General features: G+C 65.9%; 102 protein-coding genes, 3 tRNA genes and 3 rRNA genes (2 of these 108 only partly in view). 59 read left to right on the plus strand and 49 right to left on the minus strand.

Annotated elements, in window-relative coordinates; all coding sequences use genetic code 11:
• From AZKH_RS03025 to AZKH_RS03065, 9 genes are all read left to right on the plus strand, one after another.
• A protein-coding gene (locus AZKH_RS03025; RefSeq protein WP_015434266.1) for a TonB-dependent receptor crosses the window boundary here: on the plus strand, positions 1-1,749 show its 3' portion. The gene continues 186 nt to the left of window position 1, outside the view; 1,749 of the gene's 1,935 nt are visible here — the last part of the coding sequence; its start codon lies off the left edge, out of view; the stop codon is at positions 1,747-1,749.
• Between the two features lie 34 nt (positions 1,750-1,783).
• On the plus strand, positions 1,784-2,764 hold the full coding sequence (locus AZKH_RS03030) for an iron ABC transporter permease (RefSeq protein ID WP_015434267.1): 981 nt from the start codon (positions 1,784-1,786) through the stop codon (positions 2,762-2,764).
• A gap of 10 nt (positions 2,765-2,774) precedes the next feature.
• Positions 2,775-3,554: an ABC transporter ATP-binding protein gene (locus AZKH_RS03035; protein ID WP_015434268.1), complete on the plus strand. Its 780-nt coding sequence runs from the start codon at positions 2,775-2,777 to the stop codon at positions 3,552-3,554.
• A complete protein-coding gene (gene cobO / locus AZKH_RS03040) occupies positions 3,551-4,168 on the plus strand; it encodes a cob(I)yrinic acid a,c-diamide adenosyltransferase (RefSeq protein WP_015434269.1) in 618 nt (205 codons plus the stop codon). The genes AZKH_RS03035 and cobO overlap by 4 nt, the downstream gene beginning before the upstream one ends.
• Positions 4,169-4,290: 122 nt before the next feature.
• A complete protein-coding gene (cobA, locus tag AZKH_RS03045) occupies positions 4,291-5,139 on the plus strand; it encodes a uroporphyrinogen-III C-methyltransferase (protein WP_015434270.1) in 849 nt (282 codons plus the stop codon).
• Positions 5,136-6,434, plus strand: a complete 1,299-nt coding sequence (locus AZKH_RS03050) for a cobyrinate a,c-diamide synthase (RefSeq protein ID WP_015434271.1) — start codon at positions 5,136-5,138, stop codon at positions 6,432-6,434. The genes cobA and AZKH_RS03050 overlap by 4 nt, the downstream gene beginning before the upstream one ends.
• A gap of 202 nt (positions 6,435-6,636) precedes the next feature.
• Positions 6,637-7,227, plus strand: a complete 591-nt coding sequence (locus tag AZKH_RS03055) for a DNA-3-methyladenine glycosylase I (protein WP_015434272.1) — start codon at positions 6,637-6,639, stop codon at positions 7,225-7,227.
• Complete coding sequence (locus AZKH_RS03060; protein ID WP_041655850.1) at positions 7,224-8,102, plus strand: LysR substrate-binding domain-containing protein; 879 nt, start codon at positions 7,224-7,226, stop codon at positions 8,100-8,102. Before AZKH_RS03055 ends, AZKH_RS03060 begins: the two co-directional genes overlap by 4 nt.
• A gap of 13 nt (positions 8,103-8,115) precedes the next feature.
• Positions 8,116-8,700 carry an ACP phosphodiesterase gene (locus tag AZKH_RS03065; RefSeq protein WP_015434274.1) on the plus strand — a complete coding sequence of 195 codons (585 nt, stop codon included), beginning with the start codon at positions 8,116-8,118 and terminating at the stop codon, positions 8,698-8,700.
• A 15-nt stretch (positions 8,701-8,715) separates the two neighbouring features.
• On the opposite strand, the gene AZKH_RS03070 is transcribed toward AZKH_RS03065, so the two are convergent.
• The 4 genes from AZKH_RS03070 to AZKH_RS03085 form a co-directional block, all read right to left on the minus strand.
• Entirely contained in the window at positions 8,716-9,069 is a 354-nt protein-coding gene (locus AZKH_RS03070; protein WP_015434275.1) for a hypothetical protein, read from the minus strand.
• A 162-nt stretch (positions 9,070-9,231) separates the two neighbouring features.
• A complete protein-coding gene (locus AZKH_RS03075) occupies positions 9,232-9,864 on the minus strand; it encodes an LUD domain-containing protein (protein ID WP_015434276.1) in 633 nt (210 codons plus the stop codon).
• A complete protein-coding gene (locus tag AZKH_RS03080) occupies positions 9,861-11,267 on the minus strand; it encodes a LutB/LldF family L-lactate oxidation iron-sulfur protein (RefSeq protein ID WP_015434277.1) in 1,407 nt (468 codons plus the stop codon). The genes AZKH_RS03075 and AZKH_RS03080 overlap by 4 nt, the downstream gene beginning before the upstream one ends.
• Entirely contained in the window at positions 11,267-12,052 is a 786-nt protein-coding gene (locus AZKH_RS03085; protein ID WP_015434278.1) for a (Fe-S)-binding protein, read from the minus strand. The genes AZKH_RS03080 and AZKH_RS03085 overlap by 1 nt, the downstream gene beginning before the upstream one ends.
• Before the next feature lie 239 nt (positions 12,053-12,291).
• Between AZKH_RS03085 and AZKH_RS03090 the strand changes: the two genes are divergently transcribed.
• On the plus strand, positions 12,292-12,693 hold the full coding sequence (locus AZKH_RS03090; protein ID WP_041655852.1) for a DUF2784 domain-containing protein: 402 nt from the start codon (positions 12,292-12,294) through the stop codon (positions 12,691-12,693).
• Here AZKH_RS03090 and AZKH_RS27435 read toward each other — a convergent pair.
• Positions 12,690-12,866 carry a hypothetical protein gene (locus AZKH_RS27435; protein WP_015434280.1) on the minus strand — a complete coding sequence of 59 codons (177 nt, stop codon included), beginning with the start codon at positions 12,864-12,866 and terminating at the stop codon, positions 12,690-12,692. The genes AZKH_RS03090 and AZKH_RS27435 overlap by 4 nt on opposite strands.
• A gap of 116 nt (positions 12,867-12,982) precedes the next feature.
• Here AZKH_RS27435 and gcvA point away from each other — a divergent pair, with 116 nt between their 5' ends.
• From gcvA to AZKH_RS03110, 4 genes are all read left to right on the plus strand, one after another.
• The gene (gene gcvA / locus AZKH_RS03095) at positions 12,983-13,951 is read left to right on the plus strand and encodes a transcriptional regulator GcvA (protein WP_015434281.1); all 969 of its coding nucleotides are present in this window, start codon (positions 12,983-12,985) and stop codon (positions 13,949-13,951) included.
• Positions 13,952-14,085: 134 nt separating this feature from the next.
• The gene (locus AZKH_RS03100; RefSeq protein ID WP_041656767.1) at positions 14,086-16,245 is read left to right on the plus strand and encodes a YgiQ family radical SAM protein; all 2,160 of its coding nucleotides are present in this window, start codon (positions 14,086-14,088) and stop codon (positions 16,243-16,245) included.
• Positions 16,242-16,835 (plus strand): 1,6-anhydro-N-acetylmuramyl-L-alanine amidase AmpD, encoded by a 594-nt coding sequence (ampD, locus tag AZKH_RS03105; protein WP_231874459.1) that lies wholly within the window; start codon positions 16,242-16,244, stop codon positions 16,833-16,835. The genes AZKH_RS03100 and ampD overlap by 4 nt, the downstream gene beginning before the upstream one ends.
• A gap of 404 nt (positions 16,836-17,239) precedes the next feature.
• Positions 17,240-17,977 (plus strand): transglycosylase SLT domain-containing protein, encoded by a 738-nt coding sequence (locus tag AZKH_RS03110; RefSeq protein ID WP_015434284.1) that lies wholly within the window; start codon positions 17,240-17,242, stop codon positions 17,975-17,977.
• A gap of 21 nt (positions 17,978-17,998) precedes the next feature.
• Here the strand turns inward: AZKH_RS03110 and AZKH_RS03115 are convergent, their stop codons facing one another.
• Together AZKH_RS03115 and AZKH_RS03120 are read right to left on the minus strand one after the other, a co-directional pair.
• Positions 17,999-19,159 (minus strand): pyridoxal phosphate-dependent aminotransferase, encoded by a 1,161-nt coding sequence (locus AZKH_RS03115; protein ID WP_015434285.1) that lies wholly within the window; start codon positions 19,157-19,159, stop codon positions 17,999-18,001.
• A 132-nt stretch (positions 19,160-19,291) separates the two neighbouring features.
• Positions 19,292-21,139 (minus strand): phosphoenolpyruvate carboxykinase (GTP), encoded by a 1,848-nt coding sequence (locus AZKH_RS03120; protein WP_015434286.1) that lies wholly within the window; start codon positions 21,137-21,139, stop codon positions 19,292-19,294.
• Between the two features lie 312 nt (positions 21,140-21,451).
• Between AZKH_RS03120 and AZKH_RS03125 the strand changes: the two genes are divergently transcribed.
• From AZKH_RS03125 to AZKH_RS03135, 3 genes are all read left to right on the plus strand, one after another.
• On the plus strand, positions 21,452-23,728 hold the full coding sequence (locus AZKH_RS03125; protein WP_015434287.1) for an NADP-dependent malic enzyme: 2,277 nt from the start codon (positions 21,452-21,454) through the stop codon (positions 23,726-23,728).
• 119 nt (positions 23,729-23,847) lie between these two features.
• Complete coding sequence (locus tag AZKH_RS03130; protein ID WP_015434288.1) at positions 23,848-24,978, plus strand: patatin-like phospholipase family protein; 1,131 nt, start codon at positions 23,848-23,850, stop codon at positions 24,976-24,978.
• Between the two features lie 177 nt (positions 24,979-25,155).
• Positions 25,156-26,235 (plus strand): serine hydrolase, encoded by a 1,080-nt coding sequence (locus AZKH_RS03135; protein WP_015434289.1) that lies wholly within the window; start codon positions 25,156-25,158, stop codon positions 26,233-26,235.
• A 42-nt stretch (positions 26,236-26,277) separates the two neighbouring features.
• Here the strand turns inward: AZKH_RS03135 and AZKH_RS03140 are convergent, their stop codons facing one another.
• A complete protein-coding gene (locus AZKH_RS03140) occupies positions 26,278-27,009 on the minus strand; it encodes an IclR family transcriptional regulator (RefSeq protein WP_015434290.1) in 732 nt (243 codons plus the stop codon).
• Positions 27,010-27,247: 238 nt separating this feature from the next.
• Here AZKH_RS03140 and AZKH_RS03145 point away from each other — a divergent pair, with 238 nt between their 5' ends.
• Both AZKH_RS03145 and AZKH_RS27605 read left to right on the plus strand, forming a co-directional pair.
• On the plus strand, positions 27,248-28,504 hold the full coding sequence (locus AZKH_RS03145) for a putative Na+/H+ antiporter (RefSeq protein WP_015434292.1): 1,257 nt from the start codon (positions 27,248-27,250) through the stop codon (positions 28,502-28,504).
• Between the two features lie 41 nt (positions 28,505-28,545).
• A complete protein-coding gene (locus tag AZKH_RS27605) occupies positions 28,546-29,673 on the plus strand; it encodes a pseudouridine synthase (RefSeq protein ID WP_015434293.1) in 1,128 nt (375 codons plus the stop codon).
• Positions 29,674-30,060: 387 nt separating this feature from the next.
• On the opposite strand, the gene AZKH_RS03155 is transcribed toward AZKH_RS27605, so the two are convergent.
• The 5 genes from AZKH_RS03155 to AZKH_RS03175 all read right to left on the minus strand — a co-directional run bounded on the left by AZKH_RS03155 (position 30,061) and on the right by AZKH_RS03175 (position 36,168).
• Positions 30,061-31,260 carry an ABC transporter permease gene (locus AZKH_RS03155; protein ID WP_015434295.1) on the minus strand — a complete coding sequence of 400 codons (1,200 nt, stop codon included), beginning with the start codon at positions 31,258-31,260 and terminating at the stop codon, positions 30,061-30,063.
• On the minus strand, positions 31,257-32,465 hold the full coding sequence (locus tag AZKH_RS03160; protein WP_015434296.1) for an ABC transporter permease: 1,209 nt from the start codon (positions 32,463-32,465) through the stop codon (positions 31,257-31,259). Before AZKH_RS03160 ends, AZKH_RS03155 begins: the two co-directional genes overlap by 4 nt.
• A 12-nt stretch (positions 32,466-32,477) precedes the next feature.
• The gene (locus AZKH_RS03165; RefSeq protein ID WP_015434297.1) at positions 32,478-33,185 is read right to left on the minus strand and encodes an ABC transporter ATP-binding protein; all 708 of its coding nucleotides are present in this window, start codon (positions 33,183-33,185) and stop codon (positions 32,478-32,480) included.
• Between the two features lie 9 nt (positions 33,186-33,194).
• Positions 33,195-34,358 (minus strand): efflux RND transporter periplasmic adaptor subunit, encoded by a 1,164-nt coding sequence (locus AZKH_RS03170; RefSeq protein WP_015434298.1) that lies wholly within the window; start codon positions 34,356-34,358, stop codon positions 33,195-33,197.
• A 76-nt stretch (positions 34,359-34,434) separates the two neighbouring features.
• Positions 34,435-36,168 (minus strand): glutamine--tRNA ligase/YqeY domain fusion protein, encoded by a 1,734-nt coding sequence (locus AZKH_RS03175; RefSeq protein ID WP_015434299.1) that lies wholly within the window; start codon positions 36,166-36,168, stop codon positions 34,435-34,437.
• A 184-nt stretch (positions 36,169-36,352) separates the two neighbouring features.
• Here AZKH_RS03175 and crcB point away from each other — a divergent pair, with 184 nt between their 5' ends.
• Positions 36,353-36,751: a fluoride efflux transporter CrcB gene (crcB, locus tag AZKH_RS03180; protein WP_041655858.1), complete on the plus strand. Its 399-nt coding sequence runs from the start codon at positions 36,353-36,355 to the stop codon at positions 36,749-36,751.
• 6 nt (positions 36,752-36,757) lie between these two features.
• Here crcB and AZKH_RS03185 read toward each other — a convergent pair whose 3' ends face one another.
• Both AZKH_RS03185 and AZKH_RS03190 read right to left on the minus strand, forming a co-directional pair.
• Positions 36,758-38,038, minus strand: a complete 1,281-nt coding sequence (locus AZKH_RS03185) for a TIGR03862 family flavoprotein (RefSeq protein WP_015434301.1) — start codon at positions 38,036-38,038, stop codon at positions 36,758-36,760.
• Positions 38,038-38,535, minus strand: a complete 498-nt coding sequence (locus AZKH_RS03190; protein ID WP_015434302.1) for a DNA-deoxyinosine glycosylase — start codon at positions 38,533-38,535, stop codon at positions 38,038-38,040. The genes AZKH_RS03185 and AZKH_RS03190 overlap by 1 nt, the downstream gene beginning before the upstream one ends.
• Before the next feature lie 154 nt (positions 38,536-38,689).
• Here AZKH_RS03190 and AZKH_RS03195 point away from each other — a divergent pair, with 154 nt between their 5' ends.
• From AZKH_RS03195 to AZKH_RS03255, 14 genes are all read left to right on the plus strand, one after another.
• Positions 38,690-39,286: a Yip1 family protein gene (locus tag AZKH_RS03195; RefSeq protein WP_015434303.1), complete on the plus strand. Its 597-nt coding sequence runs from the start codon at positions 38,690-38,692 to the stop codon at positions 39,284-39,286.
• A 176-nt stretch (positions 39,287-39,462) separates the two neighbouring features.
• On the plus strand, positions 39,463-43,551 hold the full coding sequence (gene hrpA / locus AZKH_RS03200; RefSeq protein WP_015434304.1) for an ATP-dependent RNA helicase HrpA: 4,089 nt from the start codon (positions 39,463-39,465) through the stop codon (positions 43,549-43,551).
• A gap of 157 nt (positions 43,552-43,708) precedes the next feature.
• On the plus strand, positions 43,709-44,092 hold the full coding sequence (gene rpsF, locus AZKH_RS03205; RefSeq protein WP_015434305.1) for a 30S ribosomal protein S6: 384 nt from the start codon (positions 43,709-43,711) through the stop codon (positions 44,090-44,092).
• Between the two features lies 1 nt (position 44,093).
• A complete protein-coding gene (gene priB / locus AZKH_RS26645; RefSeq protein ID WP_015434306.1) occupies positions 44,094-44,447 on the plus strand; it encodes a primosomal replication protein N in 354 nt (117 codons plus the stop codon).
• The gene (gene rpsR, locus AZKH_RS03210; RefSeq protein WP_015434307.1) at positions 44,410-44,682 is read left to right on the plus strand and encodes a 30S ribosomal protein S18; all 273 of its coding nucleotides are present in this window, start codon (positions 44,410-44,412) and stop codon (positions 44,680-44,682) included. The genes priB and rpsR overlap by 38 nt, the downstream gene beginning before the upstream one ends.
• Positions 44,683-44,698: 16 nt before the next feature.
• Positions 44,699-45,148 carry a 50S ribosomal protein L9 gene (gene rplI / locus AZKH_RS03215; RefSeq protein WP_015434308.1) on the plus strand — a complete coding sequence of 150 codons (450 nt, stop codon included), beginning with the start codon at positions 44,699-44,701 and terminating at the stop codon, positions 45,146-45,148.
• 115 nt (positions 45,149-45,263) lie between these two features.
• Positions 45,264-46,673 (plus strand): replicative DNA helicase, encoded by a 1,410-nt coding sequence (gene dnaB / locus AZKH_RS03220; protein ID WP_015434309.1) that lies wholly within the window; start codon positions 45,264-45,266, stop codon positions 46,671-46,673.
• Positions 46,674-47,018: 345 nt separating this feature from the next.
• Positions 47,019-48,554 (plus strand): 16S ribosomal RNA (locus AZKH_RS03225).
• Between the two features lie 77 nt (positions 48,555-48,631).
• Positions 48,632-48,708, plus strand: a tRNA-Ile gene (locus AZKH_RS03230).
• A gap of 13 nt (positions 48,709-48,721) precedes the next feature.
• Positions 48,722-48,797: transfer RNA gene (locus AZKH_RS03235), tRNA-Ala, on the plus strand.
• Positions 48,798-49,054: 257 nt separating this feature from the next.
• Positions 49,055-51,938, plus strand: a 23S ribosomal RNA gene (locus tag AZKH_RS03240).
• A gap of 104 nt (positions 51,939-52,042) precedes the next feature.
• A 5S ribosomal RNA gene (rrf, locus tag AZKH_RS03245) occupies positions 52,043-52,156 on the plus strand.
• Together the 16S, 23S and 5S rRNA genes with 2 tRNA genes alongside form the textbook arrangement of a ribosomal RNA operon.
• 157 nt (positions 52,157-52,313) lie before the next feature.
• Positions 52,314-53,477 (plus strand): UbiH/UbiF family hydroxylase, encoded by a 1,164-nt coding sequence (locus AZKH_RS03250; RefSeq protein ID WP_015434310.1) that lies wholly within the window; start codon positions 52,314-52,316, stop codon positions 53,475-53,477.
• A 16-nt stretch (positions 53,478-53,493) separates the two neighbouring features.
• A complete protein-coding gene (locus AZKH_RS03255; protein ID WP_015434311.1) occupies positions 53,494-54,225 on the plus strand; it encodes a DsbC family protein in 732 nt (243 codons plus the stop codon).
• Between the two features lie 51 nt (positions 54,226-54,276).
• Here AZKH_RS03255 and AZKH_RS03260 read toward each other — a convergent pair whose 3' ends face one another.
• Complete coding sequence (locus AZKH_RS03260; RefSeq protein ID WP_015434312.1) at positions 54,277-55,536, minus strand: murein transglycosylase A; 1,260 nt, start codon at positions 55,534-55,536, stop codon at positions 54,277-54,279.
• A 93-nt stretch (positions 55,537-55,629) separates the two neighbouring features.
• Between AZKH_RS03260 and AZKH_RS27845 the strand changes: the two genes are divergently transcribed.
• Genes AZKH_RS27845 through AZKH_RS03270 form a run of 3 tightly spaced genes read left to right on the plus strand, consistent with a single transcriptional unit; the run spans position 55,630 to position 57,563 of the window.
• The gene (locus AZKH_RS27845; protein WP_255345581.1) at positions 55,630-55,752 is read left to right on the plus strand and encodes a hypothetical protein; all 123 of its coding nucleotides are present in this window, start codon (positions 55,630-55,632) and stop codon (positions 55,750-55,752) included.
• On the plus strand, positions 55,745-56,605 hold the full coding sequence (locus AZKH_RS03265; RefSeq protein ID WP_015434313.1) for an ATP-binding protein: 861 nt from the start codon (positions 55,745-55,747) through the stop codon (positions 56,603-56,605). Before AZKH_RS27845 ends, AZKH_RS03265 begins: the two co-directional genes overlap by 8 nt.
• Positions 56,606-56,618: 13 nt before the next feature.
• Positions 56,619-57,563, plus strand: a complete 945-nt coding sequence (locus AZKH_RS03270; protein ID WP_015434314.1) for a Nudix family hydrolase — start codon at positions 56,619-56,621, stop codon at positions 57,561-57,563.
• Here the strand turns inward: AZKH_RS03270 and AZKH_RS03275 are convergent.
• The 12 genes from AZKH_RS03275 to AZKH_RS03330 form a co-directional block, all read right to left on the minus strand.
• Positions 57,551-57,757 carry a DNA gyrase inhibitor YacG gene (locus tag AZKH_RS03275; RefSeq protein ID WP_015434315.1) on the minus strand — a complete coding sequence of 69 codons (207 nt, stop codon included), beginning with the start codon at positions 57,755-57,757 and terminating at the stop codon, positions 57,551-57,553. The genes AZKH_RS03270 and AZKH_RS03275 overlap by 13 nt on opposite strands.
• Before the next feature lie 10 nt (positions 57,758-57,767).
• Positions 57,768-58,523 carry a cell division protein ZapD gene (gene zapD / locus AZKH_RS03280; RefSeq protein ID WP_015434316.1) on the minus strand — a complete coding sequence of 252 codons (756 nt, stop codon included), beginning with the start codon at positions 58,521-58,523 and terminating at the stop codon, positions 57,768-57,770.
• Between the two features lie 107 nt (positions 58,524-58,630).
• Complete coding sequence (gene coaE, locus AZKH_RS03285; RefSeq protein ID WP_015434318.1) at positions 58,631-59,263, minus strand: dephospho-CoA kinase; 633 nt, start codon at positions 59,261-59,263, stop codon at positions 58,631-58,633.
• Positions 59,260-60,003, minus strand: a complete 744-nt coding sequence (locus AZKH_RS03290; protein WP_015434319.1) for an SPOR domain-containing protein — start codon at positions 60,001-60,003, stop codon at positions 59,260-59,262. The genes coaE and AZKH_RS03290 overlap by 4 nt, the downstream gene beginning before the upstream one ends.
• A 25-nt stretch (positions 60,004-60,028) precedes the next feature.
• The gene (locus AZKH_RS03295) at positions 60,029-61,396 is read right to left on the minus strand and encodes a TrpB-like pyridoxal phosphate-dependent enzyme (RefSeq protein WP_015434320.1); all 1,368 of its coding nucleotides are present in this window, start codon (positions 61,394-61,396) and stop codon (positions 60,029-60,031) included.
• A gap of 45 nt (positions 61,397-61,441) precedes the next feature.
• Positions 61,442-62,176 (minus strand): type III pantothenate kinase, encoded by a 735-nt coding sequence (locus AZKH_RS03300; protein WP_015434321.1) that lies wholly within the window; start codon positions 62,174-62,176, stop codon positions 61,442-61,444.
• Positions 62,173-62,982 (minus strand): biotin--[acetyl-CoA-carboxylase] ligase, encoded by an 810-nt coding sequence (locus AZKH_RS03305; protein ID WP_041655863.1) that lies wholly within the window; start codon positions 62,980-62,982, stop codon positions 62,173-62,175. The genes AZKH_RS03300 and AZKH_RS03305 overlap by 4 nt, the downstream gene beginning before the upstream one ends.
• A gap of 88 nt (positions 62,983-63,070) precedes the next feature.
• Positions 63,071-64,504, minus strand: coding sequence for a nitrogen regulation protein NR(I) (gene ntrC / locus AZKH_RS03310; RefSeq protein ID WP_041655865.1), 1,434 nt, complete (start codon positions 64,502-64,504; stop codon positions 63,071-63,073).
• 43 nt (positions 64,505-64,547) lie between these two features.
• A complete protein-coding gene (gene glnL / locus AZKH_RS03315; RefSeq protein ID WP_015434324.1) occupies positions 64,548-65,621 on the minus strand; it encodes a nitrogen regulation protein NR(II) in 1,074 nt (357 codons plus the stop codon).
• 61 nt (positions 65,622-65,682) lie between these two features.
• Positions 65,683-66,162: a DUF4124 domain-containing protein gene (locus AZKH_RS03320; protein ID WP_015434325.1), complete on the minus strand. Its 480-nt coding sequence runs from the start codon at positions 66,160-66,162 to the stop codon at positions 65,683-65,685.
• Between the two features lie 120 nt (positions 66,163-66,282).
• A complete protein-coding gene (gene glnA / locus AZKH_RS03325; protein ID WP_015434326.1) occupies positions 66,283-67,692 on the minus strand; it encodes a type I glutamate--ammonia ligase in 1,410 nt (469 codons plus the stop codon).
• A gap of 282 nt (positions 67,693-67,974) precedes the next feature.
• Positions 67,975-69,153 carry a cation diffusion facilitator family transporter gene (locus AZKH_RS03330; RefSeq protein WP_041655866.1) on the minus strand — a complete coding sequence of 393 codons (1,179 nt, stop codon included), beginning with the start codon at positions 69,151-69,153 and terminating at the stop codon, positions 67,975-67,977.
• Positions 69,154-69,207: 54 nt separating this feature from the next.
• On the opposite strand from AZKH_RS03330, the gene AZKH_RS03335 reads away from it, so the two are divergent.
• From AZKH_RS03335 to AZKH_RS03360, 6 genes are all read left to right on the plus strand, one after another.
• Complete coding sequence (locus AZKH_RS03335; protein ID WP_041655868.1) at positions 69,208-69,660, plus strand: rhodanese-like domain-containing protein; 453 nt, start codon at positions 69,208-69,210, stop codon at positions 69,658-69,660.
• Positions 69,661-69,713: 53 nt separating this feature from the next.
• On the plus strand, positions 69,714-70,814 hold the full coding sequence (nadA, locus tag AZKH_RS03340) for a quinolinate synthase NadA (RefSeq protein ID WP_015434329.1): 1,101 nt from the start codon (positions 69,714-69,716) through the stop codon (positions 70,812-70,814).
• 22 nt (positions 70,815-70,836) lie between these two features.
• Complete coding sequence (locus AZKH_RS03345) at positions 70,837-71,583, plus strand: endonuclease/exonuclease/phosphatase family protein (RefSeq protein WP_015434330.1); 747 nt, start codon at positions 70,837-70,839, stop codon at positions 71,581-71,583.
• Positions 71,580-72,737 carry a cardiolipin synthase ClsB gene (gene clsB / locus AZKH_RS03350; protein WP_015434331.1) on the plus strand — a complete coding sequence of 386 codons (1,158 nt, stop codon included), beginning with the start codon at positions 71,580-71,582 and terminating at the stop codon, positions 72,735-72,737. The genes AZKH_RS03345 and clsB overlap by 4 nt, the downstream gene beginning before the upstream one ends.
• A 99-nt stretch (positions 72,738-72,836) precedes the next feature.
• The gene (locus tag AZKH_RS03355; RefSeq protein WP_015434332.1) at positions 72,837-73,070 is read left to right on the plus strand and encodes a DUF2789 domain-containing protein; all 234 of its coding nucleotides are present in this window, start codon (positions 72,837-72,839) and stop codon (positions 73,068-73,070) included.
• An 83-nt stretch (positions 73,071-73,153) separates the two neighbouring features.
• Positions 73,154-73,864 carry an SDR family oxidoreductase gene (locus AZKH_RS03360; RefSeq protein ID WP_015434333.1) on the plus strand — a complete coding sequence of 237 codons (711 nt, stop codon included), beginning with the start codon at positions 73,154-73,156 and terminating at the stop codon, positions 73,862-73,864.
• 7 nt (positions 73,865-73,871) lie between these two features.
• Here AZKH_RS03360 and gluQRS read toward each other — a convergent pair whose 3' ends face one another.
• On the minus strand, positions 73,872-74,792 hold the full coding sequence (gene gluQRS / locus AZKH_RS03365; RefSeq protein ID WP_015434334.1) for a tRNA glutamyl-Q(34) synthetase GluQRS: 921 nt from the start codon (positions 74,790-74,792) through the stop codon (positions 73,872-73,874).
• Positions 74,789-75,679 carry a ChbG/HpnK family deacetylase gene (locus AZKH_RS03370; RefSeq protein WP_051071730.1) on the minus strand — a complete coding sequence of 297 codons (891 nt, stop codon included), beginning with the start codon at positions 75,677-75,679 and terminating at the stop codon, positions 74,789-74,791. Before AZKH_RS03370 ends, gluQRS begins: the two co-directional genes overlap by 4 nt.
• A 95-nt stretch (positions 75,680-75,774) precedes the next feature.
• Here AZKH_RS03370 and AZKH_RS03375 point away from each other — a divergent pair, with 95 nt between their 5' ends.
• From AZKH_RS03375 to AZKH_RS03385, 3 genes are read left to right on the plus strand one after another with little or no spacing between them, the layout of a single operon-like run.
• Positions 75,775-76,773: a glycosyltransferase family 2 protein gene (locus tag AZKH_RS03375; RefSeq protein WP_015434336.1), complete on the plus strand. Its 999-nt coding sequence runs from the start codon at positions 75,775-75,777 to the stop codon at positions 76,771-76,773.
• Complete coding sequence (locus AZKH_RS03380) at positions 76,770-78,419, plus strand: glycosyltransferase family 39 protein (protein ID WP_015434337.1); 1,650 nt, start codon at positions 76,770-76,772, stop codon at positions 78,417-78,419. The genes AZKH_RS03375 and AZKH_RS03380 overlap by 4 nt, the downstream gene beginning before the upstream one ends.
• A complete protein-coding gene (locus tag AZKH_RS03385) occupies positions 78,416-78,817 on the plus strand; it encodes a GtrA family protein (protein ID WP_015434338.1) in 402 nt (133 codons plus the stop codon). Before AZKH_RS03380 ends, AZKH_RS03385 begins: the two co-directional genes overlap by 4 nt.
• 84 nt (positions 78,818-78,901) lie before the next feature.
• Here the strand turns inward: AZKH_RS03385 and ychF are convergent, their stop codons facing one another.
• From ychF to AZKH_RS03425, 8 genes are all read right to left on the minus strand, one after another.
• Entirely contained in the window at positions 78,902-79,993 is a 1,092-nt protein-coding gene (gene ychF / locus AZKH_RS03390) for a redox-regulated ATPase YchF (protein ID WP_015434339.1), read from the minus strand.
• Positions 79,990-80,610, minus strand: a complete 621-nt coding sequence (pth, locus tag AZKH_RS03395; RefSeq protein WP_015434340.1) for an aminoacyl-tRNA hydrolase — start codon at positions 80,608-80,610, stop codon at positions 79,990-79,992. The genes ychF and pth overlap by 4 nt, the downstream gene beginning before the upstream one ends.
• A gap of 48 nt (positions 80,611-80,658) precedes the next feature.
• Positions 80,659-81,261, minus strand: coding sequence for a 50S ribosomal protein L25/general stress protein Ctc (locus AZKH_RS03400; RefSeq protein ID WP_015434341.1), 603 nt, complete (start codon positions 81,259-81,261; stop codon positions 80,659-80,661).
• A gap of 79 nt (positions 81,262-81,340) precedes the next feature.
• Positions 81,341-82,291, minus strand: a complete 951-nt coding sequence (locus tag AZKH_RS03405) for a ribose-phosphate pyrophosphokinase (RefSeq protein WP_015434342.1) — start codon at positions 82,289-82,291, stop codon at positions 81,341-81,343.
• A gap of 75 nt (positions 82,292-82,366) precedes the next feature.
• A tRNA-Gln gene (locus tag AZKH_RS03410) sits at positions 82,367-82,443 on the minus strand.
• An 18-nt stretch (positions 82,444-82,461) separates the two neighbouring features.
• Positions 82,462-83,316: a 4-(cytidine 5'-diphospho)-2-C-methyl-D-erythritol kinase gene (ispE, locus tag AZKH_RS03415; protein WP_015434343.1), complete on the minus strand. Its 855-nt coding sequence runs from the start codon at positions 83,314-83,316 to the stop codon at positions 82,462-82,464.
• Complete coding sequence (lolB, locus tag AZKH_RS03420) at positions 83,298-83,882, minus strand: lipoprotein insertase outer membrane protein LolB (protein WP_015434344.1); 585 nt, start codon at positions 83,880-83,882, stop codon at positions 83,298-83,300. The genes ispE and lolB overlap by 19 nt, the downstream gene beginning before the upstream one ends.
• Positions 83,879-85,666, minus strand: a complete 1,788-nt coding sequence (locus AZKH_RS03425) for a lipopolysaccharide assembly protein LapB (RefSeq protein WP_051071636.1) — start codon at positions 85,664-85,666, stop codon at positions 83,879-83,881. Before AZKH_RS03425 ends, lolB begins: the two co-directional genes overlap by 4 nt.
• A gap of 213 nt (positions 85,667-85,879) precedes the next feature.
• Between AZKH_RS03425 and mutM the strand changes: the two genes are divergently transcribed.
• Together mutM and AZKH_RS03435 are read left to right on the plus strand one after the other, a co-directional pair.
• Positions 85,880-86,695: a bifunctional DNA-formamidopyrimidine glycosylase/DNA-(apurinic or apyrimidinic site) lyase gene (gene mutM, locus AZKH_RS03430; RefSeq protein WP_015434346.1), complete on the plus strand. Its 816-nt coding sequence runs from the start codon at positions 85,880-85,882 to the stop codon at positions 86,693-86,695.
• Between the two features lie 148 nt (positions 86,696-86,843).
• Positions 86,844-88,814 (plus strand): dynamin family protein, encoded by a 1,971-nt coding sequence (locus AZKH_RS03435; RefSeq protein ID WP_041656782.1) that lies wholly within the window; start codon positions 86,844-86,846, stop codon positions 88,812-88,814.
• An 84-nt stretch (positions 88,815-88,898) separates the two neighbouring features.
• Here AZKH_RS03435 and AZKH_RS03440 read toward each other — a convergent pair whose 3' ends face one another.
• Genes AZKH_RS03440 through AZKH_RS03460 form a run of 5 tightly spaced genes read right to left on the minus strand, consistent with a single transcriptional unit; the run spans position 88,899 to position 92,975 of the window.
• On the minus strand, positions 88,899-89,153 hold the full coding sequence (locus AZKH_RS03440; RefSeq protein ID WP_015434348.1) for a YfhL family 4Fe-4S dicluster ferredoxin: 255 nt from the start codon (positions 89,151-89,153) through the stop codon (positions 88,899-88,901).
• Positions 89,154-89,178: 25 nt separating this feature from the next.
• Positions 89,179-89,661, minus strand: coding sequence for a pantetheine-phosphate adenylyltransferase (gene coaD, locus AZKH_RS03445; protein ID WP_015434349.1), 483 nt, complete (start codon positions 89,659-89,661; stop codon positions 89,179-89,181).
• Positions 89,658-90,197, minus strand: coding sequence for a 16S rRNA (guanine(966)-N(2))-methyltransferase RsmD (gene rsmD / locus AZKH_RS03450; RefSeq protein WP_015434350.1), 540 nt, complete (start codon positions 90,195-90,197; stop codon positions 89,658-89,660). The genes coaD and rsmD overlap by 4 nt, the downstream gene beginning before the upstream one ends.
• Positions 90,194-91,600, minus strand: a complete 1,407-nt coding sequence (locus AZKH_RS03455; RefSeq protein WP_015434351.1) for a pitrilysin family protein — start codon at positions 91,598-91,600, stop codon at positions 90,194-90,196. Before AZKH_RS03455 ends, rsmD begins: the two co-directional genes overlap by 4 nt.
• A 1-nt stretch (position 91,601) precedes the next feature.
• Positions 91,602-92,975 (minus strand): pitrilysin family protein, encoded by a 1,374-nt coding sequence (locus tag AZKH_RS03460; protein WP_041656784.1) that lies wholly within the window; start codon positions 92,973-92,975, stop codon positions 91,602-91,604.
• A 145-nt stretch (positions 92,976-93,120) separates the two neighbouring features.
• Between AZKH_RS03460 and ftsY the strand changes: the two genes are divergently transcribed.
• The 4 genes from ftsY to AZKH_RS03480 all read left to right on the plus strand — a co-directional run bounded on the left by ftsY (position 93,121) and on the right by AZKH_RS03480 (position 97,025).
• Positions 93,121-94,194, plus strand: coding sequence for a signal recognition particle-docking protein FtsY (gene ftsY, locus AZKH_RS03465; protein ID WP_015434353.1), 1,074 nt, complete (start codon positions 93,121-93,123; stop codon positions 94,192-94,194).
• On the plus strand, positions 94,191-94,856 hold the full coding sequence (locus AZKH_RS03470; protein WP_015434354.1) for a cell division ATP-binding protein FtsE: 666 nt from the start codon (positions 94,191-94,193) through the stop codon (positions 94,854-94,856). The genes ftsY and AZKH_RS03470 overlap by 4 nt, the downstream gene beginning before the upstream one ends.
• Positions 94,853-95,755, plus strand: coding sequence for a permease-like cell division protein FtsX (gene ftsX / locus AZKH_RS03475; RefSeq protein WP_015434355.1), 903 nt, complete (start codon positions 94,853-94,855; stop codon positions 95,753-95,755). Before AZKH_RS03470 ends, ftsX begins: the two co-directional genes overlap by 4 nt.
• A 139-nt stretch (positions 95,756-95,894) precedes the next feature.
• Positions 95,895-97,025 carry a radical SAM protein gene (locus AZKH_RS03480; RefSeq protein WP_015434356.1) on the plus strand — a complete coding sequence of 377 codons (1,131 nt, stop codon included), beginning with the start codon at positions 95,895-95,897 and terminating at the stop codon, positions 97,023-97,025.
• A gap of 18 nt (positions 97,026-97,043) precedes the next feature.
• Here AZKH_RS03480 and AZKH_RS03485 read toward each other — a convergent pair whose 3' ends face one another.
• The gene (locus AZKH_RS03485; protein ID WP_015434357.1) at positions 97,044-98,750 is read right to left on the minus strand and encodes a PAS domain-containing hybrid sensor histidine kinase/response regulator; all 1,707 of its coding nucleotides are present in this window, start codon (positions 98,748-98,750) and stop codon (positions 97,044-97,046) included.
• A gap of 300 nt (positions 98,751-99,050) precedes the next feature.
• On the opposite strand from AZKH_RS03485, the gene AZKH_RS03490 reads away from it, so the two are divergent.
• The 6 genes from AZKH_RS03490 (at position 99,051) to AZKH_RS03520 (ending at position 106,473) form a co-directional block, all read left to right on the plus strand.
• Positions 99,051-99,602: a hypothetical protein gene (locus tag AZKH_RS03490; RefSeq protein ID WP_015434358.1), complete on the plus strand. Its 552-nt coding sequence runs from the start codon at positions 99,051-99,053 to the stop codon at positions 99,600-99,602.
• Positions 99,603-99,668: 66 nt separating this feature from the next.
• Entirely contained in the window at positions 99,669-100,676 is a 1,008-nt protein-coding gene (locus AZKH_RS03495) for a nucleoid-associated protein (protein WP_015434359.1), read from the plus strand.
• Between the two features lie 154 nt (positions 100,677-100,830).
• Complete coding sequence (locus AZKH_RS03500) at positions 100,831-102,384, plus strand: ShlB/FhaC/HecB family hemolysin secretion/activation protein (RefSeq protein ID WP_015434360.1); 1,554 nt, start codon at positions 100,831-100,833, stop codon at positions 102,382-102,384.
• A 36-nt stretch (positions 102,385-102,420) separates the two neighbouring features.
• Entirely contained in the window at positions 102,421-105,342 is a 2,922-nt protein-coding gene (locus AZKH_RS26130) for a filamentous hemagglutinin N-terminal domain-containing protein (RefSeq protein ID WP_015434361.1), read from the plus strand.
• 249 nt (positions 105,343-105,591) lie between these two features.
• On the plus strand, positions 105,592-105,966 hold the full coding sequence (locus AZKH_RS03515; RefSeq protein ID WP_041655876.1) for a hypothetical protein: 375 nt from the start codon (positions 105,592-105,594) through the stop codon (positions 105,964-105,966).
• 84 nt (positions 105,967-106,050) lie between these two features.
• Positions 106,051-106,473 (plus strand): VOC family protein, encoded by a 423-nt coding sequence (locus AZKH_RS03520; RefSeq protein WP_015434363.1) that lies wholly within the window; start codon positions 106,051-106,053, stop codon positions 106,471-106,473.
• Between the two features lie 15 nt (positions 106,474-106,488).
• On the opposite strand, the gene AZKH_RS03525 is transcribed toward AZKH_RS03520, so the two are convergent.
• From AZKH_RS03525 to AZKH_RS03540, 4 genes are all read right to left on the minus strand, one after another.
• Complete coding sequence (locus AZKH_RS03525; RefSeq protein WP_015434364.1) at positions 106,489-106,701, minus strand: cupin domain-containing protein; 213 nt, start codon at positions 106,699-106,701, stop codon at positions 106,489-106,491.
• A 160-nt stretch (positions 106,702-106,861) separates the two neighbouring features.
• Positions 106,862-108,319: a catalase gene (locus tag AZKH_RS03530; RefSeq protein ID WP_015434365.1), complete on the minus strand. Its 1,458-nt coding sequence runs from the start codon at positions 108,317-108,319 to the stop codon at positions 106,862-106,864.
• Between the two features lie 110 nt (positions 108,320-108,429).
• A complete protein-coding gene (locus AZKH_RS03535) occupies positions 108,430-109,578 on the minus strand; it encodes a class I SAM-dependent methyltransferase (protein ID WP_015434366.1) in 1,149 nt (382 codons plus the stop codon).
• A gap of 96 nt (positions 109,579-109,674) precedes the next feature.
• The gene (locus AZKH_RS03540; RefSeq protein ID WP_015434367.1) at positions 109,675-110,166 is read right to left on the minus strand and encodes an acyl-CoA thioesterase; all 492 of its coding nucleotides are present in this window, start codon (positions 110,164-110,166) and stop codon (positions 109,675-109,677) included.
• 392 nt (positions 110,167-110,558) lie between these two features.
• Between AZKH_RS03540 and otnI the strand changes: the two genes are divergently transcribed.
• Entirely contained in the window at positions 110,559-111,338 is a 780-nt protein-coding gene (otnI, locus tag AZKH_RS03545) for a 2-oxo-tetronate isomerase (protein ID WP_041656792.1), read from the plus strand.
• A 24-nt stretch (positions 111,339-111,362) separates the two neighbouring features.
• On the opposite strand, the gene AZKH_RS03550 is transcribed toward otnI, so the two are convergent.
• Positions 111,363-112,421 carry the 3' portion of an error-prone DNA polymerase gene (locus tag AZKH_RS03550; RefSeq protein ID WP_015434369.1) on the minus strand. Its footprint extends 2,088 nt past the window's final position, so the window shows 1,059 of its 3,147 coding nt (coding positions 2,089-3,147); its start codon lies beyond the right edge, outside the window; its stop codon occupies positions 111,363-111,365.

Consider the following 112,421-nt stretch of genomic DNA (forward strand, 5'->3'; position numbering starts at 1 on the left):
GGCGCGACTTCGCTTGTCGACTACCTTAATCGCCAGTCGTCCGTGCAGCTGACGCCGAACTTCGGCAACCGCTTCACGCCCAGCATCAACATGCGCGGTTACGGCACCAACGACGGCTTCCAGAACGTCGTGATCTCGATCGACGGACGCCGCCTCAACAACATCGACATGGTGCCGCAGCTGGTCGGTGCGATTCCGCTCGAAGATATCGACCGCATCGAGATCACCAAGGGCAGCGGCTCGGTCGCGTACGGCGACGGCGCGACCGCCGGCTCGATCCAGATCTACACCAAGCCGCGCACCGGCGCGAGCATCGACGTCAATGTCGGCAACCACGAAGCCCTTGGCACGAGCGGCTACGCCGGCTACGTCGGTGAGCGCTTCACGGTTTCTGCGACCGCCGAACACACCGAGCATGGCGGCTTCAGCGACAAGGATCCGTCGGGACACAAGGACGAGTCGACCTCCGACAACTGGCGTGCGAGCCTGACAGGCCGCCCCATCGACCGCCTCAAGCTGACCCTCGACACGGGCGACGCGCGCATCGACCTGCGCTACCCGAATTCGCTGACGCTCGCGCAGTTCCGCGACGATCCGGGAATGAACACGGGCCGCAACTACACGCACCAGTTCTTCCGGGACGGCTATTGGGCGGTCGGCGCCGAATACGATTTCGCGTCCAACTGGCGCCTGACAGCACGTCACAACGACGAAGACAAGCGCTCGGAATTCCTGCAGTTCAGCTTCCGTACCGATTCCCGCTACCTGTCGGACGACATCGCGCTGCAGTACCTCGGCGACGCGCTGGCAGTGACCACCGGCGTGCAGACCTTCGACGGCGAGCGCACCGACGGTTTCAGCGAAACGACGAAGAAGAACGAGGCGGTGTTCGTGCAGGGCCAGTACGAGATGGGCCGGCTGACGCTGTCTGCGGGGGCGCGGCGCGAGCGGGTCGAGTATGAGTACGATCCGTCCTTCGGCTCGCGGCTGAAGGACGACAAGCAGCTGTCGTCGTGGGACCTCGGCGCGAACTACCGCATCGACGACGTCCTGTCGGTGTTCGGCAACTACAACGCGTCCTACCAGGCGCCGGACATCGACCGCTTCTTCGCCTTCGACCCGGTCACCTTCGAGACCATCTTCAACGGCCTGATCAAGCCGGCGAAGGTCCGCACCGTGACGCTCGGATTCAACCATGTGCTGCCGACGAACCGGCTGAAAGTCGGCGTTTTCCATGCCGATCTTAACGACGAGATCTACTTCAACGCGTCGACCTTCACCAACACCAACATCGACAAGTCGCACAAGTACGGCCTCGAAGTGCAGGACACCTGGCGCATCTCGCCGATCCTGACCGGCGTGCTGAACTACTCGTGGACGCGCGCGATCATCGACCGCGAGAACATGGGCGGCGGCGCCTTCGATGGCAAGGAACTGCCGGGCGTGCCGCGCAACAACGTCGTGCTGGGCCTGAATGTCGCGGTCGGCGACCAGGGCAATCTCTACGTCTCGCACACCTGGCGCAGCAAGACCTGGGCGGCGAACGACTTCGACAACAACAACGCCCAGCGTCAGCGCGCCTACCAGTCGACCGACGTCGCCTATCGCCATCGCCTGAACAAGGTCGAGCTGTATGCGGCCGTATCCAACCTGTTCAACTACAAAAACGGCACCTGGGTGCGCGACGACGCGATATATCCGGTCGACTTCGAGCGTACCTGGAAGCTCGGCGCGAAGCTGTCGTTCTGACGCCCGCCCGAGTGGTGACAGAGGGGGCAACAGCGTGACGCGTCCGCCCGTGCTGACCATCCTCGCCACGCTCATCGTCGCGGCGGGGCTGGCTTTCGCCTGGGCGCTGTCGGCCGGCGACCTGCCGATCGGTTTCGGCGAGGTCCTCGGCGCGCTCTTCGGGGCCGCCGACGGCATGGCGGCAGACGTCGTGCGCGAGCTGCGCCTGCCGCGGGCGGTGGCGAGCTTCGTGTGCGGCGGCCTGCTCGCGCTCGCCGGCGCGCTGATGCAGGTGCTGCTCCGTAATCCGCTCGCCGACCCCTACGTGCTGGGCATCTCCGGCGGGGCGGCGGTCGGCGCGCTGCTGGCGATGCTGCTCGGCCTGGCGCCGTGGGTGGTCGACGGCGGCGCCTTCGCCGGGGCGCTGGCGGCGACGCTGCTGGTGTTCGGGCTCGCGCATGGCGACGGCTCATGGACGCAGACGCGGCTGCTGCTCACCGGCGTGATCGTCGCGGCGGGCTGCGGCGCGGCCGTGACGCTGATCCTGTCGCTCGCGACCGACACGCGGCTGCAGTCGATGCTGTTCTGGCTGATGGGCGACGCGAGCGGCGCGAGCCGGCCGTGGCCCGCGCTGCTCGTATTGCTCGTGGGCCTCGCGGTGGTGATGCCTTTCGCCCGCGACCTCAACGTGCTCGCGCGCGGCGAGATCGCGGCGCAGGCGCTGGGCGTGCGCGTGCAGCGCCTGCGCTACCTGCTGTACCTGCTGGCGTCGCTACTCACGGCTGCGGCCGTCACGCTGGTCGGCTCGGTCGGCTTCGTCGGTCTCATCGTGCCGCATCTCGTGCGCTTCGCCTTCGGCAACGACCAGCGACTGCTGCTGCCGGCATCCTTGCTCGCGGGCGGCACGCTGCTCACCCTCGCCGACACCGCCGCACGGACCGTCATCGCGCCTGCGCAGTTGCCGGTCGGCGTGCTGACGGCGCTGATCGGCGTGCCGGTGTTCCTGTTCCTGCTGTCGCGCCATCCCCGTGCATGAGGGTCCGCCAATGAGTGCAGACGCGCCGATCCTCCTCGAAGCGGAGAAACTCGCGCTGCAGATCGATGGGCGCTGGCTATGCTGCGAGTTCAGCCTGCGCCTCGCGGTGGGTGAATGCCTCGTGCTGCTGGGGCCTAACGGCGCGGGCAAGACGACGCTGTTGCATACGCTCGCCGGGCTGCGGCCGCCGACGGTGGGTAGCGTCCGCCTCGATGGCCGTCCCTATGCCGACTGGGACAGCCTCGCCGCCGCGCGTTTCCGCGGACTGCTCGCGCAGCAGCAGCCGGACCATTTCTCGGCAACGGTGCTGCAGACCGCGCTGGTCGGCCGCCACCCGCACCTCGGACGCTGGGGCTGGGAAAGCGCGCATGACATCGAGATCGCGAACGAATCGCTCGCCGCGGTCGGCCTTGCGGAACTCGCCGCGCGCGACATCCTCACCCTCTCCGGCGGCGAACGCCAACGCGTGTCGATCGCGACGCTCCTGACGCAGGCGCCGAAGCTCTTCCTGCTCGACGAACCGACGAACCACCTCGATCTGCATTACCAGATCGCCGTGCTCGACCTCTTCGCGCGCCTCAAGCGTGACGGGCGCGGCGTCGTGATGGTGCTGCACGACATCAACCTCGCCGCCCGCTTCGCCGACCACGTAATCCTGCTCGACGGCCGCGGCGGCGTTGCGGCCGGCGCGAGCGGCGACGTACTGCAGCCCGAGCGCCTCAGCCATGCCTTCGATCATCCGATCCGCTGCATCGAAACCGATGGGCGGACCGTCTTCATTCCGGAATGAACATGGACAACTCAGAAACCGAAAAGGACGCCCGCCACGCGGCGCGCATGCAGCGCAAGAAGGAAGTGGTGGACGGAAAGATCGCCTCGGCGCAGATCGAACGCGGCGTATTGCTGGTCAACACCGGTAACGGCAAGGGCAAGTCGAGCGCTGCTTTCGGCGTGCTCGCGCGCGCCCTCGGCCACGGCATGAAAGTGGGTGTCGTTCAATTCATCAAGGGCCGTTCGGACACCGGCGAGGAAGCCTTCTTCCGCCGTCAGCCGGACGTCACCTGGCACGTGATGGGCGACGGCTTCACCTGGGACACGCAGGACCGCTCGCGTGACGTCGCGAGCGCCGAAGCGGCGTGGGAAAAGGCGAGGGCGATGCTTGGCGATCCTTCGATCGGCCTGGTCGTTCTGGACGAACTCAATATCGCGCTGAAGTATCACTATCTCGCGGTCGAACAAGTCGTCGCCGACTTGCTGGCCCGCCCGCAACATCAGCACGTGATCGTCACCGGCCGGGCCGCTCCGCCGGCCTTGGTCGAGGCCGCCGACACGGTGACCGACATGAGCTTGGTGAAGCACGCCTTCGCCGCCGGTGTCAAAGCCATGCCCGGCGTCGAGTTCTAGCAAGGCGCAGCCCCCTGCGGGGTGGATTTCGAGCCGAGGCGTCCGCTTGCGCCAACGAGGAGCGGAATCCACCCCGCAGGGGGCGGGTTTATAGCGAATAGCGAACAGAATACGGAAGAGCCATGTCCCTCCCCGAAATCCCGAACCCCCGTCCCGGCCCTGCTGCAGGCCACGTCTACCTCGTCGGCGCTGGCCCCGGCGACCCCGAGCTCCTGACGCTGCGCGGTGCGCGCCTGATCGCCGGCGCCGATGCAGTCGTCTACGACAACCTCGTCAGCCCCGCGATCGTCGACATGGCACCGCCCTCCGCCGAACGCCACTACGTCGGCAAGAAAGCCTCCGACCACACCCTGCCGCAGGAAGAGATCAACCTGCTCCTCGTGCGCCTCGCCCAAGCCGGTAAGCGCGTCGTGCGCCTCAAGGGCGGCGACCCCTTCATCTTTGGCCGCGGCGGAGAAGAGATGGAAGTGCTGGTCGAAGCCGGCATCACCGTCGAAGTCGTACCGGGCGTCACGGCAGCGGCCGGCATCGCCGCCTACGCCGGCATTCCGCTGACCCACCGCGACCACGCGCGCTCGGTCGTCTTCACGACCGGTTTCCTCAAGGACGGCGCCCTCGACCTCGACTGGCCGATGCTCGCGCGCCGCGGCCAGACTCTCGTGATCTACATGGGTATATCGCGCCTCAGCGAAATCTGCGAACAACTCGTCGCGCACGGCCTGCCCGCCGAAACCCCGGCCGGGGTCGTCGAGCGCGGCACGACCCAGGCGCAGCGGGTTGCAGTCGGCACGCTCGCGACCCTCGCCGACGTCGTCGCCGAATCCGGTATCCGTCCACCCGCGCTGACCATCGTCGGCGACGTCGTCAGCCTCTATCCGCGCCTCGAATGGTTCTCGCCGCAGCCCGCAGAGGCGCCCCACGCGCCGCATGTCGGCTGCACGGCCGTGCACGGCGGCGAGGAGGCCCAATGAGCCGGCAAGGTGACGTAGCCCGCTGCGCCGCGCTCTTTGTCGCCGCCCCGGCCTCGGGTCAGGGCAAGACCACCGTCACCGCCGCGCTCGCGCGCCTGCACGCCCGCCAGGGGCGCCGCGTGTGCGTCTTCAAGTGCGGCCCGGACTTCCTCGATCCGCAGATCCACGCCGTCGCGAGCGGCGCGCCGGTCTATAACCTCGATCTCGGCATGTGCGGCGAGGCCGACGCGGCGTGGCGCCTTTACGACGCGGCCCGGGACGCCGACCTGATTCTCGTCGAAGGCGTGATGGGCCTCTACGACGGCCAGCCCTCGGGCGCCGACATCGCACGCCGCTTCGGTCTGCCGGTGATGGCGGTCATCGACGCGCGCGCAATGGCGCAGACCTTCGGCGCGATCGCCCATGGTTTGGCGCACTACCAGTCCGGTCTGCCGTTCTCCGGCGTGCTCGCGAACCACGTTGGCAGCGCGCGCCACGCCGACATGCTGCGGGCGGCCCTGCCGGAAGGTATGCGCTGGTACGGCGCGCTCGCGCGGGACGTGCAGGCGGGATTGCCCGAGCGTCACCTCGGACTGCTGCAGGCTGCCGAAATCGTGGACCTCAAGGCGCGCCTCGATCGCTTCGCCGATGCCATCGCGGCGACCGGCGCCGCCGACCTGCCCGAAGCGGTTGCCTTCCCCGCGGCGTCCGCGCCGGACGTCCCGCCGCTCCTCGCCGGGCGCCGGATCGCCATCGCGCGCGACGCGGCCTACGGCTTCATCTATCCGGCGAACCTCGACACGCTGCGCGCCCTCGGCGCCGAGCTGAGCTTCTTCTCGCCGCTCGCCGGCGAAACGCTGCCCGAGTGCGACGCCGCCTGGCTGCCGGGAGGCTATCCGGAACTGCACGGTGCGACGCTCGCGGCGAATCCCGCCTTCTATCGCGACCTGCGCGCCCACGCCGCCGAAGGGCGCCCGCTGCTCGCGGAGTGCGGCGGGATGATGAGTCTCTTCGAGGAAGTCGTCGACAAGGCCGGCCAGTGCCATACCTTCGCGGGACTATTACCGGGCCGCTCGGTGATGCAGCAGCGGCTCGCGGCGCTCGGCATGCAGGTCGCGGAACTGCCGGAAGGGCGGCTGCAGGGACACACCTTCCACTATTCGAAGAGCGACACGCCGCTCGTGCCCCTCGTGCGCGCGGCGACGCCGGACGGGCGCGAAGGCGAGGCGATCTACCGCCAGGGCCGCCTCACCGCGTCCTACGTGCATTTCTACTTCCCGTCGAATCCGGCGGCGGTGGCGGCGTTGTTCGCGTGAACGAATGTGGGTCCGTGCTGATGAATCCGCCCCCTTGCGGGCGAGTTTCGTGCCTCGTTGGCGCGGGGCGGACGCCTCGGCTCGAAACCCGCCCGCAAGGGGGCTGCGTCGGGGCATGCCTATAGGGCGGCGAGATCGCGCTGCAGCTACACTTCGCGAATCGAATCGTCGGTCGCACGCGTGCGGCCGTTCTGGAGCAAACATGAACCAGCGTTGCGCGTGGGCCGGAAGCGATCCCCTGTACATCCACTACCACGACACCGAGTGGGGCGTGCCGACCCGGGATGCGCGTACGCTCTTCGAATTCCTGATCCTGGAAGGCGCGCAGGCGGGATTGTCGTGGATCACCGTGCTGAGAAAGCGCGAGCGCTATCGCGCCGTGTTCGACGGCTTCGACGCGGAGCGCATCGCCCGCTACGACGACGCGAAGAAGGCGGCGCTCCTGGCCGACGCCGGCATCATCCGCAACCGCGCGAAGATCGACGCTGCCATCATCAACGCGCGGGCATGGCTCGATCTGCGCGACGGCGGCACCGATCCGGTCGAGTGGCTGTGGAGCTTCGTCGATGGCGAACCGGTGCAGAACGCTTTCGCCTCGCTCGCCGAGGTGCCGGCGACGACGTCGCAGTCGGACGCGATGAGCAAGGCGCTGAAGGCGCGCGGCTTCAAATTCGTCGGCAGCACGATCTGTTACGCACTGATGCAGGCGGCGGGGATGACGAACGATCACATGGTTGGTTGCGGCCGTCACCGCGAGGTCGCGGCGCTCGCGCGTCCGGAGGGGACGGCTTGACCGCGCCCTTGCGTCGCGTGCCGCCGATGCACGCGCTCGCGGCGTTCGAGGCGGCGGCCCGCCTCGGCGGCTTCGCGCAGGCGGCCGAGGAGTTGTGCGTGACACCGAGCGCCGTGAGCCATCGCATCCGCCAGTTGGAAGCGTTGCTCTCGACGCCGCTGTTCGAGCGGGCGGCGGGCGGCGTGCGCCTGACGACGGCGGGGCGCCTCTATCTCGACAGCGTGCGCGAGGCCTTCGACAAGCTCGCGCAGGCGGGCGCGGTGCTGCAGCCCGAGCGCGAACGGCTCCGCGTATCGCTGCCGCCGACCTTCGCCCGGCAATTGCTGATGGCGCGGCTGCCGGAATACCTGCGGACTCATCCCGAAGTCGAGCTCGAAGCGCATCTGTCGATTCCGCTGCAGGACGTCACCGCCGAGTCGGCGGATGTCGAGGTGCGCTGGGGGCGCGGCGATTACCCGGAGCGCGTCGTGCGCAAGCTCTTCGACGACACGATGATCCCGCTCGCCGCGCCGTCGTGGATCGCCGCGCACGCCCCGCGCGGGATGGCGGACCTCGCCGGCGCCGAGTTGCTGCGTTCGACCCTGCTGCCGTGGCGTCCGTGCTTCGCCGCGGCCGGACTGGACAACCCGGAACCGGACCGCGGCGCGGTGTTCAACGATCTGGGGATGTTGCTCGAAGTCGCTGCGGCCGGCTTGGGCGCGGCCGTCGGCACGCGCCGCCTGGCCGCATCCTGGATCGAGGCCGGACGCCTGGTGCCGCTGTTCGGCGTCTCGGCCCCCGCGCCATTCACCTACTATGCGGTGGTGACCCCGGCGCAGAGCAAACGGCTCGTCGTGCAGGAATTCGTCGACTGGCTCGCCGGCGTCTTTGCCTGACGGAGCCTGGGCCATGAATTTCCTCGCGCATGCCCTCCTCGCCGGCGACGCGCAGGCCGATCAGCTGGGCGGGCTGATCGGCGATTTTGTCAAAGGCCCGCTTCCCGCCGGGCTGCCGGACGACGTCGCCGCGGGCGTACGGCTACATCGCGAGATCGACGCTTTCGCGGAGACCGAGCCGGCTTTCCGGCGCAGCCGTGCCCGCGTCTCGGCAGAGCGCCGCCGCGTCGCCGGCGTGATGGTCGACATGTTCTACGACCATTTCCTCGCGCGCCACTGGTCGGACTTCCATCCCGAGCCGCTGGAGGTGTTCACGGCGCGGATGTACCGCCTGATGTCCGAGCACGGCGAACTGCTGCCGCCCCGCCTCGCGGCGATCCTGCCGCGGATGCGTGAATCCGACTGGCTGGGGAGTTACGAATCGCCGGAGATCATCGCGATGGCCCTGGATCGCATGGCGCACCGCCTGTCCCGCGCCAACCCGCTGACGGGCAGCGGTGCGGAACTGTTGGCCGACTATGCCGGCTTCGAGGCGGATTTCCGGGAGTTCATGGCCACTGCGCGGGCGTTCGCGTCACACCGGCGCAGCGTGCGTTGAGGAAGGCTTGTCCGCTCAGCGCAGCGGGATGACCAGCGGCGGGATATCGACGCCGATCGTGATCGCCGGGTCGCGTCGATAGACGCGCGGCGCGTAGACCGGCACTGCCGGGGCATAGACCGGGGCCGGCGCGTAGAACTCGACCGGGCGCTCGTAGTAGCGGTATTCGCGCACGACCGGGCGGCGCTCGATGATGCGTTCGCGGATGACCACGCGTTCGCCGTCCCGATCCCAATGCTTCTTGTAGTGCCCGTAGTGGTGGCCGCGATCGCCCCAATCGTCGTCACGGTCGGCGTGGGCAGGGATAGCGGCGAGCATCGCGCCGCCGGCGAAAATGGCTGCAAGCAGTTTGAATGCGTTCGATTTCATGGTGAAGTCTCCTGACTGGCTGGACATGCCGCTTTCGGCATTGCTGTCCTCCTGTCCGATTAAACGCGACTTCTACCGGATTGTTGGCATGAAGTTGTAAGGGAATCCTGCAAGTGGCAGGCCCGGCGCGCGTCTTCATGCAACGCGCGCCGCGCCGATGCCTCACCCGACGAGGATCACGTGTACGCGCCGCGGACCGTGCGCGCCGAGCTGGATCGTCTGCTCGACGTCGGCCGTGCGCGAGGGGCCGGAGATGATGTTGGTCGCGCGCGGCATGCCTTCCGGACGGGCACGCAGCAGCGCCCACGCTTCCTCGAAGTGGCCGACGATCGCGCCAACATCGAGCACGACGACGTGGTCGTCCGGCACGAAGTTGTGCGTGATCGGGCTGTTCGGGCCGGAGGCCATCATCAGACTGCCCGGCTCGGCGATGCCCGCGAGGGCCTGCGACACGGCCATCGTCTCCGTGACGCCGGCGGGACTGTGGTGGATTTCGAGGGTGGCCGGCCAGGCGAGATCCTTCAACGCGGCGCCGACCGCGGCGCGGGCAGGCAGCCCTTTCGCGGCACGGTAGGCTTCGACGGCGGCAGGGACGTCGGCGCGGGTCGCGACGCGTTCGATGGTGCCGGCGCGGCTTTCGAATTTGCGCATTAAGCGCGCGACCAGGTCTTCGTTTTGCGCGGGACGGGTGTGCCGCGGGACGCGGGCATCGAGTTCGGCGCGTTGACCGTCGTCGAGCGGACCGCGCTTCAGCGCGGTACGGACGGAGTTCAGGATTGCGTCACGTGCGTTCATTTCTGGCCTCGCTTGCCTTGCCACAGTTCGAGGAAGGTGCGCCCGGCCGGAGCCGGCAGGTCGCGCACGTCGGTCCAGCCGCTCGCGAGCGGCAGGCGGCGGATGCTGCCATTCTTCGCGATCGCCGACAGGAAGCGCGCGCCGACCTGTTCGAGCGCGTGATAGAGCTTCGGCCGCGTTGCAACATAGCGCCACACTTTCAGCGCGCGTTTCTGCATCGCCGGCGTGATGTCCTGCTGGTGTTGCATGTGGCGCAGTTCGCGCAGGAGATCCGGGAGCGGGATCTTGACGGGGCACACCGACGCACAGCGGCCGTTCAGCGTGCACGCATTGGGCAAGTCGTAGGCGTTGTCGAGACCCTTGATCAAGGGGGTGAGCACCGAGCCCATCGGGCCGGGATAGACCCAGCCGTAGGCGTGGCCGCCGACCGCACCATACACCGGGCAGTGGTTCATGCACGCACCGCAGCGGATGCAGCGCAGCATGTCCTTGAAGCGTCCGGCGAGCATCTTCGAGCGGCCGTTGTCGACGAGCACGACGTGGTATTCCTCGGGGCCGTCGAGGTCGTCCGCGCGGCGCGGGCCGGTCGAGATCGTCGTGTAGGTCTCGGTCTCCTGGCCGGTCGCGCTGCGGGCGAGCAGCCGCAGGAAGAGTGTCGCATCGTCGAGCGTGGGCACGACGCGCTCGATGCCGGAGGTCACGATGTGCACCTTCGCGAGCGTCTGCGTCAGATCGCCGTTGCCTTCGTTCGTGACGATGATCGACGAGCCGGTCTCGGCGACGAGGAAGTTGCCGCCGGTGATGCCGACGTCGGCGCGGAAATACTTGTCACGCAGCACCCTGCGCGCTTCATTGACGAGGTCGGCGACCTCGGTCTTGCGCGGTCCGCCGTGCGCCGCTTCGAAGAGGTCCGAGACCTGGTCCTTGGTCTTGTGCACGGCCGGCGCGATGATGTGCGACGGCGGCTCGTGCGCGAGCTGGATGATGTATTCGCCGAGGTCGGTCTCGACGACTTCCATGCCGTTCTCGATCAGCGCCTCGTTGAGGCCGATCTCCTCGGACACCATCGACTTGCCCTTCGTGACGGTCTTCGCATCGACACGCTTGCAGATGTCGAGGATGATCTTCCGCGCCTCTTCCGCGTCGCGCGCCCAATGCACGTGGCCGCCGGCCTTCGTCACCGCCGCCTCGTAGCGTTCGAGGTAGTGATCGAGATTGTCGAGGATGTGGTTCTTCGTGTTCTTCGCTTCCTCGCGCAGCTGCTCGAACTCCGGCAGCTCCGCTGCCTGCTGCGCGCGCTTGCCGACGAAGCCGCCGCGCGCCTTGCCGAGCGCCTGCTGCAGGCTCGCGTCGTGGATCGCGAAGACCGCGCGGTCCTTGAATTCCTTCGAGCGGATCTCCATCAGTCGGACTCCTTCGTGGCGCCCGCGAGCCCCGGGCCGTCGGCGAGGCCGGCGAGCACTTCGGCGGTATGGAAGACCTTCACCGGCGCGTGGATGCGCTTCAGGCGCCCGGCGATGTTCATCAGGCAGCCGAGATCGCCGCCGACGACGGTGTCGGCACCGGTGGCGAGGATGTTCCTGACCTTGTCCTCGACCATCTTCTCGGAGATTTCCGGGTACTTCACGCAGAAGGTGCCGCCGAAGCCGCAGCACACCTCGCTGTCTTCCATCTCCTTGAGCTTCAGGCCCTCGACCTCGCCCAGCAGCGTGCGCGGCTGGCCCTTGATGCCGAGGCCGCGCAAGCCCGAACAGGAGTCGTGGTAGGTGATCGTACCTTCGTAACGCGCCTTGCTTTCGGTCGCGCCGAGCACGTCGGTGAGGAAGGACAGCAGCTCGTAGCTCTTCACCGACAGCGCCTGCGCGCGCGGCAGCCACACGGGGTCGTCCTGGAACAGTACCGGGTAGTCGTGGCGGATCGTCGCCATGCAGGAACCGGAGGGGCCGACGATGTAATCGTAGTCCTCGAAGGTCGCGATCACCTGGCGCGCGAGCGCGCGGGCCGCGTCGTAGTCGCCGCTGTTGTAGCCGGGCTGGCCGCAGCAGGTCTGGTTCGCCGGCACCTCGACGATGCAGCCGGCGTCTTCGAGCAGCTTCGCCGCGGAAAAGCCGACGTTCGGCCGGAAGACGTTCATCAGGCAGGTGGCGAACAATCCGACGCGGGGCCCGCGAATGGGCGTTTCGGTCATGAGGGAGGTCTCCGGTTCTTGTTCGGGATAGGGTGGCGCGATGGTATCAAGCCCCGCCCAGCCTTGCGGCGAGCGATTTTCAGGTCCCGGATGAGCTCGATTCATCTCACTGGCAGCTTAGGACAAAATCTTGTGCGACGGCCATTGGGGGCACCCACGATGCAGCGGTGGCCATGCTCTATGCTGCGGAGGGAGCGGGGATTTCGTTCGTGAGGAACGCAGACTGGGGAGGCAAACCGATGTTCGAACGCGTTGCCGCCGACGTGGTCGTGTTGATCCACGCTGCATTCATCGTGTTCGTCGTCGCGGGCGGACTGCTGGTGCTGCGCTGGCCGCGCGTGGCGTGGCTGCATCTGCCGGCTGCCCTGTGGGGCGCGACGATCGAAATTGTCGGGGGAATCTGTCCGCTGACGCCGCTCGAGAACGCACTGAGGCGGGCGGCGGGAGAGTCGGGGTACGCGGGAGGTTTCGTCGAGCACTACCTGCTGCCGCTGATCTATCCCGCGGCACTGACGCGCGAGCTTCAGCTGGGACTGGGGCTCGGCGTCATGCTCTTGAATGTGCTGCTGTATGGGGTCGTCGCAACACGCCGGCAAAGGAGGAGGAGAGAAAACCGGCGCGGCGACGACGGTAAAGCTTAGTGGGGCAGGGGGTGGCGCGGTCCCAGCAGGTGAGCGACTACGGCGCGTTTGACGCGGGTCGCGAGTCGCTTTGCGGCCTGAAAACCGTCTGCGATCATCTGGCCGAGGGCTTCATTGCGCAGGCGCTGGGCTTCGCGGATGCGGTCCTGGCAGAAGACGTAATTCGTGTCCATTGTGTGGCTCCTTGAGACGTTGTCCCGTCATGTGGGTACGGCCGCCAATGTAATTTCTTTGTTGCATTGCAACAAACGATCGTTCATCATGCGATGGCTTAGAAAATCTCATCCATATGTCCGGTCGTCTTCCCCCACTGAATGCGCTGCGTGCCTTCGAGGTCGCCGCGCGCCACCTGAGCTTCAAACTCGCCGCCGAAGAGCTGTCCGTCACGCCGACCGCGATCAGCCACCAGATCCGCGGGCTTGAGGGCGATCTTGGTGTGCCGCTGTTCCGCCGCCTGACGCGGGCGCTGGAACTCACGCCCGAAGGCGAAGCAATGCTGCCGAAGCTGCGCGAGGCGATGAGCGCGATCGCCGCGTCGGTCGAAACCGTGCGTGCGATGCGGCCGGTGAGCCGGCTGTCGGTCGTGGCGCCGCCGTCCTTCGCGTCGCGCTGGCTCGTGCCGCGGCTGCAGGGCTTTGCCGAGCGGCATCCGCAGGTCGAGCTTCATCTGGCAAGCGCGACCAAGGCGATCGACGGCGTCGAAGCCGGCGGGCTCGGCATCGACTCGCCGACCACGCGCAGCGAAGGGGCGCAGCTGTGGATCCGCTTCGGTTCCGGCCGCTACCCCGGCTACCGCAGCGAGCTTCTCGTCGAACCCGAATACACGGCGGTCTGCAGTCCTGCGCTGTTGCGCGCGAAGTTGCCGCTACGCGAGCCGTCGGACCTGAGACGGCACACGCTGATCCACGACGACACGGTGCCGGACACGCGCGAGCGGCCGACCTGGCCGGAATGGCTTGCGGCGGCCGGGGTCGCCGACATTCGCCCCGCGGGCGTGCACTTCGGCGACTCCGGACTCGCCATCGCCGCGGCGCTCGACGGACTCGGCATCGCGCTGCTGTCTAAGCCGCTCGTCGCCGCCGAAGTCGCGGCGGGCCGGCTCGTCGTGCCCTTCGACGTCACAGTGCGACGGCGCTTCGCGTATTACCTCGTCACGCAGGACTCGGTGCCCGATGTCTTGCCGATCGCCGCCTTCCGTACCTGGCTCCTCGGCGAGGTGCGCCGCGACGCGGACCTCGTCGGCATGCGGCACGCCTGACGTGCTCCTCATCGATTTGAACCGAACGACGGCTGTGGCCTCTTAGTACAATGCCCGCGACAATGAAAACCGATTCCCCCCCCAATATCTTTGCTGCCTCGCGTCCGCCGGCCCACCCCGCCCCCTTCCTGCCGATGTCCCGCGCGGAGATGAAGGCGCTCGGCTGGGACGAGTGCGACGTCGTGCTCATCACCGGCGACGCCTACCTGGACCATCCGAGCTTCGGCATGGCGCTCGTCGGGCGGCTCCTCGAAGCGCAGGGCTTTCGCGTGGGCATCCTCAGCCAGCCGGACTGGAAGAGCGCCGAGCCCTTCCGTGCGCTCGGCAAGCCGCGTCTCTTCTTCGGGATCACGGCCGGCAACATGGATTCGATGGTCAACCGCTACACCTCCGACCGCAAGATCCGCTCCGACGACGCCTATACGCCGGGCGCCGAAGCGGGCAAGCGACCCGACCGCGCGGTGACCGTCTACGCCCAGCGCGCGCGTGAAGCCTTCCCGGACGCCAACATCGTCATCGGCAGCATCGAAGCGTCGCTGCGCCGCATCGCGCATTACGACTACTGGTCCGACAAGGTCCGCCGCTCGGTGCTGCCGGATTCGAAGGCGGACTTGCTGATCTTCGGCAACGCCGAGCGTGCGCTCGTGGATCTCACGCATCGCCTCGCGGCCGGCGAACCCATCGAATCGATCCGCGACCTGCGCGGCACGGCCTTCATGGTGAAGCCTGGCTGGCTGCCGAACGACGAATGGAGCGAGATCGATTCGCTCACGCTCGATCGCCCGGGCCACATCGACGCGCATCCCGACCCCTACGCAATGGAAGCCGAGAAGGCCGCCGCGCCTGCTGCGGAAGGCGCCCAGCCGGTACGGATCGTTCCCGCGGCCGAGCGCGTCGCCGCCCGCAAAGCCGCCCGCGGCAAGACCGTCGTGCGCATGCCGTCCTACGAGGCGGTCGTCGCCGACCCCGTGATGTACGCCCACGCCTCGCGCGTCTTCCACCTCGAATCGAATCCCGGCAACGCCCGCGCGCTGGTGCAGGCGCACGGCGAAGGCCCGGGGCGCCGCGACGTGTGGCTCAACCCGCCGCCGCTGCCGCTCACCACGCCCGAGATGGACTTCGTCTACGGCCTGTCCTACGCCCGCAAGCCCCATCCGTCCTACGGCGACGCGCGCATCCCGGCCTGGGATATGATCAAGTTCTCGATCAACATCATGCGCGGCTGCTTCGGCGGCTGCACCTTCTGCTCGATCACCGAGCACGAGGGGCGCATCATCCAGAGCCGTTCCGAGGAATCGATCCTCCACGAGATCGAGGAAATCCGCGACAAGACGCCGGACTTCAAGGGCCATATCACCGACCTCGGCGGCCCGACCGCGAACATGTACCGCATGGCCTGCAAGGACAAGAAGATCGAGACCTCATGTCGGCGCCTGTCCTGCGTCTATCCGGGCATCTGCGAGAACCTGAAGACCGACCACGCGCCGCTGATCTCGCTCTATCGCAAGGCGCGCGAGCTGCCCGGCGTCAAGCGTGTGACGATCGGCTCCGGCCTGCGCTACGACCTCGCCGTGCGTTCGCCCGAGTATGTGAAGGAACTCGTCACGCACCACGTCAGCGGCCTGCTGAAGATCGCGCCCGAGCACACCGAGGAAGGGCCGCTCTCGAAGATGATGAAGCCGGGCATCGGCACCTACGAGAAGTTCGCCGAAATGTTCGAGAAGTACTCCGCGCAGGCCGGCAAGAAGCAGCACCTCGTGCCTTACTTCATCGCCGCGCACCCCGGCACGACCGACGAGGACATGGTCAATCTCGCGCTGTGGCTCAAGCGCCAGGGCTTCAAGCCCGACCAGGTGCAGACCTTCATGCCGACGCCGATGGCGATGGCGACGACGATGTACCACAGCCGCCGCAACCCCCTGCGCAAGGTGTCGGCGGACTCCGAGATCGTCGAGACCGCACGCGCCGGCAAGGTGAGGAAGCTGCACAAGGCGCTGCTGCGCTGGCACGACCCCGAGAACTGGCCGCTGATCCGCGAGGCCCTGCAGCACATGGGGCGCAACGACCTGATCGGCAACGGATCGAACTGCCTCGTACCGCGCCACCAGCCCGGCGTGCCGCTCGCTGCCGGCGGTCCGCAAGCAGCGGCACACCGTTCCGGCGCCGGCTCGCGCGTGACGACGGTCGGAAAGGCGAGCCGTGACGGCCAGCCGTCGAAGGCGAGGCCGTGCAGCCGCAGCAGTCGGCCGGCCGCCGACGGGAAGCCGGCACGTACGGCGAAGCGCCGCGCATGAGCAGCCGGATGGCCGGCGAAGGGGCGACGACCGTCTTGCGCGACGGCTGGCTCGATGCGGCCGAGTCCTGCCCCTCGCCGAACTTTGACGCCCGTCCGGAAGGCACGGTCGTGAACCTGATCGTCGTGCACGCGATCAGCCTGCCGCCCGACGAATTCGGCGGCCCCGGCGTACAGCAGCTTTTCACCAACTCGCTGGATCCGGCCGCGCATCCGTACTACGCGACGATCTGCCATCTGCGCGTGTCGGCGCACTTCTTCATCCGTCGCGACGGCAGCCTGATGCAGTTCGTGTCGACCGACGAGCGTGCCTGGCACGCCGGCGCCTCGCGCTGGCGCGATCGCGAACGCTGCAACGACTTCTCGATCGGAGTCGAGCTCGAAGGCTGCGACACGATGCCTTTCGAGCCCGCGCAATACGATTGCCTCGCCGCCCTCGTACGGGACCTGTGTTCGCACTACCCGATCGAGGCCGTTACCGGGCATTCGGACATCGCTCCGGGCCGGAAAACCGACCCCGGCCGCTGTTTCGACTGGCCCCGTCTGCGTCGCTTGGCGGACGTTTCGGGCCTCCACTGCGGGCCTCTTTGAACGGCGTTTCAAGGTCCATTTCACCTTTTGTGACAATTCCGCTGTTTCCTGTACTGGCGCGGTTTCGGCAAGATTCGTTGCCCGTTTGAGGCCCTCAGGACGCAGTGTTCTCCCAAGCGGGATTGACCAAACTCAAAGGAATCAATACAGTAGAGCCGTTGCTGCGATGCAGCAATAAATTTTGACTATTGGATTGCGGGAGCAGCGACCGGTCTTCCCGAGGCTGGAGCCGTTGCAGCGACACCGGCAGCACGTGTCGCGACAACCCCGCAGGGCACGCTGTCAGGTTGCGCTCGCGTGCTCGACCAACCACTGAAGACGGGTTTCTTCGATCACCGGATACCCATCCGGCGGAGCCTTGTGCGCCGCAGATCGACGAGGCTGGCGTCGCAGCAGGAGGAACCATGACTCAAGCAACTCCTTCAGGCCGCTTGCTGGATGGCGCGGCCGCGTTCTTAGTTCATTTCGTGCACGGCGGTGTGGTGTTGGCGGCATTTCTTGCGCTGGCCTGTGTCGCGACCCAATACATTCACCAGGAGCCTTTGAGCTACGACGACCTCCAGGCCGCGGAGGAAGAAACATCGGCCACCGTTGCACCCGTCGCCACACCCGCGGCGCCAGCCGCCGAGCCCTTAAAGCAGCAGCACGCTGCAGCGCGCCTTACCGGCGAAATGACGCGCGTTCGGGATTTCGTCGCCCGGCAGTACAAGGTGTCGACCCACACGCTCGAGCCGATGCTTGCCGCAGCCGAGACAAGCGGCCGCAAGCTCGGCATCGATCCCCTGCTGATCGTCGCCGTGATGGCGATCGAATCGAAGTTCAACCCCTTCGCGGAGAGCAGCATGGGCGCCCAAGGGTTGATGCAGGTCATCCCGCGCTTCCATCTCGACAAGATCGGCAAGGGCGCGGGGGAAGGCGCGCTGTTCGATCCGATGCTCAACATCCGCGTCGGCACCCAGGTACTGGTCGAGGGGATGAAGCGATTCGGCAGCATGCAGACTGCGCTGCAGTACTACGGTGGTGCACTCGACGACCCCGATGCAAGCTACGCCAACAAGGTCTTGGCGCTCAAGCGCCGCTTGACGACCGCCGCCGAGCGGACGGCGGCCGAGCGGCAACAAGCGCCCGCATCCGGCGCCTGAAGTCCTCAGCCCCTTAAGCCCTTACGCCCGCATGCGGGCGATGCGTTCGACCGCTTCGATCAGCCGTTCCTGGCGGGTCGTATAGGCGATACGGAGGTGGCGCCGTGGCTGGTTGTCGCCGAAATCCAGCCCCGGTGTGGCCGCGACGCCGGCTTCCTCGATCAGGCGCTGGGCGAAGCGCTCGCTGTCGTCGGCGAAGGGTGAGATGTCGGCGTAGATGTAGAACGCGCCCTGCGGCTCCGCTGCGACGATGAAGCCTTGTTCGCGCAGCGCGGGCAGCAGCGTGTCGCGGCGCTCGGCGAACTCGTGGCGGCGCCCTTCGAGGATCTCGATCGTCGAAGGGGCGAACGCCGCAAGAGCCGCGTGTTGCGCCGGCGACGAGGCGGAAATGAAGAAGTGCTGCGCGAGCTTCTCGATCTCGCGTACGTAGGCTTTCGGCGCGACCAGCCAGCCGAGGCGCCAGCCCGTCATGCCGAAGTACTTCGAGAAGCTGTTGACGACGAACACGTCGTCCATCGACTGCAGTACGGTGCTCGACGGCACGCCGTAGGTGAGCCCCTGGTAGATCTCGTCGACGATCAGCGTGCCCGAACGCGCCTGCACTGCCGTGCGCAATGCCGCGAGCTCGGCCTGGTCGAGCAGCGTGCCGGTCGGGTTTGACGGACTTGCGACGACGAGGCCGCGCGTTCGTGCGGTCCAGGCGGCGGCGACGTGATCGGGGGTCGGCTGGAAGCGCGTGTCGGCATTGACCGGCAGCGCGCGCGCCACACCTTCGAAACTGCGCACGATATGGCGGTTCGACGGATAACCCGGATCGGGGAGCAGCCATTCATCGCCGGGGTCGGTCGTCGCGGCCAATGCCAGCATCAGCGCGCCCGACGCACCGGGCGTCACGATGATGCGTTCGGGTGCGACATCGGCACCGAAACGGTCATGGTAGAAGCGTGCGATGGCCTCGCGCAGCTGCGGCAGCCCCAGAGCCGCGGTGTAATGGACATCCCCAGTTGCGAGAAAGCGCGTCGCCGCATCGATCATCGGCTGCGGCGTCGGAAAATCCGGTTCGCCGACTTCCATGTGAATGATGTCGCGCCCCATCGCTTCGAGTTCGCGCGCGCGTCGCAGCAGTTCCATCACATGGAAAGGCTGGATTTCGGCGGTGCGGCGGGCAAGATGCGGCGTCATGGAGAGTCCTCGCAAACGGGCTTGATGAAATTGTAGGGGGTAGAAAAAGCAAAAGCGCCGAAGATTCGGCGCTTTTGCAGCGTTTGTCGGCCGGCTGCCGGCGTCTGCCGGCGGCCAGGCTCGCGGCTCAGCTTACAGCGACAGGGCGAGCTCGAACATCTCGCGCTTGAGCGTGAGCTGGCGCGGCAGGCGATCCTGCAGCTTGTCGAACCATTCCTTGTGCAGGGAGAGTTCGGTCTTCCACGCGTCCGCGTCGACCGTGGTCAGCGCGTCGAACTCTTCCTTCGTCACGTCCGAGCCGGTCCAGTCGATGTCCTCGAACTTCGGCATCCAGCCCAGCGCGGTTTCCTTCGCACCGATGCGGCCGCGCACGCGGTCGACGATCCACTTCAGGACGCGCATGTTTTCGCCGAAGCCCGGCCACATGAATTCGCCGTTCTCGTTCATGCGGAACCAGTTCACGCAGAAGATCTTCGGCGTGTGCTCGACCACGTGGCCCATCTTCAGCCAGTGGTTGAAGTAGTCGCCCATGTGGTAGCCGCAGAAGGGCAGCATCGCGAACGGGTCGCGGCGCACCACGCCCTGCGCGCCAAAGGCGGCGGCGGTCGTTTCCGAGCCGAGGGTCGCGGCCATGTAGACGCCGAAGTTCCAGTTGAAGGCCTGGTAGGCGAGGGGCACGGTGGTCGCGCGGCGGCCGCCGAAGATGAAGGCCGAGATCGGCACGCCGGCGGGATCTTCCCAGTTCGGGTCGATCGACGGGCACTGGTTCGCCGGAGCGGTGAAGCGCGAGTTCGGGTGGGCTGCCTTGCGGCCGGTTTCCTTCGCGATCTCGGGCGTCCAGTCCTTGCCCTGCCAGTCGATCAGGTGAGCGGGCGCCTCCTTGCTCATGCCTTCCCACCACACGTCGCCGTCGTCGGTCAGCGCGACGTTGGTGAAGATGATGTTTTCCTTCAGCGTCGCCATCGCGTTGTAGTTGGTCTTTTCCGACGTGCCCGGGGCCACGCCGAAGAAACCCGCTTCGGGGTTGATCGCGTAGAACTTGCCGTCCTTGCCCGGCTTGATCCAGGCGATGTCGTCGCCGACCGTGTAGATCTTCCAGCCGTTGAAGGACTTCGGCGGGATCAGCATCGCAAAGTTGGTCTTGCCGCAGGCCGACGGGAAGGCCGCCGCGACGTAGGTCTTCTCCCCTTCGGGCGACTCGACGCCGAGGATCAGCATGTGTTCGGCGAGCCAGCCTTCGTCACGCGCCATCGTCGAGGCGATGCGCAGTGCGAAGCACTTCTTGCCGAGCAGCGCGTTGCCGCCGTAGCCGGAACCGTAGGACCAGATTTCGCGCGTCTCGGGGAAATGCACGATGTACTTGGTGTCCGGGTTGCACGGCCAGCGCGAGTCCTTCTCGCCGACGCCGAGCGGGGCGCCGACCGAATGCACGCAGGGCACGTACTCGCCGTCGGTACCGAGGATGTCGAACACGGCCTTGCCCATGCGGGTCATCGTGCGCATGTTGGTCACGACGTAGGGGCTGTCGGAGATCTCGATGCCGATATGGGCGATCGGCGAACCGAGCGGGCCCATCGAGAACGGGACGACATACAGCGTGCGGCCCTTCATGCAGCCCTTGAAGAGGCCGTTGAGGGTCTCGCGCATCTTCGCGGGCTCTTCCCAGTTGTTCGTCGGGCCGGCGTCGCCCTTGTCCTTCGAGCAGATGAAGGTGCGGTCTTCGACGCGCGCGACGTCCGACGGGTCGGACCATGCGAGGTAGGAGTTCTTGCGCTTTTCCGGATTGAGCTTGATCAGCATGCCCGCTTCGACCATTTCGGCGCACAGGCGGTCATATTCCTCGACCGATCCGTCGCACCAGTAAACCCGTTCGGGTTCGGTCAGTGCGGCGATCTCCGCGACCCACTTCTTCAGGCCTTCATGGCGGACATAGGCGGGTGCAGAGGCGATGACGGCCTCGGCGGAACAGCGTTGATTCATGGCTAAAAGCTCTCCAGATAGCACAAGCGAAACCAAGTCCCGACAGGTGAGCGTGCAGCCGCGCTTCCCGCGGGGGTGACGGGTCTTTGGACCTCTTGTTGCGTCCGTATTGCGGAAATTACTAGGGTAAACCGCAGTCGGCGAAAGCCTAATATTATGCCACGGCCGCCGCGGGGACGGGAAATCCCTATGTGCCGTGCGCTACCCAACACAGGACCGACTGTTTCCTGAAAGCTAGCGGGTGCATTATTGCGGCTTGGAGAGGGACGGCTTGCGCCGGAAATCCGACTACAACAAGAGAAGAGACTTCACATGGACGAACATATCCGCGCTGCGGCGCTCGAATATCACCGCAATCCCCGCCCCGGCAAGATTTCGGTCACGCCGACGAAGGTGCTTTCCAACCAGCGCGACCTGTCGCTGGCCTATTCGCCGGGCGTTGCCGCGGCCTGCGATGCCATCGTCGAGGATCCGGCGGAAGCGGCCACGCTCACCGCGCGCAGCAACCTGATCGGCGTCGTCACCAACGGCACCGCGGTGCTGGGCCTCGGCAACATCGGTCCGCTCGCGGCCAAGCCCGTGATGGAAGGCAAGGGCGTGCTCTTCAAGAAGTTCGCCGGCATCGACGTGTTCGACCTCGAGATCGCCGAGAACGACCCCGACAAGCTGATCGACATGATCGCGGCGCTCGAGCCGACCTTCGGCGGCATCAACCTCGAAGACATCAAGGCGCCGGAGTGCTTCTACATCGAACAGAAGCTGCGCGAGCGGATGAAGATCCCGGTCTTCCATGACGATCAGCACGGCACCGCGATCGTCGTCGGCGCGGCGCTGCTCAACGGCCTGCATCTGCAGGGCAAGGACCTCAAGAAGGTCAAACTCGTGACTTCCGGCGCGGGCGCCGCGGCGCTCGCCTGCCTCGGGCTGCTCGAGAAGCTCGGCGTGCCGGTCGAGAACATCTGGGTCACGGACCTCGAAGGGGTGGTCTACGAAGGCCGCACGACGCTGATGGACCCGATCAAGGCGCGTTATGCGAAGGCGACCAGCGCGCGCAAGCTGGCCGAAGTGATCGAGGGCGCGGACGTGCTCCTCGGCCTGTCGGCGGGCGGCGTGGTCAAGCCCGAGATGGTCGCGAAGATGGCCGCGAAGCCGCTGATCCTCGCGCTCGCGAATCCGGTGCCGGAAATCCTCCCGGAACTCGTGAAGGGCGTGCGCGACGACGCGATCATCGCCACCGGCCGCTCGGACTATCCGAACCAGGTCAACAACGTGCTGTGCTTCCCGTTCATCTTCCGCGGCGCGCTCGACGTCGGCGCGACGACGATCACGGACGAGATGCAGCTTGCTGCCGTGAAGGCGATCGCGGAGCTCGCACGTGCCGAGCAGAGCGACATCGTGGTCGCGGCCTACGGCGAAAAGGCTTCGCCCTTCGGCCCCGAATACATCATCCCGCGCCCCTTTGATCCGCGCCTGATCGTCAAGATCGCGCCGGCGGTGGCCGAGGCGGGCGTCGCCTCCGGCGTCGCGACACGACCGATCGCGGATTGGGACGCGTACCGCAGCCAGCTCAACAACTTCGTGTGGCACTCCGGTCTGATCATGAAGCCGGTCTTCGCCGCCGCGCGTGCCACCAAGCAGCGCATCATCTTTGCCGAAGGCGAATCTGAGCGCGTGCTTCGTGCGGTGCAGACGGTGGTTGATGAAGGGCTTGCGCGGCCGGTGCTGATCGGCCGTCCGGACGTCGTTACAGCCAACATCGAGCGCTTCGGCCTGCGCATCCGCGCGGACCAGGATTTCGAGTTGGTGAATCCGGATTCGGATCCGCGCTTCAAGGAGCTGTGGACCTACTACCACGGCCTGATGGAGCGCAAGGGCGTGTCGGTCGAGTACGCAAAGAAGGAAGTGCGCCGCCGCACGACGCTGATCGGCGCGCTGCTGCTCAAGCACGGCTACGGCGACGGCCTGATCTGCGGCACCTACGGCATGCATAGCCTGCACCTGGAGTTCATCGAGACCGTGATCGGGCGTCGCGAGGGCGTGCAGCACTGCTATGCGCTCAACGTGGTGAACCTGCCGGAACGCACGCTCTTCCTCGCCGACACCTACGTCAACAACGACCCGACGCCGGAACAGATCGTCGAGATGACGCTGCTCGCCGCGGAGGAGATGGCGCGTTTCGGCATCACGCCCAAGGTCGCGCTGCTATCGCATTCGTCCTTTGGCAGTTCGGATTCGCCGACCGCGGTCAAGATGCGCACGGCGCTGCGCATGCTGCACGAGAACCACCCCGGCCTCGAGGTGGAGGGCGAGATGCACGGCGACGCGGCGCTCGACGCGGAGTTGCGCCTGCGCATCTTCCCGAATGCGCGCATGCGCGAAGCGGCGAACCTGCTGATCTTTCCGACGCTGGACGCGGCCAACATCGCCTTCAATCTGTTGAAGACGGCGGCCGGCGAAGGCATGACGATCGGCCCGATCCTGCTCGGCGCGGCGCGTCCGGTGCACATCCTGACGCCGTCCGCGACGGTGCGCCGTATCGTCAACATGACCGCGCTGGCTGCCGTCGAGGCGGCCAAGACCCAGCCCTGAGCGGCGTCCGCACGCGCTCCGGTACTTTGCCGGGAGCACGCCGCCCTACCTCTTTTCCGGGAGTAGGGCGGCGTGGCATGATATTCGCGCACGACGTGCACTAAGGGGGCGGGGGCGTCATGGCGGACGGCAAGGCGGCTCTGGTGCTGACTGGCGGGGGCGCGCGAGCGGCCTACCAGGTCGGTGTGCTCTCCGCGATCCGCGAGATTCGCGGGCGTCGTCCCGGCAATCCTTTCCCCATCCTGTGCGGCACTTCCGCGGGCGGCATCAATGCCGCCGCACTGGCCGTCGATGCGGCCGACTTCGGGCTCGGTGTGCGCCGGCTGGTGCATATCTGGCGCGACTTCCACGTCGATCAGGTCTACCGGTCCGATGCTCGCGCGCTCTTCTCAACCGGCGCGCGCTGGGGCTCGGCGCTGATGTTCGGCTGGGCGGTGCGGCAGACACCGCGATCCCTGCTCGACAATGCGCCGCTGCGCCAACTGCTGACGCGGGTGCTGGATTTTTCGCGCATTCAGAAATCGATTGAGGACGGGCACCTGCACGCGGTCAGTGTCGCGGCCTGCGGCTATTCGTCGGGCGAGAGCCTCGCGTTCTTCGAGGCTGCGCCCGAAGCGGAGCCGTGGCGGCGGACGCAGCGGTTGGGGGTGGCGACGAAGCTCAATGTCGATCACCTGCTTGCCACCAGCGCAATCCCGTTCGTCTTCCCGGCGGTGCGCATCAATCGCGAATGGTTCGGCGACGGCTCGATGCGGCAGCTCGCGCCCGTGAGCCCGGCCATCCATCTCGGCGCCGACCGCATCCTGGTCGTCGGCTCAGGGCGCCTTGCCGAGGAAGGGCGGCAGCGCACCGACGGTTACCCGTCGCTCGCGCAGATCGCGGGCCATGCGCTGTCGAGCATCTTCCTCGATGGATTGGCCGTCGACCTCGAGCGCCTGCAGCGCATCAACACCACCGTCAGCGCCTTGGATCCCGAACAGCGCGAGGCCGCTGGCATCCGCCTGCATCCGATCGAAACCCTCGTGATCCTGCCGTCGCAGCGTCTCGATGCGATTGCGGGCCGGCATCGCGATAGCCTGCCGCTGGGCTTGCGCACCGTCCTGCGCGGCATCGGGGCGATGCGGCGCGACGGTTCGACCTTGCTGTCCTATCTGCTTTTCGAGCCGCCGTTCACTCGCGCGCTGATGGATCTCGGCTACTCGGACACAATGGCGCGACGGGAGGAAGTCGCCGCTTTTCTGCGGATCTGAGCGTTATTTTTTGTCTCGTTGCGTCATCTCAAGCACAGCTTTGTGCGTTGGTGGGAAACTGTGAAAGGATTTATTTTGAATTCACTTCAAAAAGGCTTGATATCTGCCTAATTTGATTAAGAATATAATTACGCATCCGCCGTATTTTCTTCAGTCCCCTTCCGTTCAGGTTCGCCCATGAAATTTCGTACGTTCGCCCTTGCCCTGCTAAGCCTTGCACTGGCGCAAGCAGGGCTGGTCTCGTCTGCCGATGCAGCCGCCAGTGCAACCGCCACGACCACCACCAAGGCTTCGAAGCCGGTGGCAAAGAGCGGCAAGCACGCCAAGACCCCGGCGAAAACCCCGGCGAAAAAGACCGTGCGGCAGCGCGCGCCCAGGAAGGCCGCCGCGGCCCCAGCCGCACGCAAGGTTTCGTTCGCACGCGCCCCGGTGGCTCTGCCGGATCCCGCCGGAGTGTCGATGCACGTCGACGCCGCGGGACGCCCGCAACTGCGTTCGGCCGCGTTCTTCGTGACCAACCAGTCGACCGGCCATGTGATCCTCGAGCACAAGAGCGAAATGGTGGTGCCGATCGCGTCGATCACCAAGCTGATGACTGCGATGGTCGTGCTCGACGGCGGTCAGCCGCTGGTCGACGAACTTTCCGTATCGGAAGCCGACGTGGATACGCTGAAGGGCTCCAGTTCGCGACTGGCTCCCGGCGTTCGGCTGACGCGCGACGAAATGCTGCGCCTGGCGCTGATGTCCTCCGAGAACCGCGCTGCGTCCTCGCTCGCACGCCACTATCCGGGCGGTGAGCCGGCCTTTGTCGAGGCGATGAATGTGAAGGCCCGCATGATCGGGCTGACCGATACCCATTTCAGCGACCCGACGGGGCTGAACCCGGCGAACGTTTCGAGCCCGCGCGACCTCGCGCGCATGGTCGCGGCCGCCGCATCCTATCCGCTGATCCGCGAAGCGACGACGACTGCCGAGCGCTACGTGCAGATCGGTTCGCGCATGCAACGTTTCGGCAACACCAATTCGTTGGTGCGCAGCCCCGATTGGGAAATCGGTGTGTCCAAGACGGGCTACATCCGCGAGGCCGGCCGCTGCCTGGTGATGCAGGCTTGGGTGCTGAAGCAGCCGCTGCTGATCGTGCTGATGGATTCCGACGGGCGCTACTCGCGTACGGCCGACGCGGTCCGCATCAAGAAGTGGATCGAGGCGACCGGCCCACAGATTGTGGCGGCCCTCAATTCGCGCCGGGGCGGCTGAGCGGCATTTTCAAGCGGCGCGACACCCGCCCGGGTGTCGCCCTCAGCGCGCGCTGCGCTTGACGTAACCGAGCGCGCGCGAGATTTCGTCTGCGGCTTCACGCACGAGCGGTGCGCGGTCGGGGTTGAAGCGCTCGGACGGCGTCGATACCGACAAGCCCGCAATCAATTCCCCGCTGTCGTCACGCACTGCCGCTGCAATGCAGCGCACGCCGTTTTCGACTTCGTCCAAGTCGAATGCGACGCTGTGGCGGCGTACCTTGTCGAGCTCCTTTTCCAGCGCCGCGATTTCGGTGATCGATGCCGGCGTCGAGCCCGGCAGGCCGGTCCGACGCGCGTAGTCGCGTATCCGGTCCTGCCCCAGTTCGGCGAGGAAGAGCTTGCCCGTGGCGGTGGTGTGCAGCGGCGCACGCGCGCCGACGATGTGCACCACGCGCACCGCCGACCGGCCGCTCGAAGTCCGCTCGACGTAGACGATCTCGTCGCCGTCGCGGATGCCGAGGTTTACGCTCTCGCCGGTTGCCGCATGCAGTTTCAGCATCGCCGGCATCGCCGTCTCGCGCAGCGAGATGCGCGACTTCACGAGGCTGCCGAGTTCGAGCAGACGGATGCCCAGGCGGTAGGTGCCGCCGTCGCCGCGTTCGACGAAGCCGCTCTGCGCCATCGCGCCGAGGATACGGTGGGCGGTGGAGGGATGCAGGCCGGTCTCCAGGGCGATCTGCTTGAGCGGCGCAGGATCGGGATGGAGTGCCAGAACGTCGAGGAGCTTCATCATGCGCTCGACGACCTGGATTGGGTTCTTCGCTTCGGCGGGGGCGGCTATGGTACTCACGCTATTGCTGCTGGTTTTCATGATGTGCAAAGTTTAACCGGCGGAGTGGGATTTCGCCTAATGAAATTCCGCGACGGTCAGCGCGCCGGTCGGTGCATGACTCCATTTTCTTCCGGATGCCGGGAATTCCCCGCCTATAATCGCAGGTTCCGTGCAGGTCACTACTTTTGAAGGAGGCTGAATGAGCCCGTCGCTGCTTGAACTCGTCGGTACCGGCCTGTTTGTGGTGGCTGTCGCCCATACCTTCCTGACGAAGTATTTCGAGCATCTCGCGCACCTGCAGCCCAACCATGCCGGGATCTGGCACCTGCTCGGCGAGGTCGAGGTGGTGTTCGGATTCTGGGCCTTCATCCTGCTGGCCTTCATGGCCGTTCACGGCGGTGCGGGCGAGCCGACGAAGTACCTGGAGGGGCTCAATTACACCGAGCCGGCCTTCGTGTTCGTGATCATGGTCGTCGCCGCGAGCCGGCCGATCCTGGAGTTATGCAAGATCGGCGCGCGCGCGATGGCGCGCTTCATCCCCTTCGGCGAGAGCTGCGCATTCTATTTCGTGTGCTTGTCGGCGGTGCCGCTGCTCGGTTCCTTCGTCACCGAACCGGCAGCAATGACCCTGGCGGCGCTGATGCTGCGGGACAACTACTACGCGAAGGGCATTTCGTCCCGGCTCAAGTACGTCACGCTGGGCGCGCTCTTTGTCAACGTGTCGATCGGCGGCACGCTGACGCATTTCGCCGCACCGCCTGTGCTGATGGTCGCGAGCAAGTGGAACTGGAACATGTGGTACATGCTGGGCCATTTCGGATGGAAGTCGGCGCTGGCAGTGTTCATCACGGCAGGGATCGCGACCCTGCTGTTCGCGCGCGAGCTCAAGGGGCTCAGCGTCAAGGAAAAGGGCAGCGAGCGCACCGTGCCACGTATGCTGATCCTGCTGCACGTGATCTTCCTCGTCGGCATCGTCTATTTCGCCCACCATGCGACGGCTTTCGTCGGCCTGTTCCTGCTCTTTCTGGGCGTGGCCGAAGGCTACAAGCATTACCATGACCGCCTGATGTTGCGCGAAGGGCTGATGGTCGGCTTCTTCCTGGCGGGTCTGGTGACGCTGGGAGGATTGCAGCAATGGTGGTTGCAGGACGTGCTGAGCGGCATGGATTCGACGGCGCTGTACTTCGGTGCGACGGCTCTGACGGCAATCACCGACAACGCGGCCTTGACCTACCTCGGATCGCTCGTCGAGGGCACAGATGAAGCATTCAAGTATTCGCTGGTAGCGGGGGCGGTGACAGGGGGCGGCCTGACGGTGATCGCCAACGCGCCGAACCCTGCGGGTTTTGCGATTCTGCGCGGCTATTTCGAGGACGAATCGATCAACCCCTTGGGGCTTTTCGTCACCGCGATGCCGCCGACGATCATTGCGATCCTCGCGTTCCGCCTGCTCTGACAGGGCGGCGGGAGTTATTCCAGTTCTCAATGCAGGTCCTTATGAAATCCAGATCCAGAAGCGGTGACGACGCGAAGACGCAAGCGTCGGCGCCCGAGGCAAATTCAGGCGACGCCGCGCAGGCGCCCGAAGCGCGCAAGACGCTGACGGTCGGTAAGCCGAAGGCGGACGCCGCTGCGGCGCCGCGTCGGGAAGGCGTCCGTGCCCGGTTTGCGCCGGGGGCTGCCAAGACGCGCGCGACGGAGCGCACTGCCCGGCCGAGCGGACCGGCGGCTTCGACCCCAGCAAGCGCCGCCGCGAAGCCGAAGGCCGCCGTGGCGCGTCCCGCAGCGGTCTCACGTCCCGCACGTCCTGCGGCAATTGCACGTCCTGCGCCGGTCGCACGTTCGGCCGCTCCCGCGAGCAGCTCTGCCGCGGCCAAGCCAGGAACGACGTCGACGCAGGAGGGGGTGCGGCTTTCGAAGGTTATGGCCGACCGCGGCCTGTGCTCGCGCCGCGAGGCGGACGAGATGATCGAGCGCGGCTGGGTGTTCGTCGATGGGCAGTGCATTTCGGAACTGGGCTCGCGCATCGATCCGAACGCCGAGATCACGCTCGCGGCGCAGGCGCGCAAACGCCAGTCGTCCCGCGTGACGATCCTGCTGCACAAGCCGGTCGGTTATGTGTCGGGCCAGCCGGAACCGGGCTACGAGCCCGCGGTGTCGCTGATCGGCGCGGGGAACCAGTTCGATCGCGACGAGGCGCAGCCCTTCGATTTCTCGCACCTGGTCGGCCTTGCGCCGGCGGGCCGTCTGGACATCGATTCGACCGGTTTGCTCGTGCTGACACAGGATGGCCGCGTCGCGCGCCAGTTGATCGGCGACGACTCGAAGGTCGACAAGGAATACCTCGTCCGTGTCGAGGGAAAGCTCGACGACCGGGGGTTGGAGCTGCTGAACCACGGCCTTGAGCTTGACGGGCGCAAGCTGCGCCCCGCCAAGGTCGAGTGGCTCAATCGTGACCAGTTGCGCTTCGTGCTCCGCGAAGGCCGCAAGCGTCAGATCCGGCGCATGTGCGAGTTGGTTGGCCTGAAGGTGGTCGGCCTCAAGCGCATCCGGATCGGGCGTGTGCGACTAGGCGACCTTCCGCTGGGGCAGTGGCGCTTCCTGCGTGAAGACGAGTGCTTTTAACTGGCTCCGTTTGGGCGATCCGAGTATCGGAGCGCTCGCGGCAGTTTTCGAAGAGCGGCGAGCGCGACGCACCTTTGGAAGGCTCGCAGGGTCGCTGACGCCCGATATTTCGGTGAAATAACCCTTCAGCGGACAGTTGCAGTCCCGGGGGCAACCATGTTCGCGGGCGCATTCCGCCTGAGTCTCATCCAGCAGCACCATTTCCCGCACGACCTCGCAGCGGCCAACTGGCGAATCGAAGAAGCTCATGACGATCTCCTTGAAACGGTTACGCGAAGAATGAATCTTTAGTCATTCAATCTAGTTGTTTTGGCGACGTTTCGCTGCCGCGAGTGGCGGGCGTTTGATCTGGCTCAAACAACCGGCACCGTGGTGCGCGGCCTGCGCTTACTCCGCGCGCAGCGCCTCGACCGGATCGAGCCGCGCGGCCTTGCGGGCCGGGAGCACGCCGGCGAGGAGGCCGATCGTGATCGCCAGCGCTTCGGCGATGACGACGAAATGCCAGGGCGTATGCACCGGCAGGGCCGGCACGATCAGGCCGACAAGTTGGGCGATGCCGGCGCCGACCGCGAGGCCGAAGACGCCGCCGACGGCGGCAAGGGCGATGGCTTCGCCAAGAAACAGTCCCAGGATCGTCCTGCGCCGTGCGCCGAGCGCGACCAGCAGGCCGATCTCGTTGGTGCGTTCGGTGACTGCGATCGTCATGATCGTGACGATGCCGACGCCGCCGACGAGGAGCGAGATGCCGCCGAGCGCCCCGACCGCCGCCGTGAGGATGTCGAGGATGTTCGACAGCCGCGCGAGCATGTCTGCCTGGGTCGTGATCGTCACGTCGTCCTGGCCATGGCGCGCGACGAGCAGCTTGCGGATGTCGGCGGCGATGCGTGAGGCGGGCACCGCTTCCTCGTAGGCGACATCCACCTTCATCAGGCCTGAACGGTTGAAGAGCGAGAGCGCGCGGTCGGTCGGGATGTAGGCGGTGTCGTCGAGGTCGATGCCGAGGAACTGGCCCTTCTCCTCCATCACGCCGATCACGCGGTAGCGCTCGCCGCCGATGCGCAGGCGCTCGCCGAGCGCGTTGGCGCCGCCGAAGAGTTCGTTCTTGAGCTTGGATCCGAGCACGACGAAGGCGCGCGCGTTTTCCGGGTCGTCGGGCGGCAGGAAGCTGCCGATGCGTACCTGCATCGAGAAGATACGGTGCATCTCGGGGCCGACGCCGTTGATCGTCGTGCGCCGCACGCGTCCGCCGGCCTGCACGTCCGAGTTCCCCCACACGACGGGCGTCACGCCGGTGACGTAGGGCACCCGCGCGATCGCGAGGGCGTCGTCGAGCGTGAGTTGGCGCGCCGTACTGGGTAGCCCCGGCGGGCCGCCTTTCGCGCCCTGGCGACCCGGCGTGAGCTCGATGATGTTGGTGCCGAACTGGGTGAATTCGCGGAGCACGAAGCGATGCAGCCCCTCGCCGATAGAGGTCAGCAGGATCACCGCCGCAATGCCGACGCCGATGCCGAGCAGCGTGAGGAAGCTACGCAGGCGGTGGGCGATTAGGGCGCGCAGAGCGAGGCGGATGAAGTCGGCGGTGTTCATCGTTTCGCGAGCGCCTCGACGGGATCGAGCCGCGCTGCACGGCGGGCCGGCATCACGCCGAACAGCACACCGGTCACGAGCGCCGTGCCGACGCCGGCAAATACCGCCCAGTCGGGCGGCCATGCGGGCAATACCGGAAACGCGAGCCTGAGCCCCCACGCGCCGGCGTGTCCCAGTCCGAGGCCGGCAACCGCGCCGGCGAGCGAGAGCAGCGCGGCCTCGGTGAGGAACGCCATGCGGATGCTGCGCGCGCTGGCACCGAGCGCCTTGAGGAGGCCGATCTCGCCCGTGCGTTGGGTGACGGCAACGAGCATCACGTTCATCACGAGGATGCCCGCGACCGCGAGGCTGATCGCCGCGATCCCGGCGACGGCGAGCGTGAGTGCCCCGAGGATGCGATCGAAGGTGCCGAGCACGGCGTCTTGGGTGATCAGCGTTACGTCGAGCTCGCCGTCGCGGCGGATGCGCATGATCTCTTCGATCTGGCGCTTCGCCGGCAGTAGCGCGTCGCGGTCGCGGGCCTCGACGATGATGCGGAAGAGCGTGTTGGTGTTGAACATCGCCTGGGCGGTCGCGACCGGGACGAAGATCAGCTCGTCGGTGTTCATGCCGAGGCCCTGGCCGGATTTTTCGAGCACGCCGATGACGCGCAGGCGGCGGTCGCCGATGCGGATCATGCGGCCGACGGCGGGCTCCGAGCCGAAGAGTTCATCCCGCAGCGTCGCACCGAGGACGGCCGAGGAGCTCGCGCGGCCGAGGTCTTCGCGGGGCAGGAACTGGCCTTGGGCCATGCGGAAGCGGCGGATGTCGAGGTAGTCGGCTCCGGTGCCGACCGCCATCGTCTCGCGCAGGCGTCCTCCGTACGAGATCTCGGCGGTGCCGACTGACAAGGGGGCGATGCGCTTGACGTCCGGGGCGCGCAGCAGGGCCTCGGCGTCGCGCACGGTGAGATCGCGCGGGGTGGTGGTGACGAGATTGCCGAGCGACAGTCCGCCGGTCGAGCTGCGGCCGGGGAGCATGATCACGAGATTGCTGCCGAGCGCCGAAAACTCGTTCATCACATAGCGCCGCGCGCCGTCGCCGAGTGCCGTGAGCACGACGACCGCGGCGACGCCGATCGACATCGCGAGCACCATCAGCGCGGTGCGCAGCGGATAGCCGGCGGCGGCGCGGGCCGCGAAGCGGAGTGTGTCGGCCGGCGTCACGGCGAGTTCGCCTCAGTCATACTGCAGCGAAGGCACTGCCGGGCTGCCGTCGTCGTGCGTCAGCATGCCGTCTTCCATCATCAAGCGGCGGCGCGCGCGGCTGCCCATCACGGGGTCGTGCGTGACGACGATCAGCGTGACGCCGCCGGCGTTGAGCCCTTCGAGGAGCGCCGTGACGTCCTGGCCGGTTGCGCGATCGAGGTTGCCGGTGGGCTCGTCGGCGAGGATCATCGCCGGCCGCATGATCGTCGCACGCGCGATCGCGACCCGCTGCCGTTGTCCGCCGGAAAGCTCGTCGGGGCGGTGGCCGGCGCGCGTATCGAGGCCGAAGTCCTTCAGCGCCTTGGTGACGCGGGATCGCCGTTCCGCCGGCGGGACCCCGGCCAGCATCAGCGGCAGCGCGATGTTCTCGGCCGCGGTGAGGCGCGGCACGAGGTGAAAGCTCTGGAACACGAAGCCGATGCGATGGCTGCGGACCTCGGCCTGTTCGTCGGGGCTCAGCGTCGTTACGTCACGGCCTTCGAGGCGGTAGGTGCCGGCGTTCGGACGATCGAGCAGGCCCAGCAGGTTGAGCAGCGTCGATTTGCCGGAGCCCGACGGGCCCATGATCGCGACGTATTCGCCGGTGTCGATCGACACGGAGAGCTCATGCAGCGCATGCACCTCGCTGTCGCCGAGCTTGAAGACGCGCTCGATGCCCCTCAGTTCGATCTGTGCCATCGCCGCTCCTCAACGCGATGCGGCGACATCGTCTTCCGGTCTGACGTGCGCGCCGGCCTTCACGCCCTCGCGTTCGAGCGAGCTGACGATGCGGTCGCCTTCGGCCAGACCGTCGAGGATTTCGGTGTATTCCCAGTTGGAGATTCCGGTCTTCACGCTGCGCTCCTCCAGCCGGCCGTCCTCGGCGCGATAGCGCAGCACCTTGGTGCCGTCGCGCAGGGTCGCAGTCGGGATGCGCAAGGCGTTGTCGCGCACTTCGAGCACGATTTCGGCGTCCGCGCTGTAACCGACGAGCATGCCGCGGGCTTCGTCGGGGTGGGCGAAGTCGATCTCGACGTCGACGGTACGGGCCTGCTTTTCGATCGCCGTGATGTAGGGCGCGACGCGCTTCACGCGCGCTTCGAAGACCTTGCCGGGCAGGGCGTCGAACGTGAGGCGGGCAGGTTGGCCCGGGCGGATCTTCGGCGCGTCGATCTCGTCCATCGGTGCCTTCACATAGAGGCAGCTGTCGTCGATGAGGTCGATGGCCGGCGGCGTCGGCACGCCCGGCGGGGAGGGCGTCGAGTACTCGCCGAGCTCGCCGGTGATCTTCGCGACCGTGCCGGCGAAGGGCGCGATCAGCACCGTGCGCTGGCGGTCGGTCGAGGTGGCGCCGATCTGCGCTTCGGCGGTGCGGATGTCGGAGCGGGCGGTTTCGCAGGCGGCGCGTCGGGCCCGCGCTTCGGTGCACGCCTGGTCGACGCGCGAGGAGGACACGAAATTGCGGCGGAAGAGTTCGTCCTGGCGCACGGCCTCGCGTTCGGCATTGTCCGCCTGGGTGCAGGCTTCCTCTACACGCCGCCTCGCAGTTTCGAGCTGGGCGCGATTCACTTTCAGCCGCGCATCGAGGTCGTCGCTCCATAGCCGCATCAGCAGCTGCCCCGCCTGCACGCGGTCGCCTTCCTTGACGCCGAGGTATTCGATGCGCCCGCCGACGATGGTCGAGAGCTTGGTCCGCTGGCAGGCTTCGATTTCGCCGGCGCGCGTGTTGGACAGCGTCGCCTGGACGCTGCCGCGGCCGACCTCGACGAGACGGACCGGCAGCGGCTTCGGCCGGGTGAACCACCAGCCCGCCGCGGCGGCCAACGCAATGACGGTCAGGACAATGAGGCTGCGGCGCAGGAAGGTCGGCATCGGCTTTCAAATGACATTTGATCGCCGATGATCGCCCCTTATCCTGCCGCGCGCAACCTCACAGCCATGCGGGCGTTCAGCCGCGAGCCTTGCTCCAGGAGTCCTTCAAGGTCACGGTGCGGTTGAACACCGGCGCACCGGCTTTCGAGTCGACGCGGTCGGCGACGAAGTAGCCGTGGCGCTCGAACTGGAAGCGTTCTTCCGCAGCCGCTTCGCGCAGCGCCGGTTCCAGCCACGCGCGGATCGCGCGGCGTGAGTCCGGGTTGATGTCGTCGATGAAGCTGCGCTCGAAGTCTTCCGGATCGCCTTCGCGACGGTTGCCCGGATGCGGGTAGGCGAAGAGGCGATCATAGAGGCGCACTTCGGCCTCGTAGCCGTGCGCGACCGACACCCAGTGCAGGTTGCCCTTGACCTTGACGCTGTCCGCGCCCGGCGTGCCGGACTTCGTGTCGGGGAGATACTCGCACAGCACCGCCGTGACATTGCCGTCGGCATCCTTCTCGCAGCCCGTGCATTTGACGACGTAGCCGTAGCGCAGCCGCGCCATGTTGCCCGGGGAGAGGCGGTGGAAGCCCTTCACCGGGGTTTCCATGAAGTCTTCGCGCTCGATCCACAGCTCGCGCGAGAAAGGCATCGGACGCTTGCCGAGTTCGGGCTTGAGCGGATGGTTCGGCGCCTCGCACAGCTCGCTCTGGCCTTCGGGGTAGTTCGTGATCACGAGCTTGAGCGGATCGAGCACCGCGACGCGACGCTCGGCCGCCTCGTTGAGGTCCTCGCGCATGCATTCTTCGAGCACGCTGAAATCAATCCAGGTGTCGGACTTGGTCACGCCGATGCGCTCGGCAAACAGGCGGAAACCGCCCGCCGTGAAACCGCGACGGCGGGCGCCGACCAGCGTCGGCAGGCGAGGGTCGTCCCAGCCGGTGACGTGTTTCTCGTCGACCAACTGGATCAGCTTGCGCTTCGACAGCACGACGTAGGTCAGGTTGAGGCGCGCGAACTCGATCTGCTGCGGTAGCGGGCGGGGGAAAAGACCCCCTTCGGCGAGCGCATCGAGCAGCCAGTCGTAGAACGGGCGCTGGTCTTCGAACTCGAGCGTGCAGATCGAGTGCGTGATGCCTTCGATCGCGTCCTCGATCGGGTGCGCGAAGGTGTACATCGGATAGATGCACCACGCGTCGCCCGCGCGATGGTGATGGGCCTTGCGGATGCGGTAGATCGCCGGGTCACGCAGGTTGATGTTGGGCGAGGCCATGTCGACCTTCGCGCGCAGCACGTGCTGGCCGTCGGCGAATTCGCCCGCGCGCATGCGGCGGAAGAGGTCGAGGTTCTCTTCGACGCTGCGGCTGCGGTAGGGGCTCTCGCGGCCCGGCTCGGTCAGCGTGCCGCGGTAGGCGCGCATCTCCTCGGCCGACAGCGATTCGACGTAAGCCTTGCCGGCCGTGATCAGGTATTCAGCGCAGGCATACATCTTCTCGAAGTAGTCCGACGCGAAGTACTGGTGCTTGCCCCACTCGAAGCCGAGCCAGCTCACCGCCTCGACGATCGAGTCGACGTATTCCTGCTCTTCCTTCTCGGGGTTCGTGTCGTCGAAGCGCAGATGGCAGGCCCCGGCGTAGCTCTGGGCCAGGCCGAAGTTCAGGCAGATCGACTTGGCATGGCCGTAGTGCAGGTAGCCGTTGGGCTCCGGCGGGAAACGGGTCTCGACCCGTCCGCCCCATTTGCCGCTCCGGATGTCCTCGTCGATGATGTTGCGGATGAAGTTGCTCACGGGCGCTGCGGCGGCAGCGGGTTTCGAAGTGTCGGACACGGGGAAAAGCCTCGATTCAATAGGCGCTGATTTCGGAATCGGCCATTTTACCGCGTCATCGCCCGGAATGAATTGGCGCGCAGTGCCGATGCGGGTCTGCGACAGCGCGTGTCGGCTAGAATTCGCGACGATCCCGTATTCAAGGAATGGTCATGACAGTCTGCAGAACGTGCCGGAGGGTACGATGAGCGCGCCACTCGCCCCGCTTTCGGGCTTCGTCGCGGTCGGTTTCGGCGCTGCAGTTGGCGCGTGGCTGCGATGGGGCCTCGGCCTGCTCCTCAATCCGCTGTTCCTGCTGATCCCGCTCGGCACGCTGGCCGCGAACCTGCTCGGCGGGCTGATCATGGGCGCGTCGCTGGCCTGGATTCACGCCGTGCCGGAGATGTCGCCGGCCGTGAGGCTGTTGCTGACAACCGGCTTTCTGGGCGGATTGACGACCTTTTCGACCTTTTCCGCCGAAAGCCTGCACCTGATGCAGCGGGGCGAGTGGTTCTGGCTGGTGCTGCACACCTTTGTTCACGTGCTCGGTGCGCTGTTCATGGCCTGGGCCGGCTATACCGCCTTCAACGCCTGGCGCGGCTGAAACGGGTCAGCTGAGGCTCGCAAGCCAGTCGGCCGCAGATTCGCCCGCGGCACGCCCCGTCGCAAAGCACGCTGTGAGCAGGTGGCCGCCCGTCGGAGCTTCCCAGTCGAGCATTTCGCCGCAGCAAAACACGCCGGGCAGGGCGCGCAGCATCAGGTGCTCGTCGACGTCCTCGAAGAGCACTCCGCCCGCCGTGCTGATCGCCTCGTCGAGCGGACGCGGCGCCGCAAGCCGCAGCGGCAGCGCCTTGATCGCCGCGGCGAGCCGCGCCGGATCGGCGAATTCCGCGGCCGTCGTGCATTCGCGCAGCAGCCCCGCCTTGACGCCGGTGATGCCGGCCTTGCTTTGGAGATGGCTCGACATCGAGCGCGAGCCGCGCGGTCGCGACAAATCTTCCACGAGCCGCTCGAGGCTGCGCCCCGGTGCCAGATCCAGATGGAGGGTCGCCGAACCGCTCGCGGCGATCGTTTCACGCAAGGGCGCGGACAGCGCGTAGATCAGTCCGCCTTCGAGGCCGGTCGCAGAAATCATGCATTCGCCCGCGCGATGGTGGCTTTCCCCTTGCGCGTCGATGAAGGTCGCCGCGACCGACTTCACCGGCTCGCCGACGAAGCGCTCGCGGAAATGTCCGCTCCAGCCCTCGCCGGACGTGCTTCCGGCTTGCCGTCCGACGTCGAAACCGCAATTCGCCGGCTTTAGCGGCGCGATTCCGATACCCCGTGCCTCGAGCCACGGCACCCAGGCGCCATCCGATCCCAGCTTCGCCCAGCTCGCGCCGCCCAGCGCGAGAACCACCGCGTCGGCGGCGACGATCCGCTCGCCGCCCGGCGTCGCGAAGCGCAGCCCGGACGTCGGATTCGACGTATCCGCCTGCCAGCCCAGCCAGCGATGGCGCACGTGGAAGCGCACGCCCGCTTCGCGCAGCCGGTGCAGCCACGCGCGCAGCAGCGGCGCAGCCTTCATCTCGCGCGGAAACACCCGTCCCGAACTGCCGACGAAAGTCTCGACGCCCAGCCCATGCGCCCATTCGCGCAGCGCGTCGGCGCCGAAGTCTTCGAGCATCGGAGCGAGCACGTCTTGTCGTTCGCGATAGCGTGAGATGAACGCCGGAGCAGGCTCCGAATGCGTCAGGTTGAGTCCGCCGATCCCGGCAAGAAGGAACTTGCGCCCCGCCGACAGCATCGCGTCGAAGACATCGACGCGCAGGCCTCGTGCAGCAAGGATCTCGGCCGCCATCAACCCCGCCGGCCCGCCGCCAATCACGATCACCTTCCGCGTGGTAGCCATCATGCAATTTCCTTCCAGGCTGCGAGTTTGTCCGCAAAGGACCAGGATGCGTTGGCGGGGCTCGTCGAAGGCAGGCGCCACAATGTGACGCCCGCCTGCTCGCTCAATTGCGGCCACACGTGGCGCCGAAAGAAGGTTTCGGCCGTACCGCCATTGAAGAAGATGCGCGTGACGCCCGGATGGGTGGCGAAGAAGCCCGCGAAGTCGTTGATCTCCGTCGATTCCGCCTCGATATCCGCGTCGAGGCTGCCGCGCCGGCGGCATGCCCCCAACACGTCCCACAGCGCGTAGCCCCGTTCGGCCAGTTGCCGCGCGCGATCCGAATACGGTTCGGCGGGGTCGATATTCAGCACTGCGCAGACGATCGGCCAGAAGCCGTTGCGCGGATGGGCGTAATACTGGCCGGCCGCAAGCGAAGCGGCGCCAGGCATGCTGCCGAGGATCAGCGTGTGCGCGTGAGCTGCGGCAATCGGCGGAAAACCTTCGAGGCGGGACATCGTAACGAGCGGAATGGGGGAGGGCGATGAACACTGCGGCGCACGGTACCGATCGCAGCCGGGTGCCGCAAGTCCGCCGTCGCGTCCGCTGGGATCGAAATGCGGCCGCGCCTAGTCTAATTTGTGCATTAGGACCCTGCAAAGGAGGCCGACCATGAACACCCACAATCTGCCCAAGATGCTGTATTCCTATTCGGAGGGCTGGCAGGACATCATCCAGATCCACCCCACGGTCGCCAAGCTGTTCGTGACCTGGGTCATGCCGATGTCGCTGATTCCGTCGGCGATGTTCCTGTATTCGATGCTGGTGACCCCGGGCGCGGTATTTCCCGAGATGGTGCCGCCGTTGACGATGGCCGAGGCGCTCGTTGCGGCGGTCGCTTTCTATCTCGCCGAACTGGCGATGGTCGCGCTGATGGCTTCCATCATCCAGCAGATGGGCGACGTCGTCGATGCCAAGCCGGCGTACTCCGAGTCCTTCATTCTCGCTGCCGTCGCACCGACACCGTTATGGCTGTCCGCGCTCGCGCTGTTCATTCCGTCGGCCTGGATCAATGGCCTCGTCGTGGCGCTCGCCTGGGTCGCGTCGGCGGCGTTGATCTACCACGGCGTCTATCCGCTGTTCAAACTCGAGGACAGGAGCAAGTCGCGCCTGATGGGCTCCTTCATTCTCACGGCCGGCGTCATCGCATGGGGCGCGCTCCTTGTAGTGCTCTCGCTCGCGATGAGCATGATCATCGGGCTGCGCTGAGCGGCCCCTGCGGCGTCCGCGGTAGAAGGGTCCGCCCGCGGCGCCGCCTCCTGATGCGGCCCATGGCGGCCGTTCTGGCATAATCCCCGCAATTTCCGGCGGTTTGCGCCCCGGAAGACTCCGTTCAACCGCCTGCCCGCGTCGCCGGATGCCGGCGCCTTCCGACGACTTCAAGATTGACTGCCACCGATACCCGTCACGCCACCGCGCGCGGGCGCGATGATTTTTCCGACTGCCTCACCGCCGACCGTCCCCGCCTGCACCGCCTCGCCCGTGATCTCGGGCGCAGTCAGGGCGCGAAGCGCGAGCGGACCCAGGCCGACCTCGACGCCTTGCGCGCCCGCTCTCGCGCTGCTCTCGCCGAACGCCAGGCACGCCTGCCGAAGCCCGATTTCCCTGCCGAACTGCCGGTCACGCAAAAGCGCGACGAGATCGCGGAAGCAATCGCCGCCCACCAGGTCGTCATCGTCTGCGGCGAAACCGGTTCCGGCAAGACGACCCAGCTCCCCAAGATCTGCCTCTCCCTCGGCCGTGGTGCCGCCGGATTGATCGGCCACACCCAGCCCCGACGCCTCGCCGCCCGAGCGACCGCAACCCGCATCGCCCAGGAGCTGAAATCCGAACTCGGTCAGGCCGTCGGCTACAAGATTCGCTTCACCGACCGCCTCAGCGAGTCGAGCTGCATCAAGCTGATGACCGACGGCATCCTGCTCGCCGAGACGCAGGGCGACCCCTCGCTCGCCGCCTACGACACACTGATCATCGACGAGGCCCACGAGCGTAGCCTCAACATCGACTTCCTGCTTGGCTACCTCCGGACCTTGCTGCCGCGCCGCCCCGACCTCAAGGTGATCGTCACCTCCGCGACGCTCGACGCCGACCGTTTTGCGCGCCACTTCGCCGGCGCCGACGGCAAGCCCGCTCCGGTGATCGAAGTCTCCGGCCGCCTGTACCCGATCGAACTGCGTTACCGCCCGGTCGAAAGCGACGATGCCCCTGCCCAAGAATCCCGCGGTCCCGGCGCCGCCGATCGCCGCAAGGACCGCGACCTCTACGACGCCCTCGTCGACGCCGTCGACGAAGCCCACCGCAGCGGCCCCGGCGACACCCTGGTGTTCCTCCCCGGCGAGCGCGAAATCCGCGAAGCCGCCGAAGCGCTGCGCAAGGCTCATCACGCTTCCAGCACCGAGATCCTGCCGCTCTATGCGCGCCAGTCCGCGCAGGAGCAATCCCGCGTATTCGCGCCCGGCAAGGGCCGCCGCGTCGTCCTCGCGACCAACGTCGCCGAGACCTCGCTCACCGTGCCCGGCATCCGCTATGTCGTCGACACCGGCCTCGCCCGCGTAAAGCGCTACTCGCATCGCAACAAGGTCGAACAGCTGCAGGTCGAGAAGATCGCCCAGTCGGCCGCGAAGCAACGCGCAGGGCGCTGCGGCCGCGTCATGGACGGCATCTGCTTCCGCCTCTACGACGAGGAAGATTTCGCCAAGCGCACCGCGCACACGGACCCCGAGATCCTGCGTTCCTCGCTCGCCGGCGTGATCCTGCGCATGAAGTCGCTGCGCCTCGGCGCCGTCGAGGACTTCCCCTTCATCGACGCGCCGCTGCCGCGGATGATCGCCGACGGCTACCAACTCCTCACCGAACTCGGTGCCGTGGCGGACGACGATGCGCGCGAGCTCACGCCGATCGGCGTTGAACTCGCCAAGCTCCCGCTCGACCCCAAGATCGGCCGCATGATCCTTGCCGCGCGCGACCGCGCCTGCCTCGCCGAAGTCCTCGTGATCGCAGCCGCCTTGTCGACGCAGGACCCGCGCGAACGCAACCCCGAAAGCCCCGGCGCTGCCGACCAGGCACACGCCAAGTTCCGCGGCGGCGAGCAGGACCAGCGCTCCGAATTCCTGTGGTACTGGAACCTGTGGAAGGCCTGGAGCGAAGTGCTGCGCCATGAGACCAGCAGCAAGCAGAAGGCGTGGGCCAAACAACACCACCTCTCCTACCTGCGCCTGCGTGAATGGCGAGACGTACATACGCAGCTCCACACCCTCTGCACCGAACACGGCTGGAAGGAAAACCAGCAGCCCGCCCACTACGACGCGATCCACAAGGCACTGCTCGCCGGCCTCCTCGGGCACGTCGGCTGCAAGATCGAGGACGCCAGCGGCCCCCAGGCCGGCAGCTACCTGGGCGCCCGCGGCATCAAGTTCTGGCCGCACCCCGGCTCGGCGCTCGCGAAGAAGGCCGGCAAATGGATCGTCAGCGCCGAACTCGTCGACACCTCGCGCCTGTTCGGTCGCTGCCTCGCGAAGATCGAGCCCGAATGGCTCGAAGAAGTCGGCGCCCACCTCCTCAAGCGCCAGGTCTTTGAGCCTCACTGGTCCAAAGCCTCCGGCGCCGTGCGCGCCTGGGAGCGCGGCACCCTCCACGGCCTTATCCTCTATCCCAAGCGCGGCATCGGCTACCGCGACATCGACCCTAAGCTGTGCCGCGAACTCCTCATTCGTGAAGGCCTCGTGCAAGGCGAAATCGCCGAAGGTCCCGCCCGCGGCATGGCCTTCCTGCAGCACAACCGCCGCCTCGTCGCCGAGATCGAGCGCCTCGAACACAAGTCGCGCCGCCCCGACGTCCTCGTCGACGAAGAACTGATCTACGCCTTCTACGACGCCAAGCTCCCCGCCGACATCGTGGACCTCGCAAGCTTCGAAGCCTGGCGCAAGCAAGCCGAAAAGGCCGAGCCAAAGCTGCTGCACCTGTCGCGCGACCAGCTGATGCGCCACGAGGCCGAGGGCATCACCACCGACCGCTTCCCTGCCAACTTCGAAGTCCTCGGCCAGAAGCTCAAGCTCACCTACCTGCACCAACCCGGCGAAGCCGACGACGGCGTCACGCTCACCGTCCCGCTCGCGATGCTCAACCAGATTCCTGCAAACCGCTGCGAATGGCTCGTACCCGGTCTGCTCGAGGAAAAGGTCGCCGCCCTCCTGCGCACCGTCCCGCAAAAGCATCGCCACCGCCTGCAACCGATCGCCGAAAGTGCCGCCGCCTTCATGGCGCACTATGAAGCCGGCGACTGGGATCTCGACGAGCCTCTCCTGCGCGCCTTGCAGCGCTTCGTCGAAGAGCGCGTTTCGCTCAAGCTCCCGATGGAATCCTTCCGCGTCGAAAACCTTAATCCGCACTGCTTCATGAACTTCCGTGTGATCGACGAGCACGGTCGGGTCCTGGGACAGTCGCGCAACCTTCCCGAACTGCGCACTCGGCTCCGCGACCAAGTCGCCGAACGCTTCCGGGGTGCCCGGATCACGATTCCCGGGAGCACCGCACCCAAGACCGCAACGCCGCCGCCGTCCGCTGCGGTGTCGAAAGGGCAGGGCGCCCCGGCGAAAGCCGCCCCCGAACCATCTGCCGCCCAACTTTCCGGCTTCACCGCCTGGACCTTCGGCGCGCTGCCCGAACTCCTTGAAGTCAAAGTCGCCGGCCGCGAAATCATCGGCTTCCCCGCGCTGCACGACGACGGCGACAGCGTCTCGCTGCGTCCCCACGACACCCCCGAAGAAGCCGCCAAGGTCCATCGCAAAGGCCTCACGCGACTCTTCGCCCTCACCCTCAAAGACCAGGTCCGCGCGGTCGAACGCTTGCCCGGCCTGCGCGACCTCGCGCTCGTCTTCATCCCCTTCGGCACCGAAGCCGAACTCAAGACCCAACTTGTCGCCGCAACCCTCGAACGCACCTGCCTACTCGACCCGCTCCCGACCGACGCCGCAAGCTTCGAGCAACGCTGCGCCGAAGCCAAGTCCCGCATCACCCTCGTCGCGCAGGAATTCATGCGCCTCGCGACCACGCTGATCGCCGAACATTCCGCGCTGCAGAAGCGCCTCACCGGTGTGAAGGGCTTCCCTGAGGTCGCCGCCGACCTCCAGTCCCAGGTCCGCGAACTCATGCCCAAGGACTTCCTCGTCGCCTACCCCTGGGAGCGCCTCGCCCATTTCCCGCGCTACCTCAAGGCGGCCGGCGTGCGCCTCGACAAACTGCGCAACAACCCAGCCCGCGACGCCCAACTGATGGCCGACTGGCGCAGCCTCGCCCAGCCCTTCGAGCGCGAACGGCTCGCCAAGCGCAAAGCCGGCGTCGCCGACCCCAGCCTCGACGAATTCCGCTGGCTCCTGGAAGAACTCCGCGTCGGCCTCTTCGCGCAGGAACTGAAGACCCCCATGCCGATGTCCGTAAAGCGCCTGCAAAAAATCTGGGAAGCCCGCCCCAGATAAGGAAAACGGACCCCCGTTTTAGCTGCAAACCCACCGGGGGTCGGCACGAGGCTCGTTGAGCTTTGATCCATCAAGCTTTTCCTGCTATCCTACCCGGCTTTCCCTTGCTCCACCGGTTCGCATGCCGGGGAGCTGTCATCAACCGCAAGGAGTCTCCATGCGACATTACGAAGTTGTATTCATCGTCCACCCGGACCAGTCGGAACAGGTCCCGGCGATGATCGAGCGCTACAAGTCGCTCGTCACCGCCCGCAATGGCCAGATCCATCGCCTCGAAGACTGGGGCCGCCGCCAGATGGCCTATCCGATCCAGAAGGTCCACAAGGCCCACTACGTCCTCATGAACATCGAGTGCGACGGCGAAGCGCTGGCCGAACTCGAGCACGCCTTCAAGTTCAACGACGCCGTCCTGCGCCACCTCATCGTCAAGATGAAGAAGGCCGTCACCGCTCCGTCGCCGATGATGAAGGAAGAAAAGTCCCGCTCGCTGACCACCGCTCCGGCCGCCGAAGAAGCGAAGACCGAAGCCGAATCCGCCTGAGGTGACTGAAACCGGGTTTAACCAACTGCACCTCGACGCACGGATAGCCGAACTGCTGCCACTGCGTCGAACCCCGGCAGGCGTGCTGGTCGCTACCTGCGGCCTCACGCACGAATCGAAACAGATGGAAGCGGGCATGCTCCGCGACGTTTCGGTCGAACTGCAGGCGGTTGCGGTCGGCGAGCTGGCCGGAATGCTGGCCAGTGCAGCACCCGGCATGAGGATACGGGTCGCCGGATTTCTCGCCGCGAAAAGTCTTCGCAGTCGAGCCCCGGTACTGCACCTGAGCAAGATCGAATTTCTGGAAGGAAACGAAAATGGCGTTCAACAAGAAGTTTGCAAAGAAAAAGGATGACCGCGGCAACCGCGGCCTGTTCAAGCGTCGCAAGTTCTGCCGCTTTACCGCGGAGAAGATCGAGGAAGTCGACTACAAGGACGTCGACATCCTGAAGGACTTCGTCACCGAAAACAGCAAGATCATGCCGGCTCGCATCACCGGCACCAAGGCAGGCTATCAGCGTCAGCTGTCGACCGCGATCAAGCGTGCGCGCTTCCTCGCCCTGCTGCCTTACACCGATCTGCACAAGTAATTAGGAGAGATCGGACATGCAAATCATTCTGCTCGAAAAAGTTGCCAACCTCGGCACCCTGGGTGACGTGGTCAAGGTCAAGGATGGCTACGCCCGTAACTACCTGATCCCGCAAGGCATGGCCAAGCGTGCGACCCAGTCCAACATGGCTGAGTTCGAAGCGCGCCGCGCCGAACTGGAAAAGGTCCAGGCTGAAAAACTCGTCGCCGCCCAGGAAATCGCCACCAAGCTCGAAGGTCTGATGCTCCAGATCACCCGCAAGGCGGGCATGGACGGCCGCCTGTTCGGCTCCGTCACCAACATCGACGTTGCCGAAGCGCTGGCCACCCAAGGCTTCAACATCGAGCGCAGCTCGGTGCGCATGCCGGAAGGCCCGATCAAGGCGATCGGCGATGTGCAGATCGACATCGCGCTGCATCACGACGTTGTGGTGCCGGTCACCGTTTCCGTGCTCGGCGAACAGTAATCCGCCTGCGGTAACGCGATCCGCAAGGGGCTGCTTCGGCAGCCCCTTTTCTTTTTCTGCGCTGTCTGCCGCTTCTGTAGAATTTCGCACTCGCTTCCCAGGAACACCGTCACCGATGGCCACGCAAAAGCGCCGCTTCCCCGACAGCGCCGATCCCCAAATTTCGGCAATCAAGCTTCCGCCGCATTCGCTCGAGGCCGAGCAGTCCCTGATCGGAGGCATCCTGCTCGACAACCAGGCGTGGGAGCGCATCGCAGACCTCGCCAGCGAGGCCGACTTCTATCGCGACGATCACCGCCGGATATTTCGCCACATCAGCAAGCTGATCGATCTCGGGAAACCTGCCGACGTCGTGACGGTGTTCGAGTCGCTGGAAAAGAACGGCGAAGCCGAACAGGCCGGCGGTCTCGCCTATCTCGCCGAGATCGCCAACAGCACGCCCTCGGCTGCGAACATTCGACGCTACGCGGAAATCGTCCGCGAGCGCGCGATTCTTCGGAAGCTTGTCACCGTCGGCGACGAAATCGCCGCCTCCGCGCTCAGTGCCACCGGTCGGGATGCAAAGACGTTGCTCGACGAGGCCGAAGCGAAAGTCTTCGAGATCGCGGAATCGACCGCGCGCACGACGACCGGCTTCGTATCGATCCAGCCCATTCTCAAGCAGGTGGTCGACCGCGTCCAAGAGCTCTACGACCGCGACAATCCGACGGAAATCACCGGCGTCCCGAGCGGCCTTGCCGACCTCGACGCCAAGACCTCCGGATTGCAGCCGTCCGACATGATCATCGTCGCCGGGCGTCCGGCGATGGGGAAGACGACCTTCGCGCTGAACGTCGCCGAGCACGTTGCAGTCGACTGTCGGCTTCCGGTCGCGATCTTCTCGATGGAAATGCCGGGTACCCAGCTCGCGACCCGTTTCATCTCATCGGTCGGTCGCATCGACCAGGGCAAGATCCGAACGGGCCGCCTCGGCGACGAGGATTGGCAGCGTCTCACGATGGCGATGGGCAAGCTCTACGACGCACCGCTCTTCATCGACGAAACGCCAGGCCTCAACCCGATCGATCTGCGCGCCCGTGCGCGACGGCTCTCGCGCCAGTGCGGCAAGCTCGGCCTGATCGTCATCGACTACCTGCAGCTCATGGTCGGCAGCAAGGACAGCGACAACCGCGCGTCCGAACTTTCCGAGATCTCGCGCTCCATCAAGTCGCTCGCGAAAGAGCTGCACGTGCCGATCATCGCGCTGTCGCAGTTGAACCGAAGCCTCGAGCAGCGCCCGAACAAGCGCCCCGTGATGTCCGACCTCCGCGAATCCGGCGCCATCGAGCAGGACGCGGACATCATCATGTTCATCTACCGCGACGAGGTTTACAACCCCGACTCTCCCGACAAGGGAAGTGCGGAACTGATTATCGGCAAGCACCGTAACGGCCCGACCGGCACCGTCCGCATGACCTTCATCGGCGAGTGCACCCGTTTCGAAAACTACACGGGCGAAGCGCGTCCCATCTATAGCGACGAGTGATCCGCCAGCTTTCGATCACGAGGGTGTTGACACGTTCTTCCTCGTCTATATAATCCGCCCCTCTTCGCGACGCGGCGGTGAAACGCGGCGGCGGAGAAGGGAAAGAGCGTTGAATGCAGCCGATGTTTGAAAAATAAAACGCGGCGGTGCTTGACGGCGACAATGAAGTTTGTCAGAATCTCTTTCTCGCTGCTTCGGCAGCGGTTCTTTAAAAAATTGGACAACCGATAAGTGTGAGTGCTCGGTGACGGCAGGCGCAAGCGGATTCTTCGGAGTCTGCGCTTTGCAGAAATTGAGTGCTCATATGTAAGTCAGTAATGATTTCTTTGAGTGCTTTGTTGGATTGAACTTAAGAGTTTGATCCTGGCTCAGATTGAACGCTGGCGGCATGCTTTACACATGCAAGTCGAACGGCAGCGGGGGCTTCGGCCCGCCGGCGAGTGGCGAACGGGTGAGTAATGCATCGGAACGTACCCAGTCATGGGGGATAACTACGCGAAAGCGTAGCTAATACCGCATACGCCCTGAGGGGGAAAGCGGGGGATCGCAAGACCTCGCGTGATTGGAGCGGCCGATGTCGGATTAGCTAGTTGGTGGGGTAAAGGCCTACCAAGGCGACGATCCGTAGCGGGTCTGAGAGGATGATCCGCCACACTGGGACTGAGACACGGCCCAGACTCCTACGGGAGGCAGCAGTGGGGAATTTTGGACAATGGGGGCAACCCTGATCCAGCCATGCCGCGTGAGTGAAGAAGGCCTTCGGGTTGTAAAGCTCTTTCAGACGGAAAGAAAACGCTTCTCCTAATACGGGAGGCGGATGACGGTACTGTCAGAAGAAGCACCGGCTAACTACGTGCCAGCAGCCGCGGTAATACGTAGGGTGCGAGCGTTAATCGGAATTACTGGGCGTAAAGCGTGCGCAGGCGGTTGTGTAAGACAGGTGTGAAATCCCCGGGCTTAACCTGGGAACTGCGCTTGTGACTGCACGGCTAGAGTACGGCAGAGGGGGGTGGAATTCCACGTGTAGCAGTGAAATGCGTAGATATGTGGAGGAACACCGATGGCGAAGGCAGCCCCCTGGGCCGATACTGACGCTCATGCACGAAAGCGTGGGGAGCAAACAGGATTAGATACCCTGGTAGTCCACGCCCTAAACGATGTCGACTAGTTGTTCGGAAGGGTAACTTTCTGAGTAACGCAGCTAACGCGTGAAGTCGACCGCCTGGGGAGTACGGCCGCAAGGTTAAAACTCAAAGGAATTGACGGGGACCCGCACAAGCGGTGGATGATGTGGATTAATTCGATGCAACGCGAAAAACCTTACCTACCCTTGACATGCCTGGAATCCTTGAGAGATCAGGGAGTGCCTTCGGGAGCCAGGACACAGGTGCTGCATGGCTGTCGTCAGCTCGTGTCGTGAGATGTTGGGTTAAGTCCCGCAACGAGCGCAACCCTTGTCGCTAATTGCCAGCATTGAGTTGGGCACTTTAGCGAGACTGCCGGTGACAAACCGGAGGAAGGTGGGGATGACGTCAAGTCCTCATGGCCCTTATGGGTAGGGCTTCACACGTCATACAATGGTCGGTACAGAGGGTTGCCAAACCGCGAGGTGGAGCTAATCCCTTAAAGCCGATCGTAGTCCGGATCGCAGTCTGCAACTCGACTGCGTGAAGTCGGAATCGCTAGTAATCGCAGATCAGCATGCTGCGGTGAATACGTTCCCGGGTCTTGTACACACCGCCCGTCACACCATGGGAGTGGGTTTCACCAGAAGTAGGTAGCTTAACCTTCGGGGGGGCGCTTACCACGGTGAGATTCATGACTGGGGTGAAGTCGTAACAAGGTAGCCGTATCGGAAGGTGCGGCTGGATCACCTCCTTTCAAGAGAAGGCGCCGCTCGGCGCCGAGTGCTCACAACTTATCGGTTGTTCAGGCAACGAGAGCCTCGCGGTATCGGAGGGTCTGTAGCTCAGCTGGTTAGAGCACCGTCTTGATAAGGCGGGGGTCGTTGGTTCGAACCCAACCAGACCCACCACACGCAGTATCGGGGGGGATTAGCTCAGCTGGGAGAGCACCTGCTTTGCAAGCAGGGGGTCGTCGGTTCGATCCCGTCATCCTCCACCATGATAGGTGGGGCTCGAGTCAGGGTTAAGCGGTGGGTAGCCGGTGGGCTGCGTAGCGCTTAGGCCTGAGTGCCAATGTTCTTTAACAAAGTGGAAGAAGTAAAGTGTGCGACAGTCGGTCGGAAGATCGATTGTGGCATGGGTTGGTGTGATTGCATTTTTGCATCTATCTGCGCTTTGAACCGGCGGCAGATGGGTGCGCACAAGCGCGAGTTGCCTGTAGCGGTGGGATCCTGTAAGAGGGGTCCAGAGTTATAGGATCAAGCGACTAAGTGCATGTGGTGGATGCCTTGGCGATCACAGGCGATGAAGGACGTGCAAGCCTGCGAAAAGCGGGGGGGAGCTGGCAATGGAGCATTGATCCCCCGATGTCCGAATGGGGAAACCCACTCCTTCGGGAGTATCCCAGACTGAATCCATAGGTCTGAGGAGGCGAACGCGGTGAACTGAAACATCTAAGTAGCCGCAGGAACAGAAATCAACCGAGATTCCCCAAGTAGTGGCGAGCGAACGGGGAAGAGCCTGCACGACTAAACCATCGATTTAGCAGAACGGTCTGGAAAGTCCGGCGATACAGGGTGATAGCCCCGTATGCGAAAAATCGGTGGCGGGTCTGAGCGTGCGACAAGTAGGGCGGGACACGTGAAATCCTGTCTGAAGATGGGGGGACCATCCTCCAAGGCTAAATACTCGTGATCGACCGATAGTGAACCAGTACCGTGAGGGAAAGGCGAAAAGAACCCCGGGAGGGGAGTGAAATAGATCCTGAAACCGCATGCATACAAACAGTGGGAGCCTCCTTGTGGGGTGACTGCGTACCTTTTGTATAATGGGTCAGCGACTTACGTTCAGTAGCGAGCTTAACCGAATAGGGGAGGCGTAGGGAAACCGAGTCTGATAAGGGCGACTGAGTTGCTGGGCGTAGACCCGAAACCGGATGATCTATCCATGGCCAGGATGAAGGTGCCGTAACAGGTACTGGAGGTCCGAACCCACTAATGTTGAAAAATTAGGGGATGAGCTGTGGATAGGGGTGAAAGGCTAAACAAATCCGGAAATAGCTGGTTCTCCCCGAAAACTATTTAGGTAGTGCGTCGTACGGACACTTGCGGGGGTAGAGCACTGTAATCGTTGGGGGGGTCACTGCGATCTACCCCGCGATAGCAAACTCCGAATACCGCAAAGTGATATACGGCAGACAGTCCTGGGGTGCTAACGTCCTGGGACGAGAGGGAAACAACCCAGACCGCCAGCTAAGGTCCCAAATACATGGCTAAGTGGGAAACGAAGTGGGAAGGCATAGACAGCTAGGAGGTTGGCTTAGAAGCAGCCACCCTTTAAAGAAAGCGTAATAGCTCACTAGTCGAGTCGTCCTGCGCGGAAGATGTAACGGGGCTCAAGCCATGAACCGAAGCTGCGGATCTCGTAAGAGATGGTAGGGGAGCGTTCCGTAAGCCTGCGAAGGTGTCTCGAGAGGGATGCTGGAGGTATCGGAAGTGCGAATGCTGACATGAGTAGCGATAAAGGGTGTGAAAAGCACCCTCGCCGAAAGCCCAAGGTTTCCTGCGCAACGTTCATCGACGCAGGGTGAGTCGGCCCCTAAGGCGAGGCAGAAATGCGTAGTCGATGGGAAACGGGTCAATATTCCCGTACCGATTTTAGATGCGATGGGGGGACGGAGAAGGTTAGGCCGGCCGGGTGTTGGACGTCCCGGTTTAAGCGTGTAGGCGTGCCCGATAGGCAAATCCGTCGGGCTGAGCTGAGGCGTGATGACGAGGTCTCTTTGAGACCGAAGTGGTTGATACCCTGCTTCCAGGAAAAGCCTCTAAGCTTCAGTCTAGAATCGACCGTACCGCAAACCGACACAGGTGGGCAGGAAGAAAATTCTAAGGCGCTTGAGAGAACTCAGGAGAAGGAACTCGGCAAATTGATACCGTAACTTCGGGAGAAGGTATGCCCCGGTAGCTTGTAGGAGTACATCCGAAGGGCGACGGGGCCGCAGAGAATCGGTGGCTGCGACTGTTTATTAAAAACACAGCACTCTGCAAACACGAAAGTGGACGTATAGGGTGTGACGCCTGCCCGGTGCCGGAAGGTTAAGTGATGGGGTGCAAGCTCTTGATCGAAGCCCCGGTAAACGGCGGCCGTAACTATAACGGTCCTAAGGTAGCGAAATTCCTTGTCGGGTAAGTTCCGACCTGCACGAATGGCGTAACGATGGCCACACTGTCTCCTCCTGAGACTCAGCGAAGTTGAAGTGTTTGTGAAGATGCAATCTACCCGCGGCTAGACGGAAAGACCCCATGAACCTTTACTGTAGCTTTGCATTGGACTTTGACGGGACTTGTGTAGGATAGGTGGGAGGCTTTGAAGCGGCAACGCCAGTTGTCGTGGAGCCGTCCTTGAAATACCACCCTGGTGTCGTTGAGGTTCTAACCTGGGCCCGTGAATCCGGGTCGGGGACCGTGCATGGCAGGCAGTTTGACTGGGGCGGTCTCCTCCTAAAAGGTAACGGAGGAGTACGAAGGTCGCCTAGGTACGGTCGGACATCGTACTGATAGTGCAATGGCAAAAGGCGGCTTGACTGCGAGACCGACAAGTCGAGCAGGTGCGAAAGCAGGTCATAGTGATCCGGTGGTTCTGTATGGAAGGGCCATCGCTCAACGGATAAAAGGTACTCTGGGGATAACAGGCTGATTCCGCCCAAGAGTTCACATCGACGGCGGAGTTTGGCACCTCGATGTCGGCTCATCACATCCTGGGGCTGTAGCCGGTCCCAAGGGTATGGCTGTTCGCCATTTAAAGTGGTACGTGAGCTGGGTTTAAAACGTCGTGAGACAGTTTGGTCCCTATCTGCCGTGGGCGCTGGAAGTTTGAGAGGACCTGCTCCTAGTACGAGAGGACCGGAGTGGACGTACCTCTGGTGTACCGGTTGTGACGCCAGTCGCATCGCCGGGTAGCTAAGTACGGAAGAGATAACCGCTGAAAGCATCTAAGCGGGAAACTCGCCTCAAGATGAGACTTCCCCGGGGCCTCGAGCCCCCTGAAGGGTCGTTGAAGACCACAACGTTGATAGGTCGGGTGTGGAAGCGCAGTAATGCGTTAAGCTAACCGATACTAATTGCCCGTGCGGCTTGATCCTATAACCCTGGATCCACGCCTCACCCGCAAGCAACAACGCGCCAAGCAATCACAACCCCCCATACCGCACACACCCCACTTCCTCCCCTTTGTTCCCCTTTACAGTCTGACGACCAGAGCGTCCCGGAACCACCCCTTCCCATCCCGAACAGGACCGTGAAACAGGACCGCGCCGATGATAGTGCCTCTCGTGGGTGCGAAAGTAGGTCATCGTCAGACTACCTACCCCAAAAAAGCCGCCGATCTCATACAGATCCGCGGCTTTTTTTACGTCGACAGCGCTTGTCGTGTAAGTCTTGATCTGCGCATGGCGGACGCCGTGACTTGATCGGCTGCATGCGGCAGAATCGATCCTCTTTGCGTAATTGCGCGATTCATGGACTTTGACCTGATCATCGTTGGCGGCGGACTCGCGGGAGCGAGTCTCGCCGTCGCCCTACAGGGCACCCGATACCGTATCGGACTCGTCGAGCCTCGTCCGCCTGTGCTCGCCGAGGGCTGGGATCCGCGGGTCTATGCCGTGAGCCCGCTCTGTGCGGCCTTCCTGCAGGAAATCGGCGTGTGGCAGCATCTGGACCTTGGAAGGATTGCGCCGGTGCATGCGATGTCGATCCGGGGCGACGCCGGAGGGCAACTGGAATTCGCAGCTTACGACAGCGGTCTATCTGAACTGGCCTGGATCGTCGAGGCCGGGAGAATTCACCGGGAGTTGTGGGAGACGGTGAAGCGTCAGCACAACGTGACGATGCTGACGGGCTGTTCGCCGCAGGAATTGATTCACGGGGCGGACCGCCAGACGATTGTCCTGTCGGACGGAAGACGGGCGCATTGCCGTTTGCTGATCGGCGCGGACGGGGCCAACTCGTGGGTGCGCGAGCGCGCCGGGATTCGCGTGGAGAGCAAGCCCTATGGAGAGCGAGGCGTCGTCGGGAACTTTCGTTGCGAGAAAGACCATCGCAATCGCGCCTTTCAGTGGTTCAGGGATGACGGCATCCTGGCCTTGCTGCCGCTTCCACAACAAATGGTCTCGATGGTGTGGTCATGCGCGGACAGCAAGGCGGAGGAGTTGCTGGGGCTGGAGCCCACCGACCTCGCTCGAAGAGTGGCGGAAGCGGCGGGCGACGTGCTCGGACGGCTCGAACCGGTGACGCCGGCGGTGGCCTTCCCGCTGCGTTTCATGCGGGTCGAGTGCGTGGTCAAGCCGCGACTGGCCTTGGTCGGCGATGCCGCTCATGCGATCCATCCTTTGTCCGGCCACGGCATCAATCTCGGATTCCATGATGCGAAGCAGCTCGCCGACATGCTTCGCGCATTGCCCCCGTGGCGCGATCCCGGCGATCTCGCAGTACTGCGAGGCTATGCGCGGGCGCGCGCCGAGGAGCCCTGGTTGCTGCAATATACGACGCACGGGCTCAATCGCCTGTTCGGGTCGCGTAATCCCCTGGTTTCGGTTTTGCGCAATGTCGGATTGAACCTGACCGACCGGGTCCCGGTCGTAAGGGACGTGCTCGTGCGCTATGCAACGAGCGGACGGTTCTGATTTTCTGGAGAGTTTGATGGCGATCGAAAAACTGCGCGCGATGGTGGCTGCGCTGGGAACGGTGGCGGTGGTGCTGCCGGGAGTGGCGTACGCGGACGAGGCGGCGGTGAAGAAGGCCGTGGAGGCGTTTGTCGGATCGCCCAGCGCCGTCGAGTCGGTCGCCAAGGTCCCTTACGGCGGGCTGTATGAAGTGCTGATGAAGAGCGGGGAGCTCGTTTATACGGACGACAAGGTCACGTTCCTGCTCGACGGCCGTGTCATCGACACCAAGACGCGTCGTGATGTCACGGCCGCACGGATGGCGCAGTTGTCGGCGATCGATTTCGGAACGCTGCCGCTCGACCAGGCGATCAAGCAGGTACGGGGCAATGGCTCGCGCGTGCTGGTCACCTTCGAGGACCCGAACTGCACCTACTGCAAGCGCCTGGCGAAAGAGCTGACGCAGGTGAAGAACGTGACGCTTTATACCTTCCTGTATCCGATCCTGACGCCGGACTCGACCGAGAAGTCGCGCACGATCTGGTGTTCGAAGGACCGGGCCAAAGCCTGGAACGACTGGATTCTCGAGGCGAAGGCGCCTCCTTCCGGGCCGAAGTGTGATAGCGAGGTCGTCGACCGCAACGTCGAGTTGGGGCGCAAGCTGCGCATCAACGGAACGCCGACGCTCTTCCTCGCGGACGGGCGCCGGATCGGCGGTTATGTCGCTGCGGCCCAGCTGGAGGAGGCGCTCGCGGGCGTGACCAAGTAAGGGCAGTCCTGCCGGGCGCGGATCGTTCTTGATCCGCGGCTCGGCGGTTGTTTATTGAGCGGCATCGTCCCTGGGTTGCAGGACCCACAGTTGGCCTTGCTGGCGCATTCGTCCTGCCTGGGTGCCGGCTTCGGCACCGAATCCCCAGAAGAAGTCGGCGCGCACCGCGCCCTTGATGGCCCCGCCGGTGTCCTGGGCGAACATCAGGCGCCGCAATGGTCGATCGGAGAGCGGGAACGTGCTCGAGAGGAAGACCGGCGCACCGAGGGGAATGCTGCGCGGATCGACGGCGATGCTCCGCCCTGCCGTCAGCGGAACACCCAGGGCGCCGGTCGGGCCGTCATTGGTCGCGGCCATTTCCTTGAAGAACACGTAGCTTGGATTGCTGTGTAAGAGTTCGGGCAGCCGTTGCGGGTTGGTCTTTGCCCAGTTCTTGATGCCTTCCATCGAGGCTTTTTCGAGGGGCAGCTCGCCTTGGGCGACGAGCCAGCGGCCGATCGACTGGTAGGGATGGCCGTTCTGGTCCGCGTAGCCGACGCGGACGCGCGTCCCGTCGGGCAATTCGACGCGGCCCGAGCCTTGGACCTGCAGGAAGAAGAGCTCGATGGGGTCGGCCGCCCATAGGAGCACCGGGGCCGGCGTGCGGTCCTGCATTGCGTCGAATTCGGCGCGAGTCCAATAGGGGACCACCTTGTTGCCGACGAGGCGGCCGCGGAGCCGCAAATTACGCAGGTCCGGATAGAGATCGCCGAAGTCGACGGTGAGCAGGTCGGGTGGAACGCCGTGTATCGGCCACGGGTAGCGGTCGGAGCGCGTGCGGCTGCCCTTGATCAGGGGCTCGTAATAGCCGGTGATGAGGCCCTCGGTCGAGTTGTCAGGGTTGTGGACGGCCCACGGGACGAGCTTGTCCTCGATCAGGCGGCGAATCGCCGGCGCTGCGGGACGGTCGCCGAGGGCTTGAGCTGCGTCGCAGAAGGGCTTCCAGCGCGCCTGCTTGGCGAGTCCCTTGCAAGAGGCGCGCAGTGCCGGCCAGGCCTGGGTCAGGTCGTCATTCGTCCAGCCGTTGAGTTCGCCCCACTGCGCGCGCTGCAGCGGGGCTGCGGGTGGGGGGACTTCCGTCGGCGCAACCGGGGGGCTGACCGTCGGAGCCGGGCATACGGGGCAGGCAGGGCAGGCCCTGGGGGGCGGGCAGGTCTGCGTGTTGTCACCGGCTATGGGGGCCGGAGGCTGGCTTGCGCAGGCAGCGAGGAGGGAGGCAGCCAGGAGAACGAGGGGACGGCAGGCAGAGTAACGGGTGGAGCGCCGTTTCATGGGGATTCGGTTTGACGGGACGACGAAGGCTCGCCAGTATAGCGGCGACTGGCGGCAGGTGCCCGGCGAGCTCGATGTCTTTGCGGAGGCAGCATGTGGGTCATTTTTCTCGAGGCGGGCGTTGCCTTGGCCTTGTTACTGATCATTGTTTGGGCGACCTGGCCGAAAGGCCGTGATACGAAAGAGATCGAAGGGAGTAGTGAGCACGATGAATGACGTCGTTCGTCTGATCGCACGCGCAGAGCAGTTGATGGATCGTTTGGAGTTGTTGTTGCCGCGCGCGGCGGAGGCGCCGGATTGGTCGGCAGCCGTGGCTTTCCTGTGGCGGCGGCGCAACGGCCGGGCCTGGCTGCAGCCGATCGTGCATCCGCACGGAATCCGCCTCAAGGATCTGCGCGATATCGACGACCAGAAGGCCCGTATCGACCAGAACACGCGGCAGTTCCTGGCCGGCCGCCGCGCCAACAACGTCCTGCTGACCGGCGCACGCGGGACGGGCAAGTCCTCGCTCGTCAAAGCCCTGCTGAATGCGTATGCGCCGAAGGGGCTGCGCCTGATCGAGGTCGACAAGGCCGATCTGATCGACCTGCCGGAGATCGTCGATCTGGTGCAGGGGCGGCCCGAGCGCTTCATCCTCTTTTGCGACGACTTGTCGTTCGAGGAGGGCGAGGCGGCCTACAAGGCGTTGAAGAGCGTGCTGGATGGCTCGATCGCGGCGGTTCCCGATAACGTGCTGATCTACGCGACCTCGAACCGGCGCCATCTGATGCCGGAATATCACGACGAGAATCTGCAGACGCGGCACGTCGACGGCGAGATCCATCCCGGCGAAGCGGTCGAGGAGAAAATTTCGCTGTCCGAGCGCTTCGGACTCTGGATTTCCTTCTATCCCTTCAGTCAGGACGAGTACCTGGAGATCGTTGCGTACTGGTTGAAGGCATTCGGTCTGGGCAAACAGGCTATCGACGAGGCACGGCAGGAGGCGCTGCAATGGGCGCTGATGCGCGGTTCGCGCTCGGGGCGGGTGGCGTGGCAATTCGCCCGCGATTGGGCCGGGCGTGGCGAGTGACGGTGGGCCGGGGATGAAGAAGCGGGTCGATGTGGCTGCGGGCGTGATCGTGCGCCCGGACGGGCGGTTTTTGCTGGGACAGCGCGCCCCGGATACCTTCTATGCGGGATATTGGGAGTTTCCGGGCGGCAAGGTGGAGGCGGGCGAGTCGCCGGCGGCCGCCCTGGTGCGTGAGCTCGACGAGGAGCTGGGGATCCGGGTCGGAAAGGTTTATCCGTGGGTGACGCGGGAACACCTCTACGAACATGCGCACGTCCGGCTGCACTTCTTTGAAGTGGCCGAGTGGGAGGGAACGGTCAGCGACCACGTGCACAGCGCGCTGTCGTGGGAGTCCATGGATCGGCCTGCAGTCGGGCCGATGCTGCCTGCCAATGGGCCGATCCTGAAGGCGCTGCGTCTGCCGCGCTGGATGGGCATTACGCAGTGCGCGGAGATGGGCGTCGAGGGGCAGCTCGAGCGGCTCGACGCGGCCTTTGCGCGTGGATTGCGCTTGGTGCAGGTGCGCGAGCCGCAGATGACGACGGGCGATCGCCTGCAACTGCTACAGCGCGTGCTCGAACGGGCGCGCTCGTGTGATGCGACGGTCGTGGTGAACCGGGATCTGGAGGCGGCGGCGAGGGCGGGAGCCCACGGCGTGCACCTATCGGCCGATCAGCTGGGCGAGCTGGCCGAGCGTCCGGACTTCGAGTGGGTCGGTGCCTCGTGCCATACCCGGGCGGAGCTCGAACGGGCAGCGGCGCTTGGGCTCGATTACGCGGTCCTGGGCGCGGTTCTGCCGACTCGCACCCATCCGGGGCAGCCGGCGCTCGGGTGGGAGCGGTTCGAGGAGCTGGTGCGGGATCTGCCGATACCGGTGCTGGCGCTCGGTGGGGTCGGACCGGCTGATATGGATGTTGCGCGTTCGCACGGCGCGCATGGCGTCGCCGCGATTCGCGCGAGCTGGGATCAGTCGTTCTGACGCGGGCCGGGGGCGTCGTCGCCTTCGCCCGGGTCGCCCGGGGCCGAGGCTGGCATTCGATAGCTTTCGGAGGCCCAGGCGCCGAGATCGATCTGCTTGCAACGTTCGGAGCAGAACGGACGATAGCGGCTTTCGGGCACCCACGGGACCGGGGCGCCGCATTGCGGGCATTTGACGGTGCGGACCTGGGACATGCCGGGGCCCTCAGAGGCTACAGAAAGTCAGTTCGAACTGAACGTCGCGCTCGGCGAGACGGGGGCGGAGAACCGTTTCCGACAGCATGAAGCGCACGTTCAGCGCGTACTTGTTGGCGCTGATTTCGGGCACCACCGCGTCGGCGGGGGAAACCCGTAGCCGCAGCATCTGGGCACTGCGGCCGGCCATCATCAATTGGTACGTTCCGGCGCGCGCAAGTTGCATTTCGGGGCGACCGCTGGCGCGCAGCAGGCGCAACACGATAGTCAGGCCGTCGCGGATCGGCATCAGGGGATGACTCCAGCCGCCGAGGTCGCTGCGGCGCTGTTCGGGATCGCGGTTGAGCCAGTAATGGTAGGAGGGCAGGTCGAACTGGCACACGCCGCCGGGGATCGTCGCGCGGCTGCGGATCGCCATCAGCCATTCGTTTTCGCGCAGGTACTGGCCGATCTTGCCGGCCATCGCGAGCAGCGAGGACGAGGCCTGTTCGATTTCATACAGGGCGCCGGAGAGCGCTTCTTCGGAGATCTCGGGGTTGTTGCGGAAGGACAGGAGGATCTGGCGCTGGCGCTCCAACTCCTGCACCAGGTCGACCTTCAGGTCGGCCCGGCTGGCGACTTCGAGGATCTCGAACAGGGTTTGCAGTGCGACGTGATGGTCCAGCGCGGCTTCTCCGCGCAGGAAGTGGGCGAGCTTCTGGTACAGGTCCTCGAGGCGCAGGAGCGTGCGGATACGCTCGTTGAGAGGATATTCGTAGCTGATCACCGCGTTGCGCCCGAAATTGACAGGAGTCTCGAATTGGTTGCGGCGATGATAGCACAGGGCCTATGCCGCGGCCGGTTGCGATTGAAGTCGGCGATGGCGGGTCGTGATTACGGAAGCGTAATCGGCCGTGCTGCACGTGCGGCCTGGAGGTAGGCCTGGTGCAGACGGTCGGCCTGAGCGATTAGTGCCGGCAGATCGCTGCTGTTGTCGATGACATCGTCGGCGGCGGCAAGACGGGCTTCGCGCGTTGCCTGGGTTGCCATGATGGCGCGTACCTGGGCCTCGGGAATGCCGTTGCGCGCCATGACGCGCGCGACTTGGAGTTCCTCCGGGCAATCCACGATGCAGATGCGGTGGCAGCGTTCGCGGTAGCTCCCGGATTCGACCAGGAGCGGCACGACCAGGACGACGTATGCGCCCGTGGCCTCGCGCGCCCGGCGTTCGCATTCTGCACGGATCATCGGGTGAAGGATCGCCTCGAGCCGCTTACGTTCCGATGGATCGGCGAAGGCGCGGTCGCGCATGGCCTTGCGATCGAGGGCGCCGTCGGGGGCGATCACGGCGTCGCCGAAGGCTTCGCGGATCGGTGTCATTGCGAGGCCGGCCGGCGCCGTGAGGGCATGGGCGATGAGGTCGGTGTCGACGACGGTGGCGCCGAGTTCGGCGAAGCGGGTTGCTGCGGCGCTCTTGCCGCTGCCGATGCCGCCGGTGAGGCCGACGATGAACGGTGAGGAAGTCATGGTTTGCATTCGCCGATGGTGGCGCCGGATTGACGGACGACGCGCGAGGCGGACATGGTATCGACTGCTGCGGCGGAGCCGCGCATTTCGACGCGATGGACCACGGTATTGCGTGTGGCGATGGCCGCCGTGCGCACCCGTTTGTTCTGCAGCATCGCGAGGTGTTGCTGCGCCTTGGCTTCGGACTTGAACAGGCCCAGCGACACGGCGTATTGGTTTGGCCCCGGCTCCTGCATGATGAACAAGTCCTCGATGCCGAGCGAGCGCAGCTCGGCGACGCGGCGTTCCGCAGCTTCCTTCCCTCCGCTCGCGGGGATGTGCACCCACCACGACGACGGGGCGGTAGCGGTCTCGTGCGTGGCGCGCACCGCGGCTGTTGCCGCGCGCAGGTTCTGCGCGAGGTTGTCGGCTTGGGCTTCGCTCAGGCCCGTGAGCGCAACGCAGGTCTCGTCGTGGCCGTTGGCGGCCTTGGCAGCGGGCGCCTTCGCGTCGTTCGCCGGTGCCGCGGCAGGCGCTGGCGCCTGCGTCGTTTCGGGGGACGGCACCGGCTCCGGAGCCTTCGGTTTGGCTTCTTCTGCGTGCGGGGTTTCCGCGGGGCGCAGGACGATGCGCTCGGGGTTGAGCTGGTTCGTCAGCCGTTCCGGCTCCCCCTCGGGCGCCGGCGTGCCCAGCCAGCCGCGCGAGAACGCGAAGGCCAGCAGGTTGAGGAGGAGCAGGACGAGAAACAGGACGCGCTTCATGGGCATGGGCGAGAAGCTTACCCGATCAGCCGACCTTCGGTAGATGCGCCAGCGATTGTGCGACGGCTTCGGCCGGATAGTCGTAGTTTTCGAGCTGCCCCGCGAAGAAGCGCTCGTAGGCGCTCATGTCGAAGTGGCCGTGGCCGGTGAGGTTGAAGAGGATGACTTTGGGTTCGCCGGTGGCCTTGCACTTGAGCGCCTCGTCGATCGCGGCACGGATTGCGTGGCAGGACTCGGGCGCGGGGATGATCCCTTCGTTGCGCGCGAACATGACGCCGGCCTCGAAGGTGGCGAGCTGGGGCACGGCGACCGCTTCGAGCAGGCCTTCGTGGTAGAGCTGCGACACGAGCGGCGAGTCGCCGTGGTAGCGCAGGCCACCGGCGTGGATGCCGGGCGGCATGAAGTCGTGGCCCAGCGTGTACATCTTCATCAACGGCGTGAAGCCGGAGGCGTCGCCGAAGTCGTAGGCGTATTGGCCCTTGGTCAGCGTGGGGCAGGAGGTGGGTTCGACGGCGACGCAACGCAGGTTCTGCGCCCGGGCGTCACCCGCCGCCTTGTCGGCGAGGAAGGGGAAGGCGAGGCCGCCGAAGCTGGAGCCGCCACCGCAGGGGCCGAGCACGACGTCGGGATAGAGGCCGATCTTGTCGAACTGCTTCTTCGCCTCGAGGCCGATGATGGTCTGGTGCAGCAGTACGTGGTTGAGCACCGAGCCGAGCGTGTAGTTGGTGTCGGCGCGACCCGCTGCTTCCTCGACGGCTTCCGAGATCGCGAGACCAAGCGAGCCCTGGTTCTCCGGATCGCGCGCGAGCGCGTCGCGGCCGGTCTGCGTCAGCTCCGAGGGGCTCGCGAACACTTCCGCGCCCCAGGTCTGCATCATCAGGCGGCGGTAGGGTTTCTGGTGATAGCTGACCTTGACCATGTAGACGCGGACTTCGAGGCCGAACATCTGGCCGGCGAAGGAGATCGACGAGCCCCACTGGCCGGCGCCGGTCTCGGTGGTGAGGCGCTTGATGCCGGCCTGGCGATTGTAGAAGGCCTGCGGCACGGCGGAGTTGGGCTTGTGCGAGCCGGCGGGCGAGACGCCTTCGTACTTGAAGAAGATCTTTGCCGGCGTGCCAAGGGCGCGTTCGAGGCGCACGGCACGCATCAGCGGACTGGGACGCCAGATCTTGTAGACCTCGCGCACTTCGTCGGGAATCGGAATCCAGCGCTCGGCGCTCATTTCCTGTTCGAGGATCTGACCGGGGAAGATCGCGAGGAGCTGCTCGGGGCTGACCGGCTTGCCGTCCGGGCCCAGCGGCGGGGTCGGGGCGTTCGGCATGTCCGCGACGACGTTGTACCAGTGCGTCGGGATTTCGTTTTCTTCGAGCAGGATGCGCGTCGGTTCGGTCATGTCGTCTTCCTCTTTTAGTTGTGGAGATGATGCCGGCTGATTATCTTAGCGAATTGGGGGCGGCTCCGTCGCGGCGATCGCCGCGAGCCCTTTGAGTACGAGGTTGTCGATGCGTCGTAGTGGGACGTTCAGGAGGCCGGCGAGCGCGTCGGCTCCTCCGCCGCTCAACAGGCAGCAGGCATCGGCTTGGTCGGCGACGTGACGGAACATGCGCTCGATCGCGCCTGCCTGCGCGTTGAGGCAGCCGGAGGCGATCGCGTCGGCAGTGTTGCGGGGCGTCGCGGTGTACCGGCCCTCCGAGAAGGGCAGTTGTGCCGTGTTGCCGGCGAGCGAACGGCGCATCAGCCGTTCGCCCGGAAGGATGATACCGCCGCGAAAATGGCCGTCCGCATCGAGCACGTCGACGGTGGTCGCGGTGCCGGCATTGACGACGAGGCCGGCGCCCGCGTGCTGCGCGCGTGCGCCGATCAGGGCCGCCCAGCGGTCGCAGCCGAGTTGTCTCGGGTTGTCGTAGGCGTTGATGACGCCGCAGGATTGCGCAGACGACTGCAGCCACTGCGGGGGAGGTGCGAGGCCGTCCAGCGCGTCGGCGATGGCGGCGGCGACCTGCGGGCCGGCGACGTTGGCGCCGAAGATCCGGGTGACGCCGGGATGTGCGGCCGCGATTGCGCGCAATTCCCCTACCGCGCCGTGCGCCAGTGCGTCGTTCGCGAGCCATGTATCGCCGTCGAGCACCGCCCACTTGATACGCGTGTTGCCGGCGTCGATCAGCAGGATCACTGGACAGCCCTCAGCGACACTTCGCCGGACAGGATCCGCGCGACGCCCTTCTCGTTACGGACCAACAGGGCGCCGTCCTCATCGACCCCGATGCACACGCCGACGACATCCACGCCTTCGCCGCTGATCCGTACGGGCAGATCCGCAAATGCGTTGCGCTGCTGCCAGGCCCCGCGTAGTGCCGTGAAGCCGGCAGCAGCGTAGGTGTCGAACAGCAGGTGGAGCTCGGTCAGCACCGCAGCGAGGAGCGCTTCCGGAGAGGGGGACGGGTCGAGATGGCGTGCGAGATCGGTGACCGCCGGCTGGTCCGGAATCTGTGCCTCGTCGGGGAGGCGCAGGTTGATACCGATGCCGACGACGGCGGCAGGCGTGCGGCCGCGGCCCGGCTGCAGTTCGACGAGAATGCCCGCGAGCTTGCTGCCGTTGACGAGGACGTCATTCGGCCATTTCAGCTGCAGACCCTGCAGTCCGAGCTTTTCAAGGGCGCGTACGACGGCGAGACCGGCGACGAGCGACAGGCCCGCGGGGACCGGCGCGCCGGGGGCGAAGCGCCACAGGCTCGAAAACGTCAGACTGCCGCCGCTCCAGGACTGCCATTGCCGGCCGCGACGGCCACGGCCGGCGGTCTGACGCTCGGCGACCACCACGTGCACGCGGCCATCATCCGCAGGTGGTGCGTCCATCAACTGGCTATTGGTCGAGGCGCATTCGGCCAGTACTTGCAGGGCGAATTCACGGCCCAATGGACCGAGATGCCGCAGAATCGCATCGGCAGACAATGAGCTGTTGGAGGAGGTTGAATCCACGCCGGACTTTCCCGTGTCGGAGGCTGAAAGCCGGCATTATCCGACATTGCACGCCTATGCACGAGCATGGTGCGCAGGCGTGGGGCAATCATGACGAGGAATGGCGTCCGGCGTCTGCCGAGGAAGCCCGTTCGTCGTCCATGCCCAGTTCCTGGATCTTGCGCGTGATCGTGTTGCGGCCGATGCCCAGGAGTTGCGCCGCCTCGATGCGTCGTCCCCCGGTCGCGCTGAGGGCGCGGCGAATCAGCGTTCGCTCGAACTCTCGCGTCAGGCGATCGAAGACCTCGCCGGGCGCGGTCGCGATCATGCGGTCGGTCTCGAGCGCGAGGCCCTCGGACCAACTGATCGGCATCTCGCGATCCGGTTGGTCGCGCATGTCGGGCGGCAGGTCGGGGATCTCGACGGTCTGCCCGGGTGCCATCACCGTGAGCCAGTGGCAGAGGTTCTCGAGTTGACGGACGTTGCCGGGGAAGGGCTGGGCCTGCAGATACTTGATGGCCGCGTCGGACATGCGCTTCGGCTCGACGCCCAATTCCTGGGCGCTGCGTTGCAGGAAGTGGCGCACGAGGATGGGGATGTCTTCGTGGCGCTCGCGCAGCGGTGGCAGGCGCAGCCGGATGACGTTGAGGCGATGGAAGAGGTCCTCGCGGAAGAGTCCCTGGCGGACGCGATCTTCGAGGTTCTGGTGGGTGGCGGCGATGACGCGCACGTTGGCGCGAATCGGTTGCTGACCGCCGACCCGGTAGAAGTGATTGTCCGAGAGCACTCGCAGCAGGCGGGTCTGCAGCTCGGCCGGCATGTCGCCGATCTCGTCGAGGAAGAGCGTGCCGCCTTCGGCCTGCTCGAAGCGGCCTCGCCGTTGTGCGGCGGCACCGGTGAAGGCTCCGCGTTCGTGACCGAAGAGTTCGGATTCGAGGAGGTCGCGCGGGATCGCAGCGGTGTTGATCGCGATGAAGGGCGCGTCGCGCCGGGGGCTGTGACGATGCAGGGCGCGCGCGACCAGTTCCTTGCCCGAGCCCGATTCGCCGTTGATCAGGACCGTGGCATGGGACTGGGCCAGCCGGCCGATCGCGCGGAAGACTTCCTGCATCGCCGGCGCCTGGCCGAGGATCTCCGGAGTGAGCGCGGTCTCCTCTGGTGCACCTGTTTGGTGCGCGCTTTGCGCAATCGCGCGCTGAACCAGTGCGACGGCCTGGTCGACGTCGAAGGGTTTGGGCAGGTATTCGAAGGCCCCGCCCTGGAAGGCGGACACGGCGCTCTCCAAGTCGGAATAGGCGGTCATGATGATGACCGGCAGTTGCGGGTGCAGCGTCTTGACCCGTTTGAGCAGGCCCAGGCCCGATTCGCCGGGCATCCGAATGTCTGAAATCAACACCTTGGGCGGATGCGTCTCGACTTCGAGCGCGGCAAGGGCCTCGTTTGCCGACGAGAAACTGCGGTGGGGGATGTCCTCACGGCTGAGCGCTTTTTCGAGCACCCAGCGGATGGAACGGTCATCATCAACGATCCAGACGGTGTTCATCTTATGCACTATGTTGGTGCGACCTCGCCTGGCTCTGTTGGGGTCATGCGCGGTCGATTATCGGTAGCAGGATGGTGAAGCAGGTGTATCCCTTGCGGCTCTCCACGTCGATCATGCCCTGATGCTGCTCGATGAAGCTTTGGGCCAGCGACAGCCCGAGCCCGCTTCCGCCTTCGCGGCCCGATACGAGCGGATAGAAGATCTTGTCGCGAATCTCATCCGGAATGCCGGGGCCGTTGTCGATGACTTGCAATTCCAATGCCAGTTTGAAGCGGCGCTTGGCGAGCGTCACCTGGCGGGCGACGCGGGTGCGCAGCTGGATCTCGCCGCGGCCTTCCATCGCCTGGGCGGCATTGCGCGCAATGTTGAGGATCGCCTGGATCATCTGCTCGCGGTCCGCAGTCAGATCCGGGAGGCTCGTGTCATAGTCGCGACGGATTTTCAGGTCGGGAAACTCGGCGAGGATCAGCCGGCGCACGCGCTCGAGGACGTCGTGGATGTTGAGCTGGCCGGGGCGCATCATGCAGTGCGAGGTGAGCAGGCGGTTCATCAGGTCCTGCAGGCGGTCGGCTTCGGCGATGATGACTTGGGTATATTCGCGCAGCTGCGGGTCGGCGAGTTCGCGTTCGAGGAGCTGGGCGGAGCCGCGGATGCCGCCGAGCGGGTTCTTGATCTCGTGGGCGAGATTGCGGATGAGTTCGCGGTTGGCCTGTTGTTGCTGCAGCAGCTGTTCTTCGCGAGCGACCCTGAGTTGGGCGTCGATCGGGCGGAATTCCAGCAGCAGGCTCACGCCGGCCGCTTCGGCCGGACTGACGATGCAGTCGAGGCGTAGCGGTTCGCCGTTCGGACGCGGGATTTTCAGGTCCTGCCCGGTGTAGCTCCAGTTGGTGTTGAGGGCGTTGTTCAGCGCCGCGGACAGGCCGGGCGGATCGCCGAGCAGCTGCGACAGCGGGGCGCCGAGCAGTCGGCGATGGCTCACCGCGAAGAGGTTTTCCGCGCCGGCATTGAGGTAGCGGATCGAAAGGGCCTCGTCGACCAGCACGACGGCGGACGAGAGCAGGTCCAGGCCGGCGAAGGGGCCCTGAAAGCCGGGGGTCTTGGGTGTTGTAGTTGGCATAAGCGTGCTCGAGGATTCCTGTCGCGGGTCTCGCAAAAAGCACGCCAGTCGGTGTGCGTCCTTACCTCAAGTTGCCAATTTCCTTTTTCAGCGCCTCGATGTTGCGCATGTGCGTGTCGACCTTGTCCTGTCGTTCCTGGATGCGGGCCTGCGCGACGGGGAGCTTGCGCTGTGCCAGCGTGAATTGCGCTTCCTGTTCGGCCAGTGCTTTCTGCGCTTCGGCGAGCGCCGCCTCCTCGGTGGCGAGTTCCTTCTCGAGCACCTGGCGGCGCGTGTCGTCGCGGCTGCGCTGGTCTTCGGGAGCGACGCGGGGGAAGTTCGACGGCGTGGATTGCGAAGGCGCTGCGCCGTTCGTCCGCTTGGCGGGCGCCGGCACCGACGAGACCGGCAGGTCTTCGCTCAACTGCTTGCAGCCCCGCCCGGCGCTGCGATCGTTGGTGTAGGTGATCGCGCCGTTGGCATCAACGCACTTGAATACCTGAGCCTGCGCGAGCGGAGCCGTCAGCAGGGTCAGCAGTACCGGAAAGATTCTCTTGTCCATCGAATGGGTCTCAGGGATTCCCGCGGGCCGCCGGGGTGTCGCACGGCTCGATGGCGATTAGACCGCATAAAAAAGGGACGGGCAATGCCCGTCCCTCCTTATTCCAGCGTAATCTTGAGATTACAGGCTGTAGTACATGTCGAATTCGACCGGATGCGTCGTGATGCGCATGCGGTCGACTTCAGCCGACTTCAGGCTGATGTAGGCGTCGAGGAAGTCGTTCGAGAACACGCCGCCGCGGGTCAGGAACTCGCGATCCTTGTCGAGGTACTCGAGCGCCTGCTCGAGGCTGGTGCAGACGGTCGGGATCTTTGCATCCTCTTCCGGCGGCAGGTCGTACAGGTTCTTGTCGGCCGGGTCGCCCGGGTGGATCTTGTTCTGGATGCCGTCCAGACCGGCCATCATCAGTGCGGAGAAGCACAGGTACGGGTTGGCCAGGGGATCCGGGAAGCGCGATTCGATACGGCGGCCCTTCGGGTTGGCGACGTACGGGATGCGGATCGAGGCCGAACGGTTACGAGCCGAGTAAGCCAGCTTGGTCGGGGCTTCGTAGTGCGGCACGAGGCGCTTGTACGAGTTGGTGCCCGGGTTGGTGATCGCGTTCAGCGCGCGGGCGTGCTTGATGATGCCGCCGATGTAGTACAGCGCGAGTTCCGACAGGCCGGCGTAGCCGTTGCCCGCGAACAGGTTCTGGCCGTCCTTCCAGATCGACTGGTGGACGTGCATGCCCGAGCCGTTGTCGCCGACGATCGGCTTCGGCATGAAGGTGGCGGTCTTGCCGTACTGGTGCGCGACGTTGTGCACGATGTACTTGAGGACCTGGGTCCAGTCGGCGCGCTTGGTGAGCGTGCTGAACTTGGTGCCGATTTCGCACTGGCCGGCGTTCGCCACTTCGTGGTGGTGCACTTCGACCGGCACGCCAGCGGCCTCGAGAGCGAGGCACATCGCGGCGCGCACGTCGTTCAGGCTGTCGACCGGGGGAACCGGGAAGTAGCCGCCCTTGACGCGCGGACGGTGGCCGGTATTGCCGCCTTCAAACTTGTCGGCGGTCGACCACGCGGCTTCTTCCGAGATGATCTTGCTGTACACGCCCGACATGTCGATGTTCCACTCGACAGAGTCGAAGATGAAGAATTCGGGTTCCGGGCCGAAAAAGGCGGTGTCGCCCAGGCCGGTGCTCTTCAGGTAGGCTTCGGCGCGCTTGGCGATCGAGCGCGGGTCGCGGTCGTAGCCCTTGCCGTCCGACGGTTCGATGACGTCGCAGGTCAGCACCAGGGTGGTTTCGTCGAAGAACGGGTCGATGTAGGCGGTACCCGCTTCCGGCATCAGGATCATGTCGGACGCCTGGATGCCCTTCCAGCCGGCGATCGAAGAGCCGTCGAAGGGGTGGCCGTGCTCGAAGTGCTCTTCTTCGAAGGCGGAAACCGGCAGACCGACGTGCTGCTCCTTGCCCATGGTATCGGTAAAGCGCAGGTCAACGAAGCGGACTTCGTTTTCCTGAATCATCTTCATGACGTCTTGAGCGTTCATATTCACTCCTGGTGCTCCTGGTGAGAAGAGACGATAGCGGTTGATAACGGGGGATATTTCCGTTGCGCCGAAGTAAGCAGCATCCATGCCATGCTTTTTCAGTGTGCCGGGCATTGTGCCACAAGCTTGCACGTGTCGTAGCGCAGGAATGAAGTCTTGTTTGCGCGAAATGACTTGGATGATTTCCTGGGTTTTTGGCCGTTTGAGCCACGTCCTGGAGGCGGCTTCGCGCTGACAACACCGATGCACAAAACAGGTGCATTGCCGTTGTTGGATGCACTGTTATGGGGCGATCTCGCTAAGCACGGTGATCGCCCGATACTGGGGCTGGTCCGCCAGAAAGCCCTCGATGCGCCTGCGCAGCTGCGACCGGTCTATGCCTGCAAGATCCCGTTCGGTCAGGAGGACTTGGACTTCGAGGTGCTCGCCGAGGTAATGGATCAGCACGCGAGGGGGGGCAGGGAGCTGGCCCTCGAAGAGGTGTCCAAGCGTGCGCACTATTTCGGTGCGTTCCGGCAGTTGCAGGGTCGGCATCTTGTGCTGAGGGTCGTCGTTTTCGGCATCGACATGCACTAGAAAGTCCTCGACCTCGGGGTGCGCGCGGCGCACGCGCAGGTAGACGGTGTCGGAGATCTGATGCCCTTCCGAAACGGTGATGTGGGGATCGACCTGAATGTGGGCGTCGCACAGTACGCGGTCGGCCATCCGGCGGGTGCGCAGGTCGTGCAGCCCGACGACGCCGGGCGTGTTGCGGATGGTCTCGCGGATGCGGGCGACCTCGACTTCGGAGAGGCCGGTATCGATGAGCTCGCGCGCCGCCTTCCACAAGACGCGGATGCCCATGTGGAGGATCAGGAAGCCGACCAGCGCGGCGGCGAGGGGCTCGAGGAAGCGGTAGCCGGCGAGGCTGCCGCCGATGCCGGCGGCGACGACGAGTGACGAGGCGGCGTCGGAGCGCGCGTGCCAGGCGCTCGCTTCGAGCAGTGGGGCCTTGAGGCGGCGACCGGCCGCTCGGGTGTAATGGAAGAGGCCCTCCTTGCCGGCAAGCGTCACGAGGGCCATCCAGAAGGCGATCGGCAGCAGCGGCGGGGCCGCATCCATGTGCTGCAGACGCATGCCCGAGCTCCATAGAAATCCCATGCCCACGCCCGATATGACCAAACCCAGGATGAGGGATGCAATTGTTTCTATGCGGCCGTGTCCATAGGGATGTTCGCGGTCGGCGGGCTCGGCTCCGCGCCGGCCGGCGACCAGTACCAGCAGGTCGGTCGCGAGATCGGCGAAGGTGTGCATCGAGTCGGCGACGAGACTGAAGGCGTTCGCGTACAGGCCGATGGTGATCTGGCCGATCGTGAGGACCGCATTGGTCGCAGCCGCCACGAGTGCCGCCCGGCGGATGCCGTGGGCACGCGTGGCGTCGTCCGGGCGTCGGCTGCCCGCGGATGCAGTTGGGTGGTCCATGGTCTGAGCGATATACTCCATGTTCGTTTAACCGATTCTATCCGGATGGCTGCGATGGGAAAATTGACCGATTTGCTGAGGCTGGCACAGCAGCGAGGGCAGGAGATGCAGTTGCCCTATGCGGGCGCGCTGACGCCGGCCGAGGCGCATGAGGTGATCCAGCTCGCGCCGGGGGCCAAACTGGTCGATGTGCGGACCCGCGCAGAGTGGGATTGGGTCGGTCGCGTGCCGGGTGCCGTCGAGATCGAGTGGATGAGCTATCCGGGCAACCAGCCGAATCCGCATTTCGTGGCGCAGCTGAAGCGCGAAGTCGATCCGGAGGCGCTGGTGATGTTCATGTGCCGCTCGGGTGCGCGCTCGGACAAGGCCGCGCGGGCTGCCACGGAAGCCGGCTATCCGGCCTGCTATAACGTGCTGGAAGGCTTCGAGGGCGACCGCGATGCCAACGGCCAGCGCAATCGCATCGGCGGCTGGCGGCATGCCGGGCTGCCCTGGCATCAGGGTTGAAAACGCTTCCCTGCCGACCCATCTATCAATCGAATCATCGAGTAAAGGCAACGATGCAAACCGCGACCATCAGCTTCGACCGCTTCAACGCCCTGAAGGACGAGGAGGCCCAGGAGCGCATTCGCGCCGCGCGCGCCCGGCTGGGCGAGCGGGCGGTTCTGTTGTGCCATCACTATCAGCGTGCCGACGTCTATCAGCATGCCGACCTGACCGGCGACTCGCTGAAGCTGTCGCGGCTCGCGTCGCAGACGGACGCCGAGTTCATCGTGTTCTGCGGGGTGCATTTCATGGCCGAGGTCGCGGACATCATGTCGCAGCCCCACCAGAAGGCGATCCTGCCCGACCTCGCAGCGGGCTGTTCGATGGCGGACATGGCGAACCTCGCGAAGGTCGAGCGCTGCTGGCGCGAACTCGCGGAGGTGCTGGACCGCCCCGACGAGTTGATCACGCCGGTCACCTATATCAACTCGGCGGCCGATCTGAAGGCTTTCTGCGGCGAGCACGGCGGCATCGTGTGCACCTCGACCAACGCGCCGGTGATCCTCGACTGGGCGTTCGCGCAGCGCGAGAAGGTGCTGTTCTTCCCTGACCAGCACCTGGGGCGCTGGACGGGCTACAAGAAGGGCATTCCGGTCGAGCAGATGGTGGTGTGGGACCCGGACCTCGAATATGGCGGCCTGACGCCGGAGCAGATCCGCAACGCAAAGATCCTGCTGTGGAAGGGGCACTGCTCGGTGCACCAGATGTTCCAGGAAAACCACATCCGCCGCTGGCGCATGCAGCATCCGGAAGGGCTCGTGATCTCGCACCCGGAGAGCAGCCTCGAGGTGTGCATGAATTCGGATTACGTCGGCTCGACCGAATACATCATCAACGTCATCAAGGCCGGGGCGCCGAATACCCGTTGGCTGGTCGGCACGGAACTGAACCTCGTCAACCGTCTGGCGGAGGAGATGAAGCCCGAAGGCAAGATCGTCCAGTTCATGGCGCCGACCGTGTGCATGTGCTCGACGATGCAGCGCATCGATCCGCAGCATCTCGCCTGGACGCTCGAGAACCTGGCCGACGGCAACGTCGTCAATCACATCCAGGTACCGCCGCATGAGGCCGAATTGGCGAAGGTGGCGCTGGACCGGATGCTGGCGGTGTCGTAACACGAGGTGCGGAGGCCTGGCGATGACCCTGAGCGTCTGCACCTACAACATTCACAAGGGCTTCTCGCAGTTCAATCGCCGCATGGTGATCCACGAACTGCGGGACCGCCTGCGCGTGCTCGACGTCGATCTCGTGTTCCTGCAGGAGGTGCAGGGCCTGCACCTGCAGCACGAGGCGCGGCATGCCGACTGGCCCGTGCCGCCGCAGCACGAATTCCTCGCGCAAGGGGTATGGCAGCAGGCGGCCTATGGCGGCAATGCGCTGTACGAGCACGGCCATCACGGCAATGCGATCCTGAGCCGGTATCCGATCCTGTCCGCGAGCAATCAGGATGTCTCCGATCACCGCTTCGAACGGCGAGGGCTGTTGCATTGCGTGGTGGAGGTGCCGGGGATCGCGAAGCCGGTGCATTGCGTCTGCGCGCACCTCGGGCTGATGGCGGGCAGCCGGCGGCGCCAGATGGAGGCGCTCGCCGACCGCATGGAGCGGCTCGCGGACGGCGCGCCGCTGATCATCGCGGGTGACTTCAACGACTGGCGCAATCGCGCGGACGACGTGCTGGTCAGCCGGCTGGGATTGCGCGATGCCTTCGATACCGGGCGCGGACGGCCGCCGCGCAGTTTTCCGAGCAGTGTGCCGCTGTTTCGTCTCGACCGCATCTACGTGCGGGGCTTCGAGGTGAGAAACGCGAAGGTTCATTCCGGATTGCCTTGGTCGCGGATCTCGGACCACGCGGCGCTGACGGCGGAGCTGGAGCCGTACGGGTGAGCGGCTTCGTTGGTGGAAACCGGATTACCCTGCTGGAAAATGGGGCGGCGTACTTTCCTGCGTTGGAGCAGGCGATCGACGCGGCCCAGTGCGAGATCTTTCTCGAGACCTATATCTTCGAGAACGACGCGACGGGACGGGCGATCGCGGCGGCCCTCAGACGCGCGGCGCGGCGCGGCGTAGCCGTGCGAGTGCTGGTCGACGGTTTCGGCGGCCGCAGTTTCGTGCGCGAGCAGATGGCCGGTCTGGGTGACGACGGTGTCGCCGTGATGATCTACCGCCGCGAACTGCGCATCTTTTCGCTGCGCCGCCACCGCCTGCGCCGCATGCATCGCAAGCTCGCGGTGATCGACGGGGCGGTCGCTTTCGTCGGCGGGATCAACATCATCGACGACCGTTATCCGGAAGGCACCGTCAATCCGCGCTTCGACTACGCGGTGAGGATCGAGGGCCCTTTGCTCGGCCCGATCCTGGAGTCGATGCACCGCCTGTGGCGTCTGGTGACCTGGGCCAGCATGCGTCGGCGCGACCCCTTGCCGCTGCTCGCACCGGCGCGCACGGAGCCGGTCGGGGAAGTGCGGGCGGCCTTCGTGATCCGGGACAATCTTCGCCATCGCCGCGATATCGAGGATGCCTATCTCGCCGCTGTGGACGCGGCGCGGCGCGAGGTCGTGATCGCCTGCGCCTATTTTTTTCCCGGACGGCGCTTCCGCCAAGCGCTGGTCGACGCCGCCGAGCGGGGCGTGCGGGTGATCCTGCTGCTGCAGGGACTTTCCGATCATCCGATGCAGTCCTACGCGACGCGTGCGTTGTACCCCTTCTTTCTCGAGCACAACATCCGCCTGTTCGAGTACCACCAAAGCTATCTGCATGCGAAGGTCGCGGTGGTCGATGGAATGTGGACGACGGTGGGGTCGAGCAATATCGACCCGTTCAGCCTGTTGATGGCGCGCGAGGCGAACGTCGTGATCGAGGACCGGGTGTTCGCGGGACAGCTGCGCGACGGTCTACGGCGCGCGTGCTCCGTCGGGGCGAAGGAGTTGCGGCGCAAGGACTGGCACCGCCTGCCGCGCCTGCGCCGCGCGGCGAGCTGGCTTGCCTATCAGCTCGTGCGCCTGGCGATCGGCGTCGCGGGATACGGCCGCAAGCACTGAGCGTCCGGCTGAACTTCCGGCCCGGGAGCGTGTTCTATAGTGGTTGTGCGGCACCGCGATCGCGGTGTTGCTGCCACCGGAACGTCAAGGAGACTCGCCATGGAACTACCGCTCCATTCGATGGGTAACTTGTTCGCCCAGTTGGGACTGCCGTCGGACGAGGCCGCCATCGACGGCTTCATCGCGGCGCATGCGCCATTGTCGGACGGAATGCCCTTGGCGAGCGCGCCCTTCTGGTCGCCCGCGCAAGCGCGCTTTCTGCGTGAGGAAATTCTTGAGGACGCCGACTGGGCGGAGGTGATCGACCAGTTGAATGTCCGTTTGCATTCCTGAGCGCCTCGACACGAAGGCGGGGCGGGAGGCCGGCGCCGCGTGCGTGCGGCCGGCGGCACGCGCAGCTCTCTTGGGGGCGCATCATGGAAAGCAGAAGCATCTCGGTCATTACAGGGGCAAGTCGCGGCCTCGGCCGTGCCGCCGCCCAGCGGCTGGCGACGATGGAGGGGCAACTCGTCATCGCCACGGCGCGCAACGTCTCGGATCTGGCGCCCTTGTGTTCCAAGCTCGGAATGAGCGGGCACGAGGTCGAAACCCATCAACTGGACGTGACCGACGACGCGTCCGCGCGTGGCTTGCGCGACTGGATCGCCGAGCGTTTCGGGCGCGTCGACGTCCTGATCAACAACGCGGGCGTGCTGCTCGACCGGTACTCCACGAGTGTGCTGGAGTTGCCGCTGGACGTGTTGCGCAAGACCTTCGAGACCAACCTGCTCGGGGCGCTGCGGGTGACGCAGGCGCTGGTGCCGTTGATGCGCACGAGCCGCGCCGGGCGCGTCGTCAATCTCGCGTCGGAAATGGGCGCACTCGCGGAGATGGAGGCGGGCGCACCCGCTTACCGGATGTCCAAGACGGCGCTGAACGCGCTGACGCGGATCCTCGCCGACGAACTCGCGGGGACGTCGATCAAGGTCAATTCCGCGTGTCCGGGCTGGTGCCGGACCGACCTGGGCGGAGTCGAGGCGCCCCGCTCGGCCGAGGAAGGCATCGACACGGTAATATGGCTTGCGACCTTGCCGGCGGACGGTCCGACGGGCGGCTTCTTCCACGACCGCAAGCCGATCCCCTGGTAGCCTCGGATCAGCTCGCCGCCGCTTGGGCGGGAGGCAGCGCGCAGAGCTGTCGCGGCACGCAAGCGAGCGACCAGTGGGCGCGGGCCCAGGCCCAGATCTCATCGCGTGACGCGCGCGCCAAATCGGCGGGCGGTTCCTGTCCGAGGAAGGCGAGGGCCGCGGCGAGCGAGGGTGTCGGGGCGTGATCGTCGAGCGGCGCTGCGAGCGTCTGCTTGGAGAGTTTTTCGCCGGCCGCGTTGACGACGACGGGCAGGTGGGCGTAGCCCGGTGTCGGCACGCCGAGCAGGTGCTGCAGGTGGATCTGGCGCCCCGTCGAGCCCAGCAGGTCGGCGCCGCGCACGATGTCGGTGACGCCGGCCGCGGCGTCGTCGACGACGACGGCGAGCTGGTAGGCGAATTGACCGTCGCCGCGCAGCACGACGAAGTCGCCGACCTCGCTGCCCAGGTCTTCGCGCTGCGGGCCCTGGATACGATCGACGAAGGCGACCGTCCCTTCCGCGCGGACCCGCCAGGCATGCGGGGCACGCCCGGGAGGGAGGCCGTTGCGGCAGGTGCCGGGGTAGATTCGCGAACCGTCGCGCGCGAGGGTCGAATCGGCGAGTTCGCGGCGCGTGCAGGCACACGCGAAGACGTGGCCGGCAGCCTGCAATTGTTCGAACGCCTGCCGATAGGCGTCGAGCCGCCCGCTTTGCCAGACGATGTCCCCATCCCATTCGAAGCCGAAGCGCGCCAGCGTCGCGATGATGCCGTCGGCTGCACCGGGGGTCGTGCGGGGCGCGTCGACGTCCTCGATGCGCAGTAGCCAGCGTCCGCCGTGCGCGCGGGCTTCGAGGAAACTGCCGACTGCGGCGACGAGCGAGCCGAAATGGAGCGGCCCGGTTGGCGACGGGGCGAAGCGTCCGACGTAGGGGCGGGACGCGATGCTCATGGCGCGATGGCGGCGAAGTCGGTGAAGCGCGCGGGCCGCAGGCCGGCCGCCGCGAGGTCTTCCGCGTAATCCGCGGATGCGAGATAGGCGAGTTCGGTCTCGCGTGGTGTCGTGAGGGGGTCGCAGGCGCGCAGTTCGGCGTCGACCCGGCCCGGATGGACGTGGACGAGGGGGTGCGGCCCGGCGTTCGCGAGGAAGGCGCGCATCAGCGTACGGAACGGTATCCGCCCGGAGAAATCGTGCAGGCCGGCGAAGCCGTCGTTGGCGGGCAGTGCATGCCGGCGCAGCAGGCGGCGCAGGCCCAGTCCGAGCGTCGAGATCAGCAGCGCCTTGGGCAGGGCGATCCCTCGACGCAGGCTGCGGACGGGCGCCTCGACACAGTCGCGCACCCAGATGCGACGTGCCGGGTAGCGGCGCAGCATCTCATCGACGAGCGCCTCCCGGATTACCGGGAAGACGTGGGCGTGCTGGTGGCCGTCGACGTAATCGGGAGGGGCCCCCCAGACGTCTTCGAAGGCGTCGAGTTGGGCCCGGATCTCGTCGCGGATGGCGTCGGCTGGGAGGGCGCGTGCCAGGGCGCGCGGAAGGAGCTGTCCCAGCGCGGGAAGGCGCCCGTCGTGGGCCAGTCCACGCGCGACGGTGAGCGGTTTGTGGTCGGTGAAGGTCAGGTGCAGGCCAACGTCGGCCGGCGTCTGGCGCAGCACGGTGCGCAATTGGGGCGCGTGGCGCCGCCAATCGGGGAGCGGTGTCATGCAGCTCGTGGCCGACAGCCGGCCGCGCGCGATCAGTTCGGCGATCGCTTCGCTGACGCCGCCCGCGATGCCGAAATCGTCGGCGCAGACGATCACGGGACGGGGGGCTGCGGAAGACTTAACAATTTCTGGCATGGTGTTGTGGTCAAAGGGGTGCGCGGTCAACGCGGCGAGGGGGATTTTCGTTTACTCTCCGGCGCTTCCGCCGATTTTCTTCAAAACGGATCACCGTGTCTTCCTCCCTTTCGAACGCCGCACCCACTGTCACACCGCTGCGCAACAGCCGGCCACTCCTGTCCGTGGTGATTCCGCTCTACAACGAGAGCGGCTCCCTGGACGCGCTGCACACGCGCCTGCAGGCCGTGATCGCCCAGCTGCCCGTTTCGGGCCACGAGATCGTGTTCGTCGATGACGGTAGTCGCGACACGACCTACGCCGAAGCGAGTGCGCTGTGCGCGGTCGACCCGGCCTTGCGGGCGATCCGCTTCGCGCGCAACTTCGGCAAGGAGGCGGCGATGGCGGCGGGGCTGCGCGCGGCGCGCGGCGACATTGTGGTGCTGATGGACGGCGACCTGCAGCATCCGCCCGAGCTGATCCCCGAGATGGTCGCACGCTGGCAGCAGGGCGCGAAGATGGTGACCGCGGTGCGCCGTTCGCGCGACACCGATCCCTGGCTGCGGCGCCAGCTGTCGCGGGGCTTCTACGGCCTCTTCAAGCGCGTCTCGGAAGTCGCGCTCGCCGAAGGGGGCGGGGACTTCCGGCTCTTCGACCGGGCCGTCGTCGACGCGATCAACAGCCTGCCGGAGCGCACGCGCTTCATGAAGGGCATCACGAGCTGGGTCGGCTTCCGTCAGGAAGAGATCGATTTCGAGCCCGCCGAGCGGGCGGCGGGCGCTTCGGCGTGGTCGCTGCTGCGGCTGCTGCGCTACGCCATCGACGGACTGTCGGCCTTCAGCACGTTGCCGCTGCGCGTGTGGTCCCTGATGGGCATCATGATTTCGGCGATCTCCGTCCTGTACGGCGGCTTTCTCGTCGTGCGCACGGCGATCTTCGGTATCGACGTGCCCGGCTACGCGTCGATCATCGTCTCGGTGCTGTTCCTGTCGGGCATCCAGCTGATCAGCCTCGGCGTGCTCGGCGAGTACGTCGGGCGCATCTTCACCGAGGTCAAGGGACGGCCCCTGTATCTTGTCGCGGAGCGTCTGGGCTTCGACGAGGACAAGAAGTGAACGCGCCGACCAAGGTTTCGGGCGACGCTCCGGCGGTCGCCGGCCTCTCGATCGCGCCGCTGTGGGCGCGGCGTGCGGCGTGGCTGCTCCTCGCGCTCGTCGGTGTGTTCATCCTCTACAGCTTCGGCCAGCATGGCATCAGCAATGACGAGGAGGTTCAGCACGTCTATGGTCGGCTCCTCGTCGATTTCTACGGCTCGGGCTTCGCCGACCGCGCCGCCTTCCAGTACAAGAACCTGTACCTCTACGGCGGGCTCTTCGACCTGATCGCGGCAACGCTCGAAAAGCTCGTGCCGATGAACGTGTGGGACCTGCGCCACCTGTTGTCGGCCGGGTTCGGGCTGCTCGGGCTAGTCGGCACCTGGCTCCTCGCACGCCTGCTGGCGGGGGAATGGGCGGGCCTGCTGGCGCTGCTGCTGCTGTCGATCACCGGCGCGTGGTCGGGGGCGATGTTTACGCACACGAAGGACGTGCCCTTCGCGACGACGATGGTGTGGGCCCTGTATTTCACGACGCGCTTCGCCGCGACGCTGCCGCGCTGGCGTGCGAGCGACCTTGTCGGTCTGGGCGTTGCAATCGGCTGTGCGTTCGGGCTGCGCGTCGGCGCGGTGTTCGCGGTGTTCTACCTCGGCTGCGCCGTGCTCGCCGGCGCATGGCTGCACGGGATCGACCTGCGCTCGCGTCTTGCCGTCCTCGGACGTGCGGTGCTCGCGCTGCTGCCGGCCGCGGTGCTCGCCTTTGCACTGATGGGCTTCTTCTGGCCGTGGGCCGTGCTGTCGACCGGCAACCTCGTGAAGGCGATGACGACCTTCTCGCATTTCTCCTTCGATCTCTACACGATCGTGAACGGCGTCGTGATGAAGAACGGGGAGGTGCCGGGCACCTACCTGCTGACGTATCTCCTGATCCGTCTGCCCGAGCTTTTCCTGCTCGGCGTCGCGCTGGCGCTGCTCGGTGGTCTGCGAGCCCTTCCGGAGGTAGTCGCCACGTCCGACGGGCGCGAGCGGGCGCTGCGCTGGTTGCCGGTGGCGCTGGCCGCGTTCTTTCCGCTCGCCTACACGCTGCTGGCGGCGCCGCCGCTCTACAACGGCATCCGTCACTTCACCTTCCTGCTGCCGCCGCTGGCCGTGGTCGGCGGGGCGGGGCTATACGGTGCATGGCAGCACGCCGCGCGCTGGCCGCGTGCGCGCCTCGCTGCAGCCGCGGCCTGCGCGCTGCTCGTCGCCGGCCAGGTCGTGACCCTCGCGCGCCTGCATCCCTATGAATACATCGCATACAACGGCTTCATCGGCGGCGTGCGAGGCAGTGAGGGGCGCTGGGAGCTGGACTACTGGGGTGACAGCCTCCGGCCGGCAGCGGCGCTTCTGAACGCCTACGTCGCCGCGGAAGGGCCGGCGGCGCGCACCTACACGGTTGCGGTCTGTGCCGAGTCGGTGCAGGGCAGTGCCTGGCTCGCTCCGGGGCTCGAAGTGACGCGCGATTGGCGTGTCGCGGACTTCTTCCTGTCGCCGACGCAAATGGACTGCCATACGGCGGTGAAGGGGCGGATCATCGGCGAAATCGCGCGCGAAGGCGTGACGCTCGCGATCGTGCGCGACCGGAGGATGCTCGAAGGGGCCGATCGCGACCCGCGGATCCCGAAATGAGCGATACGAGCCATTTCGCGCGCTTTCTGCGGTTTGCCGCCGTTGGCGCGGTCGGGACCGTCGCGCACTACGCGCTGCTGCTGGCGCTGGTCGAAGGGGCTCACGTGGATCCGATCGCCGGATCGGTGGCGGGCTTCCTGCTCGGGGCGCTCGTCAATTACACGCTGAACCGCACGCTCGTGTTCCGCTCCGACCGCGCCCACGTCGAGGCGCTCCCGCGCTTCCTCGCCGTCGCCGGCATGGGGCTGTGCTGGAATGCGCTGCTGATGTACCTGTTGGTCGATTGGATCGGCCTGTACTACTTCCTCGCGCAGATGCTGACGACGGCGATCCTGCTCTGCTGGCACTATGTCGGCAACGCCCTATGGACTTTCCGCAAGCGCATCGCGCACGAGTGACGCCCGATCATCCGGCTTGTGAGCAGACGTGAAAAGGCCCCGCGGGCAGGTCGCAGGCGGGGCCTTTGCTGATGGACGCTGCGCTTAGACGTTGAACAGGAAGTTCAGCACATCTCCGTCGCGCACGACGTATTCCTTGCCTTCGGCGCGCATCTTGCCGGCTTCCTTCGCGCCCGCTTCGCCCTTGAAGGCGATGAAGTCTTCGTAGGCGATGGTCTGCGCGCGGATGAAACCGCGTTCGAAGTCGGTGTGGATCACGCCGGCCGCCTGTGGGGCGGTGTCGCCGACGTGGATCGTCCAGGCGCGTACTTCCTTCACACCGGCAGTGAAGTAGGTCTGCAGGCCCAGCAGTGTGTAGCCGGCGCGGATCAGGCGGTCGAGGCCGGGCTCTTCGAGGCCCATCGACTCGAGGAAGTCCTTCTTGTCGGCGTCGTCGAGGTCGGCGATCTCGGCTTCGATCGCGGCGCACAGCGCGACGACCTGCGCGCCTTCGGCGGCGGCGTGGGCGCGCACGGCATCCAGGTGCGGGTTGTTCGCGAAGCCGTCTTCGGCGACGTTCGCAGCGTACAGCACCGGTTTGGCGGTGATCAGGCAGAAGGGCTTGATCGCGGCCCATTCTTCCTTGCTGAAGTCGAGCGCGCGCACCGGCTTCGCTTCGTTCAACTGGGCGAGGCACTTCTCGAGCACCGCGACAAGGATCTTGGCTTCCTTGTCGCCCGCGGCAGCAGGGCGCTTGTAGCGGTTGACGGCCTTTTCGACGGTCGCCATGTCGGCGAGCGCGAGTTCGGTGTCGATGACTTCGATGTCGCGGATCGGATCGACGTTGCCCGACACATGGACGACGTTGTCGTCAGCGAAGCAACGCACGACGTGGACGATCGCGTCGGTCTCGCGGATGTTTGCGAGGAACTGGTTGCCCAAGCCTTCACCCTTCGAGGCGCCGGCGACGAGGCCGGCGATGTCGACGAACTCGACGATCGCGGGCTGGATCTTCTGCGGCTTGACGATCTCGGACAGCGCGGCGAGGCGCGGGTCCGGCACTTCGACGATGCCGACGTTGGGCTCGATCGTGCAGAAGGGGTAGTTGGCCGCTTCGATGCCGGCCTTCGTCAGGGCGTTGAAGAGGGTCGACTTGCCGACATTGGGCAGGCCGACGATTCCGCATTTGAGGCTCATGGGCGCGATTCGTCCTTGGGTTTGGCCGGCTTCGGCGCGGCCGGGCGGGCATTGAGTCGGTTGGTGGCGGTGGTCCAGTCGCCGCGCGCAATCTGCGGCCAGGCGGCGAGGGCGCGGTCGATCGCTTCGTCGATCAGGACCTGTTCCTCACGGCGTGCCGGTTTGAGCACGAAATTGACCACTTCGTTGCGGTCGCCCGGATGGCCGATGCCGATCCGTAGGCGCCAGTAGTCGTTGGTGTTCAGGTGGGCCGAGGTGTCTTTCAGGCCATTGTGGCCGCCGAGGCCGCCGCCAAATTTCAGGCGCAGCTGACCTGGGGGGATGTCGAGTTCGTCATGGACGACGAGGATCTCGGCCGGAGTGATGCGGTAGAAACGCGCCAGCGAGCCGATGGCCTGGCCGGAGCGGTTCATGTAGGTCTGAGGCATGAGCAGCCACACGCCGGCATCGCGTGCGTTGGCCACCAGACCGTGAAAGCGGGACTCGTGGTTGAAGCGCACGCCGAGCTTGTCGGCGAGACGCTCACAAAACCAAAACCCGGCGTTGTGCCGGGTTTCGGTGTATTCGCCGCCGGGATTGCCGAGGCCGACGATGAGGCGCGGTGCGGCAGCGGTCATCGTTCAGCCTCCTCCTGCGTCACGGCGAACTGGGCCTGAGGCGATACCTCAGGCAGCAGCGCCTGCCTCTTCTTCAGCGGCGCCGCCCTTGACGATCAGCGCGGTCGCGACGACCGGGTCGCCTTCACCGTGGTGGACGATCTCGACACCGGCAGGCAGGGTGATCTGCGACAGGTGGATCGACTGACCGGCTTCCAGGCCCTTCAGGTCGACTTCCAGGAATTCCGGCAGGTTGCCCGGCAGGCACTGGATGTCGGCTTCGGTGACGGTGTGCGAGATCATGCAGCCGCCGACCTTGACGGCCGGGCTGACGTCGCCGTTGACGAAGTGCAGCGGCACCTTCAGGTGCATCTTCTGGCTGGCGTCGATGCGCTGGAAGTCGAGGTGCAGCACTTGCTGGCGGAACGGGTGCCATTGGGCGTCGCGCAGCACGACGGGTTGCTTGGCGCCGTCGAGTTCGACCGACAGCACGGAGGCGTGGAACGCTTCCTTGCGCAGCAGGTGGTAGATCTCGTTGTGATCGACCGAGATCGCGAGGACTTCGGCTGCGCCACCGTAGATGATGCCGGGCACTTGGCCAGCGCGACGCAGGCGGCGGCTCGCACCAGTGCCCTGTTCCACGCGCTTGGAGGCCTTGAATTGGATTTGCATTGTGAGACTCCTGGGTTGGATCGATCCGCCCGCGACCAGGCGGATGGGTGGTGCGCCCGGCTCGCACCGGGCGCGAATCTTATTCCATGAAGAGCGAGCTGACGGACTCTTCGTTGCTGATGCGCAGCACCGTGTCGGCCAGCAGCGACGCGACGGAGACCTGGCGGATGCGCGGACAGGCCTTGGCTTCGTCGCTCAGCGGGATGGTGTCGGTGACGACGAGTTCGTCGAGATCCGAATCCGAGATGCGCGGGACTGCGGCGCCGGACAGCACCGCGTGCGTGCAGTAGGCGAGGACGCGACGGGCGCCGTGTTCCTTCAGCGCGGTCGCGGCCTTGCACAGCGTGCCGGCGGTATCGACGATGTCGTCCATGATCACGCAGGTGCGATCCTTGACTTCGCCGATGATGTTCATGACTTCGGAGACGTTGGCCTTCGGGCGGCGCTTGTCGATGATCGCGAGGTCGCATTCCATGCGCTTCGCGAAAGCACGCGCACGCACCACGCCGCCGACGTCGGGCGACACGACCAGCAGGTCGTCGTACTTCTGCTTGTCGAGATCGTCGAGCAGCACGGGGGCGGCGTAGACGTTATCGACCGGGATGTCGAAGAAGCCCTGGATCTGGTCCGCGTGCAGGTCCATCGTCAGCAGGCGCTGCACGCCGACGGCCTGGAGCATGTTGGCGACGACTTTCGCCGTGATCGGAACGCGCGCCGAGCGCGGGCGGCGGTCCTGGCGGGCGTAGCCGAAATAGGGCAGGGCGGCGGTGATGCGGCCGGCCGAAGCGCGCTTGAGCGCATCGACGAGCACCACCAGTTCCATGAGGTTTTCGTTCGTCGGCGAACAGGTCGGCTGCAGGATGAAGACATCCTTGCCGCGCACGTTCTCGAGGAGCTCGACGTTGACTTCCCCGTCGGAGAAGCGGCCTACCGTGACGGAGCCGAGGGAAATCCCCAGTCTGCGCGCGACGTCCGCCGCGAGTTTGGGGTTGGCGTTGCCGGTGAAGACCATCAGGCTGCCGTAGGCCATGTCCGAATCTCCGATGCCGATAGGATGGCAGGGTAAAAACGACTCGGGCAGGCGCAAGGCCTGCCCGAGAGATGCTGGCTGGGGAAGAAGGATTCGAACCTTCGAATGCCGGAATCAAAATCCGGTGCCTTGACCAACTTGGCGACTCCCCAACGAAACCGGTTCGCTGCTCAATCGATCCAGCTGTTCAACGGATGTTGCGCCAGACTCTCCGCTTTCCATGCCCTGAAGCTTCCCGGGCAGGACTTTACGATCTCGTCCGCTTCCATCTCGCTGCCAACCTCGGCGAACACACAAGCGCCAGACCCGGTCATTCGTGTGGGCGCAAACTGCGCCAGCCAATCGATTGCTGCGCCAACTTCGGGGTACAAGCTACATGCTACTGCCTGCAGATCGTTCCGTGTTGCGCTTGCTGCGAAGACCGCAATATTGACGGGTTCCGAATTTCGCGTCAACTCCTTCGACGAAAAAATTTCAGCAGTTGGGACGGTGACGGGGGGCGCGACGATGACGTACCAGGCCGGCGGCAGCTCGATCGGCTGCATCTTTTCGCCGATGCCTTCGACGAAGGCGTCGCGGCCAAAAATGAAGAAGGGGACGTCGGCGCCGAGCCTGAGGCCGAGCTGCGCGAGCGCTTCGCGGTCGAGCCCGGTCTTCCATAGGCGGTTGAGTGCGATCAGCACCGTGGCCGCATCCGAGCTGCCGCCGCCGAGCCCGCCGCCCATCGGCAGTACTTTCTCGATCGCGATGTCGGCGCCGAAGCGGGTGCCGGTCGCTTGCTGCAGCAGCCGGGCGGCGCGCACGACGAGGTCCTGTTCTTCCGGCACGCCCGGCACGTCGGTCACGCGCCGCACGAGGCCGTCCTCGCGCAGGGCGAAGGACAGCGTGTCGGACCAATCGAGCAGGCGGAAAGCGGACTGCAGCAGGTGGTAGCCGTCGGCGCGGCGGCCGACGACGTGCAGGAAGAGGTTGAGCTTGGCCGGGGCGGGGCAGTTGTCGAGGCGGGTCAGGGGCGTGGCGTCCATTGGTCGATGATCAGGCGGATGCGGGTGTCGCCCCAGGCGGCGTCGATGCGGCGGGGCGGTGATTCGGCCGAAGTGTCGGCGTATTCGGGGTAATCGATGATCCATCCGTCATCGGAGATGCGCGCAGGGCGGCCGGCTTCGTCGAGCGTGATCACGCGGGCACCGCGGCGCGGGGCAGCCTGGACCCAGTCGGCCAAGCCGTCGAGCGGGGCCGAGACGCCGAGCATCTCGGGCAGGATCGTATTGGCGTCGGCGGCCTGGCGCATGCGGCCGTCGGCGGTGAGCAGCGTCGCGCCGCTGCCCGTGCTGACGAGCTGGGCGACGACCTGGCCGAGCGGGCTGTAGACGGTCCAGGTGTCGGAGCGCGGCGAGTGGGTCCAGCTGACGGTGCCGTTGGCGGCGCGTTGGCCGTCGCTCGCGGCGAGGCGCCCGTCGAGTTCGAACGTGGATACGCTCTTGCGCGGCACGGCGGCGACCTGGGGTGCCTGCGGCGTGACGGCGCAGCCCGACAGCGTCAGCGCGACGAGCGCGACACTCGTCGCCCGGCGTAGCAGGCGGCGCCTCATTTGCCGCGCAGCCGCTGGACGACTTCCTTCAGCGCGGCATTGTCGGGGTTGGCCTTCAAGGCTTCGTCCCACACGCGCGATGCATCGCCCCGGCGTTCCATGGACCACAGGACTTCGCCGAGGTGGGCGGCGATTTCCGGGTCCTGACGCATCCCGTAGGCGCGTTCGAGGTTGTTCAGGGCTCCGTCGAGGTCGCTGCGGCGGAACTGCACCCAGCCCATCGAGTCGAGGATGAACGGGTCGTTCGGCGTCAATTCGAGCGCGTGCGAGATCAGCGCCTGCGCTTCGTCGAGTCGGATACCGCGGTCGGCGAGCGAGTAGCCGAGCGCGTTGTAGGCGTGGGCGTGGTCGGGGTAGAGCGAGATCAGCTTGCGCAACCGGTCCTCCATCAAGTCGAGCTTGCCGAGCGATTCCGCGAGCATCGACGACTCGTACAGCAGGTCGCTGTCCGAGGGGGTGGCAGCCAGCGCGTCGTCGAGCACTTGGAAGGCGTTTTCGACCTGGCCCGCGTTGCGCAGCAGCTGCGCTTCGGCGAGCAGCAGGCGCTTGCGGTCGTCGTCGTCGGCCTTCACCGCGCGCAGGCGCTCGCGCGCCTCCTGCAGCTTGCCTTGGCGGGCGAGCGTGGCGGCGACGCGCAGTTGTGCTTCGACGTAGTGCCGCCCCGGCTCGACCGAGCCGTACCAGCGCATGGCGCGCTCGAGGTCGTCGCGCCGCTCGGCAATCTGCCCGAGGTTGAGGCGGATGCCGTTCGCCTCGCTGTGGCCGCCGGCGAGTGCGCGTTCGAGCAACGTGACGGCGTCGTCGTAGTCTTCCAGTTGGGCGGACAGCAGTCCGATCGCGTACATCAGGTCGGTATCGTCCGGCGTGGCGGCGAGCAGCGTGCGGAATTCCTTGCGCGCGGCATCGAAGTCGCGTTGCGAGACCAGTGCGCGGGCGTACGCGAGCCGCGCGCTGCGGCTGTCGGGGTGACGGTCGGCGTAGTCCTTGACGAGCTTGACGGCGTCCTGCATCGCGCCCGACTGCGACAGGATCTGCGCCTTGAACAGCACGGCGGGTTCCCAGTCCGGGCGCTGGCGCAGCGCGACGTCGATGGCCGCAATCGCGCCGTTCGCGTCTGCCGCCGTGATCGCGGCGATGGCGCGGGCGAAATGGGCTTCGGGGTGATCGGTGTAGGGCTCGGTGAGCCGGACGATCACGCCGCGTACCGCCTGTTTGTCCGAGATCCGCGAAAAGGCGCGGTTCAGGCCCATCAGGTGATTGTCGACGTGGTCGGGCGAGCGCGCGAGCACGCGGGCCAGTTGAGCCTCGACCTGTTCGATCTGGGCGTCGCCCCCCGCCATCAGGCTGGCGAGCACCCGCTGGGCTTCGTCGGAGTCGGGTTCGGTGTCGGCCCAGATCCGGGCGGCAGTGGTGGCGGCCTGCATGTTGCGCGCGAACAGTGCGACCTCGACCGCGCGGCGCGCAATCCTCGGGTCGCGCGTGCGCTCGGCGAGATCCGCGTAGGCCTGGGCCGCGATTTCGACCTGGCCGCGTGCGCCGGCGATTTCAGCCAGCAGGAAGGTGTAGAGGACGCGCGCCGTCAGTCCGTCTTCGGCTGGGGTGGCTCCGGTTTCGGGAGCAGGTGCAGCCGTGGGCGCCGCGGCCGGCGCTGCAGCGGGGGCGCGGGCAGGTGCGGCGGCAGGTCCGTGTTTCGAGGGCTTGGCGGGCGGTGCGGCGAAAGCCTGCAGGCTTGTTGCGACGACAAGGCCGATGCTCAGGGCGAGCTTGGAAAAGGTACGATTCATGTGTGTTGGCCGGTAGGGATTGGCGCGTAGTTTCAAGTCCGCCTGGTTCGCCTGCGTGCAGGGTTCGCCTCACTGCGCGGACGGTCATCCGTTAGAAGGCCTGAAATCGATTGCGTTCGCTCCATGTTATGCAGTTTCACGACGCCGGGGCAAGCGCGTCGCCACATTCGCGCGTCGATGGCATTGTCCTGTAACAAACGTGAGCTGATCCGAATGCCCGAATTGCCCGAAGTCGAAACCACCTGCCGCGGCATCCGCCCGGCGATCAGCGACCGTGTGCTCACCGCAGTGCGCGTGCGCAACGGCCGCCTGCGCGTGCCGGTGCCACCCGACTTGGGCGAGCGGGCGGAGGGGGAGCGGCTGCTCGGTGTGCGCCGCCGGGCCAAATATCTGTTGCTGGATTTTTCCAGCGGCAGCGTGATCGTGCATCTGGGCATGTCGGGCAGTCTGCGCGTGGTCGACCCGGCACTGCCGCCCGGGACGCACGATCATGTCGACCTCGTGTTCGGCGACGTGGCGCTGCGGCTGCGCGATCCGCGCCGCTTCGGGCTCGTCGTGTGGCAGCCGGGGGAGGGGCTGGCGCATCCCATGCTGGCGGGACTGGGCATCGAGCCGCTGGAAGATGAATTCACCGGCACGTGGCTGTCGCGGGAGTTCAAGGGATTGCGGGCGCCGATCAAGCTGGCGCTGATGGACGGCCGCCGGGTGGTGGGCGTCGGCAACATCTACGCGTCTGAAAGCCTCTTCCGGGCGCGCATCCATCCCCTGGTGCCGGCGGGGGAAGTCGGTCCGCGGCGGATTGCTCGCCTCGTCGACGCCGTGCGCGAGACGCTGCAACTGGCGATTGCGGCCGGCGGCAGCACGCTGCGGGACTTCGTCGGCGGCGACGGGCGCAAGGGCTATTTCCAGCAGGACTACTTCGTCTATGGGCGCGATGCACTCGCGTGCCGGGTTTGCGGCACCCCTGTCGTCAAGGCGGTCGTCGGCCAGCGCTCGACCTTCTTCTGCCCGAAGTGCCAGCGCCGCTGAACGAAGCAGACCACTAGCGTTCATCGCCGCCGCGCTGCCGCTGGTCGAACTGCGTTGAACACGGATTGGAGGCAGGTGTATTCGGGGTTATGCTGGCGACGTTACCTATCGTCGCGTCTGGATGGGCCGGATGCGGGCGGAGATGCTCATGACTCTTCTGGACCAGTTCTCGGCTTACAGCGAATGGCGCGCGAGTGCGTCGTCGGCCGTCGGGCGTTTGCGGCAGTGGCTCGTGCGCAACGAAGTGGGCGACGTGCAGGGCGATCTGCGCCTGCAGTACGTGCTCGATCGTTTGCGTGACGACAAGCTCACCGTGGCCTTCGTCGCCGAGTTCTCGCGCGGCAAGTCCGAGCTCATCAATGCCATCTTCTTCGCCGATTACGGCGACCGGGTGCTGCCGTCGAGTGCGGGGCGCACGACGATGTGCCCTACCGAGCTGCAGTGGAATGACGGCGCGCGCGCCGAAATCCGGCTGCTGCCGATCCGCACGCGCGCGACGCACGCCAGCGTCAGCGAACTGAAGCAATACTTGGAAGAGTGGACGGTGCTGCCGCTCGACGCGAATTCGCTCGAGAGCCTGCAACAGGCGTTCGCGCGCGTCGGCGAGACCGAGCGTGTCGCCAAGAACGACGCCGTGCGCTTCGGCTTCGACGTCGACGATAAGGGCGAGAATGGGCTCAAACCCGCCGCCGACGGCACGGTCGAGATCCCGTGCTGGCGCCACGCGGTGATCCAGTTTCCGCATCCCCTGCTCGAGCAGGGGTTGGTCGTGCTCGACACGCCAGGGCTCAACGCGATCGGTGCCGAGCCCGAACTGACGCTCTCGTTGTTGCCGAACGCGCATGCGGTACTGTTCGTGCTGGCGGCCGATACGGGCGTGACGCAGAGCGACCTGACGGTCTGGCGCGAGTACGTGCAGGCCGGCCGGCAGCGCAAGACCGGCCGCCTCGTGGTGCTGAACAAGATCGACGGGCTGTGGGACGGATTGCGGGACGACGCTCAGATCGAGGCCGAAATCACGCGCCAGATCGCGACCGTGTCCGAGACGCTGGAGATTCCGACCTGGTCGGTGTTTCCCGTGTCGGCGCAGAAGGGGCTCGTCGGACGGATCAGCGGCGACGCGGGGCTGGTCGCGCGCAGCCGTGTCGCGGAGCTCGAAAAGGCGCTGACCCAGGACTTGCTGCCCACCAAGCAGGAGATCGTCAGCGATAGCACGCTCGCCGAGACCGACGACATCATCGCGCAGACGCGCGAACTGCTCGAGGCGCGGCTCACCGGCCTGCGCGAGCAGCTGCAGGAACTCACGGACCTGCGCGGCAAGAACCAGAGCGTCATCGAATACATGATGCGCAAGATCCGCAACGAGAAGAGCGAGTTCGAGCAGGGGCTGCAGAAGTACTACGCGGTGCGAAGCGTGTTCTCGACGCTAACCAACAGTCTGCTCGCACACCTCGGCATGGACGCGCTGCGCAACGAGACGCGGCGCACGCGCGAGGCGATGCTGGAGTCGACCTTCACGAAGGGCCTGCGCCAGGCGATGGAGAGCTTCTTCGAGCACCTGCGCGACAATCTGGCCCGTTCCGGCGACGAGATCACCGAAATCACCACCATGCTCGACAGCATGTACAAGCGTTTCAGCGTCGAGCACGGCCTGAAGCTGACGACACCCGAGGCCTTCTCGACGCTGCGCTACGAGCGCGAACTCGACCGTCTCGAGAATGCCTTCAACCGGCAGGTCAATTCGGCGCTCTCGCTCGTGACGACCGAAAAGCATGCGCTGACGCAGAAGTTCTTCGAGACCGTGGCGGTCGAGGCTCGCCGCACCTTCGAGATGGCGAACCGCGATGTCGAGCAGTGGCTGCGCGCGGTCATGTCGCCGCTGGAAACCCAGGTGCGCGAATACCAGTTGCAGCTGAAGCGGCGGCTGGAGAGCGTCAAGCGCATCCACCAGGCGACCGATACGCTGGAAGAGCGCGTCGGTGAGTTGCAGCAGGCCGAGTCGGCGATGCTCACGCAGCTCGATGAGCTGGCGGGGCTGGAAGCATCGATCCGTGCGGTGTTGGGCGGCGGCGACGCTGTGGGAGACGAGGCCGAGGCGGTGCGTGACCGCGCTGCGTGACGGGTAGCGGGCAAGAGGGCAAAAAGAAAGGCGGACCGTAGTCCGCCATTTTCTCTTCAGGCTTGTTCCCGCGTGGGAAGGCGATCAGGCCTTGGCCGCCGTCAGGCGGTGGAACTTCTCCATCAGCTGGTCCTTGGTCTCGACGACATCCGGGTTCATCGGGATACAGTCCACCGGGCAGACCTGCTGGCATTGCGGTTCATCGAAGTGGCCGACGCATTCGGTGCACTTGTTCGGGTCGATCTGGTAAATCTCATCCCCTTGGGAGATTGCACCGTTGGGGCATTCCGGCTCGCACACATCGCAGTTGATGCATTCGTCCGTAATCATCAAAGCCATCTTTCAATTCCTCGTAATACACGTTTCACAGAGACTTCTGCAGCAGGCGTTCGTAGACCGCCGGCTGCACGAATTTGCTGACATCGCCCCCCATGCGGGCGATTTCGCGCACCATCGTGGCGGAGATGAACATATATTCGTCCGCCGGCGTCAGGAACACTGTTTCGACGTCGGGGAAGAGCTTCCGGTTCATTCCTGCGAGCTGGAATTCGTATTCGAAGTCGGAAACCGCCCGCAGACCGCGCAGTATAAGGCGTGCGTTGCGCGCGCGCAGGAAATCCATTAGCAGACCGTCGAATCCGGTCACTTCGACGTTCCCGAACGGAGTCACGATTTCGCGCGCGATCTCCACGCGCTCCTCGAGCGTGAAGATCGGGCTCTTGCCGCGGCTTTCGGCCACGGCGACGATGACCTTGTCGAACAGCAGCGACGCCCGGCGAACCAGATCCTCGTGTCCCCGCGTGAATGGGTCGAAGGTACCCGGATAAACCGCTACCCCTTCCTTCATTCCTGCTCCCCTTGCAAGAGATGAAAATGCACCAGACCGGCGTGTCCTGCCTTGATTGTGCTCAATCCGGCCAGTCCGCCGATCGCCGTTTCCGCTTCGGCGTAAAGCCAGCCGTCCGGCTTCAGCAGCCGATCCAGCCAGGGTTCCAGCCGCTCGAGCCAGCCCTTGTGGTAGGGCGGATCGAGGAACACCACGTCGAATCGCTCGGTGGCAGTCTGGACGAATCTTAACGCATCGCCGCGGATGACCTCTACCTGCGTGGCGTTGAGCGCCGTGACCGATTGACGCAGCGCGGCGTGCGCCCGTGCATCGGATTCGACGATCACGACGCGATCAGCGCCACGCGAGGCGGCTTCGAAGCCGAGGATGCCGGTGCCGCCGAAGAGATCGAGGCAGGTCATTCCCGTGAGGTCCTGCCCCAGCCAGTTGAACAGCGTCTCGCGCACGCGGTCGGGCGTGGGGCGCAGGCCGGGGACGTGGGCGACGTCGATCAGGCGCGAGCGCCAGTGACCGCCGACGATGCGCACGCGGCTCACTTGATGTGTCCCGCCTTCTTCGGATTCGCCGCGGCCGGGGCGCTTCCGCCGCCGCCACCGCTGTCGCCGTCGCCTCCAGCGATCACCGTGACGAGGTTGGCGTCATGGACGCGCCGCGCGAAGGCATCGCGCACGGCTTCGGGCGTGACGGCCTCGACGCGCTTGGGATAGGTTTCGAGCCAGTCGAGCGGCAGCTGGTAGAAGCCGATCATCGCGACGTGGTCGAGGATCTTGCGGTTGGAGTCGAGGCGCAGGCCGAATCCGTTGACGATGTTGTCGCGGGCGGCCTTGATCTCGGCGGCGGTGGGACCTTTCGCGATGAAGTCGTCGACGACGGCTCGCGTCACCCGCAGCGCTTCCTCGGACTGGCTGCCGCGCGTCTGCAGTCCGATCTGGAACGGGCCGGCGACGCGCTGCGGCATGAAGTAGCTGTACACGCTGTAGGCGAAGCCGCGCTTTTCGCGCACTTCCTTCGTCAGCCGCGACACGAAGCCGCCGCCGCCGAGCACGTAGTTGCCGACGAGCAGCGGGAAGTAGTCCGGATCGTCGCGGCTCATGCCGGGCAGGCCGATCAGGATGTGGGCCTGGGCCGAGGGGTGGGCGATGCGCTCGACGCTCGCGGCGGGCTGCTGCGGCGCGGGCAGCGTGGGGCTGGCGGTGCCGGCGGGCAGGTCGGCCGTCAGGCGGCGGGCAATGTCGTCGGCCTGCTCGCGCGTGACATCGCCGACGATCGAGACGACGGCCGTATTGGCCGTGTAGTAGCTGCGGTGGAACTGCACGAGCTGGTCGCGCGTGATGCTTTGCAGCGATTCGACCGTCGTGATTCGGCCATACGGATGCGAGCCGTAGATCGCGCTCATGAAGCGGCGCGCGGCGAGGGTCTCGGGGCGGGTGAGCGCGTCGCGCAGCTCGGCGATGGCGCGTTCGCGTTCTCGTTCCAGCACCTCCGCCGGGAAGGTCGGCTTCGCGAGCAGACGCGCGGCGAGGTCGATCGCGCCATTGCGCTCGGTTTCGCTCGACAGGGTCCGGATCGACAGGCTGGCCTGGTCGGTATCCGCGCCGCCGCCGATGCGGGCGCCGGTGTCGGCGATGCGTTCGGCAATCTGCTGCTCGTCGAGGCCTTCACTGCCGGCGTCGAGCATGCCGTGGGTGAGGCTCGCCAGGCCGGCGCTGCCTTCCGGATCGAGGGCGCTGCCCGCGGGGAAGCCGACCTGGATGTCGACGAGGGGTAGGGCGTGGCTTTCGACGTAGTACACGCGCGCGCCGTTGGGGGCGGTCCAGTGCTTGATGTCGGGGCCGGCCGCGGCGGCGCTGGTGCTCGCGAGCGGGGACAGGAGCGCGGCCACTGCGGCGAGCGCGACGAAGCTACGGTTCAGGTGACGGATCATGGTATCCATTCGCATGTCAGTGCCGCATTCCGGGCTTGTGGGCATGGGGTTTGGCGTCGGCGATGGGCAGCGGGTCGAGCTGGGCGCGGGTGAGGGTGTCGTCGCTGAAGTACTTGCGTGCGACGGCCTGCACCTCCTCGGCGGTCACGCGGCGGACGCCTTCGAGGAGTTTGTCGTCGTCGCGCCACGAGAGGCCCGTCGATTCAAGGAAGCCGATTTCCATCGCCTGGCCCATCAGCGAGTCGCGCTTGTAGACCTGGCCGGCGACGGTCTGCGTTTTGACGCGGCGCAGCTCGTCCTCCGCGATGCCTTCGTCCTGGATGCGCTTGATTTCCGCGCGCAGGGCCGTTTCGAGGTCCGCGACGGTCTTGCCGGGGGCGGGGGAGCCGTCGAGCGTGAAGAGCTGCGGGCCGCGGCCGCTGCCGTCGTAGCCGGCGCCGGCCGACACGGCGACGCGGTTCTCGCGCACGAGGCGGCGATTGAGACGGGCGCCTTCGTAGCCGTCGAGCACGGCGGCGAGCACCTTCAGCGCATAGACGTCGCGATCCTGCTCGGGGTCGCGCATCGTGGGCGCTTTCCACGCGAGTTCCAGGTAGGGCAGCTCGGCGGGCGCGCGCACGACCACCGAGCGCATGCCCTGTTGTTCGGGCTCGGTGGTGATGCGCCGCTCGGGCAGCGGGCGGGCCTTGGCCGGGCCGTAGTGCTTGCGCGCCATCTCGAACACCTGGCGGTGGTCGACGTCGCCGACGACGACGAGGCGCGCGTTGTTGGGCACGTACCAGGTGCGGTACCAGCGCCGGGCGTCTTCGGCCCCCGTGGTGTCGAGGTCCGTCATCCAGCCGATGACGGGGCGGTGGTAGGGGTGGGCCTCGAAGGCCGTCGCCATCAGCTGCTCATTAACGAGCGAGCGCGGTTCGTCGTCGGTCCGCAGGCGCCGTTCTTCCTTGACGACCTCGAGCTCGGGCTTGAACTCCTTGTCGGTGATCTTCAGATGCGCCATGCGGTCGGCTTCCAGCGCCATGACGTCGCCGAGGCGCGAGGACGGCACCTGCTGGAAGTAGGCCGTGTAGTCCTGCCCGGTGAAAGCGTTGTCGCGCCCGCCAATGGCGGCCACGCGCTTGTTGAATTCACCGGGGCCGACCTTGTCGGTACCCTTGAACATCATGTGTTCGAGGATGTGCGCGACGCCCGAGACGCCCGCGGCCTCGTCCATCGAGCCGGCGCCGTACCACACCATGTGGACGACGGACGGCGCGCGACGGTCTTCCTTGACGATGACTTTCATGCCGTTCGGAAGCGTGGTCTCGAACGGATTGGCGTGCAGCGGGCCTGCCGCGAGGGCGAGTGCCGCGGCCAGCATGGTGGTGCGGGGAAAGATGTGGCGAAACATGGAGATGTCCTGCATCTGGTAGAATTCGCGGCTTGCGACGGCCTGTTTTTCGGGCGCGCCGCGTTCAACGTGCAGCCGCATCTTAGCGTTATTGGGATATCGGCGCCGCCTGAAGTTCAAAACGTCACAACAGACCCGAATATCCATGTTTGGTTTCCTGAAGAAATCCGCAAAGCCCGATCCGGCGGCCCCCGCAGCCCCGTCGGCCCCCGAGGCGACGCCCGCGCCCGTGTCGGCTCCCGCGCCCGCTCCTGTCCAGGAATCGACTGCCGAGCCGGCCGTCAAGCGTTCCTGGGCCGAGCGCCTGAAGGCCGGGCTGAGCCGCACGCGCCAGCAGATCGGCGGCGGGCTCGCCAACCTTTTCGGTCTGCGCAAGATCGACGAGGACCTGCTCGAGGAGCTCGAAACGACGCTTCTGATGGCCGATTGCGGCGTCGAGGCGACCGAGCATCTGCTCACCGAACTGCGCAGGCGCTGGAAGCGCGACAAGCTCGAGACCGCCGACCAGTTGCAGAAGGCGCTCGCCGAGGAGCTGCTGGCGATTCTTGCGCCGCTCGAGCAGCCGCTCGACGTGTCGACGCACTCGCCCTACATCATCATGATCGCGGGCGTGAACGGCTCGGGCAAGACGACCTCGATCGGCAAGCTCGCGAAGTACTTCCAGTCACAGGGCAAGAGCGTGCTGCTGGCGGCGGGCGATACGTTCCGCGCCGCGGCGCGCGAGCAGTTGATGACCTGGGGCGAGCGCAACAACGTCACGGTGATCGCGCAGGACGGCGGCGATTCGGCGGCGGTGATCTTCGACGCGATCAACGCCGCGAAGGCACGCGGCATCAACGTCGTACTGGCGGATACCGCCGGGCGCCTGCCGACGCAACTGCACCTGATGGAAGAGATCGCGAAGGTGCGCCGCGTGATCGCGAAGGCCGAGCCGAGCGGGCCGCACGAGGTGCTGCTCGTGCTCGACGCGAATATCGGCCAGAACGCGCTGGCGCAGGTGAAGGCCTTTGATGCCGCGATTGGTGTGACGGGCCTGGTCGTGACCAAGCTCGACGGCACGGCGAAGGGCGGCGTCGTCGCGGCGATCGCCCGTCAGTATCCGCGTCCGCTGCGCTTTATCGGCGTCGGCGAAGGGATCGACGACTTGCAGCCCTTCCACGTGAAGGAATTCGTCGACGCGCTGTTCGAACCGGTCGCGGGAGCGGGCGCTGCGGCATGATCGTCTTCGAGAATGTGGTGAAGCGCTACCCGGGCGGCTATACGGCGCTCGGGGGCGTGAGCTTCGAGATCCGCCACGGCGAGTTGGCGGTGCTGTCGGGCCATTCGGGGGCAGGCAAGAGCACGCTGCTGAAGCTGATCGCGGCGATCGAGCGGCCGACCACCGGGGCAGTGAAGATCAACGGGCAGGACATCTCCGGCCTGCGTCCGCGTGCAATTCCCTACCTGCGGCGCAACCTCGGGCTCGTGCTGCAGGAGCATCGGCTGCTGTACGACCGTAAGGTGTTCGACAACGTGATGCTGCCGCTGGTGATCACCGGCCATCCGCCGCGCGATGCGGCCAAGCGCGTTGCGGCGGCGCTGGAGCGCGTCGGGCTTGCCGGTCGTGAACGCGAGATGCCGGCGGGGCTCTCCGGCGGCGAGCAACAGCGGGTCGCGATCGCGCGGGCGATCGTCAACAAGCCGTCGATCCTGATCGCCGACGAGCCGACCGCGCACCTCGACACGGCCTACGCAAACGAGATCGCGAATCTCTTCAAGTCCTTCAATTCCGCCGGCGTCACCGTGTTGGTGTCGACCCACGACGAGCGGCTCTTTGCGCAGCACGCACCGCGGCGCCTGGTGTTGGGCAAGGGGATGCTGTTGGGAGAGGCTGCGGCATGAATCATTGGTTCTATTTGCACGGCCGCGCGCTGATGCAGGCATTGCGGCGTCTGACCGCGCAACCGCTCGGCACGCTGCTGTCGGCGCTGGTCGTGGGGATTGCGCTGTCGTTGCCCGCCGCCGGTTATCTGTTGCTCGACAACGTGGCTTCGCTCGCGCGGGGAGTGTCGGGGACGCCGGAGATCAGCGTATTCATGGCGCAGGATGCTTCCGCATCCGACGTCGCAGCCGCCGAGAAGCATCTGCGCGGCGATGCGCAGATCGCGGGCTACCGCTATGTGGCGAAGGACGAGGCGCTGCATCAGCTTGAACGCAACGGTCTGGGCGACGTGCTCGGCGGATTGACGGCGAACCCCTTGCCGGACGCCTTCATCGTGACCCCGCGCGGCGAGGATCCGTCGGTGTATGACACGCTGAGCGCGCGCTTCGCGGCCTGGCCGGGGGTTGCGCATGTGCAGCTCGATTCGGCCTGGGTGAAGCGTCTGCACGCGCTGCTGGGGCTCGGGCGGCTTGCGGTGCTGCTGCTGGCGGGGCTGTTGGGCTTCGCGCTGGTGATCGTGACGTTCAATACGATCCGTCTACAGATCCTGACCCAGCGCCATGAGATCGATGTGAGCCGGCTGCTCGGGGCGACCGATCCCTTCATTCGTCGGCCGTTTTACTGGTTCGGCAGCCTGCAGGGGCTGCTCGGCGGTTGCGTGGCGCTGACCACGGTGTGGGCGACGGTCGAGGCCTTGGGTGGGCCGGTGGCGAGTCTTGCCGAGACCTACGGCGCAGTGTTCGCACTGACAGGCCCTGGGCTGCGTGAAGCGGCTGCGATCCTGGGTTTTGCGGCGTTTCTGGGCTGGCTCGGTAGCGCGATCTCGGTGCGGCGGCATCTGGCTGAGCGCTTGAGCTAAGTCGAGGCGGGTTTGTCCGGGGTGGCGTGCCGGAGCCTGCCTCCCGGCGGGCAGGCGCTCGCGGCCTTCGGCTTCCCGTTCCGCTATAATCCCGCACCCAATTTAGGGTCAATCCACTCGGGATCAGCTACCGCACACCATGAATGCGCCGGAATTGCGTTCGCCGATCGTCGGCAATCGCGTCGAATTGAACATCTTCACGACGCTCACCTGTAACCTGAAGTGCTCCTATTGCTCGATCGCGGTCGGCGACGTCGTCGGCTCGCAGGGCAAGGCCGAGTACTCGCTCGACACGCTCGACACCTTCGTCGCGACGCATCTCGCGGACAAGGAGATCTACGTCACCTTTTACGGCGGTGAGCCGACGCTGAACATTCCCTTCATTGTCGGGTTGATGGAGCGCCACCCGACCTGGCGTTACCAGCTGCAGACCAACGGCACGCTGCTGCACCGGCTGCCCGATGCAGTGCTGGCGAAGCTGTCGAACGTGCTGGTGTCGGTGGATGGCGCCGAACATACGACGGATCACTACCGCGGTCGCGGGGTGTATCGCAAGGTGACCTCGAACATCGAGAAGATCCGGCCGAAGCTGGGCGGCAAGCTGACTGCGCGCGTGACCTGGGGCCACGAGGACATCAGCTTCGAGGAGCTCGACAGCCTGCTGCCGACTTTCGACTACGTGTACTGGCAGTTCGCGCAGGCCGAGGGCTTCTACGACGCGGAGAACATGCGGCGCAAGAAGGCGGCGCTGACGCAGCTGATCGACAAGTTCTTCGCCGTCGATGGCCTCTATCCCTTCATCCCGTTGATGGGCACGGTGCGCAACAAGGTGCTGCCGTCGCGGGCGCGCGAAGCCTGCAGCGGGCACACGCAGTGCCGCTCGTCGACGCACATCCTGAACATCCTGCCCGACGGGCGCATCTTCCCGTGTCCGGATCTGACGCATCTGCCGGAGCTGCAGAGCGGCGACCTGAACGCGAACTGGCTCAAACCGAGTCCGCTGCAGCCCGCGCCCGAGATGCCTTGCGACGGCTGCGAGGCCTTGTCCTTCTGCCGTCGCAACTGCATGAAGAACCTCTACGTCGGCTACGTGATGGACGACGCGCCCTACCGCGAGCAGGTCGTCGAGCCGATCTGCGAGCTGGTGAAGTTCATGGGCGCCGAGATCGACCGCCGCGACCCGCACGCGTGGTACGCGAAGGCGTCGATCCCCGTGCGGCGCGAGATCTCCGACTGCGAGATCTACGAGTACGTCGAAGTGATGCCCTGAGCGCCGCCCAGTTGTCGCTCAGGTGTCAAGAACCCCGCGCACGATCTGGGCGAGGTCGTCGATCACGTAGGGCTTGCTGATCATCTTGAACGGTCCCTCCAGCGCTTCGAGCTGCTGCAGTGCGTTGCCGGTGTAGCCGGACGTGTACAGCAGTTTCAGGTGCGGGCGCAGTAGTTGCGCGCGGCGGGCGATCTCGGGGCCGTTCATGCCGCCGGGCAGCACGACGTCGGTGAAGAGCAAGGCGATGCCGGGCTCCTGTTCGAGGATTTCGAGCGCGGCTTTGCCTTCGGACGCTTGCAGGATGCGATAGCCCAGCGCCCCCAGCAGGCGGCAGACGAGTTCGCGGACGTCATCCTCGTCCTCGACGACGAGGATGGTTTCAGTGCCGGTGGCCTCCGGACGCTGTTCGGCTTCGGCGGGGGCTTCCTCGACGGGGGCCGGCCGCGCGATGATCGGCAGGAAGAGCTTGACGGTCGTGCCGGTGCCTGGCTCGCTGTAGATCTTTACGTGGCCGCCGGATTGCTTGACGAAGCCATACACCATCGCGAGCCCGAGGCCGGTGCCCTTGCCGGTTTCCTTGGTCGTGAAGAAGGGCTCGAAAGCCTTCTGGACCACTTCCGGCGACATCCCGCTGCCGGTGTCGGACACCGCGAGCATCACGTACGAGCCGGGTTTCACGTCGCATTCAAGCGCTGCGTAGTGCTCGTCGAGGTTCACGGCGGCGGTTTCGATCGTCAGCGTGCCGCCATCGGGCATGGCGTCGCGTGAATTGACGGCGAGGTTGAGCAGCGCCGATTCGAGCTGCGTGACGTCGGCGAGGGCAGGCGGAAGGTCCGGGGTGATGTGCACGTTGATCCGGATCTGTTCGCCGAGGCTGCGCCGCAGCAGCGTCGTCATGCCGCCGATCATGTCGTTGAGGTCCAGCGCGATCGGCGCCAGTCGTTGCTTGCGCGAGAAGGCCAGCAGTCGACGGTTGAGCTCGGCGCCGCGCCACGCCGCGTTCAGCGCGCTCTTGATCAGGTCGTTCGCGAGTGGGTCGCTCTGCACGCGGCGGGCGAGCAGTTGCAGGTTGCCCATTACCACGGTCAGCAGGTTGTTGAAGTCGTGTGCGATGCCGCCCGTGAGCTGGCCGACCGCTTCCATTTTCTGCGCCTGGTGCAGGGCGCGCTCGGCCGCGGCGCGGTCCTCGATTTCGGATTGCAGTGCGCGATTGGCCTGCTCCAGCTCGGCGGTGCGCTCGCTGACGCGCCGTTCGAGCTCGTCGTGGGCCTGGCGCAAGGCTTCCTGCGCGAGGCGGCGTTCGGTGGTGTCGCGGATCGCGGCCGAAATGAGGACGCCGCTGCTCGTGTGCAGCGGACTGAGGCTGATCTCGACCGGCACCTGGGTCCCGTCCTTGCGCTGGCCGCTGAGGTCCAGCCCGGTACCCATCGGGCGCACCGACGGAGTGTCGGAGAACTGGCTGCGCTTGCCGACGTGGGCGGCGCGCAGGTTTTGCGGGACGAGCACCTCGATCGACTCGCCGATGAGTTCGGCGCGCGTATAACCGAAGAGCTTTTCGGTCTGCGCATTGACCAGCACGATCTGGCCGGCCTGGTCGACGACGACGATGGCGTCGGGTGCGGCATCAAGCAGTTCGCGCGCGCGTTGTTCGAGTGAGCGGCTGGTCGACAGCTGCGCGGTCAGGCGGGCAATTTGCGCGCCGGGCGATTCGTCGATTTGGTCCATCGAAAATACCTCTGCGGGGCGGCAGGTCGATTGTTCTTTTTGAGTAGCGAAGGCGAATCCCGGCGTGTTGTGCAGAGTCTTCGGAGCCTTCAATACCGGTAGCGCGGGGTCGTTCGACGTTCGAGCCTCATACGCCGAATATCGTAGTCCGATTCGAAGCGCAGCAGTGCGGGAATGAATCACGCTCGATTTCTTGCAGTGTCAATTTGTGTGGCGCCGTATACGTGTTTGCGCGCGTCTGCCGTCTATCCTAAGAAAAGAAGCAGGAGGCCTCTGCGGATTCAATGGGAGCGGCCCATCATGTTCGACAAAGAACGTTTCATTCACGATTGCGTGGGTGCCGTCGCCGACGGCCAGGGAGCCATCCGCGAGCTGGTTGCGGAAGTGGTCTCGCAGGGCGGGGCGATCATGGCCGAGCTCGGGGAACCCCGGCGCGCGGGCATCAACGCGCTGTACCGCTCGAAGGATCTGACAATCATCAACTTCGTGTGGGCGCCCTGCATGAGCCTGATGCCGCACAACCACCAGATGTTCTCGGTCGTCGGGATCTATTCCGGGCGGGAAGACAACGTGTTCTGGCGCAGGGCGGGCGGCAGCATCGAGGCCGTGGGCGCGAAATCGCTCGGTGTCGGCGACGTTACGGCACTCGAACGCGACGCGATCCATTCCGTGCTCAACCCGATCGGCAAGATGACTTGCGCGATTCACGTCTACGGCGGCGACTTCTTCGCGCCGCCCGAGCCGCGGAGTTTGTGGGAGCACGAAACCCTGGTCGAGCAGCCGTGGGACGTCGAGAAGGTCAAGGCGCTCTTCGAGGAGGCCGAGGCGCGCTTCAACGGGTGGGAGCAATGAAGGGTTAGTCTCCCGGGCGGGCCGCGGCGTGCGAGAATCGCGCCCCCGTCCGCCCGAGATGTCTCCATGAGCCAGGTCCAGCACACCATCACGCATCTTGTCGTCCATAAGCTCCACCGTTCCGGCGAAAGTCCGGCGAGCGCCGAACTACGCGAGGCCGCGTGCCGTGTCGACGATGCCGCGGTGCGCATGGTCGAGCGCTTGTGCAGTCATTTCGCGGACCGCAGCAGCAAGGGCTACGGTCGTTTCGAGGATGACGAGGAAGCTTTCCCGCTGCCGCGTCTCGTGCGGGAGCACGTCGTCGACAAGGGTCTCGACTTCGCTGCGCTGTCGAAGCGGATGATGGACGTGATGCGTCTGTGCGCCGACGAGGAGGGCGCCGATATCTCGGGCTACGTCGTGGTCGCGCGCATCATGGAAGGCAGCTCGGACTGCCTGTGGGTCGCCGTGGTCGGCGAGGCGGTCGGCAGCGCCGTGACCGGCGCCTTCGACGTCATCGATTGCCTGCATCTCGACTTTTCGGCGCTGCCGGCGGCGGGCCGTATCGACCTTTCCGGATGGCAGCGCGGCGACGAGCGCTACATCAGCTTCCTCAAGGGCCGCGGCGACGTCGCGCCATGGTTCAAGCGTTTCCTCGGTTGCAGCGACATCGTGATCGCGCTGAAGGAGACGAAGAAGCTTGTGCAGCGCCTGTCTGACTTCGCCGAGACGCAGCGCCTCGACCCGCCTGCCCGCGACGCGATGCTCGAACGGGCGCACGGCTATCTCGACGAACTGGGCGAGAGCGGTTCGCCGCTCGCGATCGACGAGGTTGCACGCAAGATCTGGCCCGAGCAACCGGAGCGGCTGGATGCCGTCTTGACTGCCGGCGAGGCGCCGCTCGCGAGCGGCTTCGTGCCGGACCGCCGCGCGATCCGCCCGCTGGTGCGCTTCCGCGCTGCCGGCGAGCAGTGGAAGCTCGAATTCGACCGCAGCAGCCTGCATTCGGGCGCAGTCCATTACGACCGCGCGTCCGACACGCTGGTGCTGTCGGGCTTGCCCGAATACCTGAAGAAGATGCTGCAGGACGAGTGACGGGCTGCTTGCGGTCTTGTCATACGCATTTCGCGTGAATCGATCTGAATCTTGATCCAACGCAAAAGACATACGTTGCACCGGGCGTATCGTCCAGTTGTAACGATTTGTTCCCAAGCCCGTTACAAGCGGGCCGCCGGAACCCAAGAAGAAAATGCGTACCAGGCTTTGTACCACTCTCGCCTTGCTTGCAGCCGGCTCGGTCGCGTGCCACGCGGCCCCGGGGGAGGCTGTTGAAGAGGGCGCCCGTTTCCCGATCCAGGAGATCCAGGTCGGGGGGAACACGCTAGTCGCCAGCGATACGCTGCGGCTGCGGCTCGCGACCTTCCTGGGCGAAGCGAAGAGTGTGCAGGACTTGCTCGCGGCCCGTCAGGCTATCGTCGCGGCCTATCAGGAAGTCGGCCGCCCCTTCGTGGCAGTCGGGTTGCCCGAGGAATTCGGCACCGACGGCGTCGTCCGTCTGCAGGTCGTCGAGATCCCGGTGCGCGAGATCCGGATCGAAGGCAACGAAAGGCTGTCGGCCGCCCGCATCCGCGCACGCCTGCCCTCGCTCGTCGAGGAAGAAAGCCCGGCGATGGACGAAATCAGCCGCCAGCTCGCGCTTGCGAACGACAACCCCGCGCTCAAGCTCAGCATCGAATTCCTGTCGCGCGGCGACATGGCGGCGGATGCACGCATCTCGGTCGAGGAGAGTGCCCCCGTCAGCTTCGCCATCACGACCGACAACACCGGCACCGCCGAGACCGGTCACTGGCGGGTCGGCCTCTCAGTGACCGACGCCGATCTCACGGGTTTCGGCGACGTCGCCTCGCTGACCTACATCACGTCGCCCGAAGACGCCGACAAGGTGCACCAGTACGCGGCAAGCTACCTATGGCCGCTCGCGCGCCTCGGCGATGCGCTGATCTTTTCCGGCAGCTATTCCGACGTCGACGCCGGCCGCATCAGCGATGCGTTCGACGTCGCCGGGCAGGGTTCGAGCCTCGGCGTGCGCTATCAGCACACGATCACACGCACGGTGGCGCGCCGCGAGACGCTGGAAGTGGGCGTCGAGCGCCGCCGCTATCGCAACATCGTCGATTTCTCGGGTTCGGACCTCGGTGGCGAGGTCGCGAGCCGGCCGCTGACGGTGACCTATGCCTATTCCGACCAACGCCCGACTTTCCAGTGGGGCGCGAGCGTCGGTTACGCGCACAACCTTCCGGGCGGCAGCGGCAACGACGACCAGGCCTACGGCGAGGGCCGTTCCGGTGCGACCGCGCGCTGGTCGCTGTGGCGCGTCAATGGGCGGATCGCGACGCGTCTGCCCTGGGGCGTCGTCGCCCAGGTCTCGGGCGAAGGCCAATACACCAGCGATCCGCTGATCTCGGGCGAACAGTTCGGCCTCGGCGGCGCGCGCTCCGTGCGCGGCTTCGACGAGCGAGAGGTCGCGGGCGACCGCGGCTGGCGGATCGGCGGCGAGCTCAGCTCGCCCCAGTTCGGCGACTGGGGCCGTTTCGCGGTCTTCGCCGACCGCGGCGGCGAGACGCGCCTCTCCCCGCTGGCAGGCGAGAGCAGCGGCGAAAACGTTGCCAGCTGGGGACTCGGCTGGCGCTACAACCGCAGCGGCTTCGCCGCGCTTCTCGACTGGGCGCAAGTGCTCGACGGCACCGCGGAAACGGGAAGAGGGCACCAGAAGATTCACGTACAGGCGTCTTTGCAGTTCTGACAAAACGTAGCCATTCGTTCAGGGAGGCTCAAAAAAATGTTTACGACTCGACAACCTGCTCCGCGGCTCGGCGCACTCCTGGTCGCCCTCGCATTCGCCGCTCCGTTTGGCGTGCTGGCCGCTCCGCCCGCAGGTACGCTGCCCACGAACCCCGTCGTCGCCAACGGCGGCGCCACCTTCACGCAGCCCGGGGCCACCAGCCTCGTCGTCACCAACGCCCCTGGTACGATCATCCGCTGGGACAGCTTCTCGGTCGGCGGTGATGCGTCCGTCACCTTCAACCAGAACGGCGCGACCAGCGCAGTGCTGAACCGCGTCGCCGGCGCCTCGCCGTCGGAAATCTTCGGCCGCATGGAATCGAACGGCCGCGTCTTCCTGATCAACCCGAACGGCATCGTCTTCGGCAGCACCGCCCGCGTCGATCTCCCCGGCCTCGTCGCCTCGACGCTGAACCTCACCGACAGCGACTTCCTCGCCGGCAACTACCTTTTCAGCGGCGGCACCGGCAACATCACCGTCCAGTCGGGCGCGACCCTGCTGACCTCGGCCCGCGGCCCGAACGGCCAGATCTGGCTCATCGCCGGCGGCCAGCTCAAGATCGAAGCCGGTTCGACGATCAGCACCGCCGTCGGCCAGACTGTCCTCGCTGCGGGCTCGCAGGTGCAGGTCACCGATGACAGCACGGGCGGCATGCGCTTCACGGTGACGACCAGCGCCGCCAATTCAATCGAACACTACGGCGCGATCGCAGCCGAGCAGGGCGCTGTCGGCATGTTTGCGGACTCCATCGTCCATGCCGGCACTACGACCGTCGCGCCCGGACTGGCAGGCAGCGCAGGACCGGCCGGGACGATCCGCCTTGCCGCCGCGGGCGACATCACCGTCTCCAACGGCAGCCGCATCGATGCCTCCGGCGCAGGCGCCACCACCGGCGGCACGATCGGCATCGATGCCGGCGGCAAGGCCACCATCGCACGCCTCGCGACCGTGACCGCCGACGGCAGTAGTAGCGGCAGTGCGGGCGGGCGCATCGACATCGCCGGCAACGAAGTCCTGATCGAGCCGGGCGACAACGGTTTCTCGAACGTCCATGCGAATGCGCTCAATCCCGCCGACAACGGCGTCGTGAATGTGACGCGCCGTGCTGCGGGCAGCGGTGTCGTTAGCGCCTACGTCCCGGTCTCCTATTCCGGCGGTAGCGACTGGCTGCCGAACGTCACCTTCCTTGCCGATGGCTCCTACGTCGTCGTGTGGATGGAAATGAACGGCCCCTCCGGCACCATCTGGAACGTCGACTACGCGACCGTCTACGCACGGCGCTTCAGCGCCAACGGCCAGGCGCTCACCGCGCCGTTCCAGGTCTCGCAATACTCCAACTATCAGGCGAACCCGACAGTCACGGGTCTCGCGGATGGCGGCTTCGTCGTGCTATGGAGCTACAAGGATTCCCGCCCGGCCTCGGGCGCGATCGGCACCTTCCCGTTCCGCATCTACGGCAAGCGCTACAACAGTGCCGGCCAGGCGGTGGGGGACGAGTTCCGCGTCGATCCCGATCAGTCGTACGGCCAGTACAACGGTGCGGTCACGACTTTGGCCGGCGGCGGCTTCCTCGTGAGTTGGACCAACAACACCAATATCACGAAGGTGCGCCTGTACGATGCCGCGGGCAACCCGCTGGGAGCCCCCTTCGCTCCCTTCAGTTCCGCAACCGCGACGACGGCGCAGGGTACGGCGTTCGCCGGATACTTTGTGCCCTACGGCGACGGCGGCTTCGCCCACGTCTACATGCGCAGCCTGAAGACCTACACGTATTCGACCAGCTGGGCGAGCTGGGACCAGCGTCAGATCTTCGTGCAGCACTATGACCGCAACGGCACGCCGATCGGTGCGGAAACGCAACTCGCGAGCGGCTTCGCCCCGCCGGCCCCGGCGGTGATCCCATCGAGCTATCCGACGACCTGGCTCGACGGTGTCACCGCGCTGCCGAATGGCGACATCGTCCTGACCCAGCGCGTCAACACCTGCGGGACCTGCGATTACAAGGTCTACTACTCGGTCTTCGATTCGAAGGGCCAGGCCAAGGTCCTGGACCGCGCCGTCGACGAATCGGGCTACAACCTCTATGCCCGCGTCGCCCCGCTCGCCAACGGCGGCTTCACGATCGTCTGGGAGCACACCAACCCGACCGTGACCAGCGGCACCACCGTCAAGGACAACGACGTCTTCGCGCAGACCTACGACGCCAATGGCCTGCCGGTCGGCGCTCCGACCTCGCTGTCGCTCGGCGGCCTCGGCGGCGTCGATCAGCCACGCATCGCGGCGGGTGCGGACGGGCGCTACGTGACCGTCTGGAGCGACAACATTTACCTGTCGAGCGGCTACTACAGCGCCCAGGAAATCCGTTCGATGCTGACGCTGCCCAACGCGGTGGCCCCGGCTCCGGTGACGGTGAACGCCTCGGCGGTCCTGCCGAGCAGCAGCTACGCGACGCGTCCGGGCGCCTCGAACGGCGTCGCCGGCTTGATTCCGACCAGCACGCCGACCCCGGAACCCGCGCCCGCTCCGGCTCCGGCTCCGGCTCCGGAACCCACGCCTGCTCCGGCTCCGGAACCCGTTCCCGCCCCGGCGCCTGCGCCAGCTCCGGAACCCGCCCCCGCGCCGGCACCCGCGCCGGCACCCGCGCCTGCACCCGCGCCTGCACCGGCGCCGGCTCCCGAGCCCGCTCCGGTTCCGAAGGCGCCGCGCAACACCGAGTCGGCCCTCAACACCGTCCGCCTCGTCACGCCGACTGGACAGCAGAACTTCGTCTTCCCCGGCGCCGCCGAGCACTTCGGCGGCAGCGTGCAGGTGAATGCGGTTCGCGGCGAAAACAACGAGGTGGTTGGCTACAAGCTCGCTCCGACCTCGCCGGCTGCCGCTGCAACGACGCCGGCTGCGAACAAGAGCGCGAAGAAGTAAGTAGTTGATGGTGGAAACCGGCGAGGCGGGGAGCGATCCTCGCCACGCCGGTTTCGGCGTTTACCTCATGCATCTGCGAGCGCTCATGGGCTTGAGCACCGTTTTACGGATCGGATCTGGCGCTACACGCTCTCACAGTTCGGCGAAATCATCCTGGCGATAATGACCGTCGTGATCTTCGTCGTGATGGCCGTCGTCTGCGAACCCATCCGCTCGATTTCCCGGGCTTTACTGCGAGTCGAAGGAAGAATGAGCCTCACTGTGTTTGCCGAGCTGAAGTTCTGGCTGCTCGTGCTGTTTTCGCTGGTGGTGCCGGTCGCGATCTACGTGTTGCTGCTCGTCAGGCGCGCGGTGTCGCCGCTGACGGTGCTGGCCCTCGGGCTGGCGCTTATCCTGATCGCGGGATTCGATACCTACCTGCTGCAGAGCCTCGTGCAGATGGCGAAGGCGAGCGCGTCGCTTGCTGACGATGCGGTATTCGTGTCCGAGCTGACCTTGGGCTTGTATCTGCTGCCGGCCCTGTTTGCCGGCGTGGGCGTGAATGTGATTTCGCATGTCCTGATCCGGCATCTGGGCGAAGCCGAACGGCAGTTCGAAAAGGATCGGGATCAGGGGCGTCGCTGACTGCGCGGGTTTGCGTCGGCGGCCGTGTTCTCTATACCGAAAGCGGGTGCCGGGTTTGGGGCCCAGGATTTGGAGGGACCTTCCATGTTGTCGAGAATTTCGCTGGTCACGCTCGGAGTCGACGATCTCGAGCGGTCGTTGCGTTTCTATCGCGACGGTTTGGGGCTGAAGACGGAAGGCATCGTCGGTACGGAGTTCGAGCACGGGGCGGTGGCCTTCTTCGAGCTCCACGGCGGGTTGCGCTTGGCGTTGTGGCCTCGGGCGAGTCTCGCGCACGACAGCGGCCTGCCGGTGGCGAAGCCGAGCGCGACGGAGTTGAGCCTGGGGCACAACGTCACGTCGCGCGCTGAGGTTGATACGGTGATGGATGAGGCGCGCCGCGCCGGGGCGACGATCGTGAAGCCTGCGCAGGACACCTTCTGGGGCGGCTACGCGGGCTACTTCCAGGACCCCGACGGGCACCTGTGGGAAGTGGCGTGGAATCCGGCGTGGACGCTGCCGGAGTGAGGCCGTCGGCTGGCCTCAGCGGCGCCCGACGAGGTAGCGGACGCCTGCCGGGCCGTAGCTTTCGGTGTGCGGTTCGTTCGCGGCGAGGTGGAAGACGTCGCCGACGCGGTACGTAGTCGCCTCGGCTTCGGTCCGGATGAGGATCTCGCCGGCGAGGATCAGCGCCTTCGCTTCGAAGGGATGGGTGTGGGTGTCGAGCGCGCCGTTTGGTTCGCGCTCGACGAGCACGATCTCTCCGAAGCCTTCCTGTTCGAGCAGGCCGTCGTTCGTGACCGAGCGGCCTTCGCGCCCGCCCGTGGTGTGGGCGTGAGCCGTATATTAGAGGACTTTTTCGAGTCTGGTCGTCATGTTTGCTCCGCTTCTTGTGCGTTGGGGGTTTGGGGGATGCTCAGGCGCCGATTTCCGCGCTGCTGATGCCGAGGGCCTTCGCGACGCCCGTGCCGTAGGCGGGATCGGCCTTCGTGCAGTTGGCGATGTGGCGCAACTGGATGTCCTTCGGCGCGCCGCCGAGCGAGCGGGCGGTGTTGTCGAAGAGCGCCTGCCGCGCGGCGGGCGTCATCAGACGGAACAGCGCGCCGGGCTGCGAGTAGTAGTCGGCGTCCTCGCGGTGGTTCCAGTGGTCGGCCGCGCCTTCGACCGACAGCGGCGGTTCGCGGTAGTCGGGCTGCTCCTGCCATTCGCCGTAGCTGTTGGGCTCGTAGCCGAGCGTGCCGCCGTGGTTGCCGTCGACGCGCATCTGCCCGTCGCGGTGGTAGCTGTGGACGGGGCAGCGCGGGGCGTTGACCGGGATCTGGTGGTGATTGACGCCGAGGCGGTAGCGCTGCGCGTCGCCGTAGGAGAAGAGGCGCGCCTGCAGCATCTTGTCGGGCGAGAAGCCGATGCCGGGGACGACCGCGGCCGGATTGAAGGCCGATTGCTCGACCTCGGCGAAGAAGTTCTCGGGATTGCGGTTCAGTTCCATCACGCCGACTTCGATCAGCGGGTAGTCCTTGTGCGGCCACACCTTGGTCAGGTCGAAGGGGTGGTAGGGCACCTTCGACGCGTCCTTCTCCGGCATCACCTGCACGTACAGCGTCCACTTCGGGAAGTCGCCGCGCTCGATCGCTTCATAGAGGTCGCGCTGGTGGCTTTCGCGGTCCTTGCCGATCAGCGCTTCGGCCTCCGCGTCGGTGAGGTTCTTGATGCCTTGCTGCGTCTTGAAGTGGAACTTGACCCAGTGGCGCTCGTTCTGCGCGTTGATGAAGCTGAAGGTGTGCGAGCCGAAGCCGTGCATGTGGCGATAGCTCGCCGGAATGCCGCGGTCGCTCATCACGATGGTGATCTGGTGCAGCGCCTCGGGCAGCGAAGTCCAGAAGTCCCAGTTGTTCTTCGCACTGCGCAGGTTGGTGCGCGGGTCGCGCTTGACGGCGTGGTTGAGGTCGGGGAACTTCAGCGGATCGCGCAGGAAGAACACCGGCGTGTTGTTGCCGACGAGGTCCCAGTTGCCTTCCTCGGTGTAGAACTTCAGCGCGAAGCCGCGGATGTCGCGCTCAGCATCGGCTGCGCCGCGCTCGCCGGCAACGGTTGTGAAGCGGGCAAAGAGTTCGGTCTTTTTGCCGATCTGCGAAAAGAGCTTCGCCCGCGTGTATTTCGTGATGTCGTGCGTAACGGTGAAGGTGCCGTAGGCGCCGGAGCCCTTGGCGTGCATGCGCCGCTCGGGGATGACCTCGCGGTCGAAATGCGCGAGCTTCTCGAGCAGCCATACATCCTGCAGCAGCGCGGGGCCGCGCGGACCGGCGGTCATGGTGTTCTGGTTGTCCGGAACCGGTGCGCCGGCGGCAGTCGTGAGGCGTTTCTTGTCAGTCATCGCTCGTCTCCGTTGTTGTTCGACGGGAGGTGGATCCCTCTACAAACTTAGACTATGCAGCGATGGCGGCTAAATTAATTATTGTTAGAAAATTGATAGTTGATGGCTATTTAATGTTTGATGCCGAGGCGCCACAGCGAGGTGATTTCGGCCGCCCGCGCCGCATGCAGCGGGTCGTCGGCGTCCTGCGCCTTGGGGTGTTTCGGGCGGGCGCCGAGACGGTCCAGCACCTGCAGGCCGGCGGCTTCGATCATCGCGAGGAGTTCGTCGCGCGGGCGCAGGCCGAGATGTTCGGCGAGGTCCGACAGGATCAGCCAGCCTTCGCCGCCGGGCAGGAGATGCGCGGCAAGACCGTCGAGGAAGGCGTGCAGCATGCGGCTGTCGGGGTCGTAGACGGCGTATTCGACCGGCGAACTCGGGCGCGCAGGCACCCAGGGCGGATTACAGACGATGAGCCCGGCATGGCCCTCCGGGAACATGTCGGTCTGCACGACTTCCACGCGTTTGGTGCAGCCGAGCCGGGCAAGGTTCTCGCGCGCGCAGGCAAGCGCCCGCGGATCCTGCTCGGTTGCGACGATGCGCGCGACACCACGCCGTGCGAGCAGCGCCGCGAGGACGCCGGTGCCCGTGCCGATGTCGAAGGCGGCTCCCTTCGTCAGGGCCGCGGGCAAGGGCGCCTTTGCGACGAGATCGATGTACTCCCCGCGCACCGGCGAGAACACGCCGTAATGCGGATGAATCGACGCGCCGAGGGCCGGGATCGGCACGCCTTTCTTGCGCCATTCATGTGCGCCGATCAGGCCTTGTAGCTCCCGTAGAGAGGCGACGTAGGCTTCGTCGGCAGGGCCGTAGGCTTCGAGACAGGCCTGGCGGACGTCGGGGGCGCGGCGCAGCGGCAGCGAGTGGCCGGCGTCGAAGGGCAGGAGCAGCATGCCGAGCGCGCGGGCGCGCTGGGCCTGGGCCTGGCGGTGCAGGTGGAAGGCTTCGGCGGGGCTTTTCGGGGCGGTGGCCTTGGCGGGGCGGCGCGGCTTGCGGTCGATGCGCCGCGCCATCGCCTGCAGCAGTTGCTTCGCGTTCTGGAAGTCGCCGCGGTAGAGGAGCGCCGTGCCTTCGCAGGCGAGGCGGTAAGCCTGGTCGGCGGAGGTCTGGTCGTCGGCGATGACGACGCGCTTGGGCGGCGGCATGCCGCTTTCGGAGCGCCAACGTGCTGTGTGGCTGACGCCGTTCTCGTCCCAGACGATCTGCGGGAATTCGTTCATCGGGAGGCCTGGCTGCGGGGGAGGGTAGGGGCCGGCATCATAGCCGCTTGGCGGCGGCCGGGCGAATCCGCGTGCCCGGTCGGCACACTCGGGCTGTCAGCCCTTGTCGGCCTGGCTATGCGTCTCGGCGAAGCGTTTTTCGAGTTCCAGGCGCAGTGCCTTGCGCGCTTCGGCCGCTTCGAAGCGGCGCTTTTCCTTCGGACTGAAGGGCCGCAGCGGCGGCACCGGGACCGGCTTGCCGTCGTCGTCGACGGCGACCATCGTAAAGAAGCAGCTGTTGGCGTGGCGGACTTCCTGCGTGCGGATATTTTCGGCGACCACCTTGATGCCGACTTCCATCGACGACTTGCCGGTGTAGTTGACGCTCGCGAGGAAGGTGACGAGTTCGCCGACCATGATCGGCTGGCGGAACATGACCTGGTCCACCGACAGCGTGACGACATAGCGCGCGGCATAGCGGCTCGCGCAGGCGTAGGCGACCTGGTCGAGGAGCTTGAGCACGGCGCCGCCATGCACCTTGCCGGAAAAGTTGGCCATGTCCGGCGTCATCAGCACGGTCATGGTCAGTTGGTGCGCGGGGAGATCCATGTGGGGGGGTCCGAGGAAAGTTGGGGAGCAGCGCCCGACCTTACCAGGCCGGGCTTTCGCCGGGCTGTCTGTGCGGCCCTGACGGTCGGATCGATTCTGCTCAATTGCCCCGCGGGAGGCAAATCACCAGAACTTCCACCACCATTTCTTCTTCTGCATCGTCGTCTTCACTTCGTCCGACCATTGCACGAGGGCCTGGAAGATGTCCGCAATCCGCAGGATCCTGGCCTCGACGAGCATATGATCGGCCGTGAGCAGCCGCGGGCTTGCCCAAGAAGCCGGGCTAATGCAATTCGATTATGCGCCGCTTGGCCGGAGATATCATCGCGCTGGACTGCCGCGGGAGCGCTGCCTGGGGTATCGTGCGCGGGCCGACAACCGAGGAAGCCTGGATGCCCAAGTTCGCTGCCAACCTGACGATGATGTTCAACGAAGTCCCGTTCCCGGAGCGCTTCGCCGCGGCCGCTCGGGCGGGCTTCGAGGCGGTCGAGTTCCTCTTCCCCTACGAACATCGGCCCGCCGAGGTGGCGCGGTGGCTGAAGGAGAATGGACTCTTCAATGCGCTCTTCAACATGCCGCCTGGCGATTGGAACGCGGGCGAGCGCGGGCTCGCGTCGCTGCCGGGGCGCGAGGAGAAATTCCGGGCTGGCGTTGCGACCGCGCTGGAGTATGCCAGGGCGCTGGGTACGCCTGGTCTGCACGCGATGGCGGGGCTGGTGCCGGACCGCGCGGATCGGGCGGCGCATCGCGCGGTATATGTCGAAAACCTGCGCTATGCGGCCAAAGTGCTGGCGCCGCATGGCATCACGCTGCTGATCGAGCCGATCAACCCGCGCGACATGCCGGGCTATTTTCTGACGACACAGGCGGAGGCCCATGCGATCCGCGAGGAGGTCGGCGAGCCGAACCTGAAGGTGCAGATGGATCTTTATCACGTGCAGATCGTCGAGGGCGACATTGCGACGAAACTCAGGAAGTACGTCGAGCAGGTCGGCCACATCCAGATCGCGGGTGTGCCCTCACGTAATGAGCCGGATGACGGCGAAGTCAATTACCGTTATCTCTTCCGGCTGCTCGACGAGCTTGGTTACATGGGCTGGGTGGGCTGCGAGTATCGTCCGCGGGGCCGCACCGAGGACGGACTGGGGTGGCTGAAGACGCTCTGCGCCTGACCCGGTGGCTGCGTGCAGGCGCTGTTAGTGGAAGTCGCGGCTGCTCGTTTCGAGCTGGCCCAGCCAGGCGCTGAGATCGACGAGCCGCTTGGCGAGCAGATGCACGACGCGGCCTTCGCGCTGGAGCTGGCCATACACGCCGAGCAGGCGCGCACCGAGGAGTTCGCGGCGCTGGCGCTCGGCGAGATCGGCATAGACCACGACGTTGGTCATGCCGGTTTCGTCTTCCAGCGTCACGAAGATCACACCGCCGGCGGTGCCCGGGCGTTGCCGGCCGGTGACGATGCCGGCGGCGCGGGCGAGCGCGCGGTGCTCCATCTCGACGAGGCGGGCCGCAGGCAGGAAGCGCTGCTCGGCGAGGTGCGAGCGCAGCAGCGCCAGTGGATGGCGGCGCAGCGTGAGGCCGGTCGCTGCGTAGTCGGCGACGAGTTCCTCGCACTCGCGCGGGGCCGCCAGCGCGGGCGGCGCCTCCACCAGCGGGACGTCGTCGAAGAGGTCGCCCTGGAGCCGCACGCCGGCGGCCTGCCACGCGGCTTGGCGGCGGTGGCCGGCGAGCGGCGCGAGGGCATCGGCGGCGGCGAGGAGGTCGAGCGCGCGCCGGTCGAGATTTGCGCGCGCGGCGAGATCCTGCACCTCGCGGAAGGGGCGCTCGGCGCGGGCGGCGGCGATGCGCAGTGCGGACGCTTCGGGGAAGCCCTTGATCTCGCGCAGGCCCAGGCGCACGGCCGGGCGCGCGTGCCCCGCCAGCCATTCGAAACCGCTGTCCCAGCCGCTCGCGGTGACATCCACCGGCAGCACCGTGACGTCATGGCGGCGGGCGTCCTGGATCAGCTGGCTGGGCGCGTAGAAGCCCATCGGCTGGCTGTTGAGGAGCCCGCACAGGAAGGCTTCCGGCTCGTGGCGCTTGAGCCAGGCCGAACTGTAGGCGAGCAGCGCGAAACTCGCGGCGTGCGATTCGGGGAAACCGTATTCGCCGAAGCCTTCGATCTGGCGGCACAGCGCCTCGGCAAAGACAGGGTCGTGCTTATTGTCGGCCATCCCCTGGCGCAGCTTTTCCTGGAAGCGCGCGATGTGGCCCTTCTG

This window comes from Azoarcus sp. KH32C, from assembly GCF_000349945.1.
Taxonomy (GTDB): domain Bacteria; phylum Pseudomonadota; class Gammaproteobacteria; order Burkholderiales; family Rhodocyclaceae; genus Aromatoleum.

Excerpts from the sequence above, each read along its gene's own strand:
- AZKH_RS03515 (WP_041655876.1), top strand. The coding sequence starts at position 105,592 with ATGAGCCTCACTGTGTTTGCCGAGCTGAAGTTCTGGCTGCTCGTGCTG.
- cobO (WP_015434269.1), top strand. The coding sequence starts at position 3,551 with ATGAACATGGACAACTCAGAAACCGAAAAGGACGCCCGCCACGCGGCG.
- AZKH_RS03110 (WP_015434284.1), top strand. The coding sequence starts at position 17,240 with ATGACTCAAGCAACTCCTTCAGGCCGCTTGCTGGATGGCGCGGCCGCG.
- AZKH_RS03370 (WP_051071730.1), bottom strand. The coding sequence starts at position 75,679 with ATGCCAGAAATTGTTAAGTCTTCCGCAGCCCCCCGTCCCGTGATCGTC.
- ftsY (WP_015434353.1), top strand. The coding sequence starts at position 93,121 with ATGTTTGGTTTCCTGAAGAAATCCGCAAAGCCCGATCCGGCGGCCCCC.
- AZKH_RS03090 (WP_041655852.1), top strand. The coding sequence starts at position 12,292 with ATGTTCGAACGCGTTGCCGCCGACGTGGTCGTGTTGATCCACGCTGCA.
- AZKH_RS03320 (WP_015434325.1), bottom strand. The coding sequence starts at position 66,162 with ATGGACAAGAGAATCTTTCCGGTACTGCTGACCCTGCTGACGGCTCCG.
- AZKH_RS03460 (WP_041656784.1), bottom strand. The coding sequence starts at position 92,975 with ATGTTTCGCCACATCTTTCCCCGCACCACCATGCTGGCCGCGGCACTC.
- ampD (WP_231874459.1), top strand. The coding sequence starts at position 16,242 with ATGAGCAGCCGGATGGCCGGCGAAGGGGCGACGACCGTCTTGCGCGAC.
- AZKH_RS03255 (WP_015434311.1), top strand. The coding sequence starts at position 53,494 with ATGGCGATCGAAAAACTGCGCGCGATGGTGGCTGCGCTGGGAACGGTG.
- AZKH_RS03490 (WP_015434358.1), top strand. The coding sequence starts at position 99,051 with ATGTTCGACAAAGAACGTTTCATTCACGATTGCGTGGGTGCCGTCGCC.
- crcB (WP_041655858.1), top strand. The coding sequence starts at position 36,353 with ATGAGCGCGCCACTCGCCCCGCTTTCGGGCTTCGTCGCGGTCGGTTTC.
- ntrC (WP_041655865.1), bottom strand. The coding sequence starts at position 64,504 with ATGAACACCGTCTGGATCGTTGATGATGACCGTTCCATCCGCTGGGTG.
- otnI (WP_041656792.1), top strand. The coding sequence starts at position 110,559 with ATGCCCAAGTTCGCTGCCAACCTGACGATGATGTTCAACGAAGTCCCG.
- pth (WP_015434340.1), bottom strand. The coding sequence starts at position 80,610 with ATGACCGCTGCCGCACCGCGCCTCATCGTCGGCCTCGGCAATCCCGGC.
- cobA (WP_015434270.1), top strand. The coding sequence starts at position 4,291 with ATGTCCCTCCCCGAAATCCCGAACCCCCGTCCCGGCCCTGCTGCAGGC.
- AZKH_RS03145 (WP_015434292.1), top strand. The coding sequence starts at position 27,248 with ATGAGCCCGTCGCTGCTTGAACTCGTCGGTACCGGCCTGTTTGTGGTG.
- AZKH_RS03250 (WP_015434310.1), top strand. The coding sequence starts at position 52,314 with ATGGACTTTGACCTGATCATCGTTGGCGGCGGACTCGCGGGAGCGAGT.
- AZKH_RS03155 (WP_015434295.1), bottom strand. The coding sequence starts at position 31,260 with ATGAACACCGCCGACTTCATCCGCCTCGCTCTGCGCGCCCTAATCGCC.
- AZKH_RS03135 (WP_015434289.1), top strand. The coding sequence starts at position 25,156 with ATGAAATTTCGTACGTTCGCCCTTGCCCTGCTAAGCCTTGCACTGGCG.
- glnL (WP_015434324.1), bottom strand. The coding sequence starts at position 65,621 with ATGCCAACTACAACACCCAAGACCCCCGGCTTTCAGGGCCCCTTCGCC.
- AZKH_RS03065 (WP_015434274.1), top strand. The coding sequence starts at position 8,116 with ATGAATTTCCTCGCGCATGCCCTCCTCGCCGGCGACGCGCAGGCCGAT.
- mutM (WP_015434346.1), top strand. The coding sequence starts at position 85,880 with ATGCCCGAATTGCCCGAAGTCGAAACCACCTGCCGCGGCATCCGCCCG.
- lolB (WP_015434344.1), bottom strand. The coding sequence starts at position 83,882 with ATGAGGCGCCGCCTGCTACGCCGGGCGACGAGTGTCGCGCTCGTCGCG.
- AZKH_RS03530 (WP_015434365.1), bottom strand. The coding sequence starts at position 108,319 with ATGACTGACAAGAAACGCCTCACGACTGCCGCCGGCGCACCGGTTCCG.
- glnA (WP_015434326.1), bottom strand. The coding sequence starts at position 67,692 with ATGAACGCTCAAGACGTCATGAAGATGATTCAGGAAAACGAAGTCCGC.
- AZKH_RS03185 (WP_015434301.1), bottom strand. The coding sequence starts at position 38,038 with ATGGCTACCACGCGGAAGGTGATCGTGATTGGCGGCGGGCCGGCGGGG.
- AZKH_RS03085 (WP_015434278.1), bottom strand. The coding sequence starts at position 12,052 with ATGACCGAAACGCCCATTCGCGGGCCCCGCGTCGGATTGTTCGCCACC.
- AZKH_RS03295 (WP_015434320.1), bottom strand. The coding sequence starts at position 61,396 with ATGACCGAACCGACGCGCATCCTGCTCGAAGAAAACGAAATCCCGACG.
- AZKH_RS03165 (WP_015434297.1), bottom strand. The coding sequence starts at position 33,185 with ATGGCACAGATCGAACTGAGGGGCATCGAGCGCGTCTTCAAGCTCGGC.
- gcvA (WP_015434281.1), top strand. The coding sequence starts at position 12,983 with ATGTCCGGTCGTCTTCCCCCACTGAATGCGCTGCGTGCCTTCGAGGTC.
- AZKH_RS03435 (WP_041656782.1), top strand. The coding sequence starts at position 86,844 with ATGACTCTTCTGGACCAGTTCTCGGCTTACAGCGAATGGCGCGCGAGT.
- AZKH_RS03500 (WP_015434360.1), top strand. The coding sequence starts at position 100,831 with ATGCGTACCAGGCTTTGTACCACTCTCGCCTTGCTTGCAGCCGGCTCG.
- ispE (WP_015434343.1), bottom strand. The coding sequence starts at position 83,316 with ATGGACGCCACGCCCCTGACCCGCCTCGACAACTGCCCCGCCCCGGCC.
- AZKH_RS03130 (WP_015434288.1), top strand. The coding sequence starts at position 23,848 with ATGGCGGACGGCAAGGCGGCTCTGGTGCTGACTGGCGGGGGCGCGCGA.
- AZKH_RS03440 (WP_015434348.1), bottom strand. The coding sequence starts at position 89,153 with ATGGCTTTGATGATTACGGACGAATGCATCAACTGCGATGTGTGCGAG.
- AZKH_RS03120 (WP_015434286.1), bottom strand. The coding sequence starts at position 21,139 with ATGAATCAACGCTGTTCCGCCGAGGCCGTCATCGCCTCTGCACCCGCC.
- AZKH_RS03385 (WP_015434338.1), top strand. The coding sequence starts at position 78,416 with ATGAGCGATACGAGCCATTTCGCGCGCTTTCTGCGGTTTGCCGCCGTT.
- AZKH_RS03140 (WP_015434290.1), bottom strand. The coding sequence starts at position 27,009 with ATGATGAAGCTCCTCGACGTTCTGGCACTCCATCCCGATCCTGCGCCG.
- AZKH_RS03290 (WP_015434319.1), bottom strand. The coding sequence starts at position 60,003 with ATGAAGCGCGTCCTGTTTCTCGTCCTGCTCCTCCTCAACCTGCTGGCC.
- AZKH_RS03405 (WP_015434342.1), bottom strand. The coding sequence starts at position 82,291 with ATGGCCTACGGCAGCCTGATGGTCTTCACCGGCAACGCCAACCCCAAA.
- AZKH_RS03125 (WP_015434287.1), top strand. The coding sequence starts at position 21,452 with ATGGACGAACATATCCGCGCTGCGGCGCTCGAATATCACCGCAATCCC.
- gluQRS (WP_015434334.1), bottom strand. The coding sequence starts at position 74,792 with ATGAGCATCGCGTCCCGCCCCTACGTCGGACGCTTCGCCCCGTCGCCA.
- AZKH_RS03470 (WP_015434354.1), top strand. The coding sequence starts at position 94,191 with ATGATCGTCTTCGAGAATGTGGTGAAGCGCTACCCGGGCGGCTATACG.
- AZKH_RS03265 (WP_015434313.1), top strand. The coding sequence starts at position 55,745 with ATGAATGACGTCGTTCGTCTGATCGCACGCGCAGAGCAGTTGATGGAT.
- dnaB (WP_015434309.1), top strand. The coding sequence starts at position 45,264 with ATGGCCACGCAAAAGCGCCGCTTCCCCGACAGCGCCGATCCCCAAATT.
- AZKH_RS03485 (WP_015434357.1), bottom strand. The coding sequence starts at position 98,750 with ATGGACCAAATCGACGAATCGCCCGGCGCGCAAATTGCCCGCCTGACC.
- AZKH_RS03335 (WP_041655868.1), top strand. The coding sequence starts at position 69,208 with ATGGGAAAATTGACCGATTTGCTGAGGCTGGCACAGCAGCGAGGGCAG.
- AZKH_RS03270 (WP_015434314.1), top strand. The coding sequence starts at position 56,619 with ATGAAGAAGCGGGTCGATGTGGCTGCGGGCGTGATCGTGCGCCCGGAC.
- AZKH_RS03050 (WP_015434271.1), top strand. The coding sequence starts at position 5,136 with ATGAGCCGGCAAGGTGACGTAGCCCGCTGCGCCGCGCTCTTTGTCGCC.
- AZKH_RS03400 (WP_015434341.1), bottom strand. The coding sequence starts at position 81,261 with ATGCAAATCCAATTCAAGGCCTCCAAGCGCGTGGAACAGGGCACTGGT.
- AZKH_RS03035 (WP_015434268.1), top strand. The coding sequence starts at position 2,775 with ATGAGTGCAGACGCGCCGATCCTCCTCGAAGCGGAGAAACTCGCGCTG.
- AZKH_RS03275 (WP_015434315.1), bottom strand. The coding sequence starts at position 57,757 with ATGTCCCAGGTCCGCACCGTCAAATGCCCGCAATGCGGCGCCCCGGTC.
- AZKH_RS03330 (WP_041655866.1), bottom strand. The coding sequence starts at position 69,153 with ATGGACCACCCAACTGCATCCGCGGGCAGCCGACGCCCGGACGACGCC.
- AZKH_RS03170 (WP_015434298.1), bottom strand. The coding sequence starts at position 34,358 with ATGCCGACCTTCCTGCGCCGCAGCCTCATTGTCCTGACCGTCATTGCG.
- AZKH_RS03195 (WP_015434303.1), top strand. The coding sequence starts at position 38,690 with ATGAACACCCACAATCTGCCCAAGATGCTGTATTCCTATTCGGAGGGC.
- AZKH_RS27605 (WP_015434293.1), top strand. The coding sequence starts at position 28,546 with ATGAAATCCAGATCCAGAAGCGGTGACGACGCGAAGACGCAAGCGTCG.
- rplI (WP_015434308.1), top strand. The coding sequence starts at position 44,699 with ATGCAAATCATTCTGCTCGAAAAAGTTGCCAACCTCGGCACCCTGGGT.
- coaD (WP_015434349.1), bottom strand. The coding sequence starts at position 89,661 with ATGAAGGAAGGGGTAGCGGTTTATCCGGGTACCTTCGACCCATTCACG.
- AZKH_RS03075 (WP_015434276.1), bottom strand. The coding sequence starts at position 9,864 with ATGAACGCACGTGACGCAATCCTGAACTCCGTCCGTACCGCGCTGAAG.
- AZKH_RS03455 (WP_015434351.1), bottom strand. The coding sequence starts at position 91,600 with ATGCGAATGGATACCATGATCCGTCACCTGAACCGTAGCTTCGTCGCG.
- AZKH_RS03080 (WP_015434277.1), bottom strand. The coding sequence starts at position 11,267 with ATGGAGATCCGCTCGAAGGAATTCAAGGACCGCGCGGTCTTCGCGATC.
- nadA (WP_015434329.1), top strand. The coding sequence starts at position 69,714 with ATGCAAACCGCGACCATCAGCTTCGACCGCTTCAACGCCCTGAAGGAC.
- AZKH_RS03260 (WP_015434312.1), bottom strand. The coding sequence starts at position 55,536 with ATGAAACGGCGCTCCACCCGTTACTCTGCCTGCCGTCCCCTCGTTCTC.
- AZKH_RS03345 (WP_015434330.1), top strand. The coding sequence starts at position 70,837 with ATGACCCTGAGCGTCTGCACCTACAACATTCACAAGGGCTTCTCGCAG.
- coaE (WP_015434318.1), bottom strand. The coding sequence starts at position 59,263 with ATGACTTCCTCACCGTTCATCGTCGGCCTCACCGGCGGCATCGGCAGC.
- ftsX (WP_015434355.1), top strand. The coding sequence starts at position 94,853 with ATGAATCATTGGTTCTATTTGCACGGCCGCGCGCTGATGCAGGCATTG.
- AZKH_RS03190 (WP_015434302.1), bottom strand. The coding sequence starts at position 38,535 with ATGTCCCGCCTCGAAGGTTTTCCGCCGATTGCCGCAGCTCACGCGCAC.
- AZKH_RS03425 (WP_051071636.1), bottom strand. The coding sequence starts at position 85,666 with ATGAATCGTACCTTTTCCAAGCTCGCCCTGAGCATCGGCCTTGTCGTC.
- AZKH_RS26130 (WP_015434361.1), top strand. The coding sequence starts at position 102,421 with ATGTTTACGACTCGACAACCTGCTCCGCGGCTCGGCGCACTCCTGGTC.
- rpsF (WP_015434305.1), top strand. The coding sequence starts at position 43,709 with ATGCGACATTACGAAGTTGTATTCATCGTCCACCCGGACCAGTCGGAA.
- AZKH_RS03480 (WP_015434356.1), top strand. The coding sequence starts at position 95,895 with ATGAATGCGCCGGAATTGCGTTCGCCGATCGTCGGCAATCGCGTCGAA.
- AZKH_RS03520 (WP_015434363.1), top strand. The coding sequence starts at position 106,051 with ATGTTGTCGAGAATTTCGCTGGTCACGCTCGGAGTCGACGATCTCGAG.
- AZKH_RS27845 (WP_255345581.1), top strand. The coding sequence starts at position 55,630 with ATGTGGGTCATTTTTCTCGAGGCGGGCGTTGCCTTGGCCTTGTTACTG.
- AZKH_RS03360 (WP_015434333.1), top strand. The coding sequence starts at position 73,154 with ATGGAAAGCAGAAGCATCTCGGTCATTACAGGGGCAAGTCGCGGCCTC.
- AZKH_RS03495 (WP_015434359.1), top strand. The coding sequence starts at position 99,669 with ATGAGCCAGGTCCAGCACACCATCACGCATCTTGTCGTCCATAAGCTC.
- AZKH_RS03055 (WP_015434272.1), top strand. The coding sequence starts at position 6,637 with ATGAACCAGCGTTGCGCGTGGGCCGGAAGCGATCCCCTGTACATCCAC.
- AZKH_RS03540 (WP_015434367.1), bottom strand. The coding sequence starts at position 110,166 with ATGGATCTCCCCGCGCACCAACTGACCATGACCGTGCTGATGACGCCG.
- ychF (WP_015434339.1), bottom strand. The coding sequence starts at position 79,993 with ATGAGCCTCAAATGCGGAATCGTCGGCCTGCCCAATGTCGGCAAGTCG.
- AZKH_RS03115 (WP_015434285.1), bottom strand. The coding sequence starts at position 19,159 with ATGACGCCGCATCTTGCCCGCCGCACCGCCGAAATCCAGCCTTTCCAT.
- AZKH_RS03070 (WP_015434275.1), bottom strand. The coding sequence starts at position 9,069 with ATGAAATCGAACGCATTCAAACTGCTTGCAGCCATTTTCGCCGGCGGC.
- AZKH_RS03355 (WP_015434332.1), top strand. The coding sequence starts at position 72,837 with ATGGAACTACCGCTCCATTCGATGGGTAACTTGTTCGCCCAGTTGGGA.
- rpsR (WP_015434307.1), top strand. The coding sequence starts at position 44,410 with ATGGCGTTCAACAAGAAGTTTGCAAAGAAAAAGGATGACCGCGGCAAC.
- AZKH_RS03100 (WP_041656767.1), top strand. The coding sequence starts at position 14,086 with ATGTCCCGCGCGGAGATGAAGGCGCTCGGCTGGGACGAGTGCGACGTC.
- AZKH_RS03535 (WP_015434366.1), bottom strand. The coding sequence starts at position 109,578 with ATGAACGAATTCCCGCAGATCGTCTGGGACGAGAACGGCGTCAGCCAC.
- AZKH_RS27435 (WP_015434280.1), bottom strand. The coding sequence starts at position 12,866 with ATGGACACGAATTACGTCTTCTGCCAGGACCGCATCCGCGAAGCCCAG.